A 115,343-nucleotide genomic window follows, 5' to 3' on the forward strand; every position below is an offset into this window, starting at 1 on the left:
GTGACCGACGACGGCGACGATATCGTCGACGGACGACCGATACAGCGTCTCCGCCGCACGTCTCACGATGGGTGTCCCTTCGACGTCCGCAAGGAGTTTGTTCCCTCCCTCAAACCGGGTCCCCTTTCCCGCTGCGAGGACCACACCACCAATCGTATCGGCTTCAGTACCACTATCCGGCCCGTCAACAGCCCGAGCCATGTCAGACCGATCTGCCATACGACCATTTCGTGACGGACCGTACTGGTTCTTTTCCCGTCGCCATCTCTGTCGGGCACCCTGACAGCGAGTACGCTCGAGTTCCTATCACGGTTCGAGCTCCTATCACGACGACTTGTTCTCGACGGGGAGGCAGACGTCTCGTTCGAACGACGTCACGAGGCCGCGCGTAAATCGAGACGTTTCCCCGAGCGCGTGCTCGAGTACCGCTCGCGCCGTCTCCATGAGGCCTGGCATATCGGCCTTGTTGATCACAGGGGTGACCGCTGCGGCATCTGGCACGTGTCGTAGTCCACCGTCGGGGCTGGCGAGTACGGTGCCGATCGTTTCGGGCGTGATCGTGTCGCCGACGGAGAGGCCCGTGATCGCGGCGACACGTTCGGGACGGTGAACGACGGCTTCCGTAAGCGGTTCGCCGACGGCGTGCACTGAGGCCACGGGGACGACGTGAGTCGCCTCGTCGGGAACGACCGGCTCGTTGGTGTCGGGGGCCTTGAACTCCCGCGCTCGAGCTCCATCGGCTTTGACGAGGAGCCAGTCGACGAACCCACGATCGAGAACCGCCGTCAGCGGCTCCGGATCGAAACCGCGGACTTTCCGGTCGACTCGTTCGGGATCGGAGACCCATTCGCTCGCAAACGCGACCGGTGGCTCGGTTTCGAGAAGCGCGTCCGGCAGTCGCTCGACGTTCGTGACCGTCAGCGGCAGATCGGGTGGCGGCATCTGTGTCGTCGTCGTGAACCCGATGTCGTACCCCTGCTCGGTTCCTTCCATCGCGAGTCGGTGCATGGCAGTCTTCTTGCCGCCCGCACCGACGAACGCGACGAGCGCTCGGTCGCCGAGGCCCAGCGCGGTCGACAGTTGCATACCGTCACTGTGCGCCGAGAGCGAAAATAGGTTTGTCCCATCGGAGTGCGAGCCACGGAGTGGATCGAGTCGATACTGTTTTGCGACTCACTCGCATACGTCGACGTATGACGCGAGTAGACGTGCGCGGAGAAATCTGCCCGCGGCCGGCGCTGATCGTCCGCCAGCAGCTCGCTGAACTGGAGACGGGCGATGAGTTACTCGTGCGAGGTGATTACCCCCCGGCGGAACGGAACCTCTGTCGAATGTGTCGCAAACGCGGATTCACCGTCACGAAGATCGAGGATGGGAGCAACGAGAACGCGTTCGAGTTACGAATCGAAGTGTCCGAAGACGCAACGATTCCGGAGGCGTAGTCGATGCCCGATCGTTCCGCCGACACCACCGCCCGGCTTACCGAGTACGCCGACCTTCACGGTTGTTCCTGCAAAGTCGGCCAGAGCGACCTCGACGACCTCCTTCGAGAGGTGGGGCTGACCCAATCTCGAGACGAACTGCTGTTCGGCGTCGGCGAGGATGCAGCCGCACGGCGACTGACCGACGATCTGGCGCTCGTTTCGACGGTCGATTTCTTCACGCCGATCATCGACGACCCCTACGACTTCGGCCGCGTCGCAGCGTGTAACGCCGCGAGCGACGCCTTCGCGACGGGGGCTGTCGACAACCTCGACTGTCTCGTCGTCCTCGGTCTCCCACAGGAATTGACGGACGCCGCACCGATGATCTTGGCCGGTATCGCCGATGCGATCGACGACATGGACGGCGTGATCGCCGGGGGCCACACGATCATCAGCCCGTGGCCGTTCGCCGGCGGTGCCGTCTCTGCGACTGCACCGCCCGAGACGCTGTTGACGTCACAGCAGGCGACGGCCGGTGACCACCTCTACCTCACGAAACCGCTCGGAACGCAGTCGGCGATGGGTGGACTGCGCGTTTCGGACGACGAGTTCGCCGACGTCGTCGCAGAGGCCACGGAACGGTCCGTTCGAAAGATCGGCGACGAAGCGCTCGCCTGGATGACGACCCCGAACCGAGCCGCTGCAATGGCAAGTCGCGACGTCGCGACCGCGGCGACCGATATAACCGGATTCGGCCTTGTCGGACAAACGCAGGTCCTCGCCGACAACGCCGACGTGGGGATCGAGGTAAGTAGGCTGCCGATCATCGAGGGAACCGCCAACCTCTCGAGACTGTTCGGGTACGGCCTCGAGGACGGCGAGAGCGCGGAAACCAGCGGCGGCTTGCTCCTGTCGGTCCCCGAGTCGCAGACTCCGACGCTCGAATCCCGTCTCGACGGTGCTGACGTCTTCTACCGTCGTATCGGACGCGTCACCGACGGCGACGGCGTTTCGTTGCGCGATCCGACGATAGAACCGATCAGCCGGGAGAAACGAGACAACTGACCGACCGCTAGTGGAGTTTCAGAACGGCCTCGAGGACGCCGCCGCCGAGACAGAGCGCTTTATCCGAAATCTTCGCCGGGTCGACGCCGTCGCCGCGCGGGTCGATATCGCCGAGTTTCGTCCCTTCGTTGACCTCGAGTCCGCCGTGGACGAGACCGCGAACGAGGCCGTCGATTTGCGCGACCACGTCGGTGTTGCCGACGTGACCCATAGTCTCGCCCGCCGAAACGGAATCACCGATTTCGACCACAGGTTCCCACGCCCCCTCGCCCGGTGCACGGAGGACCCGTTCGTGCGTGTAGCCGCGTCGTTCTCCCGGTTCGCCGTCGTACGGACTCGCCCGGCCGTCGTAGAAAACGCGACCTAACTCGTGGCCTCTGTCCGTCTCGACGACGGCATCGACGTCCTCGCTGGCTTCGAATCCGGGACCGAGACCGACGACCACGTCCGCGTCGTCGCGGCGGGTGCCCGTATCGGTCCGACCTTTCGCCAGTATCGCATCGACGACCACGGCCGCATCGAGCGTCGCCGCGATCGAGGCCTCCGGGTCATCGAGGACCGGAACCGCATCGTCCTCGAGTATCTCGATCGCCTCGTCGACGTCGGCCGCTCGTCGTCCGACGACGCCTTCGATCGATACGTCGTCTTCGTACACCGCTGTCGCGAACGCCACCTTCCGTCGAACGACGGTCGGTCGTTCGACCTCGGTCACCACGACCGGATACCCGGCTTGGTGCAGTCGGTAGACGACTCCGCTCCCGAGGTCGCCGCCGCCCCGGACGACGACGAGGTCATCGAGATTCAGTCGCGTCGCGCGCTGTCCGCCGGCACCGTACCGATCCATGTTCACCTCCGAGAGTATCGCCAGCGCGACGTCTTCCGGACCGCTCCCGCCGATATCGAGCCCGACGGGTGCCCTGACCCGCGCGAGTTCTCGCCGGCTGTACCCCCCCTCGGCGAGCGAATCGACGACGTGTTCCGCCTTCGTGTCGCTGGCGACGAGGCCGACGTAGCCGGCGTTTCCGTCGAGCGCCGCAGCGACAGCGCGCTGATCGAACGTCCCGCTGCGCGTCGCCACCGCGACCGACGTTTCGGCGGTCATCGGGAGCTCGGACAGCGTTTCTTCGTACTCTCCGTGGATGACGTCTGTGTCGTCCGGGAACACATCCGGGTCAGCGTATTCCTCGCGGTCGTCGACCACCGTGACGTCGTACCCCACCTGCTCCGCCAGCGCCGCGAGTTCGACGCTGATGTGGCCGCCACCGGCGATGTACAGGCGTGCCCGCCCGCGAATTCGTTCGATGAAGACGTCCATCGACCCGCCACAGACCATGCCGGTGTTCCCGCCGGGCTCGAGTTCGTACGTTCGAACCCCGGAGTCGGCCTCACCGTCCAGCACTGCTCGCGCGTCCTCGCCGGCGAGGTGTTCGACCGTTCCGCCGCCGATCGTGCCGTAGTTGCCGTCCGTGGTGACGAGCATCCGATCCCCGACGTCCCTGGGTGCGCTCCCGTCCTTGTCGACGATCGTCAGCATCGCAGCCGCCTCGCCGTCGTCGACCAGTTCGGTGACTCGTTCGAACACGCTCATACGAAGTTTTTCACCTCGTTCTCGACTATCAGGTCGATTAAATCGTCGTACGTGATCTCCTCGATTTCCTCGGGGAGGTCGACGCCGCGGACGTCGACGTCTTTCTTGACGGCGTAGAGTTCCGCGTCGAGCGCCGGAGACAGGAACACGCCGTCCTGTACGAGGACGACGCGTGCCTCCGGGTCGTCCACCGCAGTTCGAAGTCCGATATCGGCCATGGGTTCGTCTATCAGGTATAGCATGGTTAGAAGTCCAAAACGCAATCGGCGTCCCGAATGCGCGCCGAAACCTCGTCGCCGGCGCGAACGGTCACGTCGGCAGCGATCTCGTCGGCGGCGATGTCCCGCTCCGTCATCGCGGCGGCGTCGACGATCATCGCTCCGTTCTGTTCCCGCAGATCGGCGATGTGCCCCGGCATGTTCAGCGCGTCTCGGTCGACGTCGCTTCGGGCGGCATACGTGCCGTCTTCCGTGAAGACTACTGTGACGTCGTGCCGGTCGAACCCCGCGGCGACACCCCGCGCCGCCCGCAGCCCCTCCGGGACGTGCACGCGCCCGTACGGTGCTCGAGTCAGTAACACGATGACGTCGCGTTTCATAGCGATATCACTCGGTCTGCATCGCCGATCATGTCCGCCAGATCGGGGAGAAGTCCGACCTCCACGCCGTCCGGATAATCGTCCGGTGCGTCGATACCGCGGGCGTCGACGCAGAGCCCACAACAGATCACTTCGGCTCCGTCGGCGATAAGTTCCTGAAACTTCGCCGTCGGCATCTCGTCGTAGAGGCCGGTGTCCGAACAGTCGGGAAACGTCTGTCCGTCGACGGGCACGAGCGCCCCGTCGAGGTAGTGAAAGAACGAAACCTCGTGGCCTTTCCCGAGCGCCGCCTTCCCGAGTTCGTACGCCGTTCGCCAGCGCTCGCTGTCGAAGGGCCCGCCGGTCAGTAGAATTCCGATGGATGCCATGATCTACCATAGCGGAGTAGCGATAATAATAGTTCGGACGACTCCGGTACGCCTCGAGAGATCTGGGGCGGGAGACGGTGTTATGGAAGGCCGCTTCGCACTGACGGCGGCTAGCCGTCGCGTTCGTTGAGGGCCCGTTTGATATCGTCGGCCGTGATGGGAAGGGAGTCGACGCGGACGCCGACGGCGTCACGGATCGCGTTGCTGAGCGCCGGCGGAACGCCGTTCGTGGGGAGCTCGGCGATCGACTTCGCACCGAACGGCCCGGTCGGTTCGTGCGTTTCGACGATAACCGTCTCCATCGGCGGGTGATCGGTCGTTCGTGGCATCCCGTACTGCCGGAAGCCGATCACTTCCGGATTCCCCTCGTCGTCGAATTCCAATCCGCCGCTGGTGGCGTACTCGAGACTCATGTGCTCTCCTCCCTCGATCTGCCCCTCGACGAGCGCGGGATTGATCGCGACCCCACAGTCGGCGGCAAACGCCATTCGGTTTATCTCGTACTCGCCGGTTTCTTCGTTCACGGTCACGTCGACGAACTGGGCGCCGTATGGCGGCGGACTTTCGTCCGTGGAGTGATTGCCCTTACCGAGGATGTGTTCGCGGTCGTCGTGGCCGTACGTCGCTTCGTACCCGATTTCCTCCAGCGACACGCTGTCGCCGGTCACCTCGCTGTACACCTGCCCGTCACCCGTCTTCAGGTTCTCGACGGGTTCGTCGAGCATCTTCGCTCCCCAGTGGACGAGCCGTTCCCGCGCGTCCTCGGCCGCTTCCTTCACCGCTTGACCGCTGATGTAGGTCGTCGAGGAGGCGTACGCGCCGTAGTCGAACGGCGTCAGGTCGGTGTCCGAGGAGATAACGACGATATCCGTGGGTTCACAGCCCAGCACCTCCGCGGCGACCTGACTGAACATCGTGTCGGAGCCGGTGCCAGTGTCGACGCCGCCGACCTGGAGATGGAACGAGCCGTCCTCGTTCATCTTCATCTGGGCCGCGCCGAGTTCTCGCCCGGCGACGCCGCTGCCCTGGGCGATCATCGCCATTCCGACGCCACGGTGGCGGTGGGGCTCCGCAGGCTGCTCGAGATCGTCGTAGCCGATGGCCTCCTTCCCGCGCTCGATGCACTCGCGGAGTCCGCATGACCGTATCTTCCGGTTGAATCTATTGCCGTCTTTCAGAATGGTGACGTTCCGGTCGATATCACCCTCGCGAACGGCGTTGCGTTTGCGGAACTCGACCGGATCGAAGTCCAGCCGGCGCGCGACCTCGTCCATATGCGACTCGACCGCGAAATGGCCCTGTGGAGCGCCGTATCCGCGCATCGCTGCACCCATTGGAAGGTTCGTGTGGACGACATCGCCCTCGAACCTGACGTTCGGAACGCGCGGATACAGCGGGAGCGGTTTCGTTCCGACGTTGTTCGCGACGGTCATCCCGTGGGTGCCATACGCCCCCGAGTTCGACAGCGTGTACAACTCCATCGCCTCGAGTGTCCCGTCCTCGTCCACCGCTGTCCGCATGCGCATCTGCATCGGATGGCGAAACCGGAGCGCGTAGAACTCCTCGCGGCGGGTCATCTCCAGTTTAACCGGCTTGTCGGCTGCCAGATGGAGTGCGAACGCGATCGGTTCGATCGCCATCTCCTGTTTCGCACCGAACCCGGCCCCGATGCGAGGTTTCGTGACACGGACGTCGCGAATGGGAACGTCGAACAGATGCGCGATCTGTCGTCGAGTGTGGAACGGAACCTGCGTCGCAGTGATGAACGAATACCGGCCGTCCTCGTCCGTGTGGGCGATCGTCGTGTGGGGTTCGGGGACACAGTGTGACTGGTACGGTGTTTCCCATTCCGTCTCGATCACTCGGTCGTCGTCCGTTCGATCGAACGCCCGCTCGACGTCGCCTCGCTCACCCTCGAAGTGAGACTCGAGGTTCCGCTCGTAGTCGGCACCGCGCTGTTTGTTCTCGACCTCGTCGGGATCGAATAACTGTGGCGCGTCCGGATCCGTCGCCGCCCCGGGGTCGAAGATGGGTTCCAGTTCTTCGTATTCGACGTCGATCATCCGCGCGGCGCGGTCGGCCGTTTCCGTGTCTGTCGCGGCGATCGCTGCGATGGGATCACCGACGTATCGAACGTGTTCTCGGAGCACGCGAAGATCCCAGGGACTCGGTTCGGGGTAGGACTGGCCCGAACTCGAGTACGCTTTGTCGGGTACGATGTCGTCCCACGGCGTGATCACAGCGTACACGCCGTCCATCGCTTCGGCCTCGCTCGTATCGATGTCACGGACGTATCCGTGCGCGATTTCGCTCCGGATCACTTTCCCTTCGGCGAGTTCCGGGAAGCGATCGCGGTAATCGGCCGTATAACGGGCCTCCCCGGTGACGATCTTCCGAGCATCGTCCTTCTCGACGTCCGCGGTCAGATGCTCGCGCTCGTCCCGGGATTTCCGGTCGCCCGCAGCCACCTCACTCTCCCCCGGAAACGCGTCCGCTTCCGTGGCCTCCTCCTCCGCCCGATCGCCGTCGGGTCTCTCGTTCCGTCCCGGTGTCTCTTCCAGATTGCTCATTGCGATCGGTTCCCCTCCACACGGGGGCAGGTCGAGGGGAACTCCTCGCAGCGGTTTTCCCCGCCGTCTGCTGCCACGGTCTGCTCACCGTCCATCCGGTCTGCAGCGTCGAGAACCGCTTCGACGATCTTCTTATAGCCGGTACACCGGCAGAGGTTGTCCGCCAGCGCTTCCCGAACCTCCGTCTCGGTCGGATCCGGGTTCGATTCCAGCAGCGCCTTCGAACGCATGATCATGCCCGGGATACAGAAACCGCATTGGAGCGCCGAGTTGTCCACGAACGCCTGCTGAAGCGGGTGGAGATCGCTCTGTGTCCCCAGTCCTTCGATCGTTTCCACCGTCGATCCGGCGACTTTCGCGGCCGGCGTGACACAGGACATCGCCGGTTCGCCGTCGATTTGAACCGTGCACATCCCGCACGCACCCGTATCACAGCCGCGTTTCGGGCCGGTGTAGCCATTCCGCCGCAGTACATCCAGCAGGACGTCCGATTTCTCCGCCTCGAACGTCCGTTGTTGGCCGTTTAGCTCTAGTTCGAGTTGCATGAGTCTCATCGTGGGAGAGAGACTCTCCCTTCCTTCGCGTATCGGTCTCGAGAACCTAAATAGCTACTCCGAAGTGTGGCGATAGCGGTCGGAAGAGAAAGATCGAACCGCCGTCGAACGGACGATATCGCGGATCAACGGCCCCTTTTTGAGTGAATCGGTCGTCCGAGCGGGCGTACTCGCCGACTGTGCTGAACTGCTAAGCGAACGCAGCCGGGGCGACGTCGCGTGGAACGGGGACTGATGCTCCCACAGCGGGCAAACGCCGCAACATTTTCCACGCAAACGGGACACACCAGTACGTTAATTCCGAACCGTCGAAAACTCGAGACGGTATTGACGAGCGACGATCCGATCTGACGGAGTTCGAGCGAGGCACTGAACTCGTCAAACGGGGGTTCGCTCGCATGCAGAAAGGCGTCGTCGTCATGGACGTCGTCAATCGCGAGCAGGCTCGCATTGCGGAAGACGCCAGCGCCGTCGCGGTGATGGCGCTAGAGGCCGTCCTGGCGGACATTCATCGCGGCTGTGACGGTATCTTCGTCGGCAGCGGCGTCTTCAGCGCCGAGGTACCGGCGTCGATGGGCGATGCCATCGTCCAGGCAACGAACAACTGGGACGCTCCCGACCAACTCGCCGAAATAAGCAAAGATAGCGGGAACGGGATGCGTGGCGACGCGAACGTCTCGCTCCCCGGTGAAGAGAAACTGCAGGGTTACGGCGTGTAGGACGGATTTCCACAGGTGTGTCCCGCAGACAACCAACGACCACGACCGTTCGACGGTCGTGATCGAAGCGAAAACCGAACGTTCTACTTCTCGTCTAACGCTGCCCTGATCTTCTCGGCAGTAACGGGCATCTCGTTGATGCGCACGCCGACGGCCTCCCGGATCGCGTTACTGAGCGCCGGCGGCACCGTGTTGGTCGGCACCTCCGCGACGGATTTCGCGCCGAATGGCCCCGTCGGCTCGTGGGTCTCGACGAGAATGCTCTCGATCGGCGGCGTCTCCGTCGCCGACGGTAGTCCGTACTCATCGAAATCCGAGACCTCTGCGCGGCCCTGTTCGTCGACGGTGATACCCTCACTGACGGCCATCTCGAAGCTCATGTGATTGGCACCCTCGACCTGCCCCTCCGCCATTCCGGGGTTGATCGCGACGCCGCAGTCGACGGCGACGACGAGTTTGTTGACCTCGAACTCGCCCGTCTGCTCGTCGACGATCACGTCGACGAACTGCGCGGCAAACGGCGGCGGACTCTCCTCCGTGGAGTGCGTTCCCTTGCCGAGGATATGCTCTCGATCGTCGTGGCCGTACACTGACTCGTAGCCGACGTCCTCGAGCGTAACCGTCTCACCGGTCTCCTTGCTGTACACCTCGCCGTCACGCGTCTCCAGGTTCTCGGCGGGTTCGTCGAGCATCCGCGACGCCCACTCGAGGATGCGCTCTTTGGCGTCCTCGGCGGCCTTCTTCACCGCCATCCCGCTGATGTAGGTCGTCGAGGAGGCGTACGCGCCGTAGTCGAACGGCGTGTTATCGGTGTCGGAGGATTTGACGATGATGTCGTCTTCGTCACAACCGAGTACCTCGGCGGCGATTTGGATGAACGCTGTGTCCGCGCCCGTGCCGATGTCGACACCGCCGACCTGCAGGTGGAACGAGCCGTCCTCGTTCATCATGATCTGTGCGGCGCCGAGTTCGTCGCCTGCAACGCCGGTCCCCTGTGCCGATAGGGCCATGCCGATACCGCGGTGGCGGTGTGGCTCCGCAGGCTGCTCGAGATCGTCCCAACCGATGGCTTCCTTACCGCGCTCGATGCACTCGTCGAGACCACAGGAACGGATACGCCGCTCCGCACCCTCACCGCCCATCATCCCGGCGATCTCGTCCAGATCACCGACCTCCATGTAGTGTTGCCGGCGGAATTCGATCGGATCGAGGTCGAGATCCCGCGCGACCTCGTCCAGATGACCTTCGAGAGCGAGCGTCCCTTGGGGGGCGCCGTACCCTCGCATCGCACCGGTCTGTGGCGTGTTGGTGTGGACGATGTCGGCCTCGAATCGAGCGCTCGGGACCTTCGAGTACAGCGGCATCGGCTTGCTGCCGACGTTCCCGGCGACGGTCATCCCGTGACTTCCGTACGCACCGGTGTTCGAGAGCGCGTAGAGATCGATCGCTTCGATCGTCCCGTCGTCGGTGACTGCCGTACGCGCACGAACCTGCATCGGGTGGCGCGAGCGCATCGCGTAGAACTCTTCGTCGCGGGAGGCCTCGTACATGACGGGACGGTCTACCGCGAGCGATAGTGCGAGCGGAATCGGTTCAACGACCATCGCCTGTTTGCCGCCGAAACCGCCACCAACACGCGGCTTCTTCACCCTGATATCCCGAATCGGAATATCGAATAGGTGCGCCAGTTGGCGGCGAGTGTGGTTCGGGACCTGGGTGCTCGTGATGAGCACTTTCCGGTCGTCCTCGTCGGTGTAGGCGAGCGACGTGTGTTTCTCGATCTGTGCGTGGGACTGTCGGATGGTTTCCCACTCGGTCTCGTGGACGTGCACGTCCTCGCGCTCGAGCGCGGCGTCGACGTCCCCGATCTCGCCCTCGATGTTGGCCATCCGGTTGCGGCTGTAGTCATGGCCGACGATTTTGTTCTCGACCTCGTCGTCGGCGAACAGTTGCGGCGCGTCCTCGTCGAACGCCTCCTCGGGGTCGACGATGTGGTCGTACTCCTCGTACTCGACCTCGATGGCGTCGGCCGCGGCCGCAGCGGTGGTCGCGTCCTCGGCCGCGACCGTTGCGATCGGATCGCCGATGTAGCGGACGTGCTCGTTGAGCACGTTCATATCCCACGGGCTCGGTTCGGGGTACGACTGGCCGGCGCTCGTGTACTTCGCGTCCGGCACGTCGTCTGACCACGGTGTGAGAACGGCATAGACGCCGTCCAGTTCCTCGGCCTCGGTCGTATCGATGGCCCTCACGCGGCCGTGTGGAATCTCGCTGCGGACGACCGCGGCGTGAGCGAGATCCGGGAACCGCTCTTCGTAGTCCGCGGTGTACTTGGCCTGGCCGGTGACGAGCTTTCGGTCGTCGAACTTTTCGGCCGGCTGGGAAACGCTCTTTCGCTCTCCCGGTGCCTTATTGTTGTTCGCTGGTTCGTCCCACTCGAGGGGGTGTTCTGCGAACTCCTGTGGCTCTTCTGAGGTCGGCTTCGACGCAGTACCACCGTCGGTCTGAGGATCGTTCGGGTCGTCACTCATCGGAATCACCGTCGTGAGCGGTATCGTCGGCTCGACGAGAGTCGATCCGTGAGCCGCCGTCGGCCGCGACCGATCGATCGCCGCGCATTCGGTCGGCGGCGTCGAGGATCGCTTCGACGGGCTTCTGATAGCCGGTACACCGACAGAGGTTGTCGTCGATGGCCTGGCGTACCTCGGCTTCGGTCGGATCGGGATTGGTCGCGAGTAGCGATTTAGCCTCGATTATCATGCCGGGAATACAGAAGCCACATTGGACGGCGAAGTGGTCGACGAACGCCTCCTGAATCGGATGGAGGTCGTCCTGCGTCCCGAGTGCCTCGATCGTTTCGACCTCTGTACCGTCGACGTTCCGGGCCTCTACGCCGCAGGCCATCTTCACTTCGCCGTCGACGAACACTTTCGATGCGCCACAGACGCCACTATCGCAGCCACACTTCACGCCCGTATAGCCGTTCCGTCGCAGTACCGTCGCCAGGTCGTCGTCCGATTCGACCGCCACAGTCGTCGATTCGTCGTTGATCGTTAGTTCGATTTCCACGGAAATCCCTCCATTGTTGCAGGTGTGCCTCTCGCACACGCACGTCGTGGTGTAGGATGCGAGACAACAACACATATATCTATGGGTGACTGCCTCAACGCCGGCCTGAGACGGCCCAGAACCAGCGAACCGACTGGCCAGGCTCGTTGGACAGCAGGGCCGTCCCGCGTCATCCGAGATCCGGTTCGGCAACTGTCGAATCGTCTGTTGGCACAGCGATGTGGCAGTGAGGGCTGTGTTTCCGATTTGTTCGATCGCTGTGTGACGAATACAGTTTTGACGGCCACTCTGCATTGTCGCTGTATGGAGATTGCACTCCTCGGAGGAACTGGTGATATCGGCCAAGGACTCGCGCTGCGCTGCGCGCGAGACACTGACCACTCGGTCGTCATCGGATCACGGGACGCCGACAAGGCTGAGCAGAAAGCGAACGAGTACTACTCGTCGCTGAAAGAGACGGGTGTCACTCCCGGCATCGCCGGCTATAGTAACGAGACGGCCGCCGATTCCGCCGAGGTCGTCGTCGTCAGCGTCCCGCCCGAATACGCCTCACAGACGGTCGAGACGGTCGCGCCCGTCCTCGGCGAGGACGACGTACTCGTCAGTCCGGCGGTCCAGATGTCGCGTGATGCGAGCGGCTTTCACTATGATCCGCCCGAAACAGGATCCGTCGCCGAAGCGATCGATCGCGCGGCCCCCGACGACGTACCGGTCGTGAGTGCGTTCCAGAACCTCGCTGCGGGCGCGCTCAGCGGCCTCGAGAACGATCTCAAGGCCGACGTCGTCGTTACCGGTGACGATAGCGAGGCGAAGCAGACGGTCATGGCGCTGGCCGAGGACATCGACGGCCTCCGGGCGCTCGACGGCGGCCCGCTCGCGAATACTGGCGTCGTCGAGAGCGTGACACCGCTTCTGATTAACCTCGCGATGAACAATGACGGCATGCACGACATCGGCGTCCGGTTCGAGTAACGAGCGAGGACGGTTCCTGTCGCGGTCGGCAGCGTTCACTCGGTCGCACAGTCGGCTGCGATCCGTCGACGGTGAACTGCGAGTATCGCCATTGGTCTTTCTGCCTGACGAACCCCGACGACGATACGAGTCGCACGAACTCGATCTCGAGGTCCCTTTCGTCCGTCGGAACGACGAACTATCAGTAGAGCGAAGTCCGTCATCGGGAGGCCGGTTCGACGTCGGGGTAACATTGATACATTCTCACGTACGAGTGACGACGGAGACGGAATCTCACCGATCTCCGCGGGGTGGTATTTGCTGCCACGTTCTGTCCGCGAGTCCGGGATCACCGTTCGCCAGAGACGACATCCATGACAGAAGACACAAAACAGCACGCTGGGACCGATCTACACGGTAGTCGTATACCTCTCTCGAAACGATCGCTATCGTCCGTGTTCGCGGTGACGGTAGTCCTCGTAGTAGCCGGGTGGATCGTCGACGTTGATCCGTTCCTCCTGCTGTCGTCGGACGCTCGCGGCCAGATGTGGTTGCTCGTCGCCGAAGGATATCCGCCAGACATCAGCCACGATTTTCTGTTCGGTCGAACCCTCCGAGGCGGATTGCTGTGGGCGGTCGTCGAAACGCTCGCGATCAGTATCGTCGGCACCTCCCTCGCCATCGTCTTCGCGACCCCGCTCGCGCTTGCGAGTGCATCGACCGTCACACATCAGGGACCGCTGTATGCTAATGCCTCCTCCTCGCGAATCGCTCTCGGATACGCACTCCATCGCGGTGCCAGACTACTGTTGAGTTTTCTCCGATCGGTTCCCGGCCTCGTCTGGGGATTTCTCTTCGTCACCGCCGTCGGACTGGGACCGTTCGCCGGCGCGCTCGCGCTCGGCGTTCACAATACGGGCGTGCTCGGCAAACTGTACGCGGACTTCCTCGAGGATACGGATCCGATGACGACCGAAGCGGTCGCGTCGAGCGGGGCGACGCGGTTCCAGGCCGTCTGTCACGGTATGGTCCCGCAAATCTCGGCGACGGTGGCGTCGTACACGCTCTACAGGTGGGAATGTACTATCCGCTCGGCGACGATACTCGGTTTCGTCGGCGCCGGCGGGATCGGTTACTACCTCGTCATCTCGATTCAGCGGTTACAGTATCAGAAGCTCGTCACGGCGATCGCCGCGGTGTTCGCGCTCGTGGTGATGTCCGACGCGCTCGCATCGCGACTTCGCGCCCGGATGGTGTGAACGCAGCAGCCAGTGGTCGCAACGATGCCGAACGGGACTAGCACGAGGCCGTCCCGGACATCGCCTACGCTGACGCCTTCGACTGGACGGCCTCGAGGAGTACTTCGGTTCCGGTCACGATGTCATCCCACTCGGTGTATTCGCTCTCGCGGTGGCTAATGCCATCGACGCTCGGGACGAAGATCATGCTCGTCGGCGTGATCTTGTTGAGGTAATTCGCATCGTGGCCGGCACCGCTAACGAGGCGAGTGTAGTCACAGCCGACCGTTTCGGCGGCGTCGACGACCGTCTCGATACAGCTCTGGTCGAAGGGGTCGGCGTCGACGCGCATGATCTCTTCGAACTCGTACTCGAGGCCCTCTCGTTCGGCCGCGTGGGCGATCTCGCGCTGGACCTGTTCGACCGCTGCATCGACGACCTCGTCGTCGTACGACCGGAAGTCGATCGTGAACTCGACTTTCTCGGGGATCACGTTGATCGCGTTCGGCCAGACGTCGACGCTGCCGACGGTGCCGACGAGGTCGGTCCCTTCGGTCGCGGTGATCCGCCGGACGCTGTCGGTCACGTCGGCCGTCGCGACGAAGGCGTCGTGACGCATGTCCATCGGCGTCGGGCCGGCGTGGTTCGCCTGCCCCTCGAACGTGACGTTCATCCAGGAGAAGCCGAACACGCCTTCGACGGCCGCGACGGGCAGGTCTGCTTGCTCGAGGAACGGTCCCTGCTCGACGTGCATCTCGAAATAGCAGTGGATATCGTGCGGTTCACAGGGCTCGTCGCCCTTGTAACCGATCCGTTCGAGTTCGTCACCGAACGTCTTCCCATCCTTGTCCTCGCGCTCGTACGCGTACTCGAGGTCGAAAATGTCACAGAAGACGCCGCTGCCGAGCATGTCCGGCTGGAACCGGACGCCCTCTTCGTTACTCCACGCGACGACCTCGAGCGGGCGCGTCGTCGTCTCGTCGGCGTCGTTGAGGGTTTCGGCGACTTCGAGGCCGCCGAGGACGCCGATCACACCGTCGTATCGGCCACCGTTGTACTGACTATCGATGTGGGAGCCGAACATGACCGGGTCGGCGTCCGGATTTGCCCCGGATCGCCGTCCGAAGATGTTCCCCATCTCGTCGATACGGACCGTCAGATCGGCGTCGCGAAACCATTCGACGATGGTATCTCGGGCTTCCTTGTTCTCGTCGGACAAGCTCGGGCGGTTCACCCCGCCGTTTTTGGTCGCCCCGATCTCTCCGAACTCGTCGAACCGTTGACAGAATCGCTGCTCGTCGATACTCACTTCGACCATGTGGGAACGCACCAGTGGGTCGGACTTTAACATTCCGACGGGCTCTACCACAGAGTGGCAGCCAAACACTGCCAGACGGGGCGCAACTCACCGAAAGAACCAAACGGCCCATCCACGAGAGTCGACACATGTCGTCTGTTAGCACGGGATCCGTAGAGTTTCGAAACGCACGCGTTCTCGATGGCACCGGTGGGCCAGTCTTTAGCGCACACGTTCTGGTCGACGACGGTCGGATCAAATGCATCAGCGATGATCCAGTCGGTGCTGACCGGCACATCGACCTAGACGGAGCGTATCTCGCCCCCGGGTTCGTGGACATGCACGCCCACTCAGAACTGCGGCTGATCACCAACCCCACCGCCGAGGAGAAACTCACACAGGGAGTCACGACCGAAGTCCTCGGACAGGACGGAGTCAGCGTCGCTCCCGTTCCGGACGACATGAAGACGGAATGGGAGAAGCGCATCCAGTCGTTAGACGGCACGCTCGCCAGGAGATGGCCCTGGAGTTCCGTCTCCGAGTACCTCGACGAACTCGACGAGGCGGCGCCGGCCGTCAACGTTGCCCACTATGCCCCTCACGGGAACCTGCGATCTCACATCGCCGGATTCGAGGACCGCGAACTCTCGACAGAAGAAGTGGCTGACGTTCAGGAGAGGCTCGGTCAGGCTATCGACGGCGGTGCGTTCGGACTCTCTACAGGAATGATCTACCCGCCGAGTTCCTACGGACGCGACCCGGAACTCGAGGCGCTCGCCGAGACGCTCGCGGCCCGGGACTCGTTTATGATCTCTCACGTGTGGAACGAGACCGACCGAGTCGTCGAATCGATCGACCGCTATCTCGAGCTCTGTCGGCGTGGCGGCTGTCACGCACACGTCTCACACCTGAAGGTGGGCGGCCAACAGAACTGGGGCAACTCCACGGATATCCTCGATCTGTTCGACGACGCGATCGACGCGGGACAGCGGGTCTCGTTCGACCAGTACCCCTACACGGCGGGCTCGACGATGCTCACCGCGTTGTTGCCGCCGTGGGCGCGACAGGGCGAAACGGCGGACATCCTCGAACGGCTGCGACGGGCGGCCGTCAGAGAGCGCATCGCCGAGGACATCTCGTCGCCGGGTGAGTGGGAAAACCTGGCTCGCGCGGCAGGCAGTTGGGACAACATCCTCATCACACGGACCGCGAGCGGCGACTACCAGGGAGACACGATCGAAGAGATCGCGACCGAGCGAAACCTCGACCCGGTCGATGCGATGTGTAAACTCCTCGTCGAGGAGCGTCTGGACGTGACGATGGCGGACTTCGTCATGTCGGAAGAAGACATCGAGCGGTTCCTCGCGGACGACCGAGGAACGTTCTGTACGGACGGAATCTTCGGCGGAAAACCTCATCCGAGAGCCATCGGAACATTCGGTCGCATCCTCGACCGATACGTGCGTGAGCGCGATGTACTGTCCCTGCCGCTCGTGGCCCGAAAGGCGGCCGGCCACCCCGCCGACATTCTCGGACTTGACGACCGGGGATACGTGAAGAAGGGGTACGTTGCAGACCTCGTCGTCTTCGACCTCGACGCCGTGTCGGAGAACGCCACCTACGAGGACCCGTTCCAGCTCACCGACGGCTTCGAGTATGTTCTTCTGGGCGGAGCGATGGCCGTCGAGAACGGGACGACGACGGGCGTTCGTAACGGTGAGATTCTCCGCTCGACTGACGAGTGGGGCGGCTCCGAACGGCCGGCGCTCGACAGGTCGTCCAACGAGTCGTGACACACGATCTGTGCTGTGGCACATGACCGACGCACGGATACACCGATTTGGTCCACTTGCGCGATCGGTTCGTATAGATTTGCAGTCGTTTGTTCGGCATTGCCTGAGTTTATCACCCATACTTATTTAGTAGATGTCGGGTTACTTCTCAACGGGTTTCCAATGAGCAGTAGCAAACAGGTGTTCGATAGAGGCGACCGTGTTGGTATCTACCTGCAGGACAAACATTCGTTACAGGAGAATCTCGAACTCGTCCAGTACGCGGAAGAGCAGGGAATCGACGAGATCTGGCAGGCGGAGTCTCGACTCGCACGCGACGGCATCACGCCGCTCGGTGCGTACGCCGCCGTCACGGATCAGATCAAGCTCGGGACCGGCGTCATCAACAACTGGACGCGCAACACCGCACTCATCGCCCAGACGATGAGCACGCTGGAGGAACTCGCCGGTCCAAACCGAATCCAGTGTGGGATCGGCGCCTGGTGGGACCCGCTGGCGGAGAAGGTCGGTATCGACCGAAGCGGTGCTCTCCGCGCGATGCGGGAATGCGTCGAGGTCACGCAGGACCTCCTGGACATGGAGAACGTCACCTACGATGGCGAGTTCGTCCAGATGAGCGACGTGGAACTCGACGTCGTCCACGGTGACTCCGGACCGCGGACGGTGCCAGTGTACGTCGGCGGTACCGGATTCAAAATGCTCGAGCTTACGGGTCACTTCGCCGACGGAGCCCTGATGAACTACCTCGTCAGTCCCGAGTACAACGAGAAGGCACTCGACGCGCTTGCGACTGGCGCAGAGCGCGGCGGCCGGTCGCTCGAGGATATCGACCGACCGCAACTGATCGTCTGTTCGATGGACCACGACGTCGACAAAGCGCTCGATAACGCGCGCGAACTCATTACGCAGTACCTGGGACAGCAGCCCCACATCATGAAGGCAAGCGGCGTCAGTCAAGACCTCATCGACGAGGTCGGCGACGCGATCGGCGGCTGGCCGGCGGACAAGGAAGACATCGAGCAGGGAATGGAACTCATTCCTGACGACGTCGTCCACAAGCTCACGGCTAGTGGGACTCCTGAGCAGTGCCGGGAAAAAGTCCGCGAATACGCTGAGAGCGGTTGTCAGTGCCCGATTCTCTATCCGCTCGGGGACGACCGCGAACTGATGATCGACGAGTTCGCTGACGGCTACCTGTAGCGATACGGCGCGTACTCGTTCACGTTTCGGACGAGCGATGGCACCGCCTGCTCCTTTTAGGGTGTTTGTAGTTTCCGTTCGAGAGAAGCATCCCGGATCGAGAAGGGCTTTAGCAGCGCGTCCCCGACGATCAGTCGTCGGCAGCGGCGGCCTGGGCGTCCCCGAATAGCGCTTCCACTTCGGAGAGTTCGGCTTCGATTCGGTTGACGTCGCCGGTCGCTTTCTTCGCGCTTTCGGTATCTTTCAGGCCGAAGCCGGTCGAGACGACGACGACGGTTTCGTCCCGCTCGATGATGCCCTGCTCCAGCGCCTCCTGAACGCCGGCGACCGGCGTCGCCCCTGCGGGTTCGGCGTAAATCCCCTCCGTAGTCCCGAGGAGCTTCTCGGCCTCGAGAATATCCTCGTCGGAGACCAACACGGTGTCTCCGCCGCTCTCTTGGGGAGCGCGGCAGGCCTTGATCGTGTTACGCGGCCGGCCGACGGCGATGCTGTCGGCGATGGTGTCTGCAATATCGTCGATATCCTCGTGGCCCTGGAACGCATCGTGGATTGCCGAGGCGCCTTCCGCTTGCACACCGAGCATTTTCGGGTAGTCGTCGACATATCCGAGGTCGTAAAACTCCTTGAATCCCTTCCAAGCGCCGGCGATCGTACAGCCGTCCCCCATCGAAAAGACTACCCAGTCGGGAACCTCCCCGCGGACCACCGACTGTTCCGCGAGCTCGTGACCGACAGTTCGTTTCCCTTCCACCTGGAAGGGATTGATCGCCGCATTGCGGTTGTACCAGCCGTACTCGTCCGTGACCTCGACGCTCAGATCGTACGCTTCGTCGTACGACCCGTTGACGGCGAGGACGTCGGCACCATATACGAGCGGCTGAGCGAGCTTTCCGGCAGGTGCGGCCCCGGGAACGAAGATGCGACAGTCCAGACCGCCACGTGCCGCGTATCCCGACAGCGAAGCCGCCGCATTCCCTGTCGACGCACACGTAATGATGTCACGGCCAGCGTGCTTGGCCTTCGTTACCGCGATGGAACTGGCGCGGTCCTTAAAACAGCCAGTCGGATTGCGCCCGTCGTCCTTGACGAGCGTCTCGACACCGAGTTCCTCGCTTAGATTCGGGGCATCGAACAGGTCCGTCCCGCCTTCGTTGAGGGTCACGACCTCTGCGTCGTCGTCGACCGGGAGGAACGCTTCGTACTTCCACTGACTCTGAATGTCTCCGTCGAGGTCGGCGTCGAAGTTGTCGTCGATGACGTCGTAATCGTACTTGACCTCGAGAATGCCTTTGACGCCCTCGTGTTCCGGACAGGTGTAAATAATCTGGTCGGGATCGTACTCCCTCTCGCAAATCGTACACTCTAACGTAGTGACATGGTCCATTGCCATACGAGATATCAAGCAAGGCACCTACTAAAAGACACCGCACACCATTCAAAACGGCTGTCGCTGACAATGAGCCGCATCTCCGAGACACAGCAGAGCAATCACTGTCACCGGCTGGCACATGATCGCCAAACCCGTCACAAATGTCCTGAAGCGCCGTTCAGAAATCGGACAGGGGCACATTTATCGTCACGGCTGTACGTCTTCGTTTCATGTCCGACGCGTTTCGAGCGGGAGTCACTGGACCCGCCGGTCGAATGGTATACAGCCACCGTCCAGTCCCCTTCCGCGTATACTGTTGACCCCAGGACGTACTGCGACCAGCTGGAGGCGATGAGCGTCGACGGCGTCCACGTCCATTCGATGACTCCGGAGGAGGCCTATCACGCTCGGCGCGGCACCGACTGGGAGTACGAGGCGGTGTATCGTCGTCTCCGTGATGCCGGCTTGGACTCCATTCCCGGGACTGCCGCGGAGATCCTCGTGGACGAAGTCCGTGAGGTAATTTGCCCCGGGAAGATCGGAACCAACGAGTGGATCACAGCAATGGAAGCAGCTGCCGCCGTGGGTCTGCCGATGACGGCCACGATCATGTACGGCCACGTCGAAAACGAGATGCATCGCGTCCAGCATCTCGACGTTATTCGAGACCTGCAGGATAGGACGGGGAACATCACCGAATTCGTTCCGTTGTCGTTCGTGCACGAACAGACCCCGCTTGCCGAACACGGCATCGTCAAGTCGGGTGCCAGCACCGACGAAGACGAACTCATGATCGCCGTCTCACGCCTCTTTCTCGACAACATCGAGAACATCCAATCGTCCTGGGTGAAATACGGCGACGCCCAGGGGTTGAAGATACTCAACTGCGGAGCGAACGATTTCATGGGGACGATCCTCTCCGAAGAGATCACCAAGCGCGCCGGTGGCAGTTACGGCCAGTTCCGTTCGTTCGAAGAGTACTGTGACATGCTTTCAGCGATCGGACGGCCGCCCGTCGAACGTTCGTCGGACTACGAACAGCGCCGTCGCGTCGATGTCGAGTCGGATCAAATCGGCCCCCGTCTCGGACCTGCCGCCGACGGAACGCCGCTCGTCGAGTAACTCCTCGTCACGACCTTCGAATCATGTGCGTTATACGCCTACTGCGTCGTACGTCACACATTGAACGGACGAGCCACACTGGCGACACACTCGTGCCACACTCGTCGTGGCGACAGTGCTTTTATACGGTAATCGCTCGATCATTCGTTGGACGCTAGCATAGTCCACTACCCTTGGCCCGGTCGCCGAGGATAGCGCACGGAGAGCTAGCAGTGAGTTACAACCATGTACGGAAGACGCTTAGCAACAATAGAGGAGATCATCGCGCTCGTCAGTCCGGATAGTGAGAAGGAACTATCGACGCTCGAAACGTGGGCGGACGATCACGAGATACCTGTCCACGCGGTCGAGGTGGGTGACGACATCGACGACGTGTACACCCCGGAACGCGAGTGCTTGGGTGTCACTCTCGGCGGTGACGGGACGTACCTCGAAGGCGTCCGGCAGTTCAGCCCGAAGCAGGTCCCGATTCTCGGGATCAACGCCGGGACGCTCGCATTCCTCGCAAGTATCTCCCCGAACGACCTCACGGACGCCCTCAACGAAACCATTCAGGGCGGTGCGACGGTCGACCGCCGCCAGCAGTTACACGTCGAGGGTACCGGAGTCGACTGTACCGGTATCAATGACGTCATGATCGAACACGAGCCGCCGGAGAACCCTGTCGAGAGGAAGATCACCGAGCTGGAGGTGTTCGCGGACGGCGAGTTCGTCGGTGAGTACGAAGGGAGCGGACTTGCAGTGTCGACGCCGACCGGTTCGACCGGCGTCTCACTGTCGGCTGGCGGCCCCGTCCACTACCCGATGAACAACTCGTCGTTACAGATCGTGCCGCTGCACACCCATCGAATGGGTATCCGTCCGCTCATCGTCGATGCGAACACCACCATCGAAGTCGTCTCAGAGGGGCCCGCAAACCTCCTCGTGGACGGTGGACGCGCGCAGACCCGTCTCGAGGAGGGCGATACGATCACTATCAGTGGAGCCGACACGTCGGCACTCGTCGTCAATACGAGTTATGACGATGATTTCTTCACGTCCATCTCCGAGAAACTCGGCTGGAGCGTCCGTGAAGACAGACACGATCAAGGCAATACCGACCGGGTGGTCTCGATCACCGAAGCAGAAGACATCGTCCGCCGGGCCAAGCAGGTAGCGGAGGACGCTTCGAAGGCGGCCGGTGAGGCACTCAGAGAACTCCACGGACAGACGGAGTCCGTCGAGTACAAGTCTGATAAATCGGACATCGTCACCGAGGCCGACTACAAGGCGGACAACATCATCACGACCGTCATCGAGAACGAGTTCCCCACTCATGGGATCCGGTCGGAGGAGAGCGACGAGCAAGTCGGGACGAGCGAGTACACCTGGCTGATCGATCCGCTCGACGGCACGGGGAACTTCGCACATGGAAATCCGAACTATTCGATCTCCATCGCGCTTCTGGAGGACGAGGAACCCGTAATGGGTGTCGTCTACGCGCCGGAAACTGACGAAATGTTCACCGCGATCGAAGGAGAAGGAGCGACGCTGGACGGCCTTCCGATTTCGACGACCGATCGAACGTCGCTGGACGAGTGTATGCTCCTCTCCGGATATGATCCGAACGGAGCGTTCCTCTCCCACTGCTACCAGGAGACCCGCGGTGTTCGAAGTATCGGTTCAGCCGCACTGAATCTTTGCTTCCTGGCGGCTGGGAGCGCAGACGCGTTGTGGGAGTTCGACACGTATCCGTGGGACGTCGCCGCAGGGGTAGTTATCGCTCGCGAGGCCGGCGCCACGCTCACGAACGCGAACGGTGACCGGTACGACCCGATCGCGGCCCACGAGACGCGGAACGAACTCGTCGGCTCGAACGGTCCGGTCCATGAGGCACTGCTCCGTCATCTCGACGACAAACAGGACCTGCAAACTCCGAAACAGACCAGCGCGGACTGACATCCCGCGCCACGTTATACCTGGCTGCGCTGCTGCAATCCCCTTCTCGTTTCGGATTCGACACTCAGTCGAAATCTACGCCCGTTTCAGTGGTGAGCTACGGCCGTGAGAGGAACTCACCCCGGCCGGGCGAAGACCGGGTCTCGTGATCGCTGGCGATAACGTCGCCGTTCGCAATGACCGTGTCGACGCGTGCGCTCCACTCGCGACCTTCGTACGGCGTCCAGCCGCCGGCATACTGAAGGTCGTCGGCCGAAACCGTAAACTGGTCTTCGCGAATGAGGACGATGTCTGCGTCGGTCCCTTCTTGGAGTGATCCCTTCCGCGGATAGATACCGGCCTCGCGTGCTGGCCGCGAACAGACGAGTTCGTGAAGCCGTGTCCAAGAGAGTCGGTCCTCGTGAACGCCGGCACTGACGAGGAACTCGAGCATCGTTTCGATGCTGGGCAGTCCGGCGTACGGCTCCCAGATGTTCTCCCAGCCGCGCTCTCGGTCTTCCCGGTAGGTTGGGAAGTGTTCGCTGGCGATGAGATCGATCGTTCCGTCCCGGACGGCATCCCAGAGTCGATCGACCTCTGCAGGCGATTTGAGGCTCGGATTGACCTTCAGGAACGGCCCCTTCTCCTTGACGTCTTCCGCCGAGAACGCGAGGTAATGCGGACAGGTCTCGAGGGTCACCGGAACGTTCGACCGTGATTTGAACCGTCCGCCTTCACGTGCCCCGCTCCCGCTAGAGACGTGGACGACGTGCAGGGGACACTCGGCGTACTCGGCGAACCATCCCATTCGATTGATGGCATCGAGTTCCGCTTCGAGCGGACGGGACTCCATGTACACGTCCGGCGTAGTTTCGTCTATCGACGCTCGAGCGTGGTCGAGGATTCCTTGCGTTTCGCAGTGAACGCGGACTTTCCCGCCGGCGTTTCCGACGGCCGCCATCAGGGACACGATCGTCTCGTCGGAAGCGAGGTACGGCTCGGCCGTGAACGTCTTGAAATCGCGCGTCCCCTCCGCCATGATCCCCTCGATGTCGATGTCCGCCTCTTCGACGTTCCCCGCGACCAGTCCGAAGTCGATGTGTGCGAGCTCGGCACATTCGTCCCTCTTCTTCCGGAACGCGTCCGGCGATGTGATCGGGCTCTGCGTCGGGAGTTCGACGACGGTCGTCACTCCGCCGGCCGCGGCACTCGCCGTCTGAGACGCGAAGTCGATACCGTCTGGAAAGAGGTTCGGATCGTGCAGGTGATTGTGGATGTCTACGACACCGGGAATGGCGATCTTCCCCGCAGCGTCGATCACGTCCGTTGCGTCGCCGTATTCGCTCGCAACGCCAGGGCCGACCGCCCGTATCTGGCCGTCGTCGATGGCGATAGATCCCGCTCGAACGCCGGCCGCACTGACGATACGTGCATCTTCGATGAGACGATCAGTCATGAACGAAATCGTATCGCGGACGACCAAAACAGTTGGCGATGCAATCGTTACCTTGTCACTTTCCGGTGCGTGACGCCTCGGCAAACGCGGCCACGCCGAAAATCCGGTTGTGGCAGCGATGTGTTGCCATATGGGAACGGTCGACGAAGTCGATCGGAGGTACCTTTTTGTAGAACGACAGTATCTGCCATGGTGTGATACTGAACGCAGGCACGCTCATCACGATGAACGATGAGCGCGAGGTCAGAGAGGAGGTCCACGTCGTCGTCGAGGACGGCGAAATTGTCGACATCGCCGACGGATACGAATCCGCCGAGGAGACGATAGACGCTCGCGACGAGGTCGTTATTCCCGGCCTCGTGAATTGCCATACGCACATGTACGCGCTTCCGATTCGCGGCGCGCCGCTGACCGCGTCCCCGGAGAGTTTCTACGAAGCGCTCATCGACATTTGGTGGGAAGTCGACGAGGCGTTCACGATGCGTGACGCCCGGTTCTCCGCCCTCGGATCGGCCGCCAAGATGGTGGAAAGCGGCGTCACGGCGTTCTGCGATAACTATTCCGGGCCGAACACGCTCCCCGGTGCCCTAGACGCCGTCGCTGATGGCGTCTCCCAGACGCCGATCCGCGGCATGATTTCGTTCGAGACGACCGCACGTAACTCCGAAGCGGAGGCCCTCGAGGGGATCGACGAGAACCAGCGGTACATCCAGGAGGCGGAGGACGAGTACGACGATATCACCGGCCACTACTGCCTCCACACACTGTTTACGAACACGGAGGACGTCGTCGACGAGTGCGTCGACCGTGCGGTCCGGGACGATCGGCCGATCCAGATCCACTTGGAAGAGGGGCTGGTCGACGTCCACGAGTCGATAAAGGAGTACGGGGAACGGCCCGTTCCCGCGCTCGACTCGATGGGGTTTTTCGAGGCAGACGTCATCGCTGCCCACTGCGTCCACTCCACGGAGCGTGAACTCGAGATCCTCGCCGAAAACGATGTGAAGGTCGCGCACAACCCGTACTCGAATATCAACAACGCGGTCGGCGTCGCCGACGTCGAGACGATGGAAGAACTCGATATGACGATCGGCATCGGCGACGACGGCTGGGACCCCGATATCTTCGAAACGATGCGGTCGGCCGTTGGCATTCACAAACTGAAACAGAACGATCCGAGCGGCTTTGACATGGCGAAAGCCCTCGAGTGGGCGACTATCGGTAGTGCGAGAGTCCTCGGAATGGAAGACCGGATCGGTAGCATCGAAGTCGGGAAACGCGGCGACTTCGTTACACTCGACCTCAGTCCGAACCCCGTGCTCCCCGAGAGCGCGCCCTACTACGTCGTCAGTGCCGCAAGCAGGGCTGACGTGACGCGGACCGTCATCGACGGAAAAACCGCGTACAGTCCGGATCAGGGTGTCCGTGGCGTCGACGACGCGGAACTGGAGTCCGTCGGCGAGGCGAGCGCCGAACTCTGGGATCGACTCTGAACTGACAGTACCGGCTGTCGGCTAGCGGTATACTTCCTCACTGTTGACGAAAGGGCAGGTAACGAACTATAGTTAACAGGCTAAGCTTGTTACCCTTCTGTTCGCGTCCTCTCCACCCAGCGTCTTAACAGGCTAAGTCTGTTAACTACAGCTCACACCATTCAGGCGTCCAAACGAGAGGGTGGGACGAATCGTACACGCTTCGTCAAGATTTATCACCGATGCGCGAGTAAGAATAGGTAATGCCAACTGATCCCGGTTGCAAGGTGGATGCAGCCGTAGAACGGTACGGTTTGGACTCCGCCGATCCGGTGTACGAATCGATCGACGAGGGACTCCTCGCTCGGTGGAAAGGATCCGACGACCGGACGCCGATGGGGTACCGATCGCTCACGGAGTGGTTCAACAAACGCCTCCTCAAACAGGTGTACGACGAGTACGGCCGCGATTCGCTGGGCGCTCGTGTCGATAGCGATTACGAGGCGCTACGCAGCGACGACGAACTCGTCCGAGAGGAGATGGTCGAGAGCTTATCGGCGGACGGAATCGACGCCGAACGGGTTCTCGAAGACATGGTGTCGTATGGGACGATAAGAAACCACCTTCAGGAGTGTCTCGATGGGGACAAAGCACCACAAACTGCCGAGACCGATTGGGAACGTGAGAGCATCGAGGTGGCTCGTGGGGTCGCCAGGGAGAAAGCCGAACGAGCACTGTCGTCTCTGGAGTCGAAAGGACGGATCGATGGCGTCGAATCATCATCCATCGAGGTCCAGATCCAACTGCGTTGCGAGTCCTGTCCGACTCGTATCCCGCTCGAAGTAGCGGTCAAGCAGGGCTACGTTTGTGAAAAGCACAACCAAACACCCGCCACCTCACACTGATTATGACCTGGAATATCGAAATCGAAAACATCGCTGGAATACTCGACGGAAGGACGACCATTGAACCGGGGGTAAACGCTGTCAGAGGCTCGAACTGGCAGGGAAAATCGAGTTTCATCGAGGCTATCAAGACCGCACTCGGAACGTCGACGGAACTCACCGAAAACAAGGACAGCGGACGGGTGAAGCTACAGACACCCGACCGCGATATCACGATTACGCTGGTCCGCGAGAACGGGACCGTTCGGCGAAGCGGCACCCCGTATCTCCAAAACGAGTACGACGTTATTCGGACGGAACTGTTTGCCTGTCTCGACGAGCGCAACGAGGTCCGCAGTGCCGTTCGCCAGGGCGAGAACTTGGAGGACGTTCTCATGCGCCCGCTCGATTTTCAGAATATCGACGAGCAGATCACCGATCTGAAACGCGAGCGCGAGCAGATACGATCAGAACTCTCACAGGCGAGAGAGGCGAAAAAACGCCTGCCCGGTGTACAGGAACAGGTCACCCAACTCGAGAAAGAGATCGAGGAGTTACGCGAAAAGCGCGACGAAATCGCCGTCAACGACTCTGACGAAGCAACTGGCGAAGACGGGAACGATGACACGTCACCCCAGCAACGGTTGAGTAACGTACAGACGGAACGGAATCGAGCTGCAAACCAGACCGACAGATTAGAACGGTCCATCGAACGGACCGAAGAACGACTCCAGCAGCGAAGGTCCGAACTCGAGTCGCTCGAAATTCCGGAGGACGACGATATCGAGGATAAACTTGTGGCCGCTCGAGACCAACTGCAACAAATTGAACGGGACTCCGAAGTACTGCAATCCGTCTACTCGGCGAACGAGATGGTTCTACAGGAGAACCGACTCGATCTCTTGACGGAGGTCGAACGCGAATTAACTGAAGACAACGTGGTTTGTTGGACATGCGGGAACGAGGCTCGGCGTGGGGAGATGGAGGAACGACTCGACCACCTTGGTGACAAAATCACGGATCTGCGGGCACAGAAAGAGCAGTATCACGATAGAGTCCAAGAATTCGAAGCCCGCCGCGAAGAGATCGATCAGGGGAAGCGTCGAAAGCGTGATCTGGAAAGTGAAATAACGGAACTGGAGGACACGCTTGCTGATCGACGTCAGAGTCTCGACGAAGCGAAGGATCGATACCGAGACGCTCAGGAACGGGCCGAAGAACTCTCAGATACCGTCGACGAGACCGTCGAAGCGATCTCCGACGTCGAAAGCAAGATAAAGTATCGGGAAGCCGAACTGAACGACGTCAGAGACGAGCTATCCCAGCTCGAAACTCGGGCCGAACAAGTCGAGATGCTCGATGCCGAGAGCGCGGAAATTCGGTCCGAGATCGAAGAACTCCGGAATCGCAAAGACAGGATCAAACACCGCGCTCGAGAGGCGTTCGACGAAGCGATGGATGAAATCCTCTCCCGGTTTGGAACGGGGTTCGAGACCGCCCGTCTCACTGCCGACTTCGATCTCGTCGTCGCTCGTGACGGTCGAGAAGCCAGTCTCGATGCACTCAGTGAGGGAGAGCTCGAACTTATCGGCTTCGTCGCAGCGCTTGCAGGCTACGAATCGTTCGACGTCGACGAGGCGGTGCCGCTTTTGCTCGTCGACGGTCTCGGTGGGCTAGCGGACGATAACCTGCATACGCTAGTCGATTATCTTCACGAACGAACGGAATACCTCGTGTTCACCGCGTATCCGGAGTACACTGCGTTCGAGGGCCGCGAGATCGATCCCGGTAATTGGACCGTCGCGACGAACAGGCAGGTCATCACTGACTGAGTGACCGTTCTTTCTCCCATCTTTACGGTTCGTTCCGTCACAACTGTTTTGTCCGGGCGCAGTGACGCGAGAGATTCACGAGCCATAGCGCCTCGATCGACCGTGGGTGACGGTACCGGTCCGAAACACCATTAGATCGAACGACCACCTCGCCCGACTGACCTCGACGGTGGATTTACCGACGTGAACCACCGCTCCTATCCTTCGTCGCACTGACCTCTTCTCACTCATTTCACCCTGTATCGTGAGTTCGCGGATCCACCGGCAATACTGGCCTGTATGGGAACCCAATAATGTGGCCGTGTCGAACCTTGTCATATGGTAGTTAGTGACGCATTTGGGGAACTAACTGCGGTACTCGAGCACTTAGAGACGACCGATGCTGAGGTCAAGAACGTCGAAATCAGCGAGCAAGTGATTCAGGAACGTGATGAAATAACCGCGAGACTGACTGTCGGGGTACCGGTCCTCGCTGATGTCGAGTTCCACAATGGAATTTCGGTCCAGGGAGATAACGTCAACCTCGAGGACCGACATGCGAATATCGATCTCTCGGTGACGCTATCGGTCGAGGAGTCAAAGAAAGGCTATGGTCCTTCACCGACCAGCGTCGGTGCGTCCTCGGAGCGGGCTAGCTCGAACGCTGTTCCAGCATACAAAGATCCAGATTCGTTACGAGACGTTTACGAACAGTACGATACCTTCCCCGAGATGACCGAGGCGCTGGGTGTCGATGTCACCTCGGAGACGGTTCGACGATACATGGTCGAATACGATATCCATGACCCCAGCGATACCAAACCGGTGCGAAACCATACCGGCCCTGATCAGAATACCCCTGATCTCTCGAGCGAAGACCTCGCGGAGGAAAGCGGATCTGGGAAGCCGAACGCGATTCCCTCCGAGATGGCTGGGGGTGAGACTACCGCATCGTTCGACGAAGATCAGTCAGCGGGATCGGATGAGGGCGGCGTTCCAGGAACGGCGACGAAGAAACGGCCAGCATCTATTAGATCCGACAACTCGGACGTTACGACCGGTACTAACGGGCATGGCACTGGCGAAAGCAGCCGTGACGATGCTCCCGAAGGCGGCATTGACGATGGGGCCCCATCCGAGAAAGGCGATACGTCCGTGGCCGAACTTCTCGCCGAGACGAACAGTGAAGGCAGTGACGACTCGCTCATCGCCGATGGACACGGTATTCCAAAGGGTTTGACCGTCGGTGAACTCACAACGATCGTCAACGAGTCGAGCACCGTCTACGAGGTTAAAACCAAATTGGGTGTCAATCAGGATCTCGCCCGGCGACTCCTCAAAGAAACCGCGCTGATAGACCTCGTCACGCAGCGTCTTGGTGCCGAGCAGATTAGGGTCTCTCCGAGGGAGGTACGGCGACGAATCGCTCCGGACAACCCGGATACTCCGTAGTAAACCCGCAGTGCCCGACGGACGTTGCCACGGGCCCAACAGCCGTTCGTAGCGTATTCTGTACGGATGAGCCGTGTAGATGGCTAGTAAATCGTCTTCTCTCCTTGCTGTTAGCGCTGTCTCGTTTCACCCGTTTCTTTTACATGCTGATTTGGGTGACTAGACGGGAAGCGTTATTTGGATGGGTGAAGAGTTCACACACAATGGCAACAATCAGGGTGCGAGATTGGACGAAAAAACAGATTGAAGAGATTCTCGAGGAAGAGTCTCACTCTTCACACGATTCAGTGATCAAAGCGCTGTTGAAGGACCGAGAATTAGCTAAATTCGCGGGGACGGACATCGAGACCGAAGAAAGCACATCGAACGCAGATCAGCAGCCGCCCGAAAACAAAGCCTTCGACGAGCTCACGGTCCTCAGTGAGATGTACCGTGCGGACAACGACGTTCTTTTCCTCTGGTGCCCGAACTGTGGGAAGGAACTCGCCCACCTCACTCTGGAAAACCCGATAGATATCTCTATCTTCGAGATGGAATGCCAACGATGTCTCAATCACCTTGACCAGCATGTGATCATTGCGATCGAGATCGGCTATCCGATCGAAGAGAAACTCGTCGAAGACAACCTTCAGGCTGATCTGAAGGAGTGCACTATCGACTATTGGGACCGTCATCTCGAACAGTCGACCGAAAACACCGTCACTGAGGAGAGTGCGATCGAACAGTTGGTCTGGCAGTTCGATCAATATGTTCGCAACTTCCAGTGGGACTGGCCTGACGACGTTCCAGTTGTCGGTTTCGAAGCCGGAGATACGCTCCATAACAAAGTCGATGATGAACTGATCGAGGTTATTGAACCGGTCACGGAAAACCGGAACGCTCTCGATTCGTTCGAAGTGAAGCGGTATCCCGAGGGGACGGATCCGAACGAGGCCAGAACTGAGATCATGGATAGTAATATGATCGCTAACCTCATTATCAACCGGAGTCTGTACCTCGAAGAGGATGAACCGTAAAGACAGTACCCGTTCCGATGGACGTAACGCGTTTTCTGGCCGTTCGTCTCACAGACGGTCCCTCGATATCCTATCCCGTATTTTTCGTCCCAGCAGCGATTCCTTTGACCGTCAGCCGTAACGTCCGCTTTTCGATTCCCGTCCGATCGGTCTGGTCGAGTAGGTACACCTGTAGTATATTCAGTGGGTCGACGTACGGATTCCGGAGTTCTAAGATCTCACTGAGCCAATCGCGGGTGTGCAGGCGCTCGCGCTGTCCGATCTCGGTCAGCAGTTCGGTCGCCCGCTCGTACTCGTCGGTCACGCGGGGGAAGAACCGATCCGGAGGTCCGGACCGGCCAACCCCGCGTAGTGCTCGGCGATCTCGAGTTCGGTCCGCGACAACGAGAGCGCGGCGTTGTCGAGGGTCGTCCGGAAGAACGGCCACTCGTCGTACATCGTCCGGAGCGTCTCCATCGAGCCGCCGTCGTCCAGCTAGGAATCGATCAAGACGCCAGATTCAAGCAGCGGTAGAGCCATAAGTAGTGGACGCTGGGGCCTCCACTTTGATCGGCGTGTCGTCTGATGTATCGCTCTTGTTCAAGAGCAACGCTGGTATGTATCGTACGCAGCCCCAGTCAGTAGTGGTTCGACCTCTGCGAGGGTTGGCGGTGTTCCGTATGGACTTCTGTTCTTGGCTCTACTTCAGGCAATGTATTGCGTGGGTCCATTGGATACTCCTCAGTCGGTCACGGCGCAGACAAACAAAACACGACAGCACAGACAACCATCACCGTTAACCAACATCCGCGCTGCAACATTACCGTCTGTTGGTTAAGACCTGATGCGTAGCGATTCATTCTAGACTCGGCCCATAGCACGGCATCCTGCAGACCTGGCACTGCCAGATTGCGTGGCTGGTCCACGTTGCGTCGGGGAGCGATTCGTGAACACTGAATCGATGATCGGTTGTGCAATCACAGTGGTGACACTCGAGGCGTTCTTTGGTCGGAATGCTACAGTTTTGATGCTCAGTTTCACTCCATTGAGGTTCCTGCTGGAGGCAATTGCTGGGACTCTAGTGGACGTTAGAAATAGTTGCCCACTTTTCACAGAAAGTTGCTCAAGAGCGGTATCGATCGCTGTTGTGAGCTCGCCAAGTGGGTCGAAGAACCGGTTACTGAGAGCCGTTTGAAGCTGACGCCAGCACTCTTCGACCGGATTTAGTTCCAGCGAATACGCCGGCAATGTGATGGATCCGAGGTCGTCACGGGCCGTCAGATCCGTGACAATCGACGCCTGAAAGTATGGCGCTCCATCTCACACAACGAGCAGATCATATCCGAACTCTTTGCATAATGCGAGAATGAAATGTTTCGCGTGATCGGCAACTCTTCAAATCGAGCAAAAAAGCGATCACCGAGGACGGTGATCGCGCCCAAGAGACGCGTTCAGTCGCGTTGGCCGGATAATTCGACAGACGGCCGTGTGCCGCACGGCAACTACGCGGCACGCGGCTCAATCTGCACAGATTTCTTGGTTTGATCGATACAGATTACTGTGGCGTCCATCTCTCGCCGCTTTTTTGAGTTCCTCGCGGAACGGCTCTTGCTCGTCGGACTCAGACTCGGCGGCTGTACGGCGTGGTTTTTGATAGCTCAATCCCGCTTCTTTGAGCAGTCGCCGGCAACTCGGGATTGCGTACTCGACATCGTACGTCTCCTCGAGATACTGCTGAACGAGTGCCGGCGTCCACGCCGGTGCGTCAACCCCCACTTCTCTCGGAGATACGTGGACAGTTTCTTCGAATTTTTGTTGTTCGTTTTCTGGGAACTTTCCTTTTCTCCCAGATCGGTGAGCGTCAGTAACTGCCAGCTCAAGCGACTCGACACGACGAGTCGCTTGAGCCAACTATAGATCGTCCGTCGCTGAACGTCGTGCCACTCGGCTAGTTCAGTCTGCGTGACGCCGCTTTTGTACGTGGTTGCCGCTAAGAGCTGTTGTGTCGACTTCTTTCCTTCCACATTGTCAAGAGCATCTTACAATTTTCCGACAGAGACCTCGTCAAGATGTTCCACTACGTTCACCATCAATCTCTGAGCAGAAAATTCTAACGGTTACTATAGACACTGCCGGTGAGACCTGCTTCAAGAGCGCGATGACTATCACCGATGGCAGACACCCACCGTGGACGACGAGGAATGCGGCCGTCGAGGTGGGAATCTTATCGTCCAACTATCCTGGATGAAGGATGCTTGGTGATAATAATTCTGCCGAATAATCAATAATAACAACGTAATTTGTCGACGGTGAGTGGATATTATACGTCCCGGCGTAAATAGATCGATCTCGAGACCAGAGGATTATATCCATATGCTTGTAAAGTTAGGGGGCCTGAAACTGTCTCATGTTTGATCAGTTTCGTTTCCACACAACATTGTTGGACGAGCCGAACCGCTTTACGCATTTTGGAGAGCGGGAACTCAGGGTCAATAGTGCGCGTAGCGAAGTTCGATCACGTTCGCCGCCTTCTCGACCGCTGCGACGAGTTCTTCGAACCGGTCGTGCTCGTCCAAGTGGTTCTTCGGCCCGGAAACCGATACGGCGCTAATGACTTCGTCCGATCGTCGATCCACGATCGGCGCGCCGATCGTGAGAACGCCCTGCCTCCGATCCTGGTCCTCGACGGAGTAGCCGCGTTCGCGAATGTCCTCCAGTTCGGTGAAGAGTTCGTCGACGTCCGTGATGGTGTGCTCGTTCGCTCGCGGCAACCCGTGGGTGTCGACGATCGATTCGACGCGACTCGTCGGGTAGTGGGCCAACATCGCCTTGCCGAGGGCTGTCCAGTGCATGTGCGCGTACTCTCCTATCGGTGCGTTGTCGTGGATAGCGTCTGGTCCCTCCGATTTGTAGAGGAGGACTCGCAGTCCGTTCTCTTCGATCCCCAGATTCGCAACCTCACCGGTTTCGGATCCGAGCTTGTCCACTTCCGGTCTCGCGACTTCGTACAGTCGCGATCGATTTCTGTGATCCCCGCCGTATTCCAGAAACCGGTAACTCAACGTGTACTTACCGTCGTCTTGTACGATAAAGCCCTGATCCTGTAACGTCTGCAGATAGACGTGAACGGTACTTTTGGGGAACTCGAGTTGCGTCGTCAGTTCTGAGACTCCCGCTTTCCCCGTTTGTCTCAGCTGCTCGAGAACGGTAAAGGCCTTCTCGACCGATCCGAGCGTGTTGTTCGGCGTCGATTCCGGTGAGCTGTCGATCATATTTCCGTCTTCGGTTCGCACTCTTTTAACGATACCTCTCGTCGGCGAGCGGCCGAACTGCTGTTTCTAGACATTGATCCGAGCTGGGGCCCGTAAGCCGAGAGTCCGTTCGTCTTTCCGTTCTCTCAGGAGCGATCGAAACGGGAGTATCGCGATACGTCTACCAATCGTCTGTTATTAGCCACCGATCAGACGAGGTTCACGAGGCTCCCGGTATCGTCCGTCGCGGATAGTTCCGTCACGTTGTCGGCGACGATATCGGCCAACCGATTCCAGTGTTTCGGACTGTGGCCCGCGTTGTGCGGAGTGATAATGACGTTCTCGAAGCGCCACAGCGGGTGATCCGCGGGGAGCGGCTCAGGATCGGTCACGTCGAGTGCGGCCCCGTTGATCTGATTCGTCTGGATCGCGGTCACGAGTGCGTCGGTATCGATGATTTTTCCGCGACCGACGTTGATTACCGTCGCGTTCGGTGGCAGTGTCTCAAACTCGTCGCTCGAAAGCAGTTCGCGCGTCGTCTCCGTCAGCGGCGCGGCGATGATCAGGTACTCGGTCCGGGCCAGCGCATCGTGGACGTCTTCGCGGTCGAAGCCCACGACTTCGTCCGTCGGACCTCCTTTCTCGGGAGTGTATCTGATCCCGATCGTCTTGACATCGAACCCGGAGAGCCGTTCGACGACGGCCGTTCCGATCGCGCCGAGACCGACGACGGTGACCGTACTCCCCATCAGTTCGTCGCCCTGATAGTGGCGCCACTCGTGGCGGTGCTGCTGTCTCAGTCCCGTCTGGAGCCGTCGCGAGAAGGCCAGCACATAGCCGACGACTTGCTCTGCGATGTTCGGTGCGTGGATTCCGGAGGCGTTGGTGACGGCGACGTCCATCTCCCGCAGGGTATCGAGCGGCAGATGATTGTAGCCCGCGGCGACGCCCGCGAACAATCGGAGGTCTTCTGCGTGCTCCAGTAGACTTTCGTCGATGTCAACGCCAGAGACGACCGTGGCGTGCTCAATGAATTCGCGCTCTTTAGCCGGAGTTCGGGCGAGTCTCACGTCGTGATCCGGTAATTGCGCGTCAAGTATATCGGCGTACTCACGCGCTGGCAGTCCGTGCGTATCGGAGCGTAGGACGAGAACGTCCGGTGTATCGTTGCTCATGGGTAGACTCCGCCGACGGGAGAACGGTGACTCTCCCGCGACAGTGCGCTAACGCACTTGCGGTGGGGTTATTAATCCTGTCCAACCGGCAGCGCTGTCGACGGTGTCTCCATGATTATTATTCATCATCTCACCCGAATGTTTATTAGAGTCGATACTGCATGTGCCAGTATGGCAGGCCAGATGCAAAGACGCCAGTTTATCGCAGCTGCCGGTGTCGCTGGGGTTGCAGGGTCAGCAGGCTGCCTCAGCGATATTGTCGACAGGTCAAACGGCGTGAGTAGCTCCGATGAGTACTGGGAGTACTTCCACTCCCAATCGGAAGTCGCGGCGAAGTTGATGGAAACCACCGTCGAAACGTTCCAGCGCGAGCAGGACGCACAACTCGAGATGAACTGGTCGAACTGGAACGACATTAACGGTGGCAAATGGAAGAACAACATCCAAAACGGGAATCGGCCGTTTCTCTACGACTCGACGAACTCGCTCACCGGTCAGTTCATCGAACCCGGCTGGGTCAAACCCGTCAGCGAGTACAAGGATAGACTCGACGACGAGGCGCTCGAGAACGTCGAGTGGGCACTGGAGATGGCCCGGAGCTGCTATCGCGGCTTCGACGAGGAACTGTACGAGATACCCGTCGGCCTCGAGGTCGGCGCGCCCTTTATCGCGCGGGCGGATCATTTCGAAGCGGCCGGCCTCTCGATCGAAGACGACTTTCCGCCCGAGGATTACGAGCATCTCGTCCAGTTGGCGACCCAGCTTCAGGAGGACGGCCCGGGCGAGTACGGGTTTCAAATCTACGGCGAGCACGGCGACGTCACCGACGAGGCGCTCGTGACGTGGACCGCCTCGAAGGGCGGATACGACGGGATGTATCTCAACGAGGACTGGTCGGACGTCAACTACGACAACGACATCTGGAAGGAAGCGACCAGACAGTACGTCGACCTTTACCGTGAGCACGGACTCTCCTCCGCCAAGGCGGCAACGGCGTCGAACGAAGGCGCCGCCCAGATGCTCATTCAGGGGGAGGTGAGTATGTATCAGGGGAGCACGAAGGGCTTCGGCCAGTTCATGAGCCGCGCGGAAGACATGATCAGGGACGGAACAATCGTGTTCGGGCCGTCCTGGGAGGGCGACGCAGGCAACCGCGGCGACTTCTTCACGCAGTGTGTCGCGCTTATGCGAAAGCCCGACGGCGTTTCGGAAGACGTCTGGCAGGAACGCGAGGAGATGGCGATCCAGTGGATCAACAAACTGCTCTCTGCGGACTTCCAGCGGGAGGTGCCGAAGTCGCTTGCGACGCTCCCCGTTCGGCGGGACGTGTGGCCGGAGCTCGAGGACGACGAGGCCCTCTCCCGGAGTAATTACATCTCGACGCTCGAGACGACCGTCGAGGGGATGGAACACGGGTGGTCGAGCCACCCCGAGATGAACGCGATTCAGTACAACATCGCCGGACCGAGATTCCAAGAAGCTGTCCGTGGCAAGATCAGCCCCGAGGAGGCCTGTGACCTGACCGCCGAAGAAATACGCAATCAGGTGGATATCTAACATGTCGACACGGAACTTACTCGACGTCGGTGGCAGAACCGAGCGCTACCGAACGGTACTCTCAGAGAACTGGTTCGCGTATCTGCTGATCATGCCAGTGTTGCTGTTCCTATTCGCGCTCATGTGGCTCCCCTTCATGCAGGGGGTCTACATGAGCTTCAACGAGTGGCCCTTCGGCGGCGAGCCGACGTGGGTCGGGCTGGCGAATTACGAGTTCCTATTTCAGTGGGAGCCGTTTTACACGTCCCTGAAGGCGACCGTCATCTTCTCGCTGACGACGGTGTTTCAGCTGGTCGTCGCGCTCGCGGCGGCACTCGCAGTCCGGGAACTCCGCCGTGGGAAGAGTCTCGTCAGCGCGGCGTTTCTGCTCTCGTATACGATGCCGCCGCTAGTGATCGGGACCATCTGGGCGTACCTGCTCGAGCCCGACTTCGGCCCCGTCTTCGGCTTTCTTACCGAGTGGAACGTCATCGAGTCGACGATCTACTGGGGCAGCAGCGGGCCCATGTCGCTCGCGGTCGTGATGTTCGTGACGACGTGGACGTTCTGGCCGTTCATGTTTCTCATCATTTCGGCCAGCCTCGAGAGCATCCCGGAGGAACTGTACGAGAGCGCTCGCATGTACGGCGCGGGACCATTCCAAACGTTCCTTCGCGTAACGCTTCCGCAGCTGAAAAGCGCCATTCTGGTCGCGCTGAGCATCCGAATCATTTGGAACATGACCAAAATCTCGCAGGTGCTCCAGATCACGAACGGCGGACCGGGATACGATACGTCCATCCTGGCCGTGTTGCTGTACCAGTTCGCCTATGGACGGGGTCAGATGGGCGTCGCGTACGCCATCGGTATCATCTTGCTCGTGATGACCCTCGGCTTCGTCTTCGTGTTCATCCGCGAGTTCGAGCGGGCAAGCGAGGGGGCGGGAGCATGAGTGCGACCGGCTACGACGCGACCGGCGTGACGCTGAAAGCGACCGCGTACGGCGTCGTCGCGTTTCTCGTGCTCGCGAACCTCGTTCCGCTCCTGTTCATCCTTTCGGTGTCGTTTATGCCGCCGAGCGAGTTCTTTACCGATCCGCACCTCGTCCCGTACGAGCCGACACTGGAGGCGTGGACGAGCGGGTTCGAGGATCTACGAGGGAATCTCGTCAACAGCTTCCTGATCGGTGCGGGCACCGCGTTGCTGGCGCTCGCCATCACGATCCCAGGAGCCTACGCGTTCGCCCGGAAGGAGTTCTACGGGAAAACGATCGGCTTCTACGCGATCATCTCGGCGATGATGTTCCCGTACATCCTGCTGATCATCCCGATCATGGACCTGTGGACCGCGCTCGGGATCTACAACACCATCTTCGGGATGATTCTGGCATACCAAGTGTTCGTCACCCCGTTTTCCATCTGGATCCTTCGGGACTTCTTCGAGAACCTCCCAACGGACATCGAGGAGGCCGCGCAGGTGTACGGCTGTACGCAGTTCACGGCGTTCGTTCGAGTCATCCTCCCGCTTGCGGCCCCCGGTATCGTTGCCGTCGGATTCCTCGCGTTTCTCACGGGATGGAACGACTTCCTCTTCGCCAACCTCTTGACCACCGGCACGGGGCCGGTTCCGGCCGTGCCGGTCCTGTACGGCACCATCGGCGGCGGGTCGGGTGAGCGAGTATACTGGGGGAAGCTGATGGCCGAGACGATCATCATCGGCACCCCTCCGACGATCATCTACCTCGTCGCGCGCAACTACTTGGAGAGTGCGTTTAACGTATGAGTCGAAAACCCATGAAACAGACGGAAGATACCGGTTCGGAAACCCGAACGGAACGATCGGACGAATCGCAGAGTGACCAGAACGCAGTTGGCGCGAGCGCCTCGGGCAACCGGATTCGACTCGACGGCGTCCGGAAGACGTTCAACGAGGGCTCGGTCGTCGCCTGTGACGACGTGAACATCGAGATCGACGAGGGCGAGTTCGTCGTGCTCGTCGGTCCCTCCGGCTGCGGGAAAACGACGACGCTCCGGTGTATCGCTGGATTGGAGGAGCCGGATCGGGGCGACATCACCGTCGGCGGCGAAGACATCACCGGCTTAAAATCCAAAGACAGGGACCTCGCGTTCGTCTTCCAGAGCATCGCGTTGTTCCCGCACATGAGCGTCCGGAAGAACATCCGGTTCGGACTGGACATGAACACTGACCTCTCGAGCGAGGAGAAGACCCGCCGCGTCAAGGAGGTTGCGGAAACGCTCGGCCTCTCCGAGACCCTCGATCGGAAACCGTCGGCGCTTTCGGGCGGCCAACAGCAACGCGTCTCGCTCGGCCGCGCGATGGTGATGGAGCCCGCGGGGTTCCTGCTCGACGAGCCGTTCTCGGCGCTCGACGCGAACCTCCGCGACCACATGCGCGTCGAGGTCAAGAAGATCCAACGGGAACTGAATACGGCGATGATCTTCGTGACGCACGATCAAGAGGAGGCGATGACGCTCGGAGACAAAATCGTCGTGATGGACGAGGGGTACGTCCAGCAGATCGGCACGCCCTACGAGATCTACAACGAACCGAACAACAAGTTCGTCGCGGGCTTTATCGGCTCGCCGTCCCCGAACCTCATCGAGTGTACCGTCGAGCGGACGGCCGACGGATTCGAACTCGTCTCCGACTTCGCCGCGATCCCGGCCACGGAGACGCAGGCCGACCACCTCGAACAGTACGCGGGAGAGACGGTCGTCTACGGGATTCGACCGGAGTATCTGGATCTTGAACTCGACCGAGGGGCGTTCGTCGCCGACCTCGACGTCGTCGAACCCCTCGGTGACCGGGACGCCGTCCACCTGTCTGCGGACGGCACCGATCTGTCGGCGGTCACGCCACAGGGCGAGATCTCGAGGGGGACTGAGCGGGTTCACGTCACTATTCAGACCGAGGAGTCGTGGCTGTTCGAGGAGGACGGGACACGAATCGTCTGATCGCCCTCTTTCTCGCGAATTCGCCACGGTTTAGCACTCCAGTCACGAATACCACAGATCACAATGACACGACCTGACACAGCGTACGAAGCAGCGGTCGACGGGGCCGAGATCGCACACAACCACTTCCGCACCGACTTGAACGTAGAAACCAAAGACTCGAAGATGGACTTCGTCACCAGAGCGGACACCGAGACGCAACACCGCGTTATCGAGATCATTCGCGGCGCGTATCCGAACGCGACTATCGTCGGCGAGGAAGAAGACGAGTTGAAGTCCGTTCCCGAGGACGGCAACGCGTGGGTGATTGATCCGATCGACGGGACGACGAACTTCGTCCGCGGGACACAACTGTGGACGACGACCGTCGCCGCCGTCCGCGACCATGAGACCGTCGCAGCAGTTACCGTTGCCCCGTCGCTCGGCGATACGTTCGTGGCGGATGCCGACGGCGTAACCCTGAACGACGAACCGATCGCCGTCAGTCCTCGAACGGATCTCGAGCGGTTTACCGTCGCACCGATCCTTCGATACGGTCCCGAACGCGACCAACAGTTCGGCGACCTCCTTCGGGAATTGATACGCCAGTTCGGCGACCTGCGTCGGTTCGGCTGCGCGCAAGTCACACTCGGCATGGTCGCTTCCAGCGCGCTCGATGCGGCCGTGTCCCTACAACCGGACCCGAACCCGTGGGACACCATCGCCGGCATCGCGCTGGTCGAACGAGCCGGCGGGACGGTAACCGACATCGAGGGGAATCCCTGGAAACCGGGTTGTGAAGGACTCGTCGCGTCGAACGGGAACGCCCACGACGAGGTCGTCGAACGCGTGAGGAGGGCGGTGACGTAATCGAACCTTTAGTACCTCACCTATGGAAACGCTCCAGGAGATGTACGAGGAGTGGCCGACCTGATCACGGAAATCGGCCAGCGTGATCAGCTGCATACTCGCGACTGGCTCGGCGAAAACTTGGGGTAACGGAACCCGTATGTTGACCCACTGAACATGCTCCAAGTACCTTTCTCAATGGAACCACCGAACGAATATCGAGGAGCGAACGCTCCGACTGACGGTCAAGGGGATTGCAGCAGGAATGAAAAATACAGGTTGACATCCACCTCCACCTGAAGGGAAAAAATTCCAAGTCAAGCGTATGTGTTTAGCCCAGACTGATTTCGTCACTATCTCGTAGGAGGCGTTTAATGGGGGCCATATGCACGGGCAACAGAGATCTGGTGCGGCTCTGAGGGATGGACTCCGCCACGGAGCCCATCCCACTGGCTCTGCTGTCCTCGCCGAGAGGTGGACTCTGTGAACGGTGACGATCTCACCAAAGACGAGCTGCTCTCTCGGTTTCTCCAACTTGAGAAACGAGTCGACGAACTGGAGCAGGAGAATAAGCGGAAGGGCGAGAAACTCGACGAGAAGAACAAACGGATCGAAAAGCTCGAGTCACGGCTCCGGAAGTACGAGAACCCACACCCTGCCGAGCAAGCGCCGGTCAGCGACTCATCGGTCGCCGACTGCGCAAGACGACGAGGACGACGATGTCCGAACCGACGGCGGAACGCCAGGCCGGGACGAAGGACACGATCCAGAGTAGCGGACAGTAGCTAACCCCGACGAGGTCATTGAGGTCACCTGTGAGTGCTGTCCCGAGTGTGGCGAACACTTTGACAAGTCGCCGGGCGTCAGCCCCGACTCGTCGAGGAGCTCCCGTTCTGCCTACACCTGCCTCGTTAGGGTATATATTTCTCACCAATAGAGGTAATGAATGGTAATGCAACAGGGATCCAACATACCGAATGGCATGTATCTCGACGCGTTGTCTGCCCCCTGCCGTCACCCCACCTGCCCCTTCGATACGATAAATCCCGCTCGAGGGACCCGGTTCTCTTAGTCGGAAATCCGTTGGCGGTTACCTATTGCTTATTGATAACAAGTATCATTGTAGGGGCGCAGGGACTTGTTAAATAGCACCTACCCATGTTCCCTGCTAGTGGACCTATTAGAAATGATTTCTCATATTTGGGACCAGGAGTTGGTCGAGAGCGGTGTCGATCGCTGTCGTAAGCTCAGTAAGTGACCCAAAGGATCGGTTACTGAGAGCCGTTTGTAGTTTCCTCCAGCACTCTTCGATCGGATTTAGTTCGGGAGAGTACGCCGGTAACGTGACGAACGCAAGGTCGTCACGGGCCGCCAGGTCCGTAACGGCCGACGCCTGAAAGTACGGTGCTCCATCGAGCACCACGATCAAATTATCTTTGAACTCTTTGCATAACGCGAGACTGAAATGTTTGACGTGTTCGGCGGTCACGTGCTCTTTGAGCCGAGAGAAAAAGCGATCACCGTCCTCGGTGATCGCGCCCAAAAGGCACGTCCAGTCGTGTTGTCCGGATAATTCGATAGACAGCCGCGTGCCGCGAGGAAACCACGCGGCCCGACTTGGACGGATTTCTTGGTTTATGTGATCCGCCAACAGTGAGAGACAACCCTGCCGGACCTAACTGGTGAATCGCCAGCGTTCAAGACGGTCTGGGAACGATTGGAGGCGACAATTTCCGACCAAGGTTCGCGGTGGGCACGAACGATCTGGATGGAGGATGGGGCGCGTCGCAGCCAAGCCGCAGCTTTTTAACCAACACCACCCCGATTTGACTCGATTAGTTGGTTAACAGGGTCTTTCCGTAGCTCTACACAAGAGCGAGTCTTTCTGCGCCCGCCAAGGGACGGAGGCGCATTTCGATCTCCGTCGAATCATAACTGATCGATATCTCACGACGGTCCTCAAGGAGGCCGAACGCGTCGCAGAACAACACGACCAGGTCGCTCGAGTAACGGACAAGCAGTTTGAGGAACGAGCAGGTCGTGGGGTTAGATTGGAATGATGCTCCCAGACCTTCTCAGCGAGTGCTACACGGCGGAATTTGGTGAATGTTGGGAGCGTGAGCGGACGGCGACGCCGGTCAGGATGTTCTCCGTCCAACTCCACACAACCAGTTATTTGATCCGAGAGACACAACCGATTCTTCGCTTAATTGGCGTAGTACGTTCTCATCAAGCGATCTGGCACTGGGTCCATCGGCTGGCTGACAGCGTCCCAGACCCGCCGTCGCGGGTCACTATTGATGAGACCGGTGTCAAAATTAACGGCGACTGGTCTTGAGTGTACGCTACAATCGATTCAGACTGACGGCTTATTCTTGATATTGCAGTGTTTGGACAACGGGGAACCGATCCAGCTGCTGCATTTCTGCACCGATTGACCGAGGAACACGATCTCTCCAATCCCGCGTTTCTTGTTGATGGCTACGGCTATCTGACTGCCCTCTCTCGAGTAGGATTGAGCGGTCGGCTCGACTGCGTTGACCGAAACCTGATCGAAAAGTGGTTTCACACTTAAAAATGAGAGTTGACCGTTTCTACAACTCCTGGGTGGGCAGTCGGGCGAGCGTTAGAGAAAGGCTTGATCAGTTCGTACACTACTATAACACACAACGACCGCACCAATCACGCAACGGTCAGAAACCAGTAGAGGTGCTAAACTAGACAGTACCCATTCTCGAATTATGAAAAAATCGAAGATGATCTGCTCGTTGTGTGAGATGGAGCGCCGTTCTTTCAGGCGTCGGCCGTCACGGATCTGACGGCCCGTGACGGCCTCGTATTCATCACATTGCCGGCGTACTCTCTTGAACTAAACCCGGTCGAAAAGTGCTGGCGACAACTGCAAGCGACTCTCAGTAACCGATTCTTTGAGTCACTTACTGAGCTTACAACAGCGATCGACAACACCCTCGACCAACTCTCGGTCCCAAAGATGAGTAATTATTTCTAATGACTACTATAGCAGACACTGAGTAGCCCGGTCTTTTCCCTGACCTCATTCGTATAGATAGGCGAGTAGGTAGATGACCACCACTCCCGCAGCCAGGACTAGCGCCCCCTCAAGAGGGTACACGACCGACCCCTTTTCGTAGTAAGGTATAACGGGAAGTCGTTCTCCCCAGTATCCCCCACTCGAGAGATGGGTCTCTGAGTACTATTACGACTCTCCCGGTGGATTTTCATACTCAAAATAGAACTCGGGGAGATAACCGCCACTATCCAGCGGATCACCCAATCCAAGGGTCGACGCCGTCACTGTAGGGTCTGTATAGGTCGTTCCCTCTACATTGAGGGTTCCGTTCGTCCCGATGAGGAACTCGTCGTTATTGACTGATAGAATCCGAGCGGTGCTGGCGTCTGGAAGCGTCAACGTTGCGCCGTTGTCCGTGTTCCCAGGCGGTGACACACCGACCATTTCCGGTGTGTTGGCACTATCGTCGTGGAAATACACATCCGAAAATGTGATTTGAGGGGTGGGTGTAGTCGCACTACCCGATTGGTTCATCCGAACGGGGAGTGAGTTCCCGCTTTGGATGTCAAGGACGCATTTGTCGAACGTGACCTCTTCGACGTTCGTCCGCAACTGAATGGCGTTTCCTCCCCAGTCGTTACCCGCTGCTCGGATGGTTAGGCCAATAACATCGATATTCGCGCCCTCGTTGACCACAAGCGGCGTTCCGACGTGGTCGCCGGGAATCGGATCAATGACCTCTGTCGTGCCGCCGATAATCGTGTGATTCTCAGAGACTCGCATTCCACCTCTAGCGTTGTTTTTGGCGTGGCAGTCCCACAATATCACTTCGCCATCGGCGTCGCTTGAATGGACGTAAAACCCGTTGTCGAAGAAGCCTTCGGCGGTACACTCCTTCCAGACGTGCAAGCCGTGAGATGCCCAATCACAATTTGGCCCGATCGCGTGGTCGTCGGTCGTGCCGAGTTCCGCCGACATGTCTGTCCCTCCGTCGGGGAATTCGCACCGATGCATGAACGCCGTCGCGCCCTCGTCGACCTGGACCAAGAACGTGTATCTATTTCCGACCGTCTCGTAGCCGCTACCAAGGTTCTGCCACCGATGGCGCTGTCCCTCGAGTCTGACATCCTCAATCCACGCGGCGTTTGATATGCCACTCGAAACGAGAATACACACGTCGGTCGATCCCGAAGCCGGATCTTCCGTGATGTCGAACGTGACGCCCTCCATCGCGAGTTCGGAGACGTTCGTGATGTTGAATAGATTCTCGAGGCCAGTCCCGACGTAGTGGATCCGTGCGTTATCACCAACGATCCCAACGACGTTGCCCTGTGCCGTGACCTCCGATGAAATTTCGTAGGTCCCGCTGCCGAGTTCAACGATCGTATCCTGCCCGCTGGCTTCTCGGATCCGCTCACCGAGGTCGCCGCTGCGGCCGTCGTAGCTCGTTGCATCAAGCCGGTTTGGATACTTCGCACGGAGGTCGGGTTTATTCTCCCATAAATCACGGGCGTCGGTGGGGACCTCTGAAGCCAAGTTGTAGTTGCTCTCGTCCACGATGTTTGCCTCCCAGACGTCTCGAGTGTTACTGAACGATTTCGTGATCGTTCGCAGTGGTCGTCTCCTGACCGGTCATCTCACTGACCGCAGATCCCATTCCAATCAAGTAATTGTTGACCACTCGAGCGTAAACGTATACTGCTGGATAGTTCCACGGCGGGGTTGCCGGGCCGGAATCGTTGACGTAGTCGGATCCCTCGATCACCAACCGTTCAATTGACGTCCATCTCCTACGCAAGAGCGACTCGGGAAAGTCCTTGTCGGTCCTAGTTAACCAACAGCTGCCGATGACACCCCCGATCGTTGGGTAGGCGGTCACTCCTCGAATATTTCTCAAGACGAACGCCGTCGGTGGTATATCGAGTCCGAAGCGCGTGACGATGCTGTACAAGATGCGCTTGAGACCGTTAGAACGTGAGACGCTGGTCAATCCTTGCCCCACCAGCGGAGTCTTGTCATCAACGGAGCCTCTCGGTAGGATTGCTCGTCTTCGACGTATTTGACCAGCTTGTTCTGTCAGAGGAGACCGACGGGACACACGTCGGGATCTGCACGGACTGTGCCGAAGCGCACCTTCAGAAGAAAGGCCTGCTTTAGATGTCTACTCTTTTCCCGTACTCGGCTGAGACGCATCAACCGGGTTTTAGACGCATAGGGGTAGGTGCAAGCAGGGAAAACCAGGTTCCGCGAGCGGGATCTATCGTATCGAAAGGGCAGGCGGGGTGGGATGATGGCAGGCGGTGCAGGACAACACGTCGGGATATCATTCAGTGCGATGGATCACCTTCCATGGTATCATTGATCACTACCATAGGTAATAAATTTACACTCTAACGAGTCAGGTGTAGGCAGAACGGGAGCTCAAACTCCCAAAACGGAACAGCGGAGCGCCCGGCGTCGCGTGGGCAACGACTGGCGCCGGACGGGATGAGCGGACGTCGCGCATGGCCACGCGACAGTCGTGATGATCCCGACTGCTGATACGTACTCTATGGCCCGATATTGGGGGATTGAAAACGCCCGCCTAGATGACTGGGGGTCGGCGGGCACGTCGCGTGTGGGGGAACGCGACAGTCGAATCGAGGGTCGCTATCCTGTTGAGTTCACCGCCAACAGAAATTGGTGGGTAATCGGTAGGAAAACTCAACCAACGGGAGGCCCGACGGCGGGAGGGGGAGCCCGCCGCCGGACAGGTACCTGCTTCGGGGGGCTGATTCTCTTCCCCGTCAGCAGAGTGATCTTGCCCGTTAGTAGGAGTCTCCTTAGTACTGCATCCAGACAGTCCCACGATGAGAGGTAGCGTTGAGAGTACCTTTCGCCGGTTCATAGAAAGGTGTGGGTGGAGGGAAATAAAGTGCCTTCTCTATCGTCTCATCGTTAAGTAAACGCCCTGTACTTGCCGTTTGTCGAGTAGTCACAGAGAAAGGGAATGGGAACTTTTCTATGACACCCTGTCACGAGGTAAAAATGACACCAAATCGTGGGGTAACTTCGCCAGAGTCGACCAGCGCCCGCACGAACACACCGCACGTGGTGTTGTTCCACCCTTGAAGAGCTCACTACTGGTCCGTCAAGATCGACGAAGCCGACGAATACACCGTCGCCGGGAGTACGCGCGAGCCCGTGGCCGTGGCAGGGACGGGCTACTAACAGTAGCTACGCTATCCTGCTACCAAAAGGATCGTCAGTAGGTATGTTTATATGGAGTAATATAGGAATAGCGATTATGGAATTGGTCTCAAAACTTGCTGAATATCGCCAAGTCTTATCTAAAAAGCGCCTCCGAGTATGTTTTACTATTATTATTCTTTTTGCATCATTATTTTTGATTGGTGCAAATAACGCCTCGTCAAGAGAGCCCTATATGCAGTTCCAAACACAAGCAGACCTGCCGAGGGAGGAACAAACGCCTGTAGCTGATTCGAGAAGCGGGATAACAGTCGTAACTTCCCACGAACAAGGAAATATTATTGCTTTGCGGCCGGATGGAACAAATCTGTACTACAACGACTCGCATGATGGGTATTGGGATGTCGACCCCAGTCCCAAGGGAGAAAAGACAGTCATGTATCCCGCAACCGATGAAGTCCATGATACGTCGGTTTGTAAGCCGGTTAAGGGTGACACCTGCATTAGGCAAATGATTGAACGTGTGAACCTAACAACCGGTGAGACTACCACATTATATTCGCGGATTGACCCACAATATCATAACAGTGAATGGCATGATGTCGACCGAATCAACGAATCGCACTACATTGTGGCTGATATGTATTCGGACGAGGTTTTCATCGTCGACGTAAATAACGGTATTGTTGAGTGGGAATGGAGTTTACAGAACCACTTTTCTCTAAAGACCGGGGGCGACTACTCGGAAGACTGGGCTCACTTGAACGATGTCGAAGTGCTCGAGGATGGCCGAATTATGCTCAGCCCTCGTAATCACGATCAGGTGCTATTCCTGGAGCCGGGCGAAGGCGTCATCGACAACTGGACGATTGGTAAAGATGGAGAACACAGTACACTATATGAGCAGCACAACCCCGACTATATCCCCGAATCAGATGGTGGGCCTGCTGTGGCGATCGCTGATTCAGAGAATAACCGGATTGTGGAGTATCACCGCTCTTCGGGTGGGGACTGGGAACAAGCCTGGGAGTGGCAAGACAGCCGTATTCAATGGCCACGTGACGCAGATCGATTACCAAACGGAAATACTCTGATTACCGATACGCATGGGAACAGAGTGTTGGAAATAAACCAACAGGGCGATATTGTCTGGGATTTCGACTTTACAGCAGGATATGAGGCGGAGCGATTAGGTACAGGTGACGAAAGCGAAGGCGGGCCGAGTGCTCAGGAGGCAGGCCTGCCCTCTCGAACGTCAAATGGAGACACCAGTATTTCTTCCGAAGAATCGGCCACCCAAATTAATAACGGTATCAAAGGCCTGCTCCCGAATAAGATCGTCAATGGCTTGGCTAACGCAACTCCCTCGTGGCTTGGCTTCTTGGACTTGATCGTCTTGTCTGCTGGTATGTTAACCGCCGTATTTTGGGGCGGATTAGAACTGTGGTGGGCTCCGTGGACAATTCAACGTCCGGTCGTCCGAAAATGAGGAGTAAGCGGTTATCTATCGCAGGGTGTCGTTCCGGTCAATCACCTCCGCGCCGCTCAAGATCAACTGCGAGCGCCCTGACTCACTGTTCGCATCGTTCGCCCGGCCACGTGCCAGCAGACAGGGTCGCGCAGTCTCCGGGTGGAGCTGGCCGCGAGCACACGATCGGCATTGGCAGAGATCGTGACTCTAGCGGCGAGACGACTCCTAACTCAATCAGTTGCCGAAACATACTGCCGAACGCTGGCTGAGCAGAGTACATACCTCCAGATTAGCGGCGTTTCAGTGTAACTATACGAGATTCCACATTATTGTACAAGAGCGACTCCGCGTGGCTCAGGCTGGCTGGGTGTCTAGGATGGTCACCCAGTGAGTCGGATTGTCTGCCTCGTGGTTGCTGGCAGCCCAGTTCGCATCGGCCCACTCCGTGAACGTCTGATCTAACTCACACGTGTCACACCGTAATTCGTATGACATATGCCCACATTCAACAGTGACCTGCTTAACAGTACCCCAGTGTCACCGCTGGTCATGATCTCCTTCTCGAGATCTATGGTAGCATCTGAGAACCTATCCTCGTCCTCGAAGAACCGCGCTCAGTTCAGCCTCAATCTAGCAGTGCCGGACAAACGATCTCGCCAAGTCGAGGACAAAAGAAGTTGACAAATCGATGGATACGCTGTTCCCGCAGACGGGCTCGAATCTCTGCCGTGTCTGTGCCGAACCCGTCGTCGACGGTCGCTGGAACTACTGTTCGGAGCGCTGTCGAAATATCGCGAACGCCGTTTCCCGACCTCGAGGGGCTGGCGACGGGCTCAAGCAGTACTATTAGCACCAGTCCGGGAAGTGACGGGCGGTTTTGATCGATGTCCCCCGAACGTCGTCCCCGCCAATGCCGTATGTCGCCAGTACGACCGTTCTCCTGACCGCAACCGAGACGATACGTTACGCTTTCCGACTGATCGCCGACTGTACCCTCGGTACGGCTGATCTATTCGACCATTTCCAATAGTTCCACCAGTTTTATAGACCGTATTACTACCGGATTCTCCTCCGAACGGCCGGTCGCGATGAAACGATATTCGAACGCAGTCGTAACCGCGACAGTCGCAGCGATTCTCGCACTGAGCATGATCGGCGTCGGGGCCGCAGCACCCGTCCACGGATCGTCCGCGACCGATACGATGGACACTGAGTCCGTGGTTTCAGGGACAGAAACCGTCACGCAATCGGAGAGCGTGACAACGGTAAGTACGCATACCGAGACTGGCACTGAGAGCGTCGATACGGGCGCGTCCGGAGACGACGCCCTTGAGTCGGTGCCGACCGATCTCCGGTCGGGTCTGGACGCGGACCTGCCCGGTTCGACGTTCCTCGAGGACCTGCTCGACGACCTCGGAGAGAGCGACGATTCTGTCAGTGACAGTGACGATTCAGACGGTAACGAAACGACCGAAACCGGTGATGACGAACCCGACGAGAGCACCGGTGACGGTGACGAATCCGATGAGGGTGCCGAAGACGAAACGACCGACGATAGCCTTGACAGGAGTCAGGTCGAACGAGATATTCATGAAGCAGTAAACGAGGAACGGACGGCCCGCGGTCTCGAGCCACTCTCGTTCGACACCGAACTCCGCGACATCGCTCGCGGCCACAGCGAGGACATGGCCGAGCGCGGCTACTTCTCGCACGTCGACCCCGAGGGGAACGATTTCGCCGACAGGTACGACGCGGCGGGCTACGAGTGCAGGGCGAACGGGTACACCGGGGGTGAGAACATCGCCCAGACGTGGTACGATACGCCGGTACGGACCGACGGCGGGGAAACCGTCCAGTACGAGACCGAACGCGAACTCGCGAACGGCATCGTCGACCAGTGGATGAACTCGTCGGGCCACCGCGAAAACATCCTCGCGACCCAGTGGGAGAACGAGGGTATCGGCGTCTACGTCACTGACGACGGCCGAGTGTACGCCACGCAGAACTTCTGTTGAGTACCGCCAGCGGGCGCGACTCCCCGTCAGTCGGACTGTTTTTTCAGCCCCGTCCGTGCTGGATCAGACACTTCGGAAGGCCGATCAACTCGACCGGTTCGAAGTTATCGGGCGAGTAGACCACCATCTGGCCCTTCTCCATGTAGGGGACGTTAGACTCGAGATTGCTCGGAATGTTCACGCTCTTGATGGCGTCCTCGTCGCCGAGATTCAGCACGACGGTGGAGTTGATTTGCTTGAAGACGGCGTCGTGGATGTCCTGTGGGACCTGCGTGATCAGAAAGAGGCCGAGGCGCTCTTTCCGGCCCTGAGTGACCATGCGATCGCTAACCGCGGCCCGCTTGAAGAAACTGACTGCTTCAGGGTCGGTTCCAGCGCTCATCGGTCGGCCCCCGCGATGGACGCGCCCGCGTTCTCGAGGGGCCGTACCCTAGATTCGGCTGCGACCGTTCTTCCTGCTTCTCGTCGACGAGTCGTCTGCTCGACCGTCGTTGGTGTCGGGTCTGACACACGTCCGTACCCCATGATCGGTCTGTTAAGAGTTGTGGCGGACGTGATGCGCTGGCCGTCCGATTACGTCGCTCACCGGGGACGGATGATGGCTCAGGTCTCGAGCGGTGGCTCGCGTCAGTGGTTCACGAGCGGGTGACCGTAGCTGTGGATTCCAACTGACGAGTCACTCGATTGGAGTCGGGCTCGAGTCGCCCGTCAGGAACAGGACGCCGATGCCGGCGATTCCGATGCAGGCGTACAGGAGAAACGTCGTCTCCCAGGAGAACGCACCGATCAGCCAGCCGCCGAGCGTCGGCGAGACGAGCGTTCCGGTGAACGCGACCGACGTGAATACTGCGAGACTCGTCCCGCCGGACCCGGTCGCCGCGAGTTCCCGCGTGTACACGTAGTAGACGCCCATCCCGAACTGGAGCGAGAAACCGACGCCGAGCAGAATAATCGAAAAGAGGACCGTCGAGATGGACCTCGAGACGACGAAGAACGCCGGCAGCGCGAAGGCGAGCGAGCAGACGACGACAAGCCGGCGACGGTAGCCAACGTAGTCCGAGAGCCAGCCACCGACGGGTCGGGCGACCATGCCGATCGCGGGCAATATCGCCGTAATCGCACCCGCCTCGCCGAGCGACAGCGGCAGCCGTTCCGTTGCGTAGGTCGGCATCCACGAGTTCATGAAGATATAGAGGAGATATGAACAGAACCCGGAGAGCGAGACGAGCAGTACCGATCGGTTCCGCAGCGCGTCCCCGAACTCGCTGAACGTGATCTGGTCGCCGGTCTGGATCGACGTCGGTTGTGAGAGGCGAAAGACGAGGTACCCGACCGCCGAGAGCAGCGGCGAGACGATGAACACGGTCGCCCAGCCGAACACCGACGCGACGATCGGACCGCCGAACTGGCTGATGGCGAACCCCAGTGGCGCGCTCGCGATGAACACCGTCGTCACGAACCCCTGCCGGGGACCGCTGTAGACCTGCGCGACGACGTTGGTACTAAGGACGAACAGCGCACCGCCGGCGATTCCCGCGACGGCTCGAGTCAGGAGGAAGAGCGGATACGTGCCCGCGAACGATCCGACGATCGCGACGGGCGCGAAGACGACCGTGCCGAGAGTCATCAGCCGCCGGTTGTCGTAGTGATCCATTAGATAGCCGAAAGGAAGCTGGACGAGAACGGAGCCGAGGACGGCCGCGCTGATCGCCAGTCCGGCACTGGCCTTGTCGATTCCAAAGGCTGCCTCGAGCAGTGGCACGATGCTCGCCGGGGCGATCATGTACGCATTCGCGCCGACCGAGACGAGGAAACACGCCGCGAAGATACCGACTCGAGACTGCTGGGCCCCCATTCCGTCACACCCACCGAATCGACCGCCGAGAATCGTGTCCACACATACTGTACTAATTGGACGCTTTTCATGCTCGTCTACTTATAACTACCTCGAATTGTTCTCAGTAAGAACGGTTCCGATTCGCCTTCCGGCTTCTTTTCCGAAACCATGCGCTTGAAACATCGATTGACAGGTGTGGGTTGGTATATCTCACCATAAATTGTATTACTTGCCTAGTAATTCGATAGAATATGACAGCTATAGACGAACTCGAGGCGTACCACTTTTACGACGACGACTGGGACGACTACGACAGCCTCCGCGAGGCGTTCGAGTGGGAGATTCCGGAGACGTTCAACATGGCGAGGTACGTCTGTGACCAGTGGGCCGACGAGAAGGGGCGGGTCGCGATGTTCGCCGACGACGGCGAGGACGGCCGGGAAACGTACACGTTCTGGCGACTCCGAAATGCCGCTAACGCGATCGCGAACGCGCTGCGGAGTCGCGGGGTCGAGCGGGGCGACCGGGTCGCGATCAACTTGCGCCAGCGGCCGGAGACGGTCGTCGCCCATGTTGCCTGCTGGAAGCTCGGCGCAGTCTCGGTCCCGCTGAGTACACTATTTGGGACGGAGGCCGTCTCCTACCGGCTGAACGACGCCGATGCGGTCGCCTGTTTCGTCAACGACTCGAACGTCGAGACGCTTCGAGACGTCGCAAGCAGTGCCCCGTCACTCGAGACTGTTGTCGCGGTCGGTGACGTTGAACCCGAGGGAGATGAACTCGCCTTCCGGGACCTAGTCGACTCGCATTCGCGGGAGTTCGAAACCGTGGAGACGGCCGCTGGGGATGACGCCATCATCATCTACACGTCGGGGACGACAGGTGACCCGAAGGGCGTCAGGCACGCACATCGGGTGCTCCTCGGGAACCTCCCGTTGGTTGTCACCGGGTTCTGTAACATGGAACTGCGGGAGAGCGACGTGTTCTGGACGCCGTCGGAGTGGGCCTGGGTGGCAACGCTGTTCGACGTGGTCTTCCCGGCGCTGTTCTACGGGAAACCGGTGGTCGCCCACACCGCCGACGAGTCGTTCGATCCCGAGACCGCGATGGAGATCATCGAACGGCACGGCGTCTCGGTCTTCTTCGGCCCCGCGACGGCGCTCCGAATGCTGGAGCGACTGGACAATCCCGGTCAGTGGGACGTCTCCAGCATTCGATGCTTGCCCAGCGGTGGCGAGTCGCTCGGCCGGACGATCGTCAAGTGGGCGCGAAACGTCTTCGACGGCGCTGCCGTCCACGAAGCGTACGGCCAGACCGAAGCGAACATGCTCGCCGGAGACTGTACGGCACTGGCCGAGTTCCGCGACGGTAAGATCGGCCGCGCCGCGCCGGGCCACGAGATCGCGATCGTCGATCCGGACACCGCAGAGGAGACGGTCGAAACCGGTGAAGTCGGCGAGATCGCCGTCCGATACGAGGGGAACCCGGTCTGCTTCAAAGAGTACTGGAACAAACCCGAGCAGACGAATCGGAAGGTCCGCAACGGCTGGCTGCTCACTGAGGACCTCGGACGAATGGACGAGGACGGCTATCTGGAGTTCGTCTCGCGGAAAGACAGCGTCATCATCAGTGCGGGCTATCGCATCGGCCCCGTCGAGATAGAGGAGGCGCTGGCGAACAGTGACGCGGTCGCGGACGCCGGCGTCATCGGCGTTCCCGACGACGAGCGCGGGGAAGTTCCGAAGGCCTTCGTCGTGCTCGCCGAGGGCTACGAGGCATCTCCCGAGATCAAGGAGCGTCTTCGTCAGGAGATCCGCGACCGACTCGCGAAGTACGAATATCCACAGGACATCGAGTTCCTCGCAGAACTCCCAAAGACCTCGTCCGGCAAGATCCGTCGGACCTCGCTCGAGGAACGCGAGGGGATCCTCGAATGAGTACTGACGGTCAAGTCGGTTGAACCCCTCGAAATCACCGGAAATAGCTATCGTTTCTAGATCGCTGTGACTATCCTAAAGTAAACAATCGTTCGAAATAACATTTCAACTAGGGATAATATTTATTATGGGTTGTAATGTCATGGCACGATATGGCATCGTCGTTCGATCCTGATGGCAAAATCGTGAAGCGTGGGATCCCGAATATCAAAGAGAAGATTGGTCGGCGACGGTTCATAAAGGGAGCCGGAACCGCGACCGTCGCGGCGTCAATGGGGCTCGCCGGGTGTAGCAACCCCGCAGACCAGGGTGAGGTCGGGTCGGGCGGTGGCCCGATCCCCGACGAACCGCTCCGAATCGCTTGCATCGGCTTTACGTCCGGCTCGGCGTCCGTCTTCGGCGTCCCGATGATGCAATCGGCCAGGATGACCGTCGATCGGATCAACGAGAGCGGTGGGATCTTGGGCGAACGCGAGATCGAAATGGAAGAGTTCGACGAAAACGTCGACGAGGTCGTCCAACAGTACCGGCGGCTGGCGACCCGCGAGGACTTCGACGTGATCTTCGGATACATCTCGAGCGCGAACGTGCTGTCGGTCGCACCCATCGCGGAGGAACTCGAGCAGCCGACGGTCGTCTGGGACACGGGGACGACGGACCTGTTCGACGACGCGGTGACGGACCCGCAGTACGTCTTCCGGACGTGTGCGAGCAGTTCGACCGACGCTGTCGGCGCGGCGCGGCTCTTGCAAAACGCTCTCCCCGAAGTCGAGACCGTCGCGGGCGTCAATCAGGACTACGCTTTCGGGCGGAACAACTGGGATCTGTTCGAACGAGCCGTCGAGAGCCTCGGTATCGACGTCGAACTCGTCGACGCGCGGTTCACGCCGTTCCCGAACGACAACTACAGTTCGACGATCAGCGCGCTCAACAGCACCAATCCGGACTTCATCTACTCGAGCCACTGGGGCGGCGACGCAGTGAATTTCATCACGCAAGCGAACAATCAGGGGCTGTTCGACGACACGATTCCCTGTTTCACCGCGGGGAGTCACGTGATGGGGAACATTCCGGACGAGATTCCGGAGGGGATCATTTTTGGCGCTCGCGGCCCGCACTACCCCTTCGGCACCCAGCAGTGGAATACGCTCCACGAGGAGTTCGTCCAGAATTACCAGGACGAGTACGACGAACCGCCGTACGCACACGGCGCGTTCCACGCCTGGCAGGCGATCTGGGCGTACGTCTACTCGGTCGAGCGGGCGTACAACCTGAGCGGCAAGTACCCCTCGAAAGACCAGTGGGTGGAGTCAATGGAGGGAATCGGCTTTAACTCGCCCAGCGGCTTCGTCAACATGCCACAGGGGAGCCACAACGTCACCGAACCCTCCTTCTACGGGTTCTCGGATCCCCAAGAGGATCGGGTCGCGCTCAGGGATACCGTCTGGATCACTTCCGAACAGGTCAACCCGCCCGCGTCGATGACCACCGGCGAGTGGATCGACCAATTGTAGCCCACAACCAGTATACAACTCATGGTTCAACAACTCATCAGCGAACAACTGGTAATCCTTCTCAACGGCCTGTCGGGAGCGGCGACGCTGTTCCTGCTTGGCACCGGCCTATCCCTGATTTACGGGATGCTCAACTTCTTGAACCTCGCCCACGCGGCTTTCCTACCACTCGGGGCGTATCTGGCTGCCAGCCTCGTCCACGCGACCGTCGGCGCGGTCGGCGGGAGCCTCGGGTTCGTCGGCCTGTTCGTCGTCTTTCTCGTCTTGATCCTCGTCGTCGTCCCGGCCGTCGTCTCGGCGATTGGCCTGGTGATGGAACGGACCGCGTTCAAGCCGCTGTACGGCCTCGAGGACGATTACCAACTGCTAGCAACGTTCGGGATCATCCTGATGATGGAGGATGCGATGAAGTACATCTGGGGTGGCGAGCCGGTGAGCGCGACGGCACCGTCGAACCTGCTCGGTACGTTCAGCCTCCCCGGAGGAACGTACCCGTGGTGGTCAGTGCTGACAATCCTCGTCACCGCCCTGGTCGCCGGCACGCTCTACTACTTCTTCGAGGAGACCCGCCTCGGAAAGATCACGCTCGCGATGGCCGAGGACGAGGAAGCCGTCAGCTTCGCCGGGATCGACACGCGGTCGATCCACCTTAAAGTGTTCGTCATCGGTATCGCGCTGGCGGCGCTCGGCGGCGCTCTCTACCTCCCGACCGCCTCTATGACGACTGGGTTGGCACTCGAGTTCGTCATTCTCGCGTTCGCGGTGCTCGTCATCGGCGGTCTCGGGAGTCTTAAGGGTGCCATCGCTGCCTCGCTAATCATCGGCATGGTACAGGCCTACGGGGCGTACTACGTGCCAATCCTCGAGTTGGCGCTCGTCTTCCTCCTGATGGCCGTCATAATGTTGATTAAACCAACCGGACTGTTCGGAGAAATAGAAGCATGAGTCAGGACACGAAAACTGGAGTTGCGGTCGGTATCAGACAGCGGTTCGGCAATCTCTCGAGCGCCGCCGGCGCCCTGCTGCTGGTCGGCGCATTCGCCTTTCCGTACCTGCCCGGAACGGGGCAGTACGAGGTGTTCCTGCTGGGGCAGATACTCGCGTTCGCCATCGCGGCGCTGGCGTACAACGTGCTGTTGGGCTACACCGGCCTGCTCTCGTTCGGGCACGCCGCCTTCTTCGGCGGGTCGGCGTACGCGGTCGGACTCGCGATGCAGTTCTACGGGATAAGCGAACTGCTCCTGTTGATCCCGTTCGGCGTCCTCGTCGCGGGGACCATCGCGGTCGTCATCGGCTTCATCTCGGTTCGCCACACCGAGGTGTACTACGCGCTGTTGATGCTGGCGCTCGCACACCTGATCTACGTGCTGACGGTGAAGATGTACACCGTCACCGGGGGCACCGACGGCGTCGCGATCACGACGCCAACCATCGCCGGTATCAACTACCTCACGGTATGGGGGTACGCAGGCTATCTGATGGGGGCCCTCTACTACGTCATCCTGATCGCGTTCGTGGGGACGGTCGTGTTGCTGTGGACGTTCATGCACTCGCCGTTCGGCCTCACGCTCAAGACCATCCGGGACGACCCGGAGCGAGCGCGCGCTATCGGCATCCCGGTCCGGCGCTACCGGTGGTACGCGAGCATCATGTCCGGCGTCTTCACCGGTCTCGGAGGCGCGATGTACGCGTTCCTCAACGGTCACGTCACGCCGGACACGGTGCTCCACTGGTCGCGTTCCGGCGAGCTGGCCTTCATGACCGTCCTCGGTGGCACTGGCTGGTTCTTCGGCCCGATCGCCGGCGCGGGCGCGTTCATCCTCATCCGCAGCCAGGCCCAGCAGTTGACCGAGTACTGGCACTTCATGATGGGGTTTGTCCTGTTCCTCGTGATCGTGTTCGAGCCCGAGGGCATCTCAGGTATCGGGGCACGGATCCGTCGCAGGATTCAAAACTGGCGAGACGGCGGAGGTGAGCGCTGATGTCCGTCCTCGAGACCCAGGGATTGACCAAGGAGTTCGGCGATCTCAGGGCCGTCGACGAGATGGACTTCGAAGTTGACAGCGGCGAGATTGTCGGCATCATCGGCCCGAACGGTGCCGGCAAGACGACTCTCGTAAACCTGCTGACCGGCGTGCTCGACGCGACATCCGGCGAGATCGTCTTCGACGGGAAATCGCTGAAGGGGTCGCCGGTCCACGACCGTGCTCAAGCAGGACTTGTCCGCTCCTTTCAGATTCCGCGGGTCTGCGACGACCTCACGCTCGTCGAGAACGTCCGCTCGGCGATCCTCTCCCGGGATCAGAAGAACAATTCCCTGTTTACCGTGCTCGACTGGGAGAACGACACCCGCGCCGAAGCGGTCGGCCTGCTCGACGAATTCGGCCTCGCGAAGAAGCGGGAGACGGAGGCCGAAGCGATCCCGCACGGGGACAAGAAGATCCTCGATGTCTGCATGAGTGTCGCGATGCGACCGAAACTGCTCATCCTTGACGAGCCGACCAGCGGCGTCGCGACGGAGAACAAGTACGCCATCATGGACCGACTACAGAACTTCTTCGAGACCTCCGATTCGGCGGTACTGTTCATCGAACACGACATGGAACTCGTCGCCGATTACGCCGAACGCGTCGTCGCGATGGACCAGGGGCGCAAGCTCATCGACGGCACGCCCGAGGAAGTACTCGAGGATCAGACGGTCAAACAGCGCATCCGGGGTGAGGAGTGATGTTGCTCGAACTCGACGGTGTCGACGCCTCGATCGAGGACATCACCGTGCTGCGGGACATTGACCTCGCAGTCGACGAGAGCGAAACCGTTGGCATCATCGGTCGGAACGGGGCCGGCAAGACCTCGACGTTCCGCTCCGTCATGGGGCTCCAGACTGTCCAGCAAGGGTCCGTGTCGTTCCGCAGCGAGGACATCACGAATGCCCCAACCCACGAACGCAAGCGTCTCGGGATCGGCTTCGCACCCGAGGACCGCCGTCTCATCTCGAAGCTGACGTCTCGAGAGAACATCGAAATGGCGCTGTGGGGCGGTGACAACGATTCGATTGATTTCGATGACCGACTCTCGGTCGTCCTCAACATCTTCCCCGCGATGGAGAGCTTCCTCGACCAGCCGGCCGGGAAACTCTCCGGGGGACAACAGCAGATGGTCACCGTCTCTCGCGCGCTCGTCGCCGAACCGGAACTGGTCCTGTTAGACGAACCGTTCGAGGGACTCGCACCGAGCATCAAGCAGGACCTGATCGAGAGCATTCCGAGAATCCGCGAGGAATTCGATGCCGCCGTCTTCGTCGCCGAATCCCAGATCAATCAGATCAAGGACTTCGTCGACCGGTTATACGTCATCGAGCGCGGCGAGATCATCGCTGAGACGGACGACGCCGCGGCGGTCACCGAAGACGAAGAACTGATGCAGATCATCGGCGGTGCCTGACCGATACCACCGCTGACCATCGCGTCTACCGTCCGCCGATCCGTCTCTTCGACCATGACCGATGACCTACCCCACACGGACTGGATCGACCTCACCCAGCCGTTCGACGGCGACGTCCCACACTCGGCGGCGCTTCCGGCCCCCGAGCTCGAGACGATCAACGACGTCGATCGCGATGGGGTCAACGCCCAGTGGATCGGGACACCGACTCACGTCGGCACGCACGTCGACGCGCCCCGACACATGATCGCCGACGGCGCAACAATCGACGAAATCTCGCTCGAGCGCTTCGCCGGTCCCGCGACGGTTGTCGATGTGGCCCGCGAGGAATCCGAACCGATCACCGTCGCCGAACTGGCGGCGGCCGCGGACGACGTTCGATCCGGCGATATCCTCCTCATCCGGACCGGCTGGGGCGACCGATACGACTGCGAGGAGTACAAGCGGTACCCGTGGCTCGCGTCCGACGTCGGCGATTGGCTGCTCGAGCAGGGGGTGAAACTGCTGGCCGTCGACACGCCGAGTCCGGACCGGCCCCGCGCTACGCGACCCGACGGCTGGGACGAGTATCCGATCCATCACACACTGCTGTCGGAGGGTGTGGTCATTGCAGAGCACCTCAGTATCCCGGCCTCGCTGGCCGGTACCCGTCCGACCGTCTTCGGATTTCCGCTGTCCCTCCGCGGGGGCGATGGCGCGCCCGCACGGTTCGTCGCGACCCCGACGGCCGCGCCGTAACTCGTCTCGAGATGCGATCGCCGACACATCGGTGACGATACCTGTCTCTCGGACAGACCGGGAAAACGCTTTTACTGCTCCCTGGTGAGTGGGCCGTATGTCCGAAATCGGAAACGGTCACGTTCGGATCGAGCGCGACGGAACGCGCGCCGACGTGATCATCGATCGCCCGGAGAAACGCAACGCGATGAACGAGGCGACCGTCGCGGATCTCACCGCCGCCATCGGAGAGGTCGACGAGGACGACGACGTCCGCGCCGCGACACTGCTGGGCGAGGGATCGGTGTTCTGTGCCGGCTTCCAACTCGAGATGATGCACGAGAAGGACGTCGACGAGCACGACGAGTTCCACCGCGCGTTCCGCGAACTACTGGATACGATCGACGAGACGACGACGCCGATCGTCGCGGGTATCAAAGGGGCCGGCATCGCCGGCGGGTTCGAGCTCACGCTCCCCGCAGACCTCCGCGTGCTGGGCGCGGAGACGAAGTACGGCATCATCGAGGTGAACCTGGGAATCTTCCCGCATCAGGGCTCGACCCAGCGCCTGCCTCGAATCGTCGGCATCGGGAAGGCCAAGGAACTCGTGCTGACGGGCGACTACGTCGACCCCGAGGAGGCGGCACAGTGTAACCTCGTCACCGAGGTCGTCGCCGAGGACGCCGTCGACGACCGCGCGACGGAACTCGCCAACGAACTGACCGAGAAGGCACCGCTGGGCATCGAAAACGCGCTCGAGGCGTTTCAGGCGACGTTCGACGTGCCCCTCGAGGCCGGGCTCTCGACCGAGCACCGGCTGGCGATGCGGGTGTACGGGACCCGCGACCGGAAAGAAGGATTCGAGGCGCAGTTAGAGCGCCGGGAGCCGGAGTTCGAGGGTCGGTAACACCGATCGAGTCGACATTCGAAGACCGATAGCACCGGCGGTCAGTCATCGAAGAAGTCGGCGACCCGTCGCTTGATCTCGTCTTCCTGATAGGGTCGTGTTTAGTTTGTAGCATTGTACCAGACGGCGAAGGCTTGGAGCCACGATCCGGCTGTTGACGGTTGTGCGTGACTGAAACAATTTGAGAACGAAGAGGTACGTCGTTTTATCTCGCGAAAGACACGTTCAACAGCGTTCCGATTTCCATGTTTTTCGTATCGAAATCGGAGTCCGGATCGACGGAGTGCAATCTGGAGATGTTTTGCCCCATCGACGAGAAACACGGCATCAAGATTATGTTTCTCAGTGAGTTCGTACAGGAACCGTTCTGTCAACGCAGTCGTAGTCGTCGAGCATAGCCGTATATGGAGAATTTTGTTCGTTTCTGGATTGACAGCAGTGTACAGCCAATAGCGATGATCGTCAAGTTGAATCACTGTCTCGTTGAGCGCGACGTGATTTGGACTCGCATCATCTGTCGGCTGTAGATCGCACTTATGAACCCAGTCATGGACTGCCTTTCGACTGCGTTTGACACCGAACTTCTCTAATTCTCGAACGGTATTCGAAAGCGAGAGGCCAGCAAAATAGAGGCGAATACCAAGCTCCATCAGTTGACGCGGTGTCCGCTCTCGCTCCACAAAACCCAAACCAATCCAGTCGCTACAACCACTGAGGCGGTCGATTTTTGGCATAGAGCACCAGAAAACCGTACCGCCTCACTGTTCACGCTTACCGAAACAGCACGCCTCGGTGTCGACGCCGACGAGGATAATCTCTATAGAAGAGAAGTATTTTTATTGTAGCTTATACACGGTAATGTTACCGAGGCTCACGATGACTGAACACTATCATGATTCAGATGGTTGCGACAGATCGACCGTCGACCGACGAAACTTCATGCGAGGGTGTGGTGCAGTCGCATCTCTGGCCGCGGCCGGATTGAGCATCGATACGGTTGCGGCGACGGATGCCGACCTCGAGGAAATGTTCGCGGATCTCCCAAGCAACTGGGGTCGGTGGGGGGAGGACGACGAACTCGGTGCACTCAACTTCTTGGGGAGTGAAGAGGCGTTCGAAGGAATGCAGGCGGCGATACAGCGCGGCCCGAAATCGATCGAAAGGTTCACGCTCCAGTTGCCGATAACTGGGGAGACGATAGACGTCCTCGCCGAGGAGACGGAACCACCGACAACCGAGACTGGCGACCCGCTGTTTCCGGGGCGGACGCCGGGCCGGCGCGACAACGCGCAGGACGCCCTGACCTACGCCGAGGGCGAGACCGAACCCGAACCCGGCGGGATGAAGTTCTCGGACGACCGGTTCGTCACGGAACTGTTTCTCCACGGCGCGACCCACATGGACGCGCTCGGCCACGCCTGGTACGGCGACCAGGTGTACAACGGCCGCGACGAGATGGTGACCGCCGAGACCAAGGAGTTCAACCGCGCAGTCCCCGGCTGCGTCGAGGGCGAACCCGCCGACATAGAGTCGACGCGGGGCCACGGCGCCGCCGACATCGCGTCCCTAGCCGACTCGGGCGTCGCCGGACGCGGCGTCCTCTTAGATGTCGGTCGGGTGCAAGGCGACGACCGCGGCTGGCTCGACCTCGGGGCCGAGGTGACCCTCAATGACCTGCACGCGACCGCAGAGAGCCAGAGTGTCGAGCTCCAAGAGCGGGACATTCTGCTGATCAGAACCGGCGCAATGGAACGTGTCGTCGACCCCGACGCCGAGTGGGACCCGCTGAACGAACCCGGGCTAACCTTCAGCGAGGAACTCGTCCGGTGGATCCATGAGATGGAAATCCCAATGATCGGCGCGGATAACGTCGCCGTCGAAAAGGTCGTCCAGACTATCGACGGCGAGCAGTATGTTATCCCGTTGCACGGCGCGCTCCTTCGCGATCTCGGCGTATCGCTCACCGAGGTCATGCGCCTCGAAGAGCTCGCAGCTCAGTGTGCGGACGACGGCATCTACGACTTCCTGTTAACGGCTGCACCGCTGCACGTCGAACGGGCGACAGGTGGACCAGTTAATCCTGTCGCTCTGAAGGCGACCGATTCAGAGGAATGCACGTAGCTTCGAGAAGGCCGCGACGATCGCGAGCGAAGCCCTCAAGCAACGTCAGGAGATCGCCGAGACGTTGTCGTCGCGAGCAGTGACGTTCGAAGTCAAATCCGAGATCGTCGTCGACACCGATTAGAAAATAGAGTCAATCGAGATCTTCGCCTCCACGAGATGATCGCTGATTCCGAGCCGCTGACGATCATCAGCACCGCCTACGAGGGCCATGATCCGATGGCCGGCGGCTACGTCGAGACGAATGAGCCCGAAGAAGATTGGTAGCTCGCCTTGAGGGCGCTACTGCCATCCCCGACAGCGCGATCGACCAGATTCAGGAATTACCTTCAGGCCGGCGAGATAGCGCTTGCTGGTCGTAGACGTTATATGTCAGGAAACCACCACTATGTTAACTTCAAATAGTGGCTAGGTGTGTGCGTGGTATGTCGAACAGGATCAAAGGGGAGGGGATCAAACGACGCACATTCATCGCAGTTACTGGCGTGGTACTTGGTGGTAGTACTCTAACAACTATCACCGCAGCAGAGCCGACCTGCCCACCCGGTGAGGCACCCGAGCCTACCGCAGATATGATCACCAAGGAATGGTTCAATATTGATTGGCAGCGGATGCCAGACCAGGCCGGCGACGTACTGGCGCGAGTTGGTCGCCAACGCCGAGTTCACCGTCGCCGCTGTACGCGAGCGGGCGAACGGATACGTCAATCGTTGTCGGCACTGCCCCCGATCGATCGGGCATGCAATCCTCCCTCTCTGAATCGCCCGACTGAACGGAGATTACAGTTCACGCCTGAGACGGGTATTGAGGAAAAATATAACTGTGTGCATCGATACCACAGCATATGGATATCGAACTCCCCGCGGTCGGTCCCGGGGTCGAAGAGAACACCGACACGGCAGAGGATTCACCTCCCGCGGAACTCGAATACCTCAACTACAGAGCCGTCGTCAAGAACGGGTGGAGCGTCGAAGACCACGATCTCTTCGAAAAGGCTGCAGCGGCGGAGCTCAGCGAGCGCGATCACGGAACAGTCGAGATCGATCGCAACGAAACGCTGTTACGATCGGCGGAGGCGAACGACCTCAAATGGGGCTCACAGTGTCGATCGGGCACCTGTAACGTCTGCACAGCAGTCCTGAAAAGCGGCGAGGCGAAGATGGATATGAATCTCGCCCTCTCCGACGAGGAAGTCGAGGTACGCGATTTGCGGCTCACCTGCGTCGCAAAACCGAATAGCGATACCCTACAGATCGTGTTCAACGCAGCGCCGGAAGCAAACGGCAACCCGGGTAGCGGTCTATAGCTACCCACAGAGCACTCGCTGCCGGCGTTTTTCATGAGATTCGATCGACGATGTCGTCCGCACGCTCGTCGACCGGAGTGATCGGTACCTCGTAGACGGTACAGTTCAACCTGCGGATAACGCTTGAATTGTGGATGACTTCCTCCACACTCGGTCCTGTAGTAATCACGTTTACGCTGGTAGACATCGTTATACATTCATAACAAAATTGTTACATGAATATCAACTACTACGATGAGAGCGTCTCATCGTAGTCGGTGCATAGCTGACCGCCTTTGAGCGTATCCAATCGTCCTGACTCTGCTCGTCCTGTCTCGCTTCTCTCGTATTCGGTCCTTTCGTCTCCACGGATCCCGCATCCACTGGCCCCACATTTACTCGTCTCCTATCCGGTTTCGACCTCCTGTAACGCCTGGATTGCTTGTTTGACGTCCACCCTGATATTCGGCCGTGGATCGGCGTCAATCTTTGCCTCCAGTTCCTCGATTCGATCGCGTATTGGCTCAAGCGGTGGCAGTGCACTCGGATCGGCAGCGGCGATCTCGGCGAGTGCTTCGACGGCGAACCCCGCGATCGGCTCGGAGTTGGATTGAATGACGGTCATGTACGCACCGATAGTCTCGTCGAACAGCCGTGGCTCCGCCCGGACCACGTCGACGAACGATCGCGTGACGACCGTCTTGATCGAATACGTTGCCTCGGGCAACCGATCGGCGACGATCGGATCGGCCGGCGCGACCGCCGCGGGGTCGACCGTCGCGATCCGGGTGAGCGAACGGAGGAGTGCTTCCTGCAAGGACGGGGCGTTCGTCTCTGCGAGGACGTCGATGAGTTGGGGCGCGACGCCACGAACCCGATCGGGATTGATGCCGGCGATTTCGGCGACCCCGATCGCGCCCGAGAGACGGAGCGAGTCGTTCTCTGCTGCCAGCAATTCGACAAGTATCTCCTCATAGGGACCGACGAGTTCGGGGTCCTCGGTCGCCGCCACACGCAACGCTCGGCCGGCGTCCATCCGCTCGTTCGGGTCGTCGCTGGCGAGTCGGGCTTCGATCTGATCGCGCAGTTCGGGGAGTGCCGTCGGATCGGCTCGGACGATTCGTTCGAGTTCACCGATCGCGATACTGTCATCCATTGTACTATATGTGTTACGTCTCCGTTTCTGTGGTCGGTAGACGGGAGAATACCGCCGCCGATCGGCGGTTACGCGTCCAGCGAGAAGACTGCGAGTTTGTCACCGCGGGGCCCGCGACCGACGAACCCGCTACCGCCGACCTGAATCGCGACGTATTGTTTCTCCGTTCCGGGATCGTACCAGCTGATCGGGTCGCCAGCGATGGCCTTGTCCGAGAGATCGAACTCCCAGAGTCGCTCGCCGTTCTCGGAGTCGTAGGCGACCATGTTTCCGTTCTGCGTACCGGCAAACAGGAGTCCAGTGGCCGTCGTCATCGTACCGCCCCAGAGGTACCGATCGCTGTCGATCCAGTCGCGCCACACGACCCGTCCCGTAGTGGGGTCGACGGCCGCGATGGCGCTGATGTGGCCGTTGTAGTCGTCAGGAACGTGTTCCTCGTCCGGTTCGACGTCGACGATACCGCCCCAGAACTTCTCGCCCGCCTTGTACTCCTCATTGCGCCACTCGATCGAGTGGGGCGTGTTGAGCACCTTGTGGTAGCAAAGCCCCGTGTTGGGGTCGTACGCCGAGGGCTGCCAGTCCTGTCCGCCTAAGAGTCCGGGGAGCATGACGTACTCGCGTTCCTCGTCGACGTGGGGCACCATCTTCATGAAGTTGATCTGCTGGGTGATCGGCTCGCCACGAACCAGCAGATCGCCGGTATCGGGATGCATCGTGTACGTCCACGAGGTCTTGCCGGCGTTGTAGACGATGTCTCCCTCGTAGTTGCGGTGGTCGATCTCCACGTTGCGAAGGATCATCCGCATCTGGGCGGAATCGTAGTCCCAGATATCGTGTGCGGACTCTTGGTGGGACCACTGAATCTCGCCGGTGTGGATGTCGACGGCGATTGTCGAACAGGTGTTGCGGTTCGGTCCCGGTCGGACGGTTCCATTGAAGTCAGGACTCGGATTGCCGACGTTGAAGTAAAGGAGTTCGCGCTCCGTATCGAGCGTCGGACTCATCCAGTTGGTGCCACCCGACTGCTTGATCGAGTCGCCGATGTACTCCTCCTCGGGGCAGGGGTTCATCCGCCAGAGTTCCTCGCCGGTTTCCGCGTCGATTGCGCAGTGGAACCCGCGAACGCCGTACTCCCCGCCGGCACTTCCGGTGAAGAGAACGCCGTCGTAGATGATCGGTGCCCACGTCGCGGAGTATCCCTCCTTGTAGTCCGCAGTGGACGTGTACCAGAGTTCCTCGCCTGTGTAGCGGTCGAGTGCCTGGACGCCCGAGTCCAGCGAGGTCATGTAGATCTTGTCCTCCCAGACCGCGACGCCCCGGTTGTTGTCGTCACAGCACAACACCGCGTCTTCGGGTGCCGGATAGGTATAACTCCACAGTGTCTCGCCTTCGCGAGCATCGATCGCCTTCACGTGGCTCGGGCCGTTGGCCTGGTACATCACCGGCGGATCGCCAGGAACGACGATCGGCGACCCTTCCATACTGGAGTTGGCACCGACCGTCATCTCGTACTCGAGTTCGAGCTGGTCGACGTTGCCCTTCGTGATAGTGTCGGCGGTGGTGTAGCGGTGGGCCTCGTAGTTGTTGGCGAACATCAGCCAACTCTCGGGATCCGCGCTACCCTCGTCGAGCATCTCCTGGGTCACGTCGAACCGGGGGATTCGATCGATATCGTGCTGATCGAGGACTGCCTCTTCAGGGGCATTAAACACCTGATACCCCAGGTCGGTCTCTTCGACGATCGTTTCGCTTGCGGCCTTGACGGCTTCGTCGTCGTAGTCGTGGTCTTCTGCTGCCATATGTGTTAGTTGTCTTCGTACTGTTATCTCGCCGGCGACGGTGCGCGTTTCTCCTCGTGAATCCAGAACGCCTCTTGCATCAGCTCCTCCTGGTTGACGATGGTGATCGCTGTGCCGGCGCTCAACGCGGCGACGACCTGCTCGTCGGTCAGCGACTGGTCGTCCGCTGCAACCGCGCGGACGCCACGCAAGAACGTGGAGATACCACCAAGTATCGCCTTCGATCGCCAGTGTGCGTCGTCGAGGATCTCCTCGGTGAGCAGAATCTCCTTTTGAACCAGGTGTCTGTCGAGTGCCTTGATCCACAGGAGTCCGCCACCGATCGCCCGGTGGTACAGCGGCGGGACGTACTCGACGTTGAACTCGACGCCGTCAGGGATCTCTTGCGTGGGGACCCAGTGGGACAGGCGTGTGTTGTTGTTGATGACGTCGAGGAGTAGTGCCGTCCGCTCGTGATCATCGAAGCCGCAGTCGGTCAGGCCGGCGAGCAACTCGTCTGCGCTCACCATTCCACTGGCCGTGTGCTCGATGTGTTCCGGCGTGAACGCGGGCAGTGTCTCTTCGAGGCTCTCGAAGAAGCCCGCCGCCACGAGGTGCTCGTACACGTCCCAGATGGGGGCGATCAGCTCACGGTAGAGTTCGTCGATACCGGCGTCACCGTCGCCGTGTCTGGCGGGAACGCCGGCCTCTCGAACCGACTCACTGCCTTGAAGTATCGCCTCGAGATCCGCCAGCGTCGATTCAACGAGTCCGACGTCGAGTTGGCCAGTCAACTCGTTCCGAATGGTTTCACGTATCGAAGCGAACTCCGAGACCGTCTCTGCATCGACAACCGTTCTGAGTTCGTCTACCGAGTCGACATCCGCCCCGTTGACATCGAACTCGGCAGCTAATCGCTCTCTGTCTCGAGCAGTAATCTCGGGCGTGTGCATCTCTACCATGTGCCGTTCTGGCAAAACAACGCGGGTCTATTAAAACCTTCGGATAGATGGTATATTCCGACGCGAATTATACTGAGATGATGGTATAGTGATGAACGAATCTCGATATAGGACGAGTCATCCCTTCTCGGAATGCGGGTCCCACCCACGGGTTAATATGGCTCGGATTGAGAGTACGTGACTGATGGAGTTGACCATTGAGGCAGCGTTTCGGTCCAATTCGACCGACAGCGCGAACGCGACTCTGGCTCCGGCGACGATGACCACGCTTGGAGTCGCTGACGGAGACGCAGTCCAGCTCGCGATCGACGAACAGACCGCTGTGGCTCGTGTCCGGACTGGATCGACCGCCACGACCGGTGAGAACGCCGTTCGACTCGCTCGATCGTTCCGAGAGTCCTTGGGCGCCGACGTCGGGGCGACGGTAACCGTCACTGCAGTCGACCCAAAACCCGCCGATCGACTCACACTCGAACTCCCGCCGACCGCCTCGGAGACGATCGCGCTTGATCTCGCCGGCGCGCTCGTCGATCGGGTCCTCGTTGCCGGACAGACCCTCACCGTCGGCGATACTGGCGATTGCGGGGCAGGGCACACGGCCGACTCCGGCCACGGGACTCGCGTCCACGTCACTGAGACGGAACCCGGCGCGGAGCCGGTCGTCGTTCGCGACTGGACTGCGATTCGCCTTTCGGGGGCTGCGTTCGAGGCGGCGGAACGTCCCGCGAATGATCCGCCGGCGATCGGCTACGACGATATCGGCGGACTCGATGGCGCGATTGGAAAGATCCGCGAACTCGTCGAACTGCCGCTTTCGAACCCGGAACGGTTCCGAGCACTGAATATCGATCCCCCTCACGGCGTCTTGCTGTACGGGCCGCCGGGGACGGGCAAGACACAACTCGTCAGAGCAACGGCCGCTGAAGCCGGTGTTTCGATCGTGATCGTTCGTGGCTCGGAAGTCGTTTCCCGAGACACGGGCGAGGAGAACCCCTTCGAGACGGCGATGGCCGAGGCGAAAGAGAACGCCCCTGCAGTGTTGTTCGTCGACGATCTGGACGCGCTGACCGACGAATTCGTCGGCGAACGGGGTCACCGACGCGTGGCCCGACTCGTCTCGACACTCGACGCACACGATCCCGAGTCTCGCGTCGCCGTCGTCGGAGCGACGACCGACCCCGAGTCGCTGGATCGGTCGCTCCGTCGGGCCGGCCGCTTCGACCACGACGTGGAAGTCGCCGTTCCCGACCGCGACGATCGCCGCGAGATCCTCGATATTTACACGCGTACGGTCCCGCTCGCCGACGACGTCGACCTTGATCGAATCGCCGAGCGGACACACGGGTTCGTCGGTGCAGATCTCGAACGGCTGATTCGAGCGGCGGGGATACAGGTCCTCCATCGGAACGAACTGGGTCCGGTAGCCAACGACCGGAACGACGATATCGACGCTCCGGTCGATACCGCGTCCCTCGCAGGACTCGAGTTGACGACGAGCGATATCGAAAGTGCCCTTCGATCGATCGATCCATCGGCACTCCGGGAAGTGTTCGTGGAAGTCCCCGATGCCACCTGGGACGATGTCGGCGGCCTGGCGGAAACGACGCGACGGCTCCGCGAGACCGTCCAGTGGCCACTGGAACACCCCGACGCGTTCGATCGCGTGTCGCTCCGGCCGGCGAAAGGCGTGTTGCTGTATGGGCCGCCGGGAACGGGGAAGACGCTGCTCGCGAAAGTCGTCGCCAACGAGGCGGCGAGCAACTTTATCTCGATCAAGGGCCCCGAGTTGCTCAACAAGTACGTCGGCGAATCCGAGCGGGGGATCCGCGAGATCTTCGAGAAGGCGCGAACGAACGCGCCGACGGTCGTCTTCTTCGACGAAATCGACGCTATCGCCGCCGAACGCGGCGGCGGCAGTACTGACTCCGGCGTCAGCGAACGTGTCGTTTCACAGCTCCTAACCGAACTCGACGGGATCGAAGAGCTCGAAGATGTCGTCGTCATCGCGACGACGAACCGCCCAGATCTCCTCGACGACGCACTGATGCGCCCCGGCCGGTTCGATCGACATATCCACGTCGGCACCCCGGACGAGGCCTCGCGGCGGCAGATCTTTGCAGTCCACACGCGCGATCGACCCCTTGCTGCCGACGTCGATCTGGACGCTCTCACCGATCGGACTGCAGGATACGTCGGTGCGGATATTGAAGCGGTCTGTCGCGAGGCTGCAATGATCGCCGTCCGCCAGTTCGTCGATGACCCGGACGCAGATTCCGAGCGTATTCACATTACCGCTGCCCACTTCGACGATGCCCTCCAGACGATCAGTGACGAACGTGGCGGGCAAATCGGTATGATCTCCGATCCGCTTCCAGATTTCGATGACAGCAAGGAGTAGCGTCAGACTCTCGCGGCTCAGTTGTCGATCCTTGCCACGAATATTTTCCAATCGGAAGCGACGGGCTCGGAGACTGAGTTGTGTCCCCTTCACGGGCTGGTCCCCTTCGATTGAACTACCGTGGAGAAGCAGACCCGACAGACTGTTGACCCGCGAACGCACTGTCGTCCGTCTCAGCTACAACGATACTCACACCTTCGAGATCCCGTTCGCATACGGTTCGACGCGGTCCTTCCGGACGAAATCGCAAAGCACGGCTACGTCGATATTGCCCGGAACGAGCCCGACAATGGAGTGGAAACGTATTGGTTCGTCATAGAATAAAAGCCGCATGTTCGAACTGTGGGATTCCGCTGGCCGACGATGCGGTAGTTGGAACAGACGACGATGCGTCGAGATGGCTCCGTGCTGTTCGGGCACGAATCGGTCAGCACTGATCAATCGGACTGACTCTTTGTCGGTTGGCCGTTAGTCTGCAACACGAACGATCGTTCTGGCGGCGGTGACGCCTCGAACTGGACGCTCTGAACCAGCCGGTAGTACTTCCGGTTCCCCTGATAATAGTGCTCTAACAATCCCGCATCTTCGAGCGTCGAGAGATGGTGTGCGGCGGTTTTGCCGTCCATTCCGACAGCCTCCGTAAGTTCTGAAACGTACATCGGCCGGTGTGTCAACTCACGGAGGATTTCCAGGCGTTGGCTGCTTCCGAACACCTTGAACAACGACATACCGATATCCGAGTATCCCCCATTATAAATACTTATCCGAGAAACGTGACGAACTCCGTAGTAAACTCAAATACAACTGGTGTCCATAATAATCCATGCAGAGTGTGATTGATTCTTTCAAATATTCAGACACGAGATACGACGACGATCACGGACGGGTTCTTCGAGCGGGGGTCTACCTGTCCGGTGTCCAGTGCCGTCGCCAGTACGACGCCATCGTCCCTGCCGTCGGCATTGGGATGCTGGACGGGGTCCGGATCCTCGATTGAAATCGATCGTTTCCACCACATCCTGGCGGTGCCCGTCTGACAGCGTCATCGCGTCGACGATGGCGAGGTCGGGAACTCCACCAGATCGAGGACGACCGTCTCGCCGTCGACGTAAGCGTTGACGTGTCTTGCTAAGGGGACACTCCCGGATTCTACAGAAGAGCGTATTTTGGTAACCAACTCTGATTCTACTACTGTCGATCTGTTGGTTAATAGAGCTGGTCTCCGGTCGATTTGGAGCCAGCAAAACGGCGAAAAAGATGTGCAGGGAGTCGACGTACCAGTGAGTGATTCACTCGGACTGTGTCACTTGAATATCGCCAGTGCCAGAGACAACAACGTCGTATCCTGCATACTCAAAGGAAATCGACTCGAGGCCAGAACTCCGTCTGCAGTCAACCAGGTCATTCACTGCCTCAGGGTTAATCGCGTTGCTGAGCGGTGGCAATTCAAGCGGGTCTGTCCCAGCAGCATCGGCAACTGCAGAAACAACGGCAATGATAGGTGTCGTCTCTCGATTCGAGTTCTGTTTCGGTGCTGAAGAGGTGCCCGTATTCTGAGCAGGTGAGTCCGTCATAACACGAACCTCCATAGACCTATATAAACTACTTTCGAAATAGCTGGCCCGTTTCCAGACCAGTATTCATTCTACTCTGTTGAATAGGGGTGCGGCGTCGGGGTAAGTATGCTACAGCCACGAACTAGAGATTGAAGAACGAGACCTCAGAAACCAATTTTTATTCCTTCTGTCAAGTTATAGAATTTTCAAATCACTTTAGATAGTTCAATAGCAGATGTGATTGCTAGTAGTCGGCCAACTCGAGTTCGATCAGATTCGCAGTATCGGTGACTGCCGTGGCGAGTTCATCGGTAAAGTATTCGCCTTGGGCACGGCTGGCTGGCACCGCGACGCTGATAGCGCCCTGGATGCTGTGATCGTCGGTAGTCTGTGGGTTCCGGATCGGTGCACCCACGCAGCAGAGGCCTTCTAGCTGCTCTTCCCGATCGAACGTGACGCCTTCGGTATAGGCCGTGGTCAGTTCCGCATCGAGTGTCTCGCGATCGGTGATCGTCTGCTCTGTCGTTTTCGGGAGCCCGTGACGGTCGATGATGGCATCCACACGTTCATCAGGGAGATGCGCCAGGACCGCTTTCCCGAGCGCGTTGTTGTGGAGATATTTCTCACTCCCGACCGTGTCGAAGTTGACCGCCTTGTCACCACGTGAATCGTAGATGTAATAGCCAAGACCATGTTCTTCGACCATGAGAATGCTCAACTCGCCGGTCTCCTGTGCGAGGCGATCCACGTTCGGTTTCCCGATACGGTACAGGTTCATCTGGTTGACTAAGTCATGACCCATCGTGAGCAGTTTCATCCCGATTCGGTATCCGTTTTCCTTCCGAACGACGAATTCCATGTCCTCGAGCGTTTTCAGGTGATAATGAGTGGTGCTCTTCGCTAGATTTAATCGCTCGGCGATTTCGGTCGCCGAGGCGGTCCCGAGATCGGTCATGATTTGAACGATCTCGAGCGACCGTTCGACCGATTCGATCCGAGTCGGCGCGTTTTCTCTGCCCATATACCCTCTACTAGGACGAACCATCATCAATTTTCGCCTGTGTTGAATCGATGCCTTCATAGCATGGACTCTGGGATGATTGTTATCGCCCAGACGGATATCCGTTAGTTCAGGGGAAGGAGCCGTCAGCCGCGTGCTTCGAAATCATTTTTCACCGGATCGACGGATATACTCCGCGGCCCGCCCTTAGGTATTACACCCGTATGGATGTAAATTCCATCGATCGGTGTTCTACTCTGACGAACCGCCCGTGATCTAACGCGATACCGTCCCAGGTCGTCATACTTCACCAGTTGGAGTCGAGGTTGAAGTAGTTCGTGTACAATGGACAACGACCGGTTTGATTCCGAATCGAAGCCGATGTATCCGGACGCGGATTGTTCTTCAACAAAGATGAACTGCTACCCGCTTTTCGTCAAAAACACTCAATCACGCAGCCGGTCGGAAATAAGTGTGTAGCGTCTGTCTGGGATTGCTGGAACGGTCACCCCGATTATCAGATTCTCTCACCGCGCACGGTTCCATTATTCGAATAGGTCAGTTCACCAGCTAATACACCGAACAGATTCGGGTGATATCGGCGAATTCGGAGGAATACATTTGCGAATTGGATATAGGAGGAACTATTATGGTGAATGGCACTAACAATCACACGAGATGTACCATCACGAAGGCGAGGAGATATTCGTTATTGACGGCCACGTCCATCTCTGGGACGCTCGAGAGGAAAACATCAAGCACAGGGGCGGTGAGCAATTCATTCAATGTTTCTACGACTATCATACGGGCTTTACCCCCGAAGACCAACAGTGGAGCCTCGAGCAGTACCGTCATTACGGACCGGATCGGATGACCGAGGACCTGTTTGGCAACGCAGCGGTCGATATGGCAATCTTCCAGCCGTCGTACCTCACAGACTTCTACGAAGATGGGTTCAATACCACTGATCAGAACGCCGAACTTGCGGAGCGGTATCCGGAGCGGTTCATCCTCAACGGACGGTTCGATCCACGAGACGGCGAGGCGGGATTGCGAGACCTCGAGCGTCAGAAGGAGCGGTACGATATCGAGGCCGTCAAGGTTTATACCGCCGAATGGAAGGACGACTCGAAAGGGTGGCGCCTCGACAGCGACGACTCGTTCGAATACCTCCAGAAGTGTATCGACCTGGGTATCGACAAGGTTCATGCCCACAAAGGTCCGACTATCCGTCCGCTCAACCGTGACGCCTTCGACGTGAGCGATATCGACGATGCTGCATCTTCTTTCCCCGAGCTGACGTTCGTCGTCGAACACGTCGGACTACCGCGACTCGACGACTTCTGTTGGATCGCGACTCAGGAACCGAACGTCTATGGCGGCTTGGCAGTGGCTGCGCCGATGGCCCTGGATCGCCCACGGAAGTTCGGCGAGATAATGGGCGAGCTACTATACTGGCTGGGTGAAGACCGCATCCTCTTCGGTTCTGATTACGCGTTGTGGGACCCAAACTGGCTGGTCGACGCGGTGATGAACGCAGAACTCACCGACGAGCAGAGAGACGAGTACGGCGTCGAACTCACTACGGACGTACTGAAGAAAATCATGGGAGAAAACGCCGCTGAACTGTACGACATCGACATCGAGGCCAAGAAGGAACAGTTCCGATCCGACGACATCGCACAGGAGTTCGGCATAGCAGACCACTACGAGACTATCGACGGGACAGCAGACTGATGTCAATCGACAACTCCCGAAATACTCCACCCTCGATCTCGGACGTTCGAAAGAGACTGGACAACGTGACCGACCCGGAACTCGACGAATCCATCGTCGCACTCGACTATATCAGCGAAATCGTCGTGCAGGGAACCACGGTCGACGTCTCGTTCATGCTTCCGACGGCCTGGTGTTCGCCCGCCTTCGCGTGGATGATGGCGACGGACGCTCGCGACGAGGTCGAGTCGCTTCCGGGCGTGGACCAGGCGTCCATCGTCCTGCGAGAGCACATGCACGAGACGGAGATCACCGAAGGGGTTAACGCTCGTCGGTCCTTCGGCGAGGTGTTCCCCGACGCTGACGGAAGCGTCGCCGATATTCGCGCGACGCTCGACTCCAAGGCGCGCCTCGCCCGTCAGTACGAGGCCCTGAACGAACTGCTCGATGCGGGCGTGACCGCCGAGCAGATCGTCGCTCTTGAGTACGGCGACCTCTCGTTCGATGATGGAGTGGCCGTCACCGTACAGGATAGGTCCGTGGAGATACCCGTCTCGGCGGACCCGCTCGAGTCCTACGTGGAGAAAGCTCGCGCGACCGGACTCATCGACGACGACTGCGACGTCCTGTTCCGGACACCCGAAGGCGAACCGATCGAACCCGAGCAGTTCGACCTGATCCACAAGCGCGCACGGTTGGCGAGGGTCAACATGACCGGTCAGGGTGGCGTGTGCGATGCGCTGAACGAGGCTCGCTGGTCGTCGAACTGACCCGGGACACCCTTTCGATCGTCTCATCCGCCGCGGCTTATCGGTGCCTCGGTCTGCTCGTGTCTCGCCGACAGTGACGAGACACCGTTTCACGGCCCAATATCCGGTCGCTACGTTCGAACGGCTTCCTGTGGACGCCTATGGGCGGACCGTTCCGATATTTTTATTATACGTACTGGGTTTGTTAGATTACAGCATGCTAGCTGCACGCTTACATAGCTATACCGACGAGATGGGTGACGCGCTCTCGCTTGACGAGATCGACAGACCGACTATCGGTGCTTCTGACGATGTGGTCGTCGAGGTGGAAGGGGCGGGGTGGTGCCAGACGGACAACCACATCATCGAGGGGATGTGGACGGCGTACGTCGAGCAAGATCTTCCGATGACGCTGGGTCACGAGAACGCGGGTACAATAGTCGAGGTTGGCGAGGAAGTGTCGCTGGTCGAGGAAGGCGACCGCGTCATTTGCCATCCGGTGCAGACCTGCGGTATCTGCCGGCCGTGCCGACTGGGTGAGACGATGTACTGCGAGAACCAGTCGTTCAACGGGCTCACGACCGACGGCGGATTCGCCGGCGAGTTGCTAACTAGCGAACGATCGGTCGTTCCGCTTCCCGACGGCGTCGACCCGGTCGATATTGCCCCCCACGCGGACGCCGGTATCACGGCCTATCACGCCGCCAAAAAGGCCGTCGAGGGACTAAATCCCGGCGACTTCGCTGTCGTCATTGGTGTTGGAGGCCTTGGACACATCGGACTCCAGTGTCTGAATGCGATGAGCGCCGCCGAGATCGTCGCTGTCGACGTGAAGCAGTCAGCGCGGGGCCTCGCCGACGATCTCGGTGCGCATTATACATTGAATCCGGAGCGCCAGGACATCCCGAACGAACTTAACAATATCACCGACGGTACTGGCGCGGCGCAAGTCCTCGACTTTGTGGGCGCCGACGAGACGACCTCGCTGGCACCGGAAATCTGTGCTGTGGGCGGCGATCATCACATCATCGGCTACGGCGGCCACATCCACGAACCGGCACAGGCGCTCGTCGACGGCGAGTTCGCCTATCAGGGTAATATCGTCGGCCGATATACCGAACTTCAGGAACTCGTCGCACTCATCGAACGCGACGAGGTCACGCTTCACACTGACCGATACGAACTAGCGGAAATCAACGACGTAGCGAAGAAATTAGAACGCGGTGAGGTCGACGGTCGGGCCGTTATCACGCCGTGACACACGCTGAGATAGAACGACAGCACGCGATCGGACGTCCGTTCGTCGCGTAACCGGGGCCGACCGGGATGACTACAGGCCGCGTGTCGCTTGTAACCGCTGGCTCGAGGCGAACGGTCTCGTATTGGGACCGCCGGACTCCGCTATGAGTAACTGAGCGTCACCGCGTCTCCGGAGACGCCTCGCCGACGTCTTTTCAGTACTCGCTGCGTTCGCTGCGGGAACCATGCTGACGTGAGCCGGGGACCACCGGACCGGAACCGGCTATTCGACTGTCTTAAACGGCGTCCCTTTCGCGAGACGAGCCGAATTCGCACCGAGTTTCCGTGCGGTCTCCGCTGTGACGTCGGCGATATCGAACACCGGTTCGTCGTCGGGAAGACGTTTGTGGTGAACCACGATACGCGAGTCGGGCGTCACGCTCACGCCGATCCGCAGCGAGGAATCGGCCGCCGCGCCGCGAGCGACCGTGATACCGTCTCCTCCGTATCCCTGTTGAACGGTCCACGGAACGCCTTCCTCTTCGATTCCGTATTCGACGTGACTCACCTCCGTTATTTTCTCACAACCGGCATATCGTATAACGATGCAAGGCACGTCGGCTCCATTCTCGTCTCGACGCGTATCCATGACGTGTTCGATACCGGTTCCAGTTACAAAACTCTAGCTTCGGCGCGGTCAGACGGTCGTTCGATCCAGTGCCGACGAGAGCTCCGTCGGAATTTCGAAGTCCAGATACGATCCGTCGTCTCTCTGTGACAGAACGAGTCCCGTCGCGACAGCGTTTCGCGGTCCCGTCGCACCGCGGACGTTAGCGCTCCCGCAAACGATTCCGTACTCTGCCATCGCGTCCGAGATCATCTCGGGAATCTCGAAGTCGAGGGCGGAGCGACCAGCCAAGACGACGAACGGTAACTGGCGGATAGAGTCCGTCGGTGTAATTATATTGAGCGCTCGCTCCGCATTTTTGACAAAGACGCTGCGCTTCGCTCGGCGTCGAACGCGTCGAATTTCGGCCGGGGACGTGTCGAGGGGAACGGCGCGCATCTCTCCGTTATTGCCGAGCAGTACGGTCCGACCGAAGAGTTCGGGATCGGCCGGTTCGTCCAGAAAGTCGACGGTCCCGTCTTCCTGGCGGACGCTGAACAGCGTCTCGACTTTCGCAGATGGATTGATCTTTACGGCCTCTGCGAGGTCTCGATCCTCTAACCCGAGTTCGGAGTCGATGAGCATGGTCACCATATCGCCGGCGCCTGCGAGGTGAACTGACGTGATGCACTTGTCTTCGGCCATGTATGCGGCATCAGTCGACCCGCCACCCATGTCAAGAATCGCTATCGGATAGTCGGTTCCGGGCGTAGTGAGCGAACCGAGAACGGCCATGTTCGCTTCGATACCCTGAATGACGACTCCCGTGTCCACTTTCTCCCGTATACCATTCGCGATCTGCTGCATCGGGAGCCGCCGGGTCTTCACCATCGCGGCCAAGCCCACCGCACTCTCCATCGAATATTCCTCTGCAACGGAACCCTCGACTTCCTGTGGAACGAGGGTGTCGACGGCCAGAATGTCTCGTATCTCGATGGACTCAACGGGCTGTCCCGTCACCTCGGCCATGCTGCTTCGGGCTCGATTCAGCATTCCGCCGATATTCGAACCGCTCTCCCCCCGCACGTCCGATACCGGCCAGCTGTCCATCATGGCGTCCATCACGGTTTCCGCGCCCTCGTCGACCGGTACCGCGGTCGTATTACCGCGCTCGTCGATTATCCGGAGTTCCCCGGCGGGAATCGTCCGCTCTTCGACGTCGCCCGTCGGGGTCTTGACGACGACCGCGGATTTGTTGCCAACGAGAGCCCGCGAAACCGGTATGATCTTCTGCGTCTCTTCCGGAGATAGGTCGAACACCGTCGCGATCCCGTACGGATTAGACAGTTCGTCGATCGTTTTACCGGTCGTCGGCGGTGCGACTTCGATAGCGGCGCGCTGGCCGCGCGGCACTTTAGACAGCTCGTTCACTTCATCAACGATCGGGATATCGATCTCGATCCGATTGTTGATCAGGACCGCGTCGTCTTTCTGCACGATTGCACCGTTGATCTCGTATCCTTTCTCCGTCCACTCGTCGATAATCTTGGCAGCGATCGCGAAATCGACGGACTCCGGAACGAGGAAGACGATCGGATCATCCACCGAGTTCTGGTCCTCATCCGCCGTGATTTCTACGGTCGTCCCCGTCCCAACTCCCGTTCCACCCGGCGTCGACGGGTCGTGTCCGATCATCGTCGATTCCGTAATCACCGTCTCAGTGATCGTTTCCATGGCGACGTCGCCGATGACCGGGGCCGCTTCGTTGAGGAGAACGCAATCGATCTCCGAGAGGTCGATTTCCGCTTTTTCTGTCGCCCTCTCCAAGGCCGTGATCACTCCGGGAACGTTCTTCTTCGTCCCTTTGAGTCCAGTCGTTCTGTACAGCGCGTCCGAAATGAACTCGGTATCCGTTGATTCCGACCGACGCAATAGCGCAACTTCGGTGCTCGAGTTCCCAATATCCACGCCTGCAATGTGCTCCATATGCGACTTGTTAACTGTCACGGGGATCGGTAAAGTACTTTTCCCGATGCGAGAGTCGAGACTGCTCCAAGCCGAACACGATCTCGCCGGCGAGTCAGCGGCGCTATCCAGAACCATCCGCTGCGGGTGGAACGGCGCCGTAGCGTGTCCAGTCCGTCTCAAGGAACTCTGCTACGGTTACCGGTCATGTACTGAATGGTAACATCACCCGTATACTTATTGTCTTCCGTTATGAAGGGGCGAGACGAGCATGACGGAAGTAACACTGGAGGCTGCGAAGGAAATCATCGCGGCAGCGGAAAAAAAGGCCGACGAGGTACAGGTTCCGATGTGTATCGCGGTGCTGGACGAGGGCGCGAACCTCGTCGGATTTCATCGAATGGACGACGCTCTTCTGGCGAGTATCGATATCGCTCGCAACAAGGCCTACTCCGCGATCTCGCTGAAGATGGATACGCGAGCGATTCACGACGCTTCACAGCCCGGTGAGCCGCTGTACGGCATCGGAAACACGAACGACGGGCGGATTGTCACGTTCGGGGGCGGCTTCCCACTCAGGGATGGCGACGGTAACGTCATCGGTGCTGTCGGAGTCTCCGGCGGCAGCGTGGACGAAGACGAGGAAGTCGCACGAGCGGGAGTCGATGCATTCGATGAAGACTAGACGCGGTATCCACCGCACGAGAAGCGAGATATCAGTTACCGAACGAGATAGTATCCAAAGAAAATAATAGAAGATAAGGAATATAAGTAAATTTTATCTAGACATTATTCAGTTGGAAACCGAATAGTAAAAATAGCTAAGGTATATATGTACAATCGTCAATTTAAAAATGTTCAATGTCAGAGGATGACACACCTACTATCGACGACGCTGGTGAACTTGACGAACCAGGTACGACGCGCTCGAAGCGTTTCGAGAAACTGGACAGTCAAGCGGTGACTGAAGATGGGTTCGTAAACGAATGGCCCGACGTCGGATTCGTGGCGATGGAGAGCCCGAACGATCCGGACCCGAGTATCGAAATCGAGGACGGAGAAATCGTCGAGATGGACGGCAAGGACCGCGGCGATTTCGACTTCATCGATCGCTTCATCGCCGATTACGCGATCACCGTTGAGAAGGCCGAGGAGGCTATGAGTCTCGATTCGGAGGAATTCGCGCGTGATCTCGTCGACATCAACGTCTCGCGCGACGAAATCGTGGCACTGTCGACGGCCATGACTCCGGCCAAACTGGTCGAGGTCGTCAATCACCTCGATATCGCCGAGATCATTATGGCGATGAAGAAGATGCGAACCCGACAGACGCCCGGAAACCAGTGTCACGTGACGAGCGTCGAGGACAACGTCGCTCAGATCGCTGCGGACGCCGCCGAAGCCGCACTTCGCGGCTTCTACGAGGCGGAAAACACCGTCGGCGTGGCCCGTATGGCGCCGCTGACCGCGTTAGCACAGCAGATCGGTGCGCAGTGCGGTCGCGGCGGGGTTATCACGCAGTGCGCCGTCGAGGAAGCGACGGAACTCGAACTCGGGATGCGGGGGCTAACCGGCTATGCGGAAACCGTCTCCGTATACGGGACGGAGGACGTATTCAGAGACGGTGACGATACGCCCTGGTCGAAGGCCTTCCTCGCGTCGGGATACGCATCGCGCGGGCTGAAGATGCGGTACACGTCCGGTGCCGGTTCCGAACTCAACATGGGGCAGGCCGAGGGGAAATCGATGCTCTATCTGGAGGCTCGCTGTATCTTGGTCACAAAAGGGTGCGGTGTTCAGGGCCTTCAGAACGGCGGCATCAGCTGTATCGCGATCCCCGCGTCAGTCCCGGCCGGTGTCAAAGAGGTCGCCGCCGAGAACCTGATCACGATGATGGCCGATCTCGAGGTCGCCTCTGGAAACGACCAGACGTTCACCCACTCGGACAAGCGACGGACCGCCCGAATGATGCCGCAGTTCCTCGCCGGAACAGATTTCATCTTCTCGGGATACAGCTCCGTTCCGAACTACGACAACATGTTCGCTGGATCGACGTTCGACTCGTCCGACTTCGACGAGTACAACGTGATGCAGCGAGACTTACAGGTCGAAGGGGGCACGAGACCAGTCGACGAAGATGCGGTTCTCGAGTGCCGGGAGCGCGCCGTCAAAGCGCTACAGGCCGTCTTCGAAGTGCTCGGATTCCCCAGAATCACCGACGACGAAGTCGAGGCTGCGATCTACGCCGATGGCAGCAAAGAGATGCCCGAACGCAGCACGGCAGAGGACATCGAGGCCGCAGAAGAGTTGATCGACGATGGGATAACCGGTGCTGATATCGTGAAAATCCTGGCCGAAAACGGCTTCGACGGTATCGCCGAAAACATGCTGGGGATCCTCAAGGGACGCGTTGCGGGCGATTACATCCAGACTTCCGGCGTCTTCAAGGGCGACGGAGCGTTCGATGTCGTGAGCGCGGTCAACGATCCTAACGAGTATCAGGGCCCCGGAACGGGGCATCGACTCACGGGAGAGAAGTGGGAGGAAAAGAAAGCCGTTCGGTTCGCCGTCGATCCGGAGGACATCTGATCACCAATGTCGCAGGTAACGCAACGCAAATGGAGCGTAGTATTGAACGAGAGAGGTCCCGCGGAAGAAGGACGAAACGCGGACGAGGTCGTGATTTCGATCAGCGCCGGGTTCAACGAGATGAAAGACGAAACGCTCGCGGGAGTGAAACTCGCAGCAGTGCTCCGCGAGATGATGGCCGGTATCGAAGAGGAGGGCCTCACTCCCCGTGTCGTTCGGTTCACTGACAGTCTAGATCTCGGCGTTATCGGGCTCAGGGGAGCGACCCTCAGTGGATCGGGGATTTCGATCGGGATCCAGACTCGCGGGACGACGCTCATCCACCAGGAGGATCTCGTTCCGCTGAGCAATTTGGAACTGTTTCCGCAGGCGCCCCTGATCGACACGGAGACGTACCGGTCGATCGGTCAGAACGCGGCCCGGTATGCGAAAGGAGAGAATCCGGAGCCGGTCCCGGTCGCGAATGATCCAATGGCGCGTCCGAAGTACCAGGCGCTCGCGGCGGTCTGGCACATCAAGGAAATGCAATATAAAAACGAAACCGAGGAGCCGATGGAAATAGAGGTGTCCTTCGAATAACCATGACAGACGATATCGACTATCCACTATCGGATCATCCAGATCAGGTCAAGACTCCGGACGGAACAAAACTCTCAGAAATCACACTTGAAAAAGTGGTTGAGGGTGAAATAGATGGCGAAGAACTCGTGATTTCGCCAGAAACCCTCGAGAAGCAAGCCCAGATAGCGGATGAGAACGGTCGACCACAACTCGCTCAAAACTTCCGACGAGCTGCTGAATTAACACGAGTGCCGGACGATCGCATCCTCGAGATTTATAACGCACTCCGGCCGAGCGGTGCAGAGAAAGAGAAGTTGCACGATATCGCTAATGAGCTTGAAAATGAGTACGACGCTGAGATCAATGCTGAACACGTGCGGGAAGCTGCGGAGATTTATGAGGAACGCAATCTCTACTGATCGCTAATCCACATAGTATCCGTACTTGGCAGTGAGGGCGTCATAGAACAGCTAGCGCACCAAAGAGCAGGGTGAACGCCGAGGTGGAACGAGTTCAGCGACCCTGCAAGATGATCCTTCGGTAGAGTTGTACTTCACTGTCGTGGCGACCGAGACGCTATCGTTGTTTGAGCATCTCTCCTCCGTGTTTCTCGACGAGACCACGAACCACCTGAATGATCCCTATAACACCCTCTGGCAATATCTAGTGAGGATATAGTAGACGTTAGAAATAGTTGCTCACTTTTTGGACAGAGAGTTGCTCGAGAGCGGTATCGATCGCTATTGTTAGCTCGCCAGATGAGTCGAAGAACCGGTTGCTGAGAGCTGTTTGTAACTGTCGCCAGCACTCTTCGACAGGGTTCAATTCTGGCGAATATGCCGGGAGCGTGATGAATGCGAGGTCGTCACGGGCCGCTAGGTCCGCGATGGCCGACGCGTGAACGGACGGCGCTCCGTCCAGAATCACGATCAAATTATCCTCGAACTCTTTGCATAACGCGAAAAGGAGATGTTTCGCGTGATCGGCAGTAACGTACTCTTCGAATCGAGCGAAAAAGCGATCACCGTCCTCGGTGATCGCGCCCAAGAGACACAGCCAGTCGCATTGGCCGGATAATTCGACGGACGGCCGTGTGCCGCACGGAAACCACGCGGCACGCGGCTTAACCTGGACTGATTTCTTGGTTTGATCGATACAGACTACTGTGGCACCCATCTCCCGCCACTGTTTTTGAGTTCCTCGCGGAACGGTTCTTGCTCGTCGGACTCAGACTCGGCGACTGTCCGGCGTGGTTTTTGATAGCGCAATCCCGCTTCTTTGAGCAGTCGCCTGCAACTCGGGATCGAGTACTCGACATCGTACGTCTCCTCGAGATACTGCTGAACGAGTGCCGGCGTCCACGCCGGTGCGTCAACCCCAACTTCCCGAGGAGATTCGTGGACGGTTTCTTCGAATTCTTGTTGTTCGTTTTCTGGGAGTTTTCGTTTCCTCCCAGGTCGGTGAGCGTCAGTAACTGCCTGCTCAAGCGACTCGTCGGTGTCGAGTCGTTTGAGCCAACTATAGATCGTTCGTCGCTGAACGTCGTACCACTCGGCTAGTTCAGTCTGCGTAACGCCGTTTTTGTACGCTATCACTGCGAAGAGACGTTGTGTCGGCTTCTTCCCCTCCACGTTATCGAGGGCATCCTGTAATTCCTCGACAGAGATCTCGTCGAGATGATCCATTGTGTTCAGCAACCCCTTCTGAGTAGAAAGTTCTAATGGGTACAGCCCTCTTGCTCGATCACACTTCGGCCGATCCCCGGCCAAAGAGACGCTTCTCGAGAAGATGGCGGCATGAGCGAGTTCAACTACTCGCCGATCGGCTTCGACGCCGACGCGCCGCCGTGCACCGAGTGTTGGTCCCACTGGACCGAGTATCACGGTAGCTACGACTGTCACTGCGAGTGCTGTGGTCGCGTGTTCAAGAGTCGAGAACAACAGCACGCGGAGTTTGACGACCAATTGGAGAGTACAGCACGAGCACCGAATCCGCCCCGTTCGAGTACGTCACGCCGTCGGACCTCGCGTCATCGCACGCCAACCAGCGCCGGGACGCCGTCTCACACGCCCGAATCGAGAACCCCAACGCACCGGCCGAACTGGCGATCTTCGACGTGAGCAGCGAACCGGCTGAGTAGGCGTGGGTTGCGGCGAGTGGCGAGTCGTTCGTGGATCTAGCAGACACTTGGTCGCCCGGACTTTTTCCCGACCTCATTCGTATAGATAGGCGAGTAGGTAGATGACCACCACTCCCGCAGCCAGGACTAGCGCCCCCTCAAGGGGGTACACGACCGGCCCCTTCTCGTAGTAGGATCTGATAATGATGTGCGCGATCCCCAGGCCGCCGAGAACGAACAACACCGCCAGCGTCAGTTGAACCGCGGTGATGACGTCGTCTTTCAGCGGCGGTTGGGGCTGTTCCGCGGACATGCTAGTCACTCACACGGACACTATATAAGAACCGTCGACTGTTTGTACCGTTTACGGACCGTCACCTGCGTCTCCGTCGAGTTTCTTTTTCACACCGACTCGTTGATTCGCCTCGAGCACACGGCCGTCGCGCAGAACGATCTCCCGGACGGATTCGGCGTCTACCCGCGCGAGGTCGAAAACGGATCGTTCAACAGCGGCTGGTCGCCAAAGAAGGATCGTTCGTGGCTCTGGCCGACGTGCGATAGCGACGCTCTTTCTCGCGACGCCTCTCTCACACGTATAGGTGGGCAATCAACCAGATCGCCACGGTCTCCTCGGCGAGGAGCAACAGCATTCCGTGGTAGCGGTAGAGAGCTTTGAGGTAGGAGTACGAACGGATCACCATGTGTGCCACCCGACAAAAACCATCGTATCGAAGGGGTGGGGTGACGGCAGGGGGGTGCAGGACAACACGCAGGGGATACGTGTCATTCAGTGTTGGGGCCCTGCCGTATTACTATCCAATGTCTCTATCGGTAATAAAACCTCTCCCTAACGAGTTAGGTGTAGGTAGAACGGGGATTCCTCGACTCGGCGATAGCACTGAAAAGCTCTGTCGGGAAGTGGTGACCGAGGTAGCGTAAGTCCTCCTCTGCAGGGGCGAATGAACAGACAGGTGTTGTCGACACGACCACCCCCTGCAGATCGTCCATATTACTGTGCCCAGTAATCCCTCAGGTGAGCGTCGCGCTCGAGGGGTGGGTGACGACGGGAGAGCTAGGTTCCTCGAGCGAGAGTAGTACTTCACACATCAACCGCTTGCTGTCTGCTCCTCGTATCCATCAAACACCATCTCCGCATCAAGGACATAGAGTCCAGGATCGTCACACTCACAACCAGTATTGGTACTGATTGAAACGCCCTCCTCGTCAGGCATTTCCGTGAGTACAGATCGTGCTGCATTCATCACGTACCACCGCCTTCCCTGGCTCATCATGTATCATAGTTGGTGGCCGTCGTTGATCAGATTTGGTTCGGGCCGCTGTCCCTGCTGGGACAGCCCAACTCAACGTGATGTCGTTCAGAAAATGGCTCCGAGTGGGTAGGGGTGTGATTGAACGTGATCGGAGCCCGATGCCTTTGATCCCCTCTCGGGGCATCCGATTCTAGTGCGTTAAGGGGTATTGAACGTGGGGATAGTGTCTCCGAATTATGTATCACTTCAGCAGAATTGGTGCGACTATCCGGCGTTTTTTGGATACTTTGATCTCTAGCAACGGATTATGGGAAGCGGTAAAATCGAACCTGCGATTTGGGAGTGTCCCCTAATCTTGACTTCAGTCACCCGATGACCCTCATCTGGGAACTTTGAGCCCTTTGGAAGAAGGCGGGGCCGGGATTGATATGAGCACCGATGAAAGCGTACACGCGAGACGATCACGGTGCAGTGTAGGTTTTGGGGAGTGGGTTGTCGGTCACCCTGTCGGAGTTATGTGTGATTCCGTGGCGCGAATGGGGATGACTCTAATTCAGCCTGGTGTGTCCGAGGGACAGGTTCAGTATAGGCCCGGATATCAGGAGTATATTCGTATATCAGTATCTGACCCTATGAGCGGCCCCATGGGTCCAGATTACATTCAATCCCTCCACTCTTTGCATGGAGTATATAATTATATTTACCGAATCTACCAGAATGAAGAGATGTTTTCGACGGTTGCATAGGTTCACTGCATATCTCGAATCCGATGTATGTAGAGTTGCGTCCGGTGTCTCGGCTAACCAATATCCTTGAGTAAGAAAAACACGAACAAAATACGGCAATGTACTGAGACCACAAAATATTCAACAGATTGCCCAATTGGTATCATAGGTGCGCTATAATGTTAGGATTATCCAACAGAGGCGCGACCGGCGAAAGTGAGACAACCGAAGTCATCGATGCTGGAGAGCTAACGTTCGATGAAGCTGGACTCGAGACACCAGCTGAGTTCATCGGATACGAAGGAAGTCTCGTTGTGAAACTGCCGTCATACCTCAAACTGGTAACCGATATTGGGGGGATCGATGAAAACACAAGACTCGCGAATACTTTCCCAGATACTCCCGACTTCGTGACGCGGCAGTATTGTCCAACCGGATACGTTCAGATCTATCCGGAAGGCGAACAACCACGTCAATACCGTGTTCTCGATAAGCGAAACGGGGATGAGTGATACGATTGCATGACTCCGATTCAATCGGATGGGTTATGGGTTTCTCACGAGGGATTCGGCCCGTTCGTTCTTTAAGTGGCTCTCGCCACAAGGTAGAGATATAGCAGGGGAGTCGTTCTGCCCCGTATCCTCACGCTCGAGAGAGTCAGCTACGCCTATAGCGGGTGAAAATTCACTATAACTCCCGATTGTTCGGACCACGGGAGTCCATCGGGAGTGCCGTAGGCTCGGAGTTCCGCATGAGCTTCCGTTGTTTCTTGCTGATCCGTCGGTCAGCCGTGGAAGCCGGGTTCACCTTTTGGACTCTGTGAGTCTCCCCGCCGATCTCCCTTTTTCCTCAATTACCCAGCCACGCTCGAATACGTCACACGCAGCGCCGACCCATACGAGGTGATACGTTGATAGGCGGCCTACCTTCTTGCATATCTCGTCCTCGCGGCACCGAACAGGAATATTCCGTATTGTGTTCGGTCCAATCGATTGAGCGAAAGATATTGTATAGGAGTAGTATACATAGTGGAGGAACGTTAATTGGTATTCGACGTGTCCATGAGCTACCTTATTTCGGACACGTTGGCCAGAGATAGACGACCAAGTCGGTCGTCAGCAGGAACTCGCCGAGGCCACGAGCGACACCGGAACATCCTCCCAACAGTGCCGTGTAACCACGCGCTCACGAGAGGACGAGACGACCGACTCTTCTAGACCGACGTCTAACCGACTGATTGTCACTTGAAACGAGGGACGACTCCAAAACCGAATAGCCCCACGCCCGGCGAGAGCGTCTGGCAACGACTGACGCCGGACGGGATGATCGTAATTGTCGCGCGTGGCCCACGCGACAGTCGGGCCTATCACGACCTCCTATAAGTACTTCATGGCCCGATACTTGGGTTCTTGAAAACGCCCACCGATAGATGACTGGGGGTCCGGCGGGCGTGTCGCGACGGGATGAGACGCGACAGGTAAATGGAGGGTCTCCATCCTGTTGAGGCCAACGCCAAAAGCAATTGGTGGGTGGTCGGTAAGGAAACTTACTCAGCGGGAGGTCCGACGGCGGGAGGGGGGATCCCACCGCGGACAGGGCTGAGAAGTTGGGACGAGTGATGGTAGGTGGGAGCCTATTGAGTCCATGTCGCGCGTGGGTGTACGCGACATGAGATATGTTCTCCCGGACCCATATCAACCTCACTCCGATTCCAAGTTACTTGGAATCGGCGCTAGTCACCATACTGGCTATACATCGCTAGTCGAAAGACAGCGCCCGCCGTCGCGTCCGCCGGGTGCGGCAGGTCTGACAACGTTGATCGGTCGACGTTCTGCCTACCTTGCGTGACCGTCACGGCGACGGCCGCTTTCTAGACTGAACGGTGACGTGCCACACGAGAGAACGCCTGCTCAAGATCAGAATTACAACGAATCAGTAGTCGGTTCAGCAGTCATATAGAGATATCCCGCGGCGAGTACGACAACGGCTTCGGTAGCCTTAGAAACAATCGCCATCGTGTTCAGCGGGCCGTTCATGACGAAGTATGCGATGATTTGAGCGAGGGCAAACAGAGCGGCAAGAAGATAGAATTCACGTCGCCAAAATCGACTCGCATAGACGACAATGCCGCCGACGAACCCGAGGCCTGCGAGGACGAATAAAATGGCTTGTATCGTATCGAATTCGATGACAACTGGCGTGAGCCAGAAGTGGACCGCTGCCGATACAAGTGCTGCGCCAATCATTATATAGGGGACAATCCCAGTGGGTATCCCTGTGATCAGTGGAGGCTCGGTAGTGGTATTGGACGTGGTACTTGACATCAAGCGTATAGTTCCTTGCTTGCCCCATATAGCTTTCCTTCATTGGATATTTCCATTATTAATAACCGAATTTTGGGGGTGCCTCTCCAAATCGAGTTGAAGACGCTATGAGTTTCTATTTCAGGGAATGTCCGCAGTTATCCGCAATTTCGAGGTACTCACTCTCGTTGGTGCGCGCGATCGACCTAACGGCTTGAAGCGTCAAAACGCGAAGGAAATACTCTCAAATCACCGCTTGTTCAACCCGGTTCCGCTACGCTACAGAAGAGCGTGTCGTGTTGCTCGGATTCCCGTTCTTCGACGTACCGCTCGTGCCGGGGCTGAAACAACTCGCACTGAATGCTGGTGTCGGGACCGGCGCGACCCTCCTCTCGAGTCACTTTTCGAACCCCGACGCGGAGGGTTTGGTGTGAGCGACGATGACGCCGAGTTCCGATCGGTCTACATCGGGACGACGGAACACGAATCCAGCGGTGGGCGTTCCTACACGCCCGAACGAATGCTCGAGTCCACCCCCGAACGCGACGAGTAATCGCCTGTCCGTCTCACCAACTGATTCACGCCCAAAGCGATATCCCACGGGATATGGAGACCCCATACGGCCGGTTGTGGCGGCCGGTCGAAAAGGGACACCAGAGAATCTCGGTACTCGCGTCTGTCCCCTTTTGCTGATGGACCCATAGCCCTCAAGTCTCGACTCTCTCCTCTGCTCGACACGCAATCCCGAATCCAACGGTTCCGCGGTCGCTTGCCGCCCGATCGTGACGATTGGCAGGTCTCGTCCGTGTCCCGTCGAACGACCAACCACGACGGATCCGCCGTCTGTGCCGTGACCGGCGAGATCGTCTCGCTGTCTGAACTCCATTTCTACGTACCGTTGCGACGGGAGAGCGAGTATCGCTTTCAGCCCGCCGAGTACGATTACCTGGTCGTCGCGGATGGAACACTCGGCGAGCTGGACAAGTGCTTGAATCGAAGGAATAACGGTAGTCGGTTCTACAATCTCTTTATTTACAATCGAGCGTAAAGCGGACGCACCTGATTCGGTACCTACAGATGCGAACTGAACGAGGGTTGACAGATGCAGCCAATGCTGGCGGCTTGAAATTCTTCCTACTAGACACCTAATCGAATCTCTTATACCCGTTAACCCAAATTGTTACATAATGGGAAGCGGGTCATCAGAAGCGGTAATACTGCTGGTAGAAGATAACCCGGGCGATGTTCGCCTCATTAAAGAAGCCTTCTCAGATGGTAATATCGCAAACACGCTCCACACCGTCACAGATGGCCAAGCAGCACTCGACTTCATCAATCAGCGTGGGGAATACGAGGACGCTCCCCGACCGGACATCGTATTACTCGACCTGAAACTTCCAGGAGTGGACGGTGAAGAAGTTCTACACGAAATCGAACACCACTCCGAACTGGATGGCACTCCGGTGATTGTCCTAACCGGAATGGATGAAGACCTGATTGAATCCCGTGACCTCGATCATGATGCGGACGAAGATGCAATCCTCGAAAAACCGGTCGATCCCGGCGAGTTCGTCGAGGTAATTCGGTCGTTCGACCAGTTCCGGTTAGCAGTTATGCGAGAGGACTGACGGGGAGGGCTTTTGCTCTATGCCTGGAGCTCGTCGTTGTTCTCACTAATTACGAACGGGGTACGATCCGGGAAGTACGATCATCACGGTATGAGACTGATTCTATGATGCCCTCTAGTCTGGCAATTCTCTGTCTCTCCCACTTTGATCTCTTCGGTGGCGTGCGAATAGTGCGCTGACACCTTCACTGGTGGTTCTCTTTTCGCCAAAGAAACGCGATGCCAGGCGAGCCATCAATTATCCAGAGCAAGAATACCAGTAGGTACGGTACCGTGTAAATAGCGAGAAAGACAAAATGTTCGGTAGTCAACATCTCGTTGAAGAATGTACTGAAGATTCTCTCGACTTGCCCAAACAATGATGGGTCGCCTCGGTACGGCGGAAGCGTAACGATTGGCCAGAGAAGCCGATCGCCCGGTGAAACACCACGTTTTGGAACGGCGAGCATCGCATCACCAAGAAGATGCGACCAGTACCCCAGGACAAATGCGATACCGATATCCCGGTTTCTGTAAGCTGTTACACCGAGAATAAGCAACCCAACGGGGACAGCAACGAGTATGGAGTGGGCGACCGAATAACCTTGTGGAAAGAGATGGAGTCCCCATGAGAGCGTTTTATCGACGACATCCGGCAACTGAGTGCCGACCACTATTGCGAGAACGACTCCAAATCCGGCTGGCGGCTTACGTGTCACAAAACGATGGCCAAGTGAATACAGAACATAGCCGAAGGCGAGATGCCCCCATGGCATCATGATCGCATCACCAATCGAAGAGCACGGTAACGCAGAAATCGAGTAGCGGTAGAGGTGACTGTAGAACCACTATCGTTTGATGGTCTCATCGGTAACGGGTAGTAACTCGAGCCATAAAAGCACGTAATATCGCTATACACATTTGTTAGTTGTTCACTCTTGACCACTGATATATTCTGGCTGAGTAGGGACTGGCCCTCGAATCCGGAAATGTGCGTGACGACCACCCGCCGGCCTGACGCCGGTCGTCAGACAGACGATCGCAGCGATGGTCTCGAGCATCGAAGATGGACATGGCGAATGCCTCGATGCTTGACCCGGGGCGGTTCGCCTGACTAAACTCTGCGATAGAGAGGGTCTATCGTTGCTCAGCATAGTTAATGGTGTCTTCCCACGCTTCCGTAGCATCGTCTGCCTCCGCAACGATCTCGTGGAGTGTCTCCAATTCGCCGTCAGCGAATGCATGTCGTTCATTTTCAGCAGATAGTACAACCATTCGATCGTCAGTTGGTTTCCCATCACTATCGGTAGGAACGTCGTCGACGGCAGTGGTAGCTACGTACTCTGTGAAGACATCAACGGTTCTGTCGCTGTGAACCATCACCCACACATCACAGTATGGAAACACTATATATGCGCCGGGAAGTGCTGTCTCTTCATGGAAGAGATTATTGAGTGCCTCACTACTGATCGTTTTTTCGAGCGATGGGAGGTCCACAGGATCTGTGCCAAGCGCTTCTGCGACAGTGAACACTACTCGAGTTGACAAACTGGCATTGCCATGAGCCATCTTCTGACAATACACGACTCGAGGGGTTAAATAATCGGCCGCGTCGCAAAGCGAGAGGTGTGTCGAGCACGATTACAACTCCCTCCAGTAGACCGTGGCGTCACACGTACACTGCCCATCACAGGCGTGATGGCCCCTCGTGCTGCGAGAGACAGTCCGTGCGAACATTGACCACAGTGAGTCTGGCGAACACCGCGAGCGTGTTCGGCGGATGGAGCGTGAGGCAGTGGACGCAGCCAAGCGGCTCGAACAGCGGCTTGAGTGCGAGTGCGGTCGGACGTGCTCGTGAACCCTCGCAACGTTGCGAACCGAACGACCGCACTGTCCCGATCGTGATGAGGCGCTATGACCGACCTTGAGCAAGCGGGAGGCAAGCGCCCGATCTGCGAGGACCCGACCGTCGTCGACCGATCGACGGTCCCACTCGTTCTCGTTCAGTTCCTCAACGCCGCGTTCTTCGCCCTTGTATGCGAGGCACGACTCAACCGGAGAATTGTCTCAGTGAGGACCGCTCTGAAGTGATATTTCTCCTCGAAATCTCTTGTTTGGTACTTTTCCAGAGCGGTTCGATCGCGTTGAGCGTGGGTGAATATGGAGGGATAACAGTGAGCCGAGCGATCATTCGGTGGAGCGGTCTCACTGTCCCTTCCGGCCGGGAACCTCGAGGGCGGCGGTGAGGCGCTGGAAGAATCCTTGCCGGTGGGTGTCGGCGCTCTCGACGGTCTCGTAGTCGGTCTCGATCGTACCGTTCTCTCGGTAGGCGAGCAGCGTCAGTTCGGAGCCGTCGGCACGCGCCGCGACGTCCTCCTCGACGGCTCCCGAGGTCGTAACGACGACTGGATGGGCATCGATCGAGTTCGCGAACGCGCAGAACGCATCGATGCGCTCTTCGTCGGGCGTCTCGTGGATGCTCACGATCCGCCGCTCGTCCAGTAGATCGTCCTCGGCGAGGAGGTGGACCGATCGAGACGCCCCGTCGTCGGTGACGGTCGTGTCGATTTCCGTCTCGAAACGGCGGTCCGCTAACATCTCAGCGATCGTCTGCCGGGCGTCTTTCTGGCGATCGAGCCACTGCTCGCCGTCGGCTGTGAGACGGTACCGATACAGTACTCGCTCGATCGCGTCCAGCGGCGGGAACAGCGAGAAACACTCGCGACACCAGAGGCGTTCGTCGGGGATATCGAACATCTCCGAACACTCCTCGCAAACGTAACGGTCCGTCTCGTCCACGTCGGAGGATTCGAGATCCATCTCGCAATCCGGACAGCGGTACCCATCCGCGGCGTCGAACTCCGTTTCGAGACCGACGTATCCACAGACGTGTTCGAGGACGGTTGTCTCGATGGCGTGTGCGCTCCCACATGCCGAACAGACGGTGGTGTACTGCAGGCCTTCGGTGGTACACTCTGGACAGACGTACACCTTCGAGACGAACTCGTTCGCCAACACGCCTCGGGTAGCGAAGCGCTCGAGGACGTCAGCCGGATCGTCGTCGTCATCGTCGAGGAGTCGCGTCACGTCTGAGTAGCTGACGGCTCCCTCGTCGGAAATTTCGGGCGTGTACGCCTCGTTTGGAGTCAACTCGTCAATCACTCGAAGCTCCCCTGGTGAAACCATAGCTCTCTATATACTGTGATTCCAATCGCCGTATATCTTCCCCTAATTAACTACTGTTATTTTATATATTTATTTGATATCTTGTCTCTTTTTCTCATATACTCTCGTCGAGGCCGACTTCGTCATCATCGCGAACCTCACGGATCTCGAGATGGCCCACCGACTCATCAGCGGCTACGAGCGCATCGACGAGTGGAACGACGCCGTATTCGACGCGTTGAACTATCGCCGAAAAAGGGACCGAATAGCGCCCCGTAGCCGATGCAGTCCAGTGATACGTCGGGAGGTATCAGTCTCCGACCCTGACTCGGAATCGTCCCTCGTGTTGTCCGACCGCCATGCCGGAAGGTCGACGGGGAGGTTAGACGCGGCGACACCGGAAATCATCCCCATCGAGGACGCCAGCACGGCGATTTGCAGTTCGAACCGACTAAAATCTAGCGAGTCGGACTGCAGGAGCGTCCACACCATTCCGGAAACGAACAGCACCACTCCAGCAATGATCAACCACTTGTCTGCGACGGACAAACCGTCTTCCCGTTGCGTGAGTCGAATCACGACGACACCCGTGACGAAGTGGACGATGAATATCGCGATGAGGGCTCCCGCAATTGACAGTGCCGCGAACGGGTTCCACGACGGGAGCGCCGACATGAAACTGGCGAGCAGGTCAGTCGGAACGAGACCGGCGACGAACTGCACGAACGCCCGAAGCACCGCGGCAATCAGGGAGTCGATCACCGCGAGGACCCGGACCGCGAGTCGAATCTCGCCGTCGAGGAGCGCCCGCGCGAAGTCACGAACGAGTCCACTGCCGAGAAGTTCGGCGAGGAGAAAGAGGCCGAATGGCGGAATCACTCCCAACACGAAAGCCCAGCGTACGACCCACGAAAGGACGCCGCTCCGGGAGACGGTTCGCGCGACGAACCCGACGATAATGGCGAGCGGAACGATTGCAAGCGGCGATTCCTGGAGGACGCTGAGTGTCGTTTCGAATATGGGCACGGAGCGGTGGACGCACTGAAACTGGACCGAGAGTATTGAGAACTTTTCGGCTCCGGAAGTAAAAGAAAGAGCGCTCCCGATTCCGTTTTTGATCTCTTGCGTTTACACTCCGATTCCGAGGGTACTGATAGATTTCGAGAGATTACGCTTGCCGCCGCAGTCTACAACATCGAACAAGCCTCAACCAATGAAACCCACGCCTTCTGCGGATTCAATAGAGCCGTTCGGAGTGATACATCGTCTCCACGCCTGAATGCAGGACCTGGCATCCTAGGACGCCTCTTCTCTTGACAGATTCACCGTAGCACTATCCCTTTCTGAGAACCCCAACCAACCGGACGGATGTGAGCGAGGGCAGGCTCTATCCGGCATGAGTCAGACGTGAATATCGCTGGGCCAGCCGATGATTTTCGGACAGGGTCGAACTGAGGTCATTGAAGCTGGAATAGCGTGTTGTCACGATCGGCGACTAAGTCAGTCGCGGCCTCTATTCCAACCGGCAATCGGACTAGCTTCAGTGATTCCGGCAGCTCGTCTGTCTCTGGTTCCAAGAACGATGCAGACATCAACTACGGGTGATCGACTAGCGATGCCATTCCCCCAAGCCACTGCGGTAGTGAATAGGTCGAGTTCCTGGATAACTGCCGATGTCGCTTCCAGGTCACCATTGACTTCGAAAGAGACGATACCGTCGCCCCCCTCATTTGCTCGGTGGCCAGCTGGTGCTGGGGATGGGATTCGAGACCGGGGTAGTGCACAGTCTTGACACCGGGCTCGGAGTAGGGGAGAGAAGGTTTAAATAATACAATCTACATAATGTATAGAAATGTTTGGGAATGACAGGCACACACGGAGGGATCTGCTACGGGGCACTGCTGGAATCGGGGTGCTATCACTCGCTGGCTGCCTCGGCGGAGGCGGCGGCGACCAGGTTGACCTAACTGTCGGCTCGTCGTCGTCCGGTTCATCGACGTATGGGAATTCGCAGGCGATTCAGCGAGTCGTCAGTCAGCAGTCGGACTACCTGAATTTCATCACGCAGGATGCGGGCGGTGATCCGCAGTCTATCCGATTGTACGCCGACGGAGAGCTCAACTCCTACTCCGCGGGGAACTACATCCTGAATCAGGCCCTCACCGAGACTGGCCCGTTCGCAGACGATCCGGTCTCCGAATTCCCGCAGCTGGGATTCGGTCACCTCTCGCTGAATCTCTACTGGATGGCCCTGGCGGACAGCGACATCCAGTCGACCGACGATCTCCCCGGGAGGGACGTCTACTGTCTCCCCGCCAGCTGGGGGTTGCGAGCAATGACCGAGGAGATGTACGGCAACGCCGGCCTCTGGGAAGGGCTCTCTGAGAACGTCGTCAACGTCGAGACGACGCAGGCGGCAAGTGCGCTCGAAGAGGGTCGGGTCGAGGCTTTCATCGTGTACACCTCGAACTACACCCAGCTCCCCTCGTGGGCGGCGGAGATCGACTCCCGCGTCTCCGTCAGGGCGATCGAGGTGACCGACGAGTACGTGCAAGCGGCACAAGACTTCAGCGGCGCGGGTTACGAGGAAGTCGACGAGATCGGTGGGTGGGAGCAGGATGTTCAGGGCGGTAACTTCACGAAACACACGTGGACGGAGACCTACCCGTACCTCTTCAGTCCGGATGTCTCCGCGGACGCCATCTACGACTTGATGGATATCTGTCACAACAACTACGAGTCGATGCAGGAGGCGAATCCGACGATCCTCGACTGGTCCGACCCGTCGAACTTCACGTTCGCGCTGACCCACACCGACGAGATTCCGATCCACCCGGGAGCTGCAGACTGGTACGAAGAGAACGATGTCTGGGACGACAGTTGGACTCGCGGCGACGAGTAACGCCTTTTCAGCCCGTCACCGCCATACATGATTTGTTCCACAGCCGACAAAAGCCGATTAGAGATCGCCAATAACGTAGTCACGGGAGCAGCAATTCTCGCCTGGGCCTGGATCCTGTACTACGCGTTCACCCAAGGAATTCAGCGAATTCTCTTCACCATCACGTTTCTCGGATCGATTATGCTCGTCTATCTCGGAAACGAACTCATCGAAGCCTACGAGGACGGGAGCAAACTGGAGCTAATTGGCCTCTCCCTCTCCACGATCATCACCGCCGGAACGACGGCGTACATGATCGTGTTCTACAACGAGCTATTGCGGGTTCGCGTCGGAACAGCACTGCCTCGCGAGTACGTGATAGCCGCCGCGTTCTTCCTAGTGATCCTATACCTGTCGTACCGGGCTTACGGACTCTCGTTTCTGGCCGTGATCGTCGGTGTGATACTGTACGGACTTTACGGCAACTACGTCCCGGGTATCCTCCGCCACGCTGGATTCAGCGTTAACCGAATGATGAGCATCATGGTGCTCGACTTCCAAGGAGTCTACGGGTCGATCTCCAGAATTATCGCGACGTGGGTCGCCCTATTCCTGTTGTACGCGGGGCTGATGCGGGGATTCGGCGCGTTCAACCTTATCATGCGAATCGGTCTCCGATCTGCCAACTACATCCGATCCGGCGTCGCCCTCTCCGCGGTGACCTCGAGCATCATCATCGGCTCAATCACCGGGAGTCAAGCGGCGAACACGGCGATCACCGGTTCGTTCACCATTCCTCTCATGAAGGAGACGGGAATGAAAGGTGAGACTGCCGGTGGTATCGAATCCGTCGCCTCGACCGGGGGGCAGATCATGCCCCCAATCATGGGTGCGGCTGCGTTCGTGATGGCATCGCTGCTCGGTATCACGTATGTCGACGTGATCATCGCCGGTATCGTTCCCGCGATGATCTTCTACGGCTCCGTCACCTTCGCCGTCCACTACAAGGGCATCGGGCAGCTCCGCGGACAGACGACCAAGATCGATGTGGAGAGCCAGTTCGACGAACAGATGTCTCAGAAGGAGTTCGTCATCCAATGTCTCCGGTTCGGTATTCCGTTCGCCATTCTGGTCTACATCTTCGGTGTCCTCCAGTACACGGTGCTCACGGCCGCGCTGTACACCATCATCGCGATGTTTATCACCGGATTCGGGTTCCCATTGATCCAGACGGCGACAGAAGGCGGTGACCTCTGGGCCGAATTCGTCAGTCTGCTCGGGGACGCGGCGTACGGCTTTAGAGAGGGGGCGATGATCCTTGCACCGATCGCGATCATCATCGCTGCCATCAATGGCATCGTCGACGTCTTCACCGCATCGGGCATTCCGGGCATTCTCTCGCTGGCCCTGCTTGACCTCTCCGGTGGCGTCATGTTGACCGCGGTTATCCTCGCGATGGTCATCTCGATCGTCCTCGGAATGGGGATGCCGACAGTCGCCGCATACGTCATCGTGGCTGCGCTGATCGCACCGGCTCTGATTCAGCAGTTCTTCGTCCCTGACCTCGCGGCCCACTTCTTCGTGCTGTACGCTGCGATCCTGTCAGGACTGACGCCGCCGATCGCGATTGCAGTCGTCGTCGCTACGGGGATCGCCGACAGTAACTTCTGGCGAACGGCCCACGAAGCCCTGAAGATCTCAGCACCGATCTACATCCTGCCGTTCGCGTTCATCTACAACCCCGAGCTCGTCGTCGGCGGCTTCGGGGTCGACACGTTCTTCTCAGGACTCATCGCGCTGGCCGGCGCGCTGGGGATCTCTCACAGCCTCAACTACTACGGGACGTTCTTCCACGAAAGTCCATTCGTCAAGTTCCCCGTCAAGACTGTCTTCTTCATTCTGGGTGTGCTCGCGATGGTCTATCCAGACGACATGATTCGGCTCGGCTGTGTCGCGGTCATCCTGGGCCTGATGACCGTTCAGCTCCAGAAACCGATCCGTGAGCGAGTCAGCAAACGATCCGCGACGGACTCCATCAGAGCCACCGAGGACTAACGGTTGGTTACCGTTTCTGTTCGACTCGCCGTCGGAAAAGCACGATTACGGCGGGCGAGACACTTACATTTCAAGCGCTCTCAGCAGGTTCGATCGCCACGATGGGCAATCCAATCGCTGTGACAGTCACTGAAATTTGCTCTCGAGCCGAGCGCGAAAGAGCTGAGAGCCGATCACTCCTCAAAGATGCTCGCCTCGAAGAACGGGTACTCCTCGAGCCAGCCCCGATCGTAGTCGGCGTCGTACTCGGTCGTCTCAACGCCGATTTGATCGCTGATTTCGAGGGCCGCGTACGGCTCGTCGATCGGTGCGAGGAGTCGGGGCCTCGTCGAGTTTGACCTCTCCGACGACGAATTCGTCGTCGAACGCTGCAGCCGTGGCGTGGGTTCGCGTGAACGAGAAGAGCATCCCGCGACCCGTCGTCTCCGCCCTGTCGACGATGCTCGAGTTTCTAACCCGTGATATCAGGCAAGTAGATCGCTATTCAACACGACATTCTGACGTTCTCTGCAATATCGGACTCGAGGCCAGTCGGCTCGAGCTTTCAGCGCATGTGTGTTGTCTCTCGAAGCGAACAACTGGTCTGATGGAGGCGGATGACGTCGCTCATCAGAGCGTTTGTCGTCCTCTCATTCTCCCAACATTCTCCTAAATCCGCCTCATAGCTTTTGCTGAGCATATCTGCAAGCATCCTAGTCAATTCACTCAACGACCTGCTCATTTTTCAAACAGACAACTAGACAGTGCCCGCTAAACGTATTTGTCAGCTGTGCATGATTCCCGATCGTATGGGGACGTCGAACACGACCGGACTAATCACAGATATTGAAGCGAATCGGGCAGTAGGTCAATCACGAGGACATCCTCGTCCGATTCGTTTCCCTGTGGTTCATCGTCGCGGGCGTGTTCACGGTGGTGTAGATCCAACTAACCATCAATCTCTGAGAGCGCTTCTGTGGCAACGTCGCCGAGTTCCCCAGCCTCAATGTGGGAGTAGCGCTCTCGTACCATCTCCTCGGAATTGTCAAGATACCGGGCCGCAACCGTGTATCCGAACGCGCGGACAAGGACCTCGCCCATCCCGCGTCGACCGCCGTGAGGTGCGAGATAATCGTGCTTCGGATGGTCGATGTCGATATCGCAGTCTTCCGAGAGTCGCTGGAGAATCGACCGGGCACCATCCGTCGTGATCGATGGCGGTCGAACGTCCTCGTCGAGAGCCAGCAAGAGGTCACGAGCATACTCGCCACGTCGCTCGTCGATTGCATCCGGGCGTTCCCCTCGATCAGCTAGCTCGTCCTGCACAAGCGTCGCGAGCGTCCGCTGGTCGAACGTCGGGAACACTGGCCAGCGCGCTGTTGGTGGCTCCATCAGCTTTCGATAGCTCCGAAGTGGAGAGATCACCGGGTCAGGGAGGCTCGCGGCGTCCCACTGCTGTTTCTTCCGATAGACGTCCATACTCCCGCCGTCGATAGAGATTTCCTCCCACCGGACCCCGCGCCGTCGCGGGTCGTTCGGATCCCGAAGGAGTTCCCCAACCCGGACAGCTGTGTAGGCGAGGACGAATACGAGGGCACGGTCACGAGCGGCTTTCAGTGCCGTGTATCGGGCTCGTTGCCTGTCGAGGGGGTCAGTATCATCGGGGAGTGTCGTGTACGTCTCGATGGCGTTGCGGGCTCGCTCGTCGGCGTGCTGGGTGAGGGCGTGACGCTGCTCGGACGTCCAGGCCTGCTGGTCGCCCGGCTTGCGGCCGTCATCCTCGGGGAGCGGTGCCATCGCGCTTGCCCGCTGGGCGTAGTGTGCCTCGAGGTACCCCTCGTTGACGCACCAGCCACACCACGCAGAGATATAGCGGTAGTAGGTTTGGACAGTGTTCTGTTTGAGCCCTCGATCGCCGGCGAGGTGTCGGGCGTACTCCCGAAAGACGCGTTCGTCGAGGTCCTCGAAGGTGGGCTCTCGGTCGGCATTGTCGGGGACGATCCCGGTCCAGTCGTCGTCGCTGCGGTCGCCGGCGGCCCACTCGGCGAACCGCTCGAGTTCGCGCGCCGCGTTGCGTCGGTAGTTCCCGCCGTCGCCACCGCGTCCCTTCCCCTTGTCTTGGAGGTAGCGCTCGAACGAGTCGATAAACGGGATCAATTGCGTTCGTTTTGTGGATGTATTTCGGTCCATAGTGCTCTCTCTACGTGTCTAGTGGAGTCAGCCGCACAGACAGACGCCGCCCTCCCGGATCTGACTCACCGCGAACTGATGGACAGCGATCGCGAGTTCTGTCATTGCGTCCGCTTGTTCTTCGGTTGGACGACCGCCGCCGTAATAACTCTCAGTCCGGTTCTCGCTGTAGAGGTTCCTCATTTCCTCTGCAGTCTGCCTCTCGAATAGCCCGATCTGATGGGCACGCTCGTAGCTGAACTGATGATCCTGGAAATCTTGGAGTGTATCGGTCGTCATCGAGAGGGCATACGCTTCGATCGACCGTTCAATGGCCCCGAAACAGACCTCGATGACGGCAGTGTAGTACCCGTCTTGTGCTTGGAGCGTGTCGACAACTTCGAGAAGGCGACACGCTTTCGTCAGCTGTGTCTTCCAGTCCGCATCGGCGCTAATTCCGGCCTCAAATTCTGTCCAACCTCGTCCAACCATCTCGAAGGCGTCCTGCGCCCGCTCAAGTGCTGCGAGCACAGATGACGGGTCCGAGCCGCTACTCATCGGCAGCTCCTTCCTCCAGAAGGAGGGTTTCGACGGTTTCGAAGTCACTCGTTTTGTAGACTGGAATTCCTGAGACGATGATTTCTCGAATGTCATCGGTGTAGGCCGGAATCGCTTGGACGGCCTCGACGTCGATATCGTACGCGTACCGGTCACCATCGAATTCCATCTCTTCGAGGTCGCGTGCGATAGCGTTCGCTTCTCGTTGGCTTTCGGCCCGTCCAGACCGAGTCAGCAGCCAGAGATCGATATCGCTTCGTCGGTCGGCATCTCCACGAGCAACGCTCCCATACAGGATGATGCCGACGACATCGCTGATGTTTTCACGGAGCTTCGTTACAGCAGTTTTGACCGGCTGGTGATACTCCGATTGGGGAATCCGAAGGATCGAATCGTCCGGGATAGAAAGGCGCTGCCTGTTGATCTGTACGAGTCGCTGGTTGCTTTTGGGTGATTCAGTAACCAGGTCATTCGAACTGAGAACATTCACTGCTCGTCGGACGGACTGGTGTGAATGGCCGATCTGCGTCGCGAGTTCCCGCAACGAAAAGTCACTGAAGCGATGGTTAGTTAAAAATAGAAGGACATCACTCGTCGCCTTGTGCTTGAATAATTCCGGATCTGAAGGGGGTATCGAAAGCGAAATAGATGCTCCGGGCGATCCCTCACTCTCCGTCTCGCGGTTCATATGCCGTAACACGGACTGCTACTATAAAAACATTATATGTGAGTTGGATTCTACCTAAGTACTCACTACGGGAGCAACGTGCTCGTGGAGAAAGACTGCCGTTAGCTGCTGGTCTCAGTACGTTCAGTTGGTGGGGCCAGAAAGTCCCACTCGCGGATGGCGAAGCCGACGATTTCGATGTGCCGTTGGAGCTCCAAGAACTTGGAAACCGCCTCTTCGATACACTGGACGGCCTTCGTGATGCTGCACTCTCTGCGCTCGATAGCATCAAACTACCGGACGTCTTGACTTCAGTCCGCGAGTATCAAGATCGTCGGGATGGACGTCCCGTTCGTTCTCGACGCAGGACTGCGTCGCCTGCTCCAGGAGCAGTTGAGCTATCTACGCCTCGCCGAGGAACTGCTCTGCCGCCCCCCGGAACAGGGTCTCGAGCGCCATCTCCGAGAGGTCCCGACGGACCAGTCCCTCGTATTCCCGCTGGTAGGCGTGCGGCATGTTCGGATAGTCAGAGCCGTATATGACGCGGCCGGCGAGGTCCTCAAAAACAGTGTCATCGATGGAGGCGGGGTCGAAGTCGACATGACGGTCGACAACCGTCGCCATCGCAAAGCTGGTGTCGAGATAAACGTTCTCGTCGGCACGGGCGATATCGAGGAACGCCTCGTGCTCGAAGGTCCCCATGTGAGCACAACAGGCCCGCACCTCGGGGAACCGTTCACGGAACTGCTGGAACCGTTCGATCCCGACGTGAGGACTGTCCTTGAACATCGGCGCGTTGCCAGCGTGATGGAGGACGGGCTGGTCGTACTCGGCACAGAGTTCATAGGCGGGATCCAGCCGCGGATCGTCCGGTGCTACCTCCTGAACGGGGCACTGGAACTTCAGCCCGCGGGCACCGCTTTTGAAGGCTGCCTCGACGACCGCGCGGACGTCGTCGGCGGGATGGACTGTCGCGAAGGGGAGACACATCTCGGAGTTGTTCGCCTCTTCAAGTAACCAGTTGTTGAGGTCGGCAGCGATACCCGGTTTGTGAGCGTACGGTAGCGCGACGTACCGCTCGACACCATACTCGCGGAGAGTGGTCTCGATCGCCTCCCTGTTGGTCGGCTGGTCAAATTCCCAGCCCGCGGCGTCGTTGAGCGCCTCGCGGATGGCAGCCATCAGTTGATCGGGCATCAGGTGGACGTGCGCGTCAATAACACTGTCAACGGGGATCCTACTGCTTGCCATTGACTACCCTCTTCCTCGCGGCCGACAAAAAGACGCTGTCACTTCTCAACTGGCTCACGATCTCGGAAGATGGATCTGACGCGCGCCTTTCCCCATCTACCTATCACGGATAAAACGGATTGACCGATCCTACTCAGTGGGTAGTATCTTGTTTAACGGAACTCACGTCATCTGCATACACCTTCACCTCGCCATCCTCCGTGAGACCAATCGTCGTCGACTTCGTGAGCTGATTAGCATCGGTGACCTCTTCAAGAATTCCGTAGAGATGCGTGTAGAGTTCCGGTCGACAGTATGCAATCTTGATCCCAGCGTCATCACCAGAGGAATATATCTGGGTGACGAGGCCATCGAAAGATGTCCCGGCCGAGACAGTGAACTGTACTGGGGCACGGAGCGTCTGCACAAGTTCGAGCGTCCGACGCGCCTTCTCGATGTTCTCTTTCGCGGCTCGTTCGACAGCACTCACGTTCGAGTCGGTTGTCCCTAGTTTGTCGGCGACTTCCTGCTGCGTGTGACCGCTCTCACGGAGTTCAAGCACCTCTACTTGCCGGTCAGTCAGTATTGTTCCCTGGGTCTCCAGCATATAAAGTCAAACATAGATGTTTGAGATAAGCTTATTGGGAAAACACTAAACGTTGAAATATGGCGCTCGATGATTTGCTGATCAGCCGACGCTCGGTTCTCTCTCCCATCGCTGTTGCACTCTCTGGAGCCGCTGGCTGTTCCGGTGTCCTCCAAGGAAGAGACGAACAGTCGGTGACTGTCTCGATGCTCGCTGCGGGAAGCTTGAACAATACACTTGAAAACGGATTGCGGCCGAGCGTGGATGTGACTGTTCAAATCGAAGCCCACGGCTCCGCTGAGGTCGCTCGACACATCGCGGAGGGACAGAAAAATCCCGATATTGTCTCGGTCGCGGATGTCACTCTTTTTGACTCACCACTCCACCCAGACTGGTTTGCCGAATTCGCGACCAACTCGATCGTCATCGCGTACAACCCCAATACCGAAGGTGGCCAACAGCTCGCCGACGCCGGAGCTGAGAATTGGTACCAACCCCTCTTGCGTGGCGATGTCGCGATCGGACGAACGGACCCGGATCTCGATCCGCTCGGATATCGAGCACTGCTCATGCTCGAACTCGCGACTGAGTACTACGGGACGGACACGGATCTACGAGAAGCAATTCCCAGTAGAAAACAGATCTATCCCGAAACACAGCTCATTAGCCAGTTTGAGATAGGGGCGATCGATGCCGCCATTGCATATCGAAACATGGCTGTTGAGAGAGGGTACGAATATATTGACCTCCCGGCGGAAATCGACTTCAGCGATCCGTCGTACAGCGATACCTACGCAACCTCCACATACGAACTCCCGAGCGGGAAGGTCATTAGAGGCGGACTCATCAGTTACGGCTCGACGATTCGCGATCAGTTGCCGTCCGTCGTCGATGTGTTCATAGAACACATAACGGGCGAGTATCTGAACGAGTTCGGATTCGTCGTTCCGGACGATTATCCCCAATTCACAGGCAATGCTCCCGACGAAGTCACGAACTGACGCGGCCGTCGAGCGTTTCGACTGGCTGTCGGTGACGTTCCTACTCGGAGCGGTGCTGCTCTGTTACTACCTCGTTCCGCTCCTCTCGCTCGTTCTCAGTCAACCGCCGGCGGTTATCATCCAGCGACTGACCAGGCCCGACGTCGTCTCGGCCGCAACCACATCACTCACGGCATCGGCTGTGAGTACGGCTATCGCGTCGCTGTTCGGATTGCCACTGGCCTACTGGATTGCCCGCGCCGATGGGAGGGTGAAAACAGTCGTGACTGCTCTAGTCGTTCTGCCACTCGTACTACCGCCGATAGTCAGCGGAATGGTGTTGCTCACCGTTGTCGGCCCGAACTCGTTTCTCGGGGAACTGGCGACAGCAAACGGAATCCAACTCACTCGGTCAGTCGCAGGAATCGTGCTGGCGCAGACGTTCGTCTCATCGCCGTTCGTCGTCGTCACGGCGAAAGCAGCCTTCGAGAGCGTCGACCGGAGCCTTGAGTACGCCTCACAGTCACTCGGGAAGAGTCGGCTGGCGACGTTTCGCCGGGTCACACTACCGCTCGCCTGGCCTGGAATCCTCGCTGGAATCACCCTCGCATTCGCTCGAGCGATCGGCGAGTTCGGCGCCACGATTATGCTCGCGTACTATCCACGGACGATGCCCGTCCAGATCTGGGTCTCGTTTACGACGCTCGGATTAGAGAACACGTTCCCTGTGGCAGTCATTCTGGTCGGAATCGCCGTCGCAACGCTTGGTATTCTGAATGTACTCGGCACGAATCCACTAGAGTAGTTAATGCTCGAATTAAACTCTCTTATCAAGACGTACGACAGCTTCGACTTTGGCCCGGTCGGGCTCACCGTCGGCAACGAAGTTCTTTCGGTCCTCGGTCCGTCCGGAAGCGGCAAGACGACATTGCTGTCGCTAATCGCGGGCATCGTCGATCCGGATGGAGGCTCCATCTCGCTGAACGGCGAACGCCTCGATGGACGTTCCCTCCAGGAGCGGCGGACAGGCCTCGTGTTTCAGGACGGAGCACTGTTCCCGCACATGACTGCCCGGAAGAACATTGGATATGCTGCAACTGACCCGGATCGGGTTACCGATCTCGCATCGCTGCTCGAGATAACGGACGTTCTGGATCGTCGGCCGCCGAGACTGTCGGGCGGCGAACAGCAACGTGTAGCGCTTGCCCGCACATTGGCGGCCGATCCTGATGCTCTACTCTTGGATGAACCACTATCGAGTCTTGATGCCCCCATTCGGCGTCGACTTCGCGGGGAGCTACATACGCTCTTCAAATCACTCGAAATTCCGGTGATCTATGTCACTCACGATCAGCGAACGGCGACGGCGCTCGGTGATCGAACTGCTATCTTTCGAGATGGAACAATTGAGCAAGTTGGATCGCCGATGAACGTTATCAACCGACCTGCGACGCGATTCGTCGCGAGATTCACCGGCAACGAGAACCTGTTCGAAGCAACAGTCGCCAAACAGAACGAAGATACCGCGCTCCTTCGAGTTGGCAATGGTTGTCTTCGGTCGGCAACGACTACGGCCGCAACTGGGACAACTGTTACTCTCTGTATCCATCCATCGCGTGTACAGGTGTATGCACCGGGCGGCGGTGTTAACACACACTGTAGGAACACGGCTTCGGGAACGATTGACCAGTGGTTAAACGAAGGGGATGAATACCGGGTGGAAATAACCCTCGACGAAGTATCAATCACACTCACTACGACGATTCGCCCACCGAATTTCGACCAATTGGACCTTGAAGCTGATTCCAGCGTTCGAGTAACGATTCCACCTGATGCGATTCATCTCATCGGTTAACATCCTCCCGCGCCTGAAGACGCGGGAATCCCACATCAACGGCTTCACGTCATCTGCCAAGCGCTGAACTCTCTGATCCCTCCCCGGCCGATGCGCGACTAGAGTTGCGCACCGACCTCATCGAACGTGACCGCAACATCGACCCGACTCCGTTCCTCTTGACGTTCTTGGCTGGGACTGATCACTCGGATGGCTCTGTTAGTGCCGTTAACGACCTCTACAAGGCCTTCACCGGTGATGGCGTCGGCTCAATCCAGCAGTGGATCACTCCCGAGCTAACCGAACTCCTCGCCGATCTCGTCAGTTACGTCAGTGTCGAGATCGGGCGAACCCAGTTATCACTCGAAGGGCGGTTCAGTCGCATCCGGGATATCTTCATCCCGGATGTACCTGTTGAGGCGGGTCCGAGCACCGCTCGGACTCGCCGCCCCGGAATCTTCCGAAGAGACGAGCCGGGTACAACCGATGCGGTTCTCGAAGCGACTCAAGCGGTTGAGTGGACAACTGCTCGAAACAATGGCCACGCAGCTGGGTTACTCGTCTGAGAGCGTCGGGCTGGTGATCCTGGAAGGGACGATCGATCCGAACGTGGGTCGCCACGCGCTGACCGAGCGCGTGGCGTACGGCACTGTCGATCCGAACCAGACCAATGATGGTGAGCTGGCGACGATCCGGCCTGGCGGGCTCAGCCAAGCCGGGAACGCCAACACCGAGTGGCACCCCTCTCGATCAGCGATTTCGTTATGCAGTTCACTGCTTCTGCTCGTCGCACAAGCGACGTTTCGCCGTTCCCGGTCCTACTGCGAGTTGTATCTCGCACTGGAGGAACGCTCACTTCAGTCGAACTGCTGGGCTGAAGGGTGGTCCGGAGCGAAAGCGATAACGGGAGGTCCGCGGTAGCCATATCCGCTGCGTTCGCTTCCCCATCTTGTCGTTAGAGTGGGCGGATGTCCACGCTTCCGGCGATTCCATCATACCGTCCAGCGATACTAACTCCGATGCTATCACGTTTCTCATACTTCTGATATCGTTATTCCGCGGACATCAGCCCGATCCGGTTGCCCTCAGTGTCTCTGACGAACGCGAAGTAGCCCCCCGCATCGGAATCCTGTTTCTCTACGAGAACTTCGCCACCGGCAACCCCAACCGCGGAGAGCGCGTCGTTCAGATCGCGTTCGACGGCCAGATAAACGATCGTCCCGCTGTCGTCGTCGGGTGTATAGGAAATCGTCGTTTCGCTGTTATCGGGGGTGTAGCTGTCGATCTGTGCGATTGCACCGCCGATTTCTCCCTCTTCAGTTCGAATGATTCCGTATCTACCCTCTGTTTCTTCTCCGTCATCGTATTCGTCTATCTCACGGTCCAATACCATTGAGTAGAACTCAACAGCTCTGTCGTACTCGGTGACTGGAATTTCGAACCAGTTGATTGCGTGTGTCATGGTGAGATCTGTTTGAGGAATGGTACCTCTCCTCTAGTGAAGGCGCTGACAGTAGATATAGACGCGCCAAGCAGGCGTAAGTGAACATGCTCTACTAGTCGCTGTCAGCGACTATCGGTTGATCGATACATCGACACCGGTCGCAGTCCAAACAGGGCGAGAATCCCGTGCGTATATTCGTCAGCGGGGATGGGGTATCCAGTGGGTGGTGCCGGCCGTCAGTCGGTCGTCGCAGCTCTGGCCTCTTGGGTGGAACTGACGGCCTGGAGCTTACCGATCCGCCAGCGGAGGACGAGAACCGTGACAAGCCCGACGACGAGGGTGACATTCATAATGTACAGTGCATTCGTGTAGCTTCCAGTCGATTCGAGAACGAACGAGGCGAGTTGTGGGCCGACTACACCGGCGATACTCCACGCAGTAAGCGCATAGCCGTGGATCGCACTGACCTCATCCGTCCCGAAGAGGTCACTAAGATATGCTGGGAGGCAAGCGAACCCGCCGCCATAGCACGTGATGACGAGGAATATGACCGATGCGAGGATCCAGACGCCTGCGAGCTGTGGCATGACGAAGAAGGCGGCGATCTGGATGATCATGAACGCCAAGTAGGTGGTCGTCCGGCCGATGTAGTCCGACAGCGTGGACCAGAAGATGCGACCTCCACCGTTGAAAACGCCGATGTAACCAGTGATGAACGCAGCCGTCGTGGCGGTCGCGCCCCCGATCTGCTGGAGCATCGGTGACGCGAACGCGAGCAGCATAATGCCCGCAGAGACGTTGATGAAGATGATGAGCCACACCATCCAGAAGCGCGGTGATGTGCGCGCTTCCCTCGCGGTAAGGTTCTCGAGTCCCAACAGCGCGCTCGTCGCTTTCTCATGTGCGTCCTCTTCGTCCTGCATCCCTTCGGGAAGCCAGTCATCCTTGGGCTTGGCGAGGTAGCTTGCGCCGATCACCATCAGGACGAAATACAAGCTACCGAGCGCGTAGAATGCCATCGCGACGCCGTAGTTCTGCAGTAAGAAGTTCCCAAGTGGGCCAGTCAGCAATGCGCCGGCACCGAAGCCCATGACCGCGAGGCCCGTTGCCATCCCACGCCGATCGGGGAACCACTCGACGAGTGTTCCGATCGGGGAAATGTAGCCTAGACCGATACCCATTCCGCTGAGGACACCGAAAGTAGCGAGGAACATCGGGAGACTCCCGAGTTGGATGCTGACCCCCGATCCCACCATTCCGAGTCCGAACAGGACTCCCGCGGCCAGCCCTGATTTCCGCGGGCCGTACTTCTCTACGTATTTTCCGAGGAAAGCTGCTGTGATTCCGAGTACGAAAATTGCGATGGAGAACGCGAGTGTTACGCTCGATGTACTCCAGCCCTGGGTCTCGTTCAAGGGGATTTGGTAGATACTGTACGCGTAGATACTGCCGATCGACAAGTGGATTGCGACGGCCGACGCTGCGATCAACCACCGGTTCTTGGTTGCTTCTACGGCTGACATCATCTATCATGGTAAACTAGTGGGCAGATAAAGGCCTGTTTAACATAAATGGTTGTCCTCTTCCAAAAGATATATAAGAAGAAGTTATTTGTAAAACCAATCTGGTTACAGAAGGGTGCTTTTCTACCCGGCAATTTATTTCACTGGGAATCTATACCACAGAGAGAAGATAGCAAATGACAGCTATCACGACAACCGACGGACCAGTTATCCGAATTTCCAATTTCGACCCGGAACGGGACCTTTCGGGATCGACCACCGACACCGATAGTACAGTCGCGAGAGTAGGGTCGACGGGGATATCGGCAGTTGAACCGCTCGTTACGGTGACTCGTGGGGACCAAACCGCGTTCTATTTGCAATGCTCATCCGAGCGCGTAGCGGAGGTCGTTTCGAGTGTCGACGAGACAGACGACATCGCAGCTTCGGACCCGGACACCGTTGTCGACCACCAGCCGGACAGGACGCGCTTCCCGAGTACTCGGTTGCCGGGCTTGAGCACTGGTGTTCGCGGTGTGTTGGGCGCCTGCGGGTGGCGTCGGCCAACGAGCCCAGCGGATCACGAGGCAGCGGACGGATTTAACGAACTGGACCCGCGAGCGGTACTAGCTATTGGGGCAACTCTCCGCGGGAGGGGCTGGGGTGATCTCTGTCACGATGACCCTCTTGCTGAGACGTGGAAAGCTGTTCGTGGCGTCGACGGTGAGAAGGTCGTTGTTGTGAATGCGCATGGAAACGCCGCAGACACTCTCCTGCTCGCTAGCGCTCCCTTCGAAGTTCTTGAAGGAGCGGTTGCCGTCGCTCATACTGTTGACGCTGATCAGGTTGTCATCTACGCGTCTGCCGATGACGAACATGCTGTTTGGACGGTTCGAGAGGCGGTGAAGAACTACCCCGACTTGACAGCCGAGGTCGACGTAGTTACTGGTCCCGCGGAGTACCGGGCGGCTGAACCGACGATGGCGATCGAAGCGATCGAAGGGAACCATCGACTGGAAGCGCGCGTCAATCCGCCAAGTCTGAACGAAGTCGGGCTTCACGGTCAGCCGGCACTCGTCCACACCCCTCGAACATTCGCGCATCTCGCAGTCGGGCTCCGAGAAGGGGATGTTCGAGACACACGGGTGGTGACCGTGACGGGTGATGTCACGAGCCCAGCGACAGTCGAAGTACCGGAAACGGAGACGTTGGACGCTGTTGTTGACGCGGTCGACATAACGGGCGAATTCAAAGCAGCGTACGTCGGGGGCCGGTTCGGTGGCGTCAGCGGCGACCTCGATATCGGTGTCGGTCCGGAGGCGTTGGCGGATGCAGACCTCGGTACTGAAGGAGCCGTCCACGTACTCACGGACGATCGCTGTGTCGTCGAGTTCGTCGGACAACGAACGCAGTTTGCAGCCGAGGAGAACTGCGGTCGGTGTGTCCCGTGTCGTGAAGGAACGACACAGCTCGCGGATCTCCTCCGAGACGTGTACGACGGGGAGTATAATCCGGACGGCATAGCGGAATTAGCCGAGGTAATGGCTACCTCGAGTATCTGTGCATTCGGGGTGCAGGCGGGACGGCCGGCCCGGACGGCAGTCACAGAATTCGAATCAGAGTTCAAGGCCCACGCGAAGGGGCAGTGCCCGGCTGGCAGCTGCCTCGAAACACTGGAGACGTAATCACATGAGTTCAGAACAGCAGGAGCACGTCAGTGTACCGCCGCTAACAGAGGAAATCGCACCGGGAACCGCATCCGATCCACCAGTCGGCAGCGATGCGCCTGCGACAGTGACCGTCGACGGGACCGACGTATCGGTCAGCGTCGGGGCGACATTGCTTGACGCCGTTGAGGCGGTCGAAACCGACGAGTACGTCCCCGCACTCTGTCACTACGGCCGCGAAGGGATCGGCCCGCGAAGCGAGTGTCGAACCTGCATGGTCGACACCGACGAATACGGCGTCGTGCCGGCGTGTAGCTTCCCAGCGGAGGACGGCTTGACGATCCGGACTGATGCGGAAGACGCTTCGCAGGCACGAGACGTGAACCTCGATCTCGTCCTGTCGAACCACAACCTGCGGTGTACGACCTGTGGAAAGAACGGGCGCTGCGAACTTCAGGACGCCGCCATCGAACAGGAGATCGAGGAACCGCGTTACGGAGTGCTCGACGACCGTGACGAGTACGAACCGCTCGACGACTCTTCATCGTTCATCCAGATCGACCGTAACAAGTGTATCCTCTGTAACCGCTGTGTCGAAGCCTGTAACGACGTTCAGGTCGAAGGCGTCCTTCGAATGGAAGGCTCCGGACAGGACACGCGCATCGGCTTCCAGAACGACGCCGAGACGATGGAGGACTCGACATGTGTCTCCTGCGGTCACTGCGCAACCGTCTGTCCGACCGGCGCACTCGTCGAGAAGGGGATCGAGGACGCGACGACGATTCCCCTGCCCGGTTTCACCCAGAAAAACAGCATCGGGAAGACCGACGAAAACTCCGGAACAGTTAAAGGTCCCATGACACCGAAAAAGCGAGCGGAACGAACAACGACGGACGAAACACACGCGAAGGCTGACGACGAGACAGGTGGGACAGCGGCCTGGGAAGACGCAAGGGAGAGTGATTGGCCATGAACGACAACGAACTGGACGGCGTCGCGAGATACATGCAACAGGCCAAAGAGCAAGCTCTCGAGAACGTCGAACACGTTGCCGAGGGCGTCGCAGCCGAGACCCTCTCGGAAGGAAAACTGTTCGAGATCGCCCAGTCAGTCGGTGATAAGCGTCTAGAGGAGTTGAACGTCGCTGACACGACCTGCGGGTACTGCGCAGTCGGCTGTCGGTTCGATCTCTACTCTGATGGCGAGGAGATTCTGGCGGCACGCCCGACGGACGAGGAAGACGCGCCGGTCAACGGAATCTCGACCTGTGTGAAGGGGAAGTTCGGCTACGACTTCGTCAATTCCGACGACCGACTGACGACGCCGCTCGTCCGTGATGAGAACGGCGAGTTCCGCGAAGCGTCGTGGGACGAGGCGCTCTCCCGTGTGGTCGACGGGCTCGGTTCCATCACGGAGAACCACGGCGGCGAGGCACTATCGGTGATCGCCTCGTCGAAGGCGACCAACGAGGAGAACTACCTGATTGGGAAGTTCGCACGGCAGGTACTCGGGACCAACAGCGTCGACAACTGTAATCGCCTCTGTCACTCCTCGACGGTGGCCGGACTCGCACAAACGTACGGCTACGGCGCGGCGTCGATCAGCACCGATGACCTCGGAATCGCCGACTGCATCCTCTTGACGGGGTCGAACACGACGGAAGCCCACCCAGTCCTCGCGACCCGGATCAAACAGAACGTCCGGGAGGGTGCCGACCTCCTCGTCTTCGATCCGCGGGAGGTCCAGATCGCCGAGTACGCGACACAATACAGTCGGGTCAAACCCGGATACGACGCCGTCTGGATAAACGGCATCATCCGCCACATCATCAATAACGACCTCTACGATGAAGAGTTCGTGAGAGAACGAGTGACCGGCTATGAGCCCGAAGGTGCGGTCGACCACGACTCGGCCGACGACCGCGAGCAGAGAGTCGACGAGCGTGAGACGGGCTTCGAGGCCGTGAGAGCTGCCGTTCAGGAATTCACTCCCGAAGTCGTCGAGGAGGTCACCGGCATCCCGCACGAAGAGATAGTCTCGGCGGCCGAGACCATCGCCGAGGCGGACGCCTGCGTGTTCGGGTGGACGCTCGGCCTCACCGAACACTCCCACGGGACGGAGAACGTCATCGCGATGGCGAACCTCGCGGCTATCACCGGCAATCTCGGGAAGCCCGGCGCGGGCGTCTCACCGTTCCGCGGGCAGAACAACGTCCAGGGCGGCGGCGGCGACATGGGACCGCTCCCCGACAACTTCTCCGGGTATCAGGACATCGCCGACGACGACGTTCGAGCGAAGTTCGAAGACGCCTGGGACTGCGACATCTCCGAAGAGTACGGCTACTACACGACCCAGATGTTCCTCGCGGCGGACAACGATGACATCCGTGGGATGTACATCATCGGCGAGAACGCGGCGCTCTCGGAACCTGGGGTCAACCACGCCGAAGGCGTGCTGGAGGACCTAGAGTTCCTCGTCGTTCAAGATCTGTTCGTGAACGAAACCGCCCAGTACGCCGACGTCGTCCTTCCCGCATGTTCGTTCGTCGAGAAGACGGGTACGTTCACGAACACGGACAGGACCGTTCAGATGGTCAAGGAAGTGATGGAACCCAAGGGCGACTCCCGCCCGGACTGGGAGATCCTGCAGGACCTCGCGAACCGCATGGGACGAGCGTGGGACTACGATTCGACCGCGGAGATAATGGAGGAGGTAAACTCGCTGACGCCGCTGTACGGTGGCGTGACCCACGACCGCGTCGAGGCCGAAGGTGGCCTCCAGTGGCCCTGCTGGGACGAGGACCATCCCGGGACCGAACGCCTCTACGAAGAGCAGTTCAACACCGACAACGGCAAGGCGAACCTCCTCGGAATCGGCTACAGCGAACCCGCGGAGACGCCGGACGAAGAGTACCCGTTCACGCTCACCACCGGACGCGTCCTCTACCAGTATCACACGGGTACGATGACCCACCGCGAGGAGGGCATTATGCAGTACACGCCCAGCGACTTTATCGAGATCCATCCCAATACGGCCCGGAATCACGGCATCGAGAGCGGTGACATGGTCGAGGTTGAGTCCCGACGCGGAGAGATTGTCGTCCCGGCTCAAGTGACTGACCGCGTCGGCGCGGAGAACGTCTTCGTGCCGATACACTTCGCCGAGAGCGCCGTGAACCGTTTGACCGACGAGGAGCACCTCGACCCTGAAGCGGCGACGCCGGAGTTCAAGGTATCAGCCGTCCGTATCGGCCCCTACGAAGGGGAGTCTGAACCGATTCAGACTGCCGATATTGAAGCCAGTACGGGGGATGACTGATATGGCGAAGCGACAAGAGTCCTACCCCGAAGCGGCGACCAACGGGGCACAGAAGACAGCGGTGACCGACAATAGTGAAGCACTACAGGAGGCGTTGGCGGCTCACGGCGAGGAACTCGCCGACTTCGTCGAGGGGGTCGATGAGTTGGACGATGCGCTCACAACGGCGATTTTGATCGCTGCCAGTGCCGATACAGCCGAACTCGATCACATCACGTCCTCGGCAGCCAATCTGATCGAGGCGGTCGACAGCCTCTCGACTGAAGAAGCGACCGAACTAGCGGCCGAACTCGGTGACAACGCTGACGATCTGTCGGCCTCGCTCGACTTGATCCTCGGCCTCCAGCGCGAGGGGCATCTCGAGGGCTTCGTGACTGTTGCAACCGCCTTTGGGGAGTCGTTCTCTGCAGCGGAGATCGAAAAGCTGTCGACGATGCTCGAAGAGAACGGCACCAAGACTGTCGAGGCGCTCGACGTTGTTCTCGCCCTCCAGCAGGAAGGACACCTCGATGACCTCCTCGAACTCGCCAAGACGCTTTCCGTTCTCGAAATTGACGGGGACGCTGCCGAGGGATTAAACACCCTCCTCGGCGCCGTCGGAGCGGCACAGCGGGGGTCGAAACCTGTCGGACTCGTCGGTCTCTTCGGTCAACTCAGAAACAGCGACGTTCGCGCCGGCCTCGGGTACATCGTCACAGTCCTGAAAGCCCTCGGCCGCCAACTGAGGGCCCGATAACACAGTGCCAGATCAAACGCCGGACGACTCGAAAACGATCTGTCCGCTCTGTGGTGTCGGGTGTCGCTTGAAACCTGGGGTCGACGAAACGCACGCCCGGGGAGTCGCCGGATCGGCGAATCCGAAC

General features: G+C 58.9%; 97 protein-coding genes and 14 pseudogenes (2 of these 111 cut by a window edge). 61 read left to right on the forward strand and 50 right to left on the reverse strand.

Annotation, left to right across the window (positions count from 1 at the left end; genetic code table 11):
* Together PGX04_RS08915 and yqeC are read right to left on the reverse strand one after the other, a co-directional pair.
* On the reverse strand, positions 1 to 219 hold the start of the coding sequence (locus PGX04_RS08915) for a nucleotidyltransferase family protein (RefSeq protein WP_273738175.1). Its footprint begins 426 nt before the window's first position; only the first 219 of its 645 coding nucleotides appear in the window; it begins with the start codon at positions 217 to 219; the stop codon falls past the left edge of the window.
* Between the two features lie 105 nt (positions 220 to 324).
* On the reverse strand, positions 325 to 1,086 hold the full coding sequence (yqeC, locus tag PGX04_RS08920) for a selenium cofactor biosynthesis protein YqeC (protein WP_273738176.1): 762 nt from the start codon (positions 1,084 to 1,086) through the stop codon (positions 325 to 327).
* Between the two features lie 107 nt (positions 1,087 to 1,193).
* Here yqeC and PGX04_RS08925 point away from each other — a divergent pair, with 107 nt between their 5' ends.
* On the forward strand, positions 1,194 to 1,442 hold the full coding sequence (locus PGX04_RS08925; protein WP_273738177.1) for a sulfurtransferase TusA family protein: 249 nt from the start codon (positions 1,194 to 1,196) through the stop codon (positions 1,440 to 1,442).
* 3 nt (positions 1,443 to 1,445) lie between these two features.
* Positions 1,446 to 2,489, forward strand: a complete 1,044-nt coding sequence (gene selD / locus PGX04_RS08930; protein WP_273738178.1) for a selenide, water dikinase SelD — start codon at positions 1,446 to 1,448, stop codon at positions 2,487 to 2,489.
* A gap of 7 nt (positions 2,490 to 2,496) precedes the next feature.
* On the opposite strand, the gene yqeB is transcribed toward selD, so the two are convergent.
* The 6 genes from yqeB to PGX04_RS08960 form a co-directional block, all read right to left on the reverse strand.
* Positions 2,497 to 4,077, reverse strand: coding sequence for a selenium-dependent molybdenum cofactor biosynthesis protein YqeB (gene yqeB, locus PGX04_RS08935; RefSeq protein ID WP_273738179.1), 1,581 nt, complete (start codon positions 4,075 to 4,077; stop codon positions 2,497 to 2,499).
* Positions 4,074 to 4,319: a DsrH/TusB family sulfur metabolism protein gene (locus PGX04_RS08940; protein WP_273738180.1), complete on the reverse strand. Its 246-nt coding sequence runs from the start codon at positions 4,317 to 4,319 to the stop codon at positions 4,074 to 4,076. The genes yqeB and PGX04_RS08940 overlap by 4 nt, the downstream gene beginning before the upstream one ends.
* Positions 4,320 to 4,321: 2 nt before the next feature.
* A complete protein-coding gene (locus PGX04_RS08945) occupies positions 4,322 to 4,675 on the reverse strand; it encodes a DsrE family protein (protein WP_273738181.1) in 354 nt (117 codons plus the stop codon).
* A complete protein-coding gene (locus tag PGX04_RS08950) occupies positions 4,672 to 5,043 on the reverse strand; it encodes a DsrE/DsrF/TusD sulfur relay family protein (RefSeq protein WP_273738182.1) in 372 nt (123 codons plus the stop codon). Before PGX04_RS08950 ends, PGX04_RS08945 begins: the two co-directional genes overlap by 4 nt.
* A 110-nt stretch (positions 5,044 to 5,153) precedes the next feature.
* Positions 5,154 to 7,613: a xanthine dehydrogenase family protein molybdopterin-binding subunit gene (locus PGX04_RS08955; protein WP_273738184.1), complete on the reverse strand. Its 2,460-nt coding sequence runs from the start codon at positions 7,611 to 7,613 to the stop codon at positions 5,154 to 5,156.
* Complete coding sequence (locus PGX04_RS08960; RefSeq protein ID WP_273738185.1) at positions 7,610 to 8,158, reverse strand: (2Fe-2S)-binding protein; 549 nt, start codon at positions 8,156 to 8,158, stop codon at positions 7,610 to 7,612. The genes PGX04_RS08955 and PGX04_RS08960 overlap by 4 nt, the downstream gene beginning before the upstream one ends.
* A 335-nt stretch (positions 8,159 to 8,493) precedes the next feature.
* Here PGX04_RS08960 and PGX04_RS34580 point away from each other — a divergent pair.
* Positions 8,494 to 8,682: pseudogene (locus PGX04_RS34580) on the forward strand (pyridoxal 5'-phosphate synthase lyase subunit PdxS); the annotation flags it as partial.
* Positions 8,683 to 8,969: 287 nt separating this feature from the next.
* On the opposite strand, the gene PGX04_RS08970 reads toward PGX04_RS34580, so the two are convergent.
* Together PGX04_RS08970 and PGX04_RS08975 are read right to left on the reverse strand one after the other, a co-directional pair.
* On the reverse strand, positions 8,970 to 11,417 hold the full coding sequence (locus PGX04_RS08970; protein ID WP_273738186.1) for a xanthine dehydrogenase family protein molybdopterin-binding subunit: 2,448 nt from the start codon (positions 11,415 to 11,417) through the stop codon (positions 8,970 to 8,972).
* Positions 11,410 to 11,955, reverse strand: coding sequence for a (2Fe-2S)-binding protein (locus PGX04_RS08975; protein WP_273738187.1), 546 nt, complete (start codon positions 11,953 to 11,955; stop codon positions 11,410 to 11,412). Before PGX04_RS08975 ends, PGX04_RS08970 begins: the two co-directional genes overlap by 8 nt.
* A gap of 303 nt (positions 11,956 to 12,258) precedes the next feature.
* Between PGX04_RS08975 and npdG the strand changes: the two genes are divergently transcribed.
* Together npdG and phnE are read left to right on the forward strand one after the other, a co-directional pair.
* The gene (npdG, locus tag PGX04_RS08980) at positions 12,259 to 12,927 is read left to right on the forward strand and encodes an NADPH-dependent F420 reductase (RefSeq protein WP_273738188.1); all 669 of its coding nucleotides are present in this window, start codon (positions 12,259 to 12,261) and stop codon (positions 12,925 to 12,927) included.
* A 353-nt stretch (positions 12,928 to 13,280) separates the two neighbouring features.
* Positions 13,281 to 14,165: a phosphonate ABC transporter, permease protein PhnE gene (gene phnE / locus PGX04_RS08985; protein WP_273738189.1), complete on the forward strand. Its 885-nt coding sequence runs from the start codon at positions 13,281 to 13,283 to the stop codon at positions 14,163 to 14,165.
* Positions 14,166 to 14,229: 64 nt separating this feature from the next.
* On the opposite strand, the gene PGX04_RS08990 is transcribed toward phnE, so the two are convergent.
* Positions 14,230 to 15,462 (reverse strand): Zn-dependent hydrolase, encoded by a 1,233-nt coding sequence (locus PGX04_RS08990; RefSeq protein WP_273738190.1) that lies wholly within the window; start codon positions 15,460 to 15,462, stop codon positions 14,230 to 14,232.
* Between the two features lie 128 nt (positions 15,463 to 15,590).
* Between PGX04_RS08990 and PGX04_RS08995 the strand changes: the two genes are divergently transcribed.
* Both PGX04_RS08995 and PGX04_RS09000 read left to right on the forward strand, forming a co-directional pair.
* Positions 15,591 to 17,234: an N-acyl-D-amino-acid deacylase family protein gene (locus tag PGX04_RS08995; protein ID WP_273738191.1), complete on the forward strand. Its 1,644-nt coding sequence runs from the start codon at positions 15,591 to 15,593 to the stop codon at positions 17,232 to 17,234.
* A gap of 162 nt (positions 17,235 to 17,396) precedes the next feature.
* Entirely contained in the window at positions 17,397 to 18,434 is a 1,038-nt protein-coding gene (locus tag PGX04_RS09000; RefSeq protein ID WP_273738192.1) for an LLM class flavin-dependent oxidoreductase, read from the forward strand.
* A 130-nt stretch (positions 18,435 to 18,564) separates the two neighbouring features.
* Here PGX04_RS09000 and thrC read toward each other — a convergent pair whose 3' ends face one another.
* Positions 18,565 to 19,824 carry a threonine synthase gene (gene thrC / locus PGX04_RS09005; RefSeq protein ID WP_273738193.1) on the reverse strand — a complete coding sequence of 420 codons (1,260 nt, stop codon included), beginning with the start codon at positions 19,822 to 19,824 and terminating at the stop codon, positions 18,565 to 18,567.
* Between the two features lie 273 nt (positions 19,825 to 20,097).
* On the opposite strand from thrC, the pseudogene PGX04_RS09010 reads away from it, so the two are divergent.
* Together PGX04_RS09010 and PGX04_RS09015 are read left to right on the forward strand one after the other, a co-directional pair.
* Positions 20,098 to 20,925 (forward strand): annotated as a pseudogene (locus tag PGX04_RS09010) (7,8-didemethyl-8-hydroxy-5-deazariboflavin synthase subunit CofH); the annotation flags it as partial.
* A 225-nt stretch (positions 20,926 to 21,150) separates the two neighbouring features.
* Positions 21,151 to 22,863, forward strand: coding sequence for an NAD(+)/NADH kinase (locus tag PGX04_RS09015; RefSeq protein WP_273738194.1), 1,713 nt, complete (start codon positions 21,151 to 21,153; stop codon positions 22,861 to 22,863).
* Between the two features lie 97 nt (positions 22,864 to 22,960).
* Here PGX04_RS09015 and PGX04_RS09020 read toward each other — a convergent pair whose 3' ends face one another.
* A complete protein-coding gene (locus tag PGX04_RS09020; protein WP_273738195.1) occupies positions 22,961 to 24,298 on the reverse strand; it encodes a dihydroorotase in 1,338 nt (445 codons plus the stop codon).
* A 194-nt stretch (positions 24,299 to 24,492) separates the two neighbouring features.
* Here PGX04_RS09020 and PGX04_RS09025 point away from each other — a divergent pair, with 194 nt between their 5' ends.
* From PGX04_RS09025 to PGX04_RS09045, 5 genes are all read left to right on the forward strand, one after another.
* Positions 24,493 to 25,791: an amidohydrolase family protein gene (locus tag PGX04_RS09025; RefSeq protein ID WP_273738196.1), complete on the forward strand. Its 1,299-nt coding sequence runs from the start codon at positions 24,493 to 24,495 to the stop codon at positions 25,789 to 25,791.
* 242 nt (positions 25,792 to 26,033) lie between these two features.
* Positions 26,034 to 26,675, forward strand: a complete 642-nt coding sequence (gene rdfA, locus PGX04_RS09030; protein ID WP_273738197.1) for a rod-determining factor RdfA — start codon at positions 26,034 to 26,036, stop codon at positions 26,673 to 26,675.
* 2 nt (positions 26,676 to 26,677) lie between these two features.
* Positions 26,678 to 28,486 (forward strand): archaea-specific SMC-related protein, encoded by a 1,809-nt coding sequence (locus PGX04_RS09035; RefSeq protein WP_273738199.1) that lies wholly within the window; start codon positions 26,678 to 26,680, stop codon positions 28,484 to 28,486.
* 318 nt (positions 28,487 to 28,804) lie between these two features.
* Positions 28,805 to 29,917 (forward strand): DUF8073 domain-containing protein, encoded by a 1,113-nt coding sequence (locus tag PGX04_RS09040; protein WP_273738200.1) that lies wholly within the window; start codon positions 28,805 to 28,807, stop codon positions 29,915 to 29,917.
* A gap of 203 nt (positions 29,918 to 30,120) precedes the next feature.
* Complete coding sequence (locus PGX04_RS09045; RefSeq protein WP_377042444.1) at positions 30,121 to 30,933, forward strand: hypothetical protein; 813 nt, start codon at positions 30,121 to 30,123, stop codon at positions 30,931 to 30,933.
* A 70-nt stretch (positions 30,934 to 31,003) separates the two neighbouring features.
* Here PGX04_RS09045 and PGX04_RS09050 read toward each other — a convergent pair.
* The 4 genes and pseudogenes from PGX04_RS09050 to PGX04_RS09065 form a co-directional block, all read right to left on the reverse strand.
* Positions 31,004 to 31,407 (reverse strand): annotated as a pseudogene (locus tag PGX04_RS09050) (phosphoenolpyruvate carboxylase); the annotation flags it as partial.
* Positions 31,408 to 32,000: 593 nt separating this feature from the next.
* Positions 32,001 to 32,936: pseudogene (locus tag PGX04_RS09055) on the reverse strand (IS630 family transposase).
* A 465-nt stretch (positions 32,937 to 33,401) separates the two neighbouring features.
* Complete coding sequence (locus PGX04_RS09060; RefSeq protein WP_273738202.1) at positions 33,402 to 34,184, reverse strand: IclR family transcriptional regulator; 783 nt, start codon at positions 34,182 to 34,184, stop codon at positions 33,402 to 33,404.
* A 188-nt stretch (positions 34,185 to 34,372) separates the two neighbouring features.
* Complete coding sequence (locus PGX04_RS09065) at positions 34,373 to 35,338, reverse strand: D-2-hydroxyacid dehydrogenase (protein WP_273738203.1); 966 nt, start codon at positions 35,336 to 35,338, stop codon at positions 34,373 to 34,375.
* Positions 35,339 to 35,614: 276 nt separating this feature from the next.
* Here PGX04_RS09065 and PGX04_RS09070 point away from each other — a divergent pair, with 276 nt between their 5' ends.
* The 7 genes and pseudogenes from PGX04_RS09070 to PGX04_RS09100 all read left to right on the forward strand — a co-directional run.
* Positions 35,615 to 36,895 (forward strand): extracellular solute-binding protein, encoded by a 1,281-nt coding sequence (locus tag PGX04_RS09070; RefSeq protein WP_273738204.1) that lies wholly within the window; start codon positions 35,615 to 35,617, stop codon positions 36,893 to 36,895.
* A 1-nt stretch (position 36,896) separates the two neighbouring features.
* A complete protein-coding gene (locus PGX04_RS09075) occupies positions 36,897 to 37,826 on the forward strand; it encodes a carbohydrate ABC transporter permease (RefSeq protein WP_273738205.1) in 930 nt (309 codons plus the stop codon).
* Positions 37,823 to 38,656: a carbohydrate ABC transporter permease gene (locus PGX04_RS09080; RefSeq protein WP_273738206.1), complete on the forward strand. Its 834-nt coding sequence runs from the start codon at positions 37,823 to 37,825 to the stop codon at positions 38,654 to 38,656. Before PGX04_RS09075 ends, PGX04_RS09080 begins: the two co-directional genes overlap by 4 nt.
* 11 nt (positions 38,657 to 38,667) lie before the next feature.
* The gene (locus PGX04_RS09085) at positions 38,668 to 39,849 is read left to right on the forward strand and encodes an ABC transporter ATP-binding protein (protein WP_377042446.1); all 1,182 of its coding nucleotides are present in this window, start codon (positions 38,668 to 38,670) and stop codon (positions 39,847 to 39,849) included.
* Between the two features lie 63 nt (positions 39,850 to 39,912).
* Positions 39,913 to 40,698 carry an inositol monophosphatase family protein gene (locus PGX04_RS09090; RefSeq protein ID WP_273738208.1) on the forward strand — a complete coding sequence of 262 codons (786 nt, stop codon included), beginning with the start codon at positions 39,913 to 39,915 and terminating at the stop codon, positions 40,696 to 40,698.
* 54 nt (positions 40,699 to 40,752) lie between these two features.
* Positions 40,753 to 40,960 (forward strand): annotated as a pseudogene (locus PGX04_RS09095) (phosphoenolpyruvate carboxylase); the annotation flags it as partial.
* A gap of 200 nt (positions 40,961 to 41,160) precedes the next feature.
* A pseudogene (locus PGX04_RS09100) lies at positions 41,161 to 41,568 on the forward strand (IS66 family transposase); the annotation flags it as partial.
* 289 nt (positions 41,569 to 41,857) lie between these two features.
* On the opposite strand, the pseudogene PGX04_RS09105 reads toward PGX04_RS09100, so the two are convergent.
* A pseudogene (locus PGX04_RS09105) lies at positions 41,858 to 42,295 on the reverse strand (IS630 family transposase); the annotation flags it as partial.
* Positions 42,296 to 42,733: 438 nt separating this feature from the next.
* Here PGX04_RS09105 and PGX04_RS09110 point away from each other — a divergent pair.
* Both PGX04_RS09110 and PGX04_RS09115 read left to right on the forward strand, forming a co-directional pair.
* Positions 42,734 to 43,398 (forward strand): annotated as a pseudogene (locus PGX04_RS09110) (IS6 family transposase).
* Between the two features lie 22 nt (positions 43,399 to 43,420).
* A pseudogene (locus PGX04_RS09115) lies at positions 43,421 to 43,687 on the forward strand (transposase); the annotation flags it as partial.
* Between the two features lie 207 nt (positions 43,688 to 43,894).
* Here the strand turns inward: PGX04_RS09115 and PGX04_RS09120 are convergent.
* Complete coding sequence (locus PGX04_RS09120) at positions 43,895 to 45,265, reverse strand: hypothetical protein (RefSeq protein WP_273738209.1); 1,371 nt, start codon at positions 45,263 to 45,265, stop codon at positions 43,895 to 43,897.
* 1,729 nt (positions 45,266 to 46,994) lie between these two features.
* On the opposite strand from PGX04_RS09120, the gene PGX04_RS09125 reads away from it, so the two are divergent.
* Positions 46,995 to 48,386: an arylsulfotransferase family protein gene (locus PGX04_RS09125; protein WP_273738210.1), complete on the forward strand. Its 1,392-nt coding sequence runs from the start codon at positions 46,995 to 46,997 to the stop codon at positions 48,384 to 48,386.
* 336 nt (positions 48,387 to 48,722) lie between these two features.
* On the opposite strand, the gene PGX04_RS09130 is transcribed toward PGX04_RS09125, so the two are convergent.
* The gene (locus tag PGX04_RS09130) at positions 48,723 to 48,863 is read right to left on the reverse strand and encodes a hypothetical protein (protein WP_273738211.1); all 141 of its coding nucleotides are present in this window, start codon (positions 48,861 to 48,863) and stop codon (positions 48,723 to 48,725) included.
* 193 nt (positions 48,864 to 49,056) lie between these two features.
* Between PGX04_RS09130 and PGX04_RS09135 the strand changes: the two genes are divergently transcribed.
* The gene (locus tag PGX04_RS09135; RefSeq protein WP_273738212.1) at positions 49,057 to 49,218 is read left to right on the forward strand and encodes a hypothetical protein; all 162 of its coding nucleotides are present in this window, start codon (positions 49,057 to 49,059) and stop codon (positions 49,216 to 49,218) included.
* A 238-nt stretch (positions 49,219 to 49,456) separates the two neighbouring features.
* A complete protein-coding gene (locus PGX04_RS09140; protein WP_273738213.1) occupies positions 49,457 to 50,383 on the forward strand; it encodes a CAP domain-containing protein in 927 nt (308 codons plus the stop codon).
* Positions 50,384 to 50,426: 43 nt separating this feature from the next.
* Here PGX04_RS09140 and PGX04_RS09145 read toward each other — a convergent pair.
* The 3 genes and pseudogenes from PGX04_RS09145 to PGX04_RS09155 all read right to left on the reverse strand — a co-directional run.
* Positions 50,427 to 50,696, reverse strand: a pseudogene (locus PGX04_RS09145) (AAA family ATPase); the annotation flags it as partial.
* 65 nt (positions 50,697 to 50,761) lie between these two features.
* Complete coding sequence (locus PGX04_RS09150; protein ID WP_273738214.1) at positions 50,762 to 50,893, reverse strand: hypothetical protein; 132 nt, start codon at positions 50,891 to 50,893, stop codon at positions 50,762 to 50,764.
* 166 nt (positions 50,894 to 51,059) lie between these two features.
* Positions 51,060 to 52,280, reverse strand: coding sequence for an MFS transporter (locus tag PGX04_RS09155; protein ID WP_273738215.1), 1,221 nt, complete (start codon positions 52,278 to 52,280; stop codon positions 51,060 to 51,062).
* Between the two features lie 191 nt (positions 52,281 to 52,471).
* Here PGX04_RS09155 and PGX04_RS09160 point away from each other — a divergent pair, with 191 nt between their 5' ends.
* The 8 genes from PGX04_RS09160 to PGX04_RS09195 all read left to right on the forward strand — a co-directional run bounded on the left by PGX04_RS09160 (position 52,472) and on the right by PGX04_RS09195 (position 60,739).
* Complete coding sequence (locus tag PGX04_RS09160) at positions 52,472 to 54,157, forward strand: acetate--CoA ligase (protein ID WP_273738216.1); 1,686 nt, start codon at positions 52,472 to 52,474, stop codon at positions 54,155 to 54,157.
* Between the two features lie 152 nt (positions 54,158 to 54,309).
* Positions 54,310 to 55,671, forward strand: a complete 1,362-nt coding sequence (locus PGX04_RS09165) for an ABC transporter substrate-binding protein (protein WP_273738217.1) — start codon at positions 54,310 to 54,312, stop codon at positions 55,669 to 55,671.
* Between the two features lie 21 nt (positions 55,672 to 55,692).
* Positions 55,693 to 56,616: a branched-chain amino acid ABC transporter permease gene (locus PGX04_RS09170; RefSeq protein WP_273738218.1), complete on the forward strand. Its 924-nt coding sequence runs from the start codon at positions 55,693 to 55,695 to the stop codon at positions 56,614 to 56,616.
* Positions 56,613 to 57,653, forward strand: a complete 1,041-nt coding sequence (locus tag PGX04_RS09175) for a branched-chain amino acid ABC transporter permease (RefSeq protein WP_273738219.1) — start codon at positions 56,613 to 56,615, stop codon at positions 57,651 to 57,653. Before PGX04_RS09170 ends, PGX04_RS09175 begins: the two co-directional genes overlap by 4 nt.
* The gene (locus tag PGX04_RS09180) at positions 57,653 to 58,399 is read left to right on the forward strand and encodes an ABC transporter ATP-binding protein (RefSeq protein ID WP_273738220.1); all 747 of its coding nucleotides are present in this window, start codon (positions 57,653 to 57,655) and stop codon (positions 58,397 to 58,399) included. The genes PGX04_RS09175 and PGX04_RS09180 overlap by 1 nt, the downstream gene beginning before the upstream one ends.
* A complete protein-coding gene (locus PGX04_RS09185) occupies positions 58,399 to 59,115 on the forward strand; it encodes an ABC transporter ATP-binding protein (protein WP_273738221.1) in 717 nt (238 codons plus the stop codon). The genes PGX04_RS09180 and PGX04_RS09185 overlap by 1 nt, the downstream gene beginning before the upstream one ends.
* Positions 59,116 to 59,169: 54 nt before the next feature.
* Positions 59,170 to 59,853 (forward strand): cyclase family protein, encoded by a 684-nt coding sequence (locus tag PGX04_RS09190; RefSeq protein WP_273738222.1) that lies wholly within the window; start codon positions 59,170 to 59,172, stop codon positions 59,851 to 59,853.
* 97 nt (positions 59,854 to 59,950) lie between these two features.
* A complete protein-coding gene (locus PGX04_RS09195; RefSeq protein WP_273738223.1) occupies positions 59,951 to 60,739 on the forward strand; it encodes an enoyl-CoA hydratase/isomerase family protein in 789 nt (262 codons plus the stop codon).
* A 101-nt stretch (positions 60,740 to 60,840) separates the two neighbouring features.
* On the opposite strand, the gene PGX04_RS09200 is transcribed toward PGX04_RS09195, so the two are convergent.
* Positions 60,841 to 61,473: an IS6 family transposase gene (locus PGX04_RS09200; protein ID WP_273738224.1), complete on the reverse strand. Its 633-nt coding sequence runs from the start codon at positions 61,471 to 61,473 to the stop codon at positions 60,841 to 60,843.
* Positions 61,474 to 61,678: 205 nt separating this feature from the next.
* On the opposite strand from PGX04_RS09200, the gene PGX04_RS09205 reads away from it, so the two are divergent.
* The 3 genes and pseudogenes from PGX04_RS09205 (at position 61,679) to PGX04_RS09210 (ending at position 64,166) form a co-directional block, all read left to right on the forward strand.
* A complete protein-coding gene (locus tag PGX04_RS09205) occupies positions 61,679 to 62,860 on the forward strand; it encodes a cyclase family protein (protein WP_273738225.1) in 1,182 nt (393 codons plus the stop codon).
* A gap of 34 nt (positions 62,861 to 62,894) precedes the next feature.
* Positions 62,895 to 62,984, forward strand: a pseudogene (locus tag PGX04_RS34585) (DUF7692 domain-containing protein); the annotation flags it as partial.
* Positions 62,985 to 63,704: 720 nt separating this feature from the next.
* Positions 63,705 to 64,166, forward strand: a complete 462-nt coding sequence (locus tag PGX04_RS09210; RefSeq protein WP_273738226.1) for a 2Fe-2S iron-sulfur cluster binding domain-containing protein — start codon at positions 63,705 to 63,707, stop codon at positions 64,164 to 64,166.
* Between the two features lie 385 nt (positions 64,167 to 64,551).
* Here the strand turns inward: PGX04_RS09210 and PGX04_RS09215 are convergent, their stop codons facing one another.
* From PGX04_RS09215 to PGX04_RS09225, 3 genes are all read right to left on the reverse strand, one after another.
* Positions 64,552 to 65,301: a hypothetical protein gene (locus tag PGX04_RS09215; protein WP_273738227.1), complete on the reverse strand. Its 750-nt coding sequence runs from the start codon at positions 65,299 to 65,301 to the stop codon at positions 64,552 to 64,554.
* A 68-nt stretch (positions 65,302 to 65,369) separates the two neighbouring features.
* Positions 65,370 to 67,100: a pyrroloquinoline quinone-dependent dehydrogenase gene (locus PGX04_RS09220; protein WP_273738228.1), complete on the reverse strand. Its 1,731-nt coding sequence runs from the start codon at positions 67,098 to 67,100 to the stop codon at positions 65,370 to 65,372.
* A 23-nt stretch (positions 67,101 to 67,123) separates the two neighbouring features.
* Positions 67,124 to 68,041 carry a hypothetical protein gene (locus tag PGX04_RS09225; RefSeq protein WP_273738229.1) on the reverse strand — a complete coding sequence of 306 codons (918 nt, stop codon included), beginning with the start codon at positions 68,039 to 68,041 and terminating at the stop codon, positions 67,124 to 67,126.
* A 184-nt stretch (positions 68,042 to 68,225) separates the two neighbouring features.
* Here PGX04_RS09225 and PGX04_RS09230 point away from each other — a divergent pair, with 184 nt between their 5' ends.
* The gene (locus PGX04_RS09230; protein WP_273738230.1) at positions 68,226 to 70,439 is read left to right on the forward strand and encodes an AAA family ATPase; all 2,214 of its coding nucleotides are present in this window, start codon (positions 68,226 to 68,228) and stop codon (positions 70,437 to 70,439) included.
* Positions 70,440 to 70,876: 437 nt separating this feature from the next.
* Here the strand turns inward: PGX04_RS09230 and PGX04_RS09235 are convergent, their stop codons facing one another.
* The 3 genes from PGX04_RS09235 to PGX04_RS09245 form a co-directional block, all read right to left on the reverse strand.
* A complete protein-coding gene (locus PGX04_RS09235) occupies positions 70,877 to 71,167 on the reverse strand; it encodes an ArsR/SmtB family transcription factor (protein ID WP_273738231.1) in 291 nt (96 codons plus the stop codon).
* Between the two features lie 561 nt (positions 71,168 to 71,728).
* On the reverse strand, positions 71,729 to 72,013 hold the full coding sequence (locus PGX04_RS09240) for a HalOD1 output domain-containing protein (RefSeq protein ID WP_273738232.1): 285 nt from the start codon (positions 72,011 to 72,013) through the stop codon (positions 71,729 to 71,731).
* A 226-nt stretch (positions 72,014 to 72,239) separates the two neighbouring features.
* Complete coding sequence (locus PGX04_RS09245) at positions 72,240 to 73,016, reverse strand: IclR family transcriptional regulator (RefSeq protein ID WP_273738233.1); 777 nt, start codon at positions 73,014 to 73,016, stop codon at positions 72,240 to 72,242.
* 657 nt (positions 73,017 to 73,673) lie between these two features.
* Between PGX04_RS09245 and PGX04_RS09250 the strand changes: the two genes are divergently transcribed.
* From PGX04_RS09250 to PGX04_RS09260, 3 genes are all read left to right on the forward strand, one after another.
* Entirely contained in the window at positions 73,674 to 74,732 is a 1,059-nt protein-coding gene (locus PGX04_RS09250; RefSeq protein WP_273738234.1) for an amidohydrolase family protein, read from the forward strand.
* The gene (locus PGX04_RS09255) at positions 74,732 to 75,481 is read left to right on the forward strand and encodes an iron-sulfur cluster assembly protein (protein ID WP_273738235.1); all 750 of its coding nucleotides are present in this window, start codon (positions 74,732 to 74,734) and stop codon (positions 75,479 to 75,481) included. The genes PGX04_RS09250 and PGX04_RS09255 overlap by 1 nt, the downstream gene beginning before the upstream one ends.
* 196 nt (positions 75,482 to 75,677) lie before the next feature.
* A complete protein-coding gene (locus PGX04_RS09260; RefSeq protein WP_273738236.1) occupies positions 75,678 to 76,718 on the forward strand; it encodes an NAD(P)-dependent alcohol dehydrogenase in 1,041 nt (346 codons plus the stop codon).
* 264 nt (positions 76,719 to 76,982) lie between these two features.
* On the opposite strand, the gene PGX04_RS09265 is transcribed toward PGX04_RS09260, so the two are convergent.
* Both PGX04_RS09265 and PGX04_RS09270 read right to left on the reverse strand, forming a co-directional pair.
* Positions 76,983 to 77,267, reverse strand: a complete 285-nt coding sequence (locus PGX04_RS09265; RefSeq protein WP_273738237.1) for a glycerol dehydratase reactivase beta/small subunit family protein — start codon at positions 77,265 to 77,267, stop codon at positions 76,983 to 76,985.
* 129 nt (positions 77,268 to 77,396) lie between these two features.
* Entirely contained in the window at positions 77,397 to 79,292 is a 1,896-nt protein-coding gene (locus PGX04_RS09270) for a diol dehydratase reactivase subunit alpha (RefSeq protein WP_273738238.1), read from the reverse strand.
* Between the two features lie 250 nt (positions 79,293 to 79,542).
* On the opposite strand from PGX04_RS09270, the gene PGX04_RS09275 reads away from it, so the two are divergent.
* From PGX04_RS09275 to PGX04_RS09290, 4 genes are all read left to right on the forward strand, one after another.
* Positions 79,543 to 79,956, forward strand: coding sequence for a GlcG/HbpS family heme-binding protein (locus PGX04_RS09275; protein ID WP_273738239.1), 414 nt, complete (start codon positions 79,543 to 79,545; stop codon positions 79,954 to 79,956).
* Between the two features lie 176 nt (positions 79,957 to 80,132).
* Positions 80,133 to 81,860 carry a propanediol/glycerol family dehydratase large subunit gene (locus tag PGX04_RS09280; protein WP_273738240.1) on the forward strand — a complete coding sequence of 576 codons (1,728 nt, stop codon included), beginning with the start codon at positions 80,133 to 80,135 and terminating at the stop codon, positions 81,858 to 81,860.
* Positions 81,861 to 81,866: 6 nt separating this feature from the next.
* Entirely contained in the window at positions 81,867 to 82,439 is a 573-nt protein-coding gene (locus PGX04_RS09285; RefSeq protein WP_273738241.1) for a propanediol/glycerol family dehydratase medium subunit, read from the forward strand.
* Positions 82,440 to 82,441: 2 nt separating this feature from the next.
* Positions 82,442 to 82,840 (forward strand): diol dehydratase small subunit, encoded by a 399-nt coding sequence (locus PGX04_RS09290; RefSeq protein WP_273738242.1) that lies wholly within the window; start codon positions 82,442 to 82,444, stop codon positions 82,838 to 82,840.
* A gap of 265 nt (positions 82,841 to 83,105) precedes the next feature.
* Here PGX04_RS09290 and PGX04_RS09295 read toward each other — a convergent pair.
* From PGX04_RS09295 to PGX04_RS09305, 3 genes are all read right to left on the reverse strand, one after another.
* Positions 83,106 to 84,106 (reverse strand): IS630 family transposase gene (locus PGX04_RS09295; protein WP_273738243.1). Its coding sequence is split into 2 segments (ribosomal slippage): positions 83,106 to 83,605 and positions 83,605 to 84,106, totalling 1,002 coding nucleotides; the frame shifts between segments, so codons are not numbered across the junction.
* Between the two features lie 528 nt (positions 84,107 to 84,634).
* Positions 84,635 to 84,853, reverse strand: coding sequence for a hypothetical protein (locus tag PGX04_RS09300; protein WP_273738244.1), 219 nt, complete (start codon positions 84,851 to 84,853; stop codon positions 84,635 to 84,637).
* Between the two features lie 793 nt (positions 84,854 to 85,646).
* On the reverse strand, positions 85,647 to 85,802 hold the full coding sequence (locus tag PGX04_RS09305) for a hypothetical protein (RefSeq protein WP_273738245.1): 156 nt from the start codon (positions 85,800 to 85,802) through the stop codon (positions 85,647 to 85,649).
* 913 nt (positions 85,803 to 86,715) lie between these two features.
* Between PGX04_RS09305 and PGX04_RS09310 the strand changes: the two genes are divergently transcribed.
* Positions 86,716 to 87,048, forward strand: a complete 333-nt coding sequence (locus PGX04_RS09310) for a hypothetical protein (protein WP_273738246.1) — start codon at positions 86,716 to 86,718, stop codon at positions 87,046 to 87,048.
* A 1,410-nt stretch (positions 87,049 to 88,458) separates the two neighbouring features.
* Here the strand turns inward: PGX04_RS09310 and PGX04_RS09315 are convergent.
* Positions 88,459 to 88,860 carry a DUF7475 family protein gene (locus tag PGX04_RS09315; RefSeq protein WP_417582532.1) on the reverse strand — a complete coding sequence of 134 codons (402 nt, stop codon included), beginning with the start codon at positions 88,858 to 88,860 and terminating at the stop codon, positions 88,459 to 88,461.
* 275 nt (positions 88,861 to 89,135) lie between these two features.
* Between PGX04_RS09315 and PGX04_RS09320 the strand changes: the two genes are divergently transcribed.
* The 3 genes from PGX04_RS09320 to PGX04_RS09330 all read left to right on the forward strand — a co-directional run bounded on the left by PGX04_RS09320 (position 89,136) and on the right by PGX04_RS09330 (position 90,467).
* Positions 89,136 to 89,273 (forward strand): hypothetical protein, encoded by a 138-nt coding sequence (locus tag PGX04_RS09320; protein WP_273738248.1) that lies wholly within the window; start codon positions 89,136 to 89,138, stop codon positions 89,271 to 89,273.
* Entirely contained in the window at positions 89,270 to 89,392 is a 123-nt protein-coding gene (locus PGX04_RS09325) for a hypothetical protein (protein ID WP_273738249.1), read from the forward strand. The genes PGX04_RS09320 and PGX04_RS09325 overlap by 4 nt, the downstream gene beginning before the upstream one ends.
* A 634-nt stretch (positions 89,393 to 90,026) precedes the next feature.
* Positions 90,027 to 90,467: a response regulator gene (locus PGX04_RS09330; protein ID WP_273738250.1), complete on the forward strand. Its 441-nt coding sequence runs from the start codon at positions 90,027 to 90,029 to the stop codon at positions 90,465 to 90,467.
* Between the two features lie 184 nt (positions 90,468 to 90,651).
* Here PGX04_RS09330 and PGX04_RS09335 read toward each other — a convergent pair whose 3' ends face one another.
* A complete protein-coding gene (locus PGX04_RS09335) occupies positions 90,652 to 91,224 on the reverse strand; it encodes a metal-dependent hydrolase (protein WP_273738251.1) in 573 nt (190 codons plus the stop codon).
* A gap of 358 nt (positions 91,225 to 91,582) precedes the next feature.
* Positions 91,583 to 92,014 (reverse strand): HalOD1 output domain-containing protein, encoded by a 432-nt coding sequence (locus PGX04_RS09340; RefSeq protein ID WP_273738252.1) that lies wholly within the window; start codon positions 92,012 to 92,014, stop codon positions 91,583 to 91,585.
* A 345-nt stretch (positions 92,015 to 92,359) separates the two neighbouring features.
* On the opposite strand from PGX04_RS09340, the gene PGX04_RS09345 reads away from it, so the two are divergent.
* The gene (locus PGX04_RS09345; RefSeq protein WP_273738253.1) at positions 92,360 to 92,536 is read left to right on the forward strand and encodes a hypothetical protein; all 177 of its coding nucleotides are present in this window, start codon (positions 92,360 to 92,362) and stop codon (positions 92,534 to 92,536) included.
* 114 nt (positions 92,537 to 92,650) lie between these two features.
* Here PGX04_RS09345 and PGX04_RS09350 read toward each other — a convergent pair whose 3' ends face one another.
* The 3 genes from PGX04_RS09350 to PGX04_RS34590 form a co-directional block, all read right to left on the reverse strand.
* A complete protein-coding gene (locus PGX04_RS09350; RefSeq protein WP_273738254.1) occupies positions 92,651 to 93,631 on the reverse strand; it encodes a TackOD1 domain-containing metal-binding protein in 981 nt (326 codons plus the stop codon).
* A gap of 222 nt (positions 93,632 to 93,853) precedes the next feature.
* The gene (locus PGX04_RS09355; protein ID WP_273738255.1) at positions 93,854 to 94,636 is read right to left on the reverse strand and encodes a hypothetical protein; all 783 of its coding nucleotides are present in this window, start codon (positions 94,634 to 94,636) and stop codon (positions 93,854 to 93,856) included.
* Between the two features lie 569 nt (positions 94,637 to 95,205).
* Positions 95,206 to 95,445 (reverse strand): PLP-dependent transferase, encoded by a 240-nt coding sequence (locus PGX04_RS34590; RefSeq protein ID WP_377042448.1) that lies wholly within the window; start codon positions 95,443 to 95,445, stop codon positions 95,206 to 95,208.
* Between the two features lie 77 nt (positions 95,446 to 95,522).
* Here PGX04_RS34590 and PGX04_RS09360 point away from each other — a divergent pair, with 77 nt between their 5' ends.
* Positions 95,523 to 96,512: a TAXI family TRAP transporter solute-binding subunit gene (locus PGX04_RS09360; RefSeq protein WP_273738256.1), complete on the forward strand. Its 990-nt coding sequence runs from the start codon at positions 95,523 to 95,525 to the stop codon at positions 96,510 to 96,512.
* Between the two features lie 27 nt (positions 96,513 to 96,539).
* On the forward strand, positions 96,540 to 98,546 hold the full coding sequence (locus PGX04_RS09365; protein ID WP_273738257.1) for a TRAP transporter permease: 2,007 nt from the start codon (positions 96,540 to 96,542) through the stop codon (positions 98,544 to 98,546).
* Positions 98,547 to 99,102: 556 nt separating this feature from the next.
* Here PGX04_RS09365 and PGX04_RS09370 read toward each other — a convergent pair.
* From PGX04_RS09370 to PGX04_RS09395, 7 genes and pseudogenes are all read right to left on the reverse strand, one after another.
* Positions 99,103 to 99,237 (reverse strand): annotated as a pseudogene (locus PGX04_RS09370) (IS6 family transposase); the annotation flags it as partial.
* Positions 99,238 to 99,473: 236 nt separating this feature from the next.
* Positions 99,474 to 100,715: a phage integrase SAM-like domain-containing protein gene (locus PGX04_RS09375; protein ID WP_273738258.1), complete on the reverse strand. Its 1,242-nt coding sequence runs from the start codon at positions 100,713 to 100,715 to the stop codon at positions 99,474 to 99,476.
* A gap of 27 nt (positions 100,716 to 100,742) precedes the next feature.
* Positions 100,743 to 101,252 (reverse strand): DUF8154 family protein, encoded by a 510-nt coding sequence (locus PGX04_RS09380; RefSeq protein ID WP_273738259.1) that lies wholly within the window; start codon positions 101,250 to 101,252, stop codon positions 100,743 to 100,745.
* A complete protein-coding gene (locus PGX04_RS09385; protein WP_337959457.1) occupies positions 101,245 to 101,742 on the reverse strand; it encodes a nucleotidyltransferase domain-containing protein in 498 nt (165 codons plus the stop codon). The genes PGX04_RS09380 and PGX04_RS09385 overlap by 8 nt, the downstream gene beginning before the upstream one ends.
* Before the next feature lie 299 nt (positions 101,743 to 102,041).
* Positions 102,042 to 102,134 (reverse strand): annotated as a pseudogene (locus PGX04_RS34595) (DUF7342 family protein); the annotation flags it as partial.
* 187 nt (positions 102,135 to 102,321) lie between these two features.
* On the reverse strand, positions 102,322 to 103,170 hold the full coding sequence (locus tag PGX04_RS09390) for an amidohydrolase family protein (RefSeq protein ID WP_273738261.1): 849 nt from the start codon (positions 103,168 to 103,170) through the stop codon (positions 102,322 to 102,324).
* Between the two features lie 133 nt (positions 103,171 to 103,303).
* Positions 103,304 to 103,756, reverse strand: coding sequence for a Tfx family DNA-binding protein (locus tag PGX04_RS09395; protein ID WP_273738262.1), 453 nt, complete (start codon positions 103,754 to 103,756; stop codon positions 103,304 to 103,306).
* A 185-nt stretch (positions 103,757 to 103,941) separates the two neighbouring features.
* Here PGX04_RS09395 and PGX04_RS09400 point away from each other — a divergent pair, with 185 nt between their 5' ends.
* From PGX04_RS09400 to PGX04_RS34600, 4 genes and pseudogenes are all read left to right on the forward strand, one after another.
* The gene (locus PGX04_RS09400; RefSeq protein WP_273738283.1) at positions 103,942 to 104,736 is read left to right on the forward strand and encodes an extracellular solute-binding protein; all 795 of its coding nucleotides are present in this window, start codon (positions 103,942 to 103,944) and stop codon (positions 104,734 to 104,736) included.
* A complete protein-coding gene (locus PGX04_RS09405) occupies positions 104,711 to 105,520 on the forward strand; it encodes an ABC transporter permease (protein WP_273738263.1) in 810 nt (269 codons plus the stop codon). Before PGX04_RS09400 ends, PGX04_RS09405 begins: the two co-directional genes overlap by 26 nt.
* Before the next feature lie 3 nt (positions 105,521 to 105,523).
* The gene (locus tag PGX04_RS09410; protein WP_273738264.1) at positions 105,524 to 106,570 is read left to right on the forward strand and encodes an ABC transporter ATP-binding protein; all 1,047 of its coding nucleotides are present in this window, start codon (positions 105,524 to 105,526) and stop codon (positions 106,568 to 106,570) included.
* Between the two features lie 387 nt (positions 106,571 to 106,957).
* Positions 106,958 to 107,251: pseudogene (locus PGX04_RS34600) on the forward strand (IS4 family transposase); the annotation flags it as partial.
* Positions 107,252 to 107,600: 349 nt separating this feature from the next.
* Here PGX04_RS34600 and PGX04_RS09420 read toward each other — a convergent pair.
* Positions 107,601 to 108,011, reverse strand: coding sequence for a VOC family protein (locus tag PGX04_RS09420; protein ID WP_273738266.1), 411 nt, complete (start codon positions 108,009 to 108,011; stop codon positions 107,601 to 107,603).
* Between the two features lie 218 nt (positions 108,012 to 108,229).
* Positions 108,230 to 109,516: an L-lactate MFS transporter gene (locus tag PGX04_RS09425; RefSeq protein WP_273738267.1), complete on the reverse strand. Its 1,287-nt coding sequence runs from the start codon at positions 109,514 to 109,516 to the stop codon at positions 108,230 to 108,232.
* A gap of 176 nt (positions 109,517 to 109,692) precedes the next feature.
* Between PGX04_RS09425 and PGX04_RS09430 the strand changes: the two genes are divergently transcribed.
* The 5 genes in view from PGX04_RS09430 to PGX04_RS09445 are tightly spaced (at most 4 nt apart) and all read left to right on the forward strand, a layout consistent with a single transcriptional unit that may run on beyond the window.
* Complete coding sequence (locus PGX04_RS09430; RefSeq protein ID WP_273738268.1) at positions 109,693 to 111,180, forward strand: NADH-ubiquinone oxidoreductase-F iron-sulfur binding region domain-containing protein; 1,488 nt, start codon at positions 109,693 to 109,695, stop codon at positions 111,178 to 111,180.
* A 4-nt stretch (positions 111,181 to 111,184) separates the two neighbouring features.
* Positions 111,185 to 112,135, forward strand: coding sequence for a 2Fe-2S iron-sulfur cluster-binding protein (locus PGX04_RS34605; protein ID WP_377042431.1), 951 nt, complete (start codon positions 111,185 to 111,187; stop codon positions 112,133 to 112,135).
* Positions 112,132 to 114,480: a molybdopterin oxidoreductase family protein gene (locus PGX04_RS09435; RefSeq protein WP_377042433.1), complete on the forward strand. Its 2,349-nt coding sequence runs from the start codon at positions 112,132 to 112,134 to the stop codon at positions 114,478 to 114,480. Before PGX04_RS34605 ends, PGX04_RS09435 begins: the two co-directional genes overlap by 4 nt.
* A 1-nt stretch (position 114,481) precedes the next feature.
* Entirely contained in the window at positions 114,482 to 115,216 is a 735-nt protein-coding gene (locus PGX04_RS09440; RefSeq protein WP_273738269.1) for a helical membrane plugin domain-containing protein, read from the forward strand.
* A 4-nt stretch (positions 115,217 to 115,220) separates the two neighbouring features.
* Positions 115,221 to 115,343 carry the 5' portion of a molybdopterin oxidoreductase family protein gene (locus tag PGX04_RS09445; protein WP_273738270.1) on the forward strand. Its footprint extends 1,830 nt past the window's final position, so 123 of the gene's 1,953 nt are visible here — the first part of the coding sequence; its start codon is at positions 115,221 to 115,223; its stop codon lies off the right edge, out of view.

The sequence above is a fragment of the Natrinema soli genome, from assembly GCF_028618695.1.

What these genes read in the sequence shown, in the direction of transcription:
- yqeC (WP_273738176.1), bottom strand. Translation starts at nt 1,086, where the DNA reads ATGCAACTGTCGACCGCGCTGGGCCTCGGCGACCGAGCGCTCGTCGCG.
- PGX04_RS08925 (WP_273738177.1), top strand. Translation starts at nt 1,194, where the DNA reads ATGACGCGAGTAGACGTGCGCGGAGAAATCTGCCCGCGGCCGGCGCTG.
- selD (WP_273738178.1), top strand. Translation starts at nt 1,446, where the DNA reads ATGCCCGATCGTTCCGCCGACACCACCGCCCGGCTTACCGAGTACGCC.
- yqeB (WP_273738179.1), bottom strand. Translation starts at nt 4,077, where the DNA reads ATGAGCGTGTTCGAACGAGTCACCGAACTGGTCGACGACGGCGAGGCG.
- PGX04_RS08940 (WP_273738180.1), bottom strand. Translation starts at nt 4,319, where the DNA reads ATGCTATACCTGATAGACGAACCCATGGCCGATATCGGACTTCGAACT.
- PGX04_RS08945 (WP_273738181.1), bottom strand. Translation starts at nt 4,675, where the DNA reads ATGAAACGCGACGTCATCGTGTTACTGACTCGAGCACCGTACGGGCGC.
- PGX04_RS08950 (WP_273738182.1), bottom strand. Translation starts at nt 5,043, where the DNA reads ATGGCATCCATCGGAATTCTACTGACCGGCGGGCCCTTCGACAGCGAG.
- PGX04_RS08955 (WP_273738184.1), bottom strand. Translation starts at nt 7,613, where the DNA reads ATGAGCAATCTGGAAGAGACACCGGGACGGAACGAGAGACCCGACGGC.
- PGX04_RS08960 (WP_273738185.1), bottom strand. Translation starts at nt 8,158, where the DNA reads ATGCAACTCGAACTAGAGCTAAACGGCCAACAACGGACGTTCGAGGCG.
- PGX04_RS08970 (WP_273738186.1), bottom strand. Translation starts at nt 11,417, where the DNA reads ATGAGTGACGACCCGAACGATCCTCAGACCGACGGTGGTACTGCGTCG.
- npdG (WP_273738188.1), top strand. Translation starts at nt 12,259, where the DNA reads ATGGAGATTGCACTCCTCGGAGGAACTGGTGATATCGGCCAAGGACTC.
- phnE (WP_273738189.1), top strand. Translation starts at nt 13,281, where the DNA reads ATGACAGAAGACACAAAACAGCACGCTGGGACCGATCTACACGGTAGT.
- PGX04_RS08990 (WP_273738190.1), bottom strand. Translation starts at nt 15,462, where the DNA reads ATGGTCGAAGTGAGTATCGACGAGCAGCGATTCTGTCAACGGTTCGAC.
- PGX04_RS08995 (WP_273738191.1), top strand. Translation starts at nt 15,591, where the DNA reads ATGTCGTCTGTTAGCACGGGATCCGTAGAGTTTCGAAACGCACGCGTT.
- PGX04_RS09000 (WP_273738192.1), top strand. Translation starts at nt 17,397, where the DNA reads ATGAGCAGTAGCAAACAGGTGTTCGATAGAGGCGACCGTGTTGGTATC.
- thrC (WP_273738193.1), bottom strand. Translation starts at nt 19,824, where the DNA reads ATGGCAATGGACCATGTCACTACGTTAGAGTGTACGATTTGCGAGAGG.
- PGX04_RS09015 (WP_273738194.1), top strand. Translation starts at nt 21,151, where the DNA reads ATGTACGGAAGACGCTTAGCAACAATAGAGGAGATCATCGCGCTCGTC.
- PGX04_RS09020 (WP_273738195.1), bottom strand. Translation starts at nt 24,298, where the DNA reads ATGACTGATCGTCTCATCGAAGATGCACGTATCGTCAGTGCGGCCGGC.
- rdfA (WP_273738197.1), top strand. Translation starts at nt 26,034, where the DNA reads ATGCCAACTGATCCCGGTTGCAAGGTGGATGCAGCCGTAGAACGGTAC.
- PGX04_RS09035 (WP_273738199.1), top strand. Translation starts at nt 26,678, where the DNA reads ATGACCTGGAATATCGAAATCGAAAACATCGCTGGAATACTCGACGGA.
- PGX04_RS09040 (WP_273738200.1), top strand. Translation starts at nt 28,805, where the DNA reads ATGGTAGTTAGTGACGCATTTGGGGAACTAACTGCGGTACTCGAGCAC.
- PGX04_RS09045 (WP_377042444.1), top strand. Translation starts at nt 30,121, where the DNA reads ATGGCAACAATCAGGGTGCGAGATTGGACGAAAAAACAGATTGAAGAG.
- PGX04_RS09060 (WP_273738202.1), bottom strand. Translation starts at nt 34,184, where the DNA reads ATGATCGACAGCTCACCGGAATCGACGCCGAACAACACGCTCGGATCG.
- PGX04_RS09065 (WP_273738203.1), bottom strand. Translation starts at nt 35,338, where the DNA reads ATGAGCAACGATACACCGGACGTTCTCGTCCTACGCTCCGATACGCAC.
- PGX04_RS09075 (WP_273738205.1), top strand. Translation starts at nt 36,897, where the DNA reads ATGTCGACACGGAACTTACTCGACGTCGGTGGCAGAACCGAGCGCTAC.
- PGX04_RS09080 (WP_273738206.1), top strand. Translation starts at nt 37,823, where the DNA reads ATGAGTGCGACCGGCTACGACGCGACCGGCGTGACGCTGAAAGCGACC.
- PGX04_RS09085 (WP_377042446.1), top strand. Translation starts at nt 38,668, where the DNA reads ATGAAACAGACGGAAGATACCGGTTCGGAAACCCGAACGGAACGATCG.
- PGX04_RS09090 (WP_273738208.1), top strand. Translation starts at nt 39,913, where the DNA reads ATGACACGACCTGACACAGCGTACGAAGCAGCGGTCGACGGGGCCGAG.
- PGX04_RS09125 (WP_273738210.1), top strand. Translation starts at nt 46,995, where the DNA reads ATGGAATTGGTCTCAAAACTTGCTGAATATCGCCAAGTCTTATCTAAA.
- PGX04_RS09130 (WP_273738211.1), bottom strand. Translation starts at nt 48,863, where the DNA reads ATGTCATACGAATTACGGTGTGACACGTGTGAGTTAGATCAGACGTTC.
- PGX04_RS09135 (WP_273738212.1), top strand. Translation starts at nt 49,057, where the DNA reads ATGGATACGCTGTTCCCGCAGACGGGCTCGAATCTCTGCCGTGTCTGT.
- PGX04_RS09140 (WP_273738213.1), top strand. Translation starts at nt 49,457, where the DNA reads ATGAAACGATATTCGAACGCAGTCGTAACCGCGACAGTCGCAGCGATT.
- PGX04_RS09160 (WP_273738216.1), top strand. Translation starts at nt 52,472, where the DNA reads ATGACAGCTATAGACGAACTCGAGGCGTACCACTTTTACGACGACGAC.
- PGX04_RS09165 (WP_273738217.1), top strand. Translation starts at nt 54,310, where the DNA reads ATGGCATCGTCGTTCGATCCTGATGGCAAAATCGTGAAGCGTGGGATC.
- PGX04_RS09170 (WP_273738218.1), top strand. Translation starts at nt 55,693, where the DNA reads ATGGTTCAACAACTCATCAGCGAACAACTGGTAATCCTTCTCAACGGC.
- PGX04_RS09175 (WP_273738219.1), top strand. Translation starts at nt 56,613, where the DNA reads ATGAGTCAGGACACGAAAACTGGAGTTGCGGTCGGTATCAGACAGCGG.
- PGX04_RS09180 (WP_273738220.1), top strand. Translation starts at nt 57,653, where the DNA reads ATGTCCGTCCTCGAGACCCAGGGATTGACCAAGGAGTTCGGCGATCTC.
- PGX04_RS09185 (WP_273738221.1), top strand. Translation starts at nt 58,399, where the DNA reads ATGTTGCTCGAACTCGACGGTGTCGACGCCTCGATCGAGGACATCACC.
- PGX04_RS09190 (WP_273738222.1), top strand. Translation starts at nt 59,170, where the DNA reads ATGACCGATGACCTACCCCACACGGACTGGATCGACCTCACCCAGCCG.
- PGX04_RS09195 (WP_273738223.1), top strand. Translation starts at nt 59,951, where the DNA reads ATGTCCGAAATCGGAAACGGTCACGTTCGGATCGAGCGCGACGGAACG.
- PGX04_RS09200 (WP_273738224.1), bottom strand. Translation starts at nt 61,473, where the DNA reads ATGCCAAAAATCGACCGCCTCAGTGGTTGTAGCGACTGGATTGGTTTG.
- PGX04_RS09205 (WP_273738225.1), top strand. Translation starts at nt 61,679, where the DNA reads ATGCGAGGGTGTGGTGCAGTCGCATCTCTGGCCGCGGCCGGATTGAGC.
- PGX04_RS09210 (WP_273738226.1), top strand. Translation starts at nt 63,705, where the DNA reads ATGGATATCGAACTCCCCGCGGTCGGTCCCGGGGTCGAAGAGAACACC.
- PGX04_RS09215 (WP_273738227.1), bottom strand. Translation starts at nt 65,301, where the DNA reads ATGGATGACAGTATCGCGATCGGTGAACTCGAACGAATCGTCCGAGCC.
- PGX04_RS09220 (WP_273738228.1), bottom strand. Translation starts at nt 67,100, where the DNA reads ATGGCAGCAGAAGACCACGACTACGACGACGAAGCCGTCAAGGCCGCA.
- PGX04_RS09225 (WP_273738229.1), bottom strand. Translation starts at nt 68,041, where the DNA reads ATGGTAGAGATGCACACGCCCGAGATTACTGCTCGAGACAGAGAGCGA.
- PGX04_RS09230 (WP_273738230.1), top strand. Translation starts at nt 68,226, where the DNA reads ATGGAGTTGACCATTGAGGCAGCGTTTCGGTCCAATTCGACCGACAGC.
- PGX04_RS09235 (WP_273738231.1), bottom strand. Translation starts at nt 71,167, where the DNA reads ATGTCGTTGTTCAAGGTGTTCGGAAGCAGCCAACGCCTGGAAATCCTC.
- PGX04_RS09240 (WP_273738232.1), bottom strand. Translation starts at nt 72,013, where the DNA reads ATGACGGACTCACCTGCTCAGAATACGGGCACCTCTTCAGCACCGAAA.
- PGX04_RS09245 (WP_273738233.1), bottom strand. Translation starts at nt 73,016, where the DNA reads ATGGGCAGAGAAAACGCGCCGACTCGGATCGAATCGGTCGAACGGTCG.
- PGX04_RS09250 (WP_273738234.1), top strand. Translation starts at nt 73,674, where the DNA reads ATGTACCATCACGAAGGCGAGGAGATATTCGTTATTGACGGCCACGTC.
- PGX04_RS09255 (WP_273738235.1), top strand. Translation starts at nt 74,732, where the DNA reads ATGTCAATCGACAACTCCCGAAATACTCCACCCTCGATCTCGGACGTT.
- PGX04_RS09260 (WP_273738236.1), top strand. Translation starts at nt 75,678, where the DNA reads ATGCTAGCTGCACGCTTACATAGCTATACCGACGAGATGGGTGACGCG.
- PGX04_RS09270 (WP_273738238.1), bottom strand. Translation starts at nt 79,292, where the DNA reads ATGGAGCACATTGCAGGCGTGGATATTGGGAACTCGAGCACCGAAGTT.
- PGX04_RS09275 (WP_273738239.1), top strand. Translation starts at nt 79,543, where the DNA reads ATGACGGAAGTAACACTGGAGGCTGCGAAGGAAATCATCGCGGCAGCG.
- PGX04_RS09280 (WP_273738240.1), top strand. Translation starts at nt 80,133, where the DNA reads ATGTCAGAGGATGACACACCTACTATCGACGACGCTGGTGAACTTGAC.
- PGX04_RS09285 (WP_273738241.1), top strand. Translation starts at nt 81,867, where the DNA reads ATGTCGCAGGTAACGCAACGCAAATGGAGCGTAGTATTGAACGAGAGA.
- PGX04_RS09290 (WP_273738242.1), top strand. Translation starts at nt 82,442, where the DNA reads ATGACAGACGATATCGACTATCCACTATCGGATCATCCAGATCAGGTC.
- PGX04_RS09300 (WP_273738244.1), bottom strand. Translation starts at nt 84,853, where the DNA reads ATGTCCGCGGAACAGCCCCAACCGCCGCTGAAAGACGACGTCATCACC.
- PGX04_RS09305 (WP_273738245.1), bottom strand. Translation starts at nt 85,802, where the DNA reads ATGAATGCAGCACGATCTGTACTCACGGAAATGCCTGACGAGGAGGGC.
- PGX04_RS09310 (WP_273738246.1), top strand. Translation starts at nt 86,716, where the DNA reads ATGTTAGGATTATCCAACAGAGGCGCGACCGGCGAAAGTGAGACAACC.
- PGX04_RS09315 (WP_417582532.1), bottom strand. Translation starts at nt 88,860, where the DNA reads ATGTCAAGTACCACGTCCAATACCACTACCGAGCCTCCACTGATCACA.
- PGX04_RS09330 (WP_273738250.1), top strand. Translation starts at nt 90,027, where the DNA reads ATGGGAAGCGGGTCATCAGAAGCGGTAATACTGCTGGTAGAAGATAAC.
- PGX04_RS09335 (WP_273738251.1), bottom strand. Translation starts at nt 91,224, where the DNA reads ATGATGCCATGGGGGCATCTCGCCTTCGGCTATGTTCTGTATTCACTT.
- PGX04_RS09340 (WP_273738252.1), bottom strand. Translation starts at nt 92,014, where the DNA reads ATGGCTCATGGCAATGCCAGTTTGTCAACTCGAGTAGTGTTCACTGTC.
- PGX04_RS09345 (WP_273738253.1), top strand. Translation starts at nt 92,360, where the DNA reads ATGACCGACCTTGAGCAAGCGGGAGGCAAGCGCCCGATCTGCGAGGAC.
- PGX04_RS09350 (WP_273738254.1), bottom strand. Translation starts at nt 93,631, where the DNA reads ATGGTTTCACCAGGGGAGCTTCGAGTGATTGACGAGTTGACTCCAAAC.
- PGX04_RS09365 (WP_273738257.1), top strand. Translation starts at nt 96,540, where the DNA reads ATGATTTGTTCCACAGCCGACAAAAGCCGATTAGAGATCGCCAATAAC.
- PGX04_RS09375 (WP_273738258.1), bottom strand. Translation starts at nt 100,715, where the DNA reads ATGGACCGAAATACATCCACAAAACGAACGCAATTGATCCCGTTTATC.
- PGX04_RS09380 (WP_273738259.1), bottom strand. Translation starts at nt 101,252, where the DNA reads ATGAGTAGCGGCTCGGACCCGTCATCTGTGCTCGCAGCACTTGAGCGG.
- PGX04_RS09390 (WP_273738261.1), bottom strand. Translation starts at nt 103,170, where the DNA reads ATGGCAAGCAGTAGGATCCCCGTTGACAGTGTTATTGACGCGCACGTC.
- PGX04_RS09395 (WP_273738262.1), bottom strand. Translation starts at nt 103,756, where the DNA reads ATGCTGGAGACCCAGGGAACAATACTGACTGACCGGCAAGTAGAGGTG.
- PGX04_RS09400 (WP_273738283.1), top strand. Translation starts at nt 103,942, where the DNA reads ATGCTCGCTGCGGGAAGCTTGAACAATACACTTGAAAACGGATTGCGG.
- PGX04_RS09405 (WP_273738263.1), top strand. Translation starts at nt 104,711, where the DNA reads ATGCTCCCGACGAAGTCACGAACTGACGCGGCCGTCGAGCGTTTCGAC.
- PGX04_RS09410 (WP_273738264.1), top strand. Translation starts at nt 105,524, where the DNA reads ATGCTCGAATTAAACTCTCTTATCAAGACGTACGACAGCTTCGACTTT.
- PGX04_RS09420 (WP_273738266.1), bottom strand. Translation starts at nt 108,011, where the DNA reads ATGACACACGCAATCAACTGGTTCGAAATTCCAGTCACCGAGTACGAC.
- PGX04_RS09425 (WP_273738267.1), bottom strand. Translation starts at nt 109,516, where the DNA reads ATGTCAGCCGTAGAAGCAACCAAGAACCGGTGGTTGATCGCAGCGTCG.
- PGX04_RS09430 (WP_273738268.1), top strand. Translation starts at nt 109,693, where the DNA reads ATGACAGCTATCACGACAACCGACGGACCAGTTATCCGAATTTCCAAT.
- PGX04_RS34605 (WP_377042431.1), top strand. Translation starts at nt 111,185, where the DNA reads ATGAGTTCAGAACAGCAGGAGCACGTCAGTGTACCGCCGCTAACAGAG.
- PGX04_RS09435 (WP_377042433.1), top strand. Translation starts at nt 112,132, where the DNA reads ATGAACGACAACGAACTGGACGGCGTCGCGAGATACATGCAACAGGCC.
- PGX04_RS09440 (WP_273738269.1), top strand. Translation starts at nt 114,482, where the DNA reads ATGGCGAAGCGACAAGAGTCCTACCCCGAAGCGGCGACCAACGGGGCA.